The organism is Alistipes communis, assembly GCF_006542665.1.
Classification (GTDB): domain Bacteria; phylum Bacteroidota; class Bacteroidia; order Bacteroidales; family Rikenellaceae; genus Alistipes; species Alistipes communis.
Window position 1 is genome coordinate 2,823,387 of the sequence record NZ_AP019735.1, and the last position, 115,343, is coordinate 2,938,729.

The following is a 115,343-nucleotide window of genomic DNA, read 5'->3' on the forward strand; positions in this document are numbered from 1 at the left end:
AGTCGGTTCTTCGGTACGATTATCGCGGGGGACAGGCTTCGCGCCGGGGCGAGGCGCGCATCGTGGCTTCGCCGGCCCGCATGGATCGCGAACGGTTCTATTTCAACACCGAACCGTGCCGCGACTTCTATCCCGTCGAGGCTCCCGACGCGCTGCGTCCGGTCGGGGGTGGGTTCACCGTCATGCGGTACGACGACGGCGACCAGACCGCCGCCGTGGGCTACACGGGCGACTACCGTTCGCTGGCGATGGGATTCCCGTTCGAGGCGATCGTCGACGAGGGGCAGCGCGACCGGCTGATGCAGCAGATCATGAATTTTCTAGAACCGCGCAAATAGTATGTTTACAATAAATTAAATAGTATTACCTGTTATGTCACTCGAACAACAAATCTCGAAGGGTATCATGGAGGCCATGAAGGCCAAGGAGCCCGTGCGTCTGCAAACGCTGCGCAACATCAAGAAGTACATCATCGAGGCGAAAACCGCCGGTACGGAGATCGCCGAACTGCCCGACGCCGACGTGGTGAAGATCATCGCCAAGCTGGCCAAGCAGGGGAGCGACTCGGCCGAGATCTACCGCCAGCAGAACCGTGCCGATCTGGCCGAGGAGGAGCTGGCGCAGGTGGCCGTGATGCAGGAGTTCCTGCCCCGGCAGCTGTCGCCCGAGGAGTTGACCGAAGCCGTGCGTGCCGTCATCGCCGAAGTGGGCGCCACCTCGGTCAAGGAGATGGGAAAGGTCATGGGCGTTGCCTCGAAGCGGCTTGCCGGACAGGCCGACGGCAAGGACATTTCGGCCAAAGTCCGGGAGCTGTTGGGCTGAGATGACCTTCCCGCATCCGCATAGCCTCCGCACCGTTTCGATGCCGCTCGGTATGGTGGTCGGGGCGATGTTCTGCCGGCCGATCGCGGCGTTGGAAACGGCCAGCGGCGGAATGATTACCCCGTCGCTCATCTTCCTGATGCTCTTTTTCACCTTCTGCCGCGTCGACGTGCGCAGTATGCGGCTGCAACCGCTTCACCTCTGGCTGCTGACGGCGCAGATCGTTTTCAGCGTGGCCGTTTACGGGATTCTGCTGCCGTTCAGCCCGACAGTAGCGCAAGGCGGGATGATCTGCGTGCTGACACCCATCGCAATGGCCGCCGTCGTGATCGGCGGAATGCTGGGCGCCGACATCGTTTCGATGACCACGTTCAGCCTGCTCTGCAACATGACGATCGCCGTCGTCGCACCCTTCATCCTCTCGGTGGTCGGCAGCGGCGACTGCTCGCTGGCCGTCATACTGGCCAGGGTCGCGCCGCTGCTGATCCTGCCCTTCGCCGCCGCACAGGGCTGCCGCGCCTTAATACCGAAGGTAAGCGGCTGGGTGGCCGCCCACAGTCAGATTTCGTTCTACCTGTGGCTCGTGTCGCTGACGGTCATCATCGGCCGCACGACGACCTTCATTCTGGATCATCCCGAGGCCGACGGCGCCGTCGAGACCGCGTTGGCTGCCACGGCGCTCGTGATCTGCCTCGTGCAGTTCAGGTTCGGCCGCTGGCTGGGACGTCGCTACGGCGATGCGGTCGCCGGCGGACAGTCGCTCGGACAGAAGAATACGGTGCTGGCCGTCTGGATGGCGCAATCGTTTCTCGATCCGATCTCGTCGGTCGCTCCGACGGCCTATATCGTGTGGCAGAACTTCGTGAATAGTTATCAGATCTATAAAAAGGACAGAGAAGCGGTGAAAAATCAAATATAAATAGCTGTTATTTAGTATTTTATATTTATTATCGAATTTTCGGTTGTTTCGATACTTTTCCCGATAAAGCCCATAATTGCCCGATATTTGTTACTATTTTGTTACTCAAAGATGCCGTAGTAACAAAACAAATTCGCTATATTTGCCGTTGGAGCAATAAACGGGAATGGGTATGGCGAAGCAGAAACAGACGGTCAAATTGAAGGAGCCGGTGCGAATCCGGTTCAAGCAACTCTCCAACGGAAATCAATCTATCTATTTGGATTATTATACGGGCGACGTAATTCGTAAGGAGAACTATGTCGGCGGCAAACGGAAATACGAGTTTCTGAAACTATACCTTATCCCCGAACGGACGCGGGAGGACAAGGCGAAGAACGAAGCGACGCTTGCCCTTGCCAAAGCCATTCAGAGCAAACGGATCGTCGAGGTGCAGAACGACGCACACGGTTTCCAGAACACGAACAAGTCCAAAGCGAACCTGCTCGATTATCTGGAAAACATTCGCAAAAAATCCGTCGAGCGGGGAAGTACGAACTATGCTCGTACCGTGTTGAATACGATTCGTGAGTTGAAGCTGTTCCGCGGCGACTACATCGCTTTTCGGGATGTCGATAAGGAGTTTCTCGCGGAGTTCACCGACTTTTTGCGGCAAGCCCCCAAAGCTAGCCGTTACGGATTGCGGAAAATCGGCGGTGGATTATTGAGCAATAATTCGGTCGTCGCCTACTACGGAACGCTCCGAACGGCTATCAATCGCGCTTACAAGGAGGGGATTATCACCGTCAATCCGACCAAAGAGTTCGATTTCGCAGGCAAGGTGCGGCAGGAGCCGAGCCGCCGCGAGTATCTGACGATCGACGAGTTGAAGACGTTGATAAATACCGAGTGTCGGCACGAAATCGTCAAGCGGGCTTTTCTTTTCAGCTGCTTGTGTGGCCTGCGCGTCAGCGATATTCGCAAGTTGAAGTGGTGTGACTTGCAACGGAGCGGAGGGCGTGTTCGCATCGAAATCACGATGCAAAAGACCAAAGAACCGCTTTACCTGCCGATTTCGGACGAGGCGTTGAAGTGGCTGCCGGAGCGCGGCGAAGCAAGCGATAGCGATTTTATCTTTCCGCTGACGCACGAGGGGACGGTGAACGATACGCTGCAACATTGGGCGAAAGTCGCCGGAATAACCAAACACATCTCGTTTCACGTCGCCCGACATACCCATGCCACGATGATGCTGACTTTGGGTGCCGATTTATATACCGTCAGCAAGTTGCTCGGACACAAGAATATCGCCACGACGCAGATTTACGCCAAAATCGTGGACAAAAAGAAAGAGGAGGCTATCGGGTTGATTCCGAATCTGACAGAGTGATGTAAAGGAACGTGCGGACAACGATTCGCACGTTTTTCTTTTTCAACCGTTTTTCGTATCTTCGTATGAAACAAGACGGATTATGGAAGGCATAGAGTTGAAACCACAGTTCGACGAGCTGCAAAAGATATTCGATCGTTGCATCAAACACGCTTGCCGGGTATTGGAGGAGCGTATTGCGACGAAAACCGCACGACTTGCCCCTGAGCAGCGGCAAGAGCAGGAAAGGCTGGAGTATAACCGGATTGCCGACGAGTTGGCCGAGTTGTATTTGCACCACTCCGGACTGTCCGATCTCCGGTTCTGTTACTCCGAACCGGCGTTCCTTTGGGAGGGCGGATTCTTCGAGGCGCTGAATGCCGGTGAAAAGAAAAAGTACCTCGCATTCTCCGCACCCTCGTTCGACTACTCCCGATACGAGCAGGACAACACGGCCTACGATGCCGAACTGCCTTATTTTTCTGCTGTCGTAAACGTCGTCGTACGAGAACGTTATGCAGCTTACTTGCGGCAAATGGAAATATCCTTGCCTGAATCTGCGCCGAAGTCAGCTATTGCCGCGTCGCCCATTGCAGAAACGGAGAATCCGTTCGATTCGATACTTACCGACGAGCAGATCGCCTACCTCACTACGGCTGTCAATGATGTCAAAATGTTCAACGTATCGCTGTCGGCGGACGAGTTGAAAGCTATTTTCGCCTGCAAACCCGAAGCGATCGTGCGGTCAAACAACAATCGCCTCGTTGCTTTCTTTTTCTCCGGATTGAGCAGCCGCGGGTTGATAACGCCGAACTGGCAATCCGTCATTGCCAATCACAAACTCTTTCTCTCGAAAGATACGACCCGCGATAAATACATCAATCAAAGCGACTTATCCACGGCGACCAACTACATCCGCGACGTCGGTGTCGAGGGAAAATACGCAACCCTTGAAAGGTACCTTATGCAAGTGAAAAGACTTTGAGAATGGGTTGAGACCTCAAAGATAGGTCAATCTGCTATCAAGCTTATCGTCAATACATTTGCCCCCGTAACGGTTACAAGACACGGAGGGCATGCACTCCATTTTGTTTTATTTTAAATCTATCTAAATTATGGAGAAAAGTATTGAGATGCGGGTTGCAGAACTCGAAAAGCAGGTGTTCCACACCAAAAACGTGCTGAGCTTCGAGGAGGCCAGCCGTTTTCTGAACCTCTCGAAAAGCTACCTCTACAAACTGACGTCGGGCAATCTGATTCCGCACTACAAGCCGCAGGGCAAGATGCTCTATTTCGAGCGTGCGGAACTGGAAGCGTGGTTGCGTCGCAATCCCGTCAAGACGCAGGCGCAGATCGAAGCCGAGGCACAACAATATGTTCTCGGACATTCTTCGAAGAAGAAGTAGCGATGAGCGCGCAACGAAATTCCGATTCGGTTCCGGCGGCTTCGTCCTCTTCATGGCAATCTGCCCGTCTGTTGGTAACTGACGAGTTCGCGGCTCCTCCCGTAATTTTGCGGGTCGGTGATTCGGTCATCGGGACTTTGGGGAATTTCAGCGCTTCTACGGGCAAGGCAAAGAGCAAGAAGACGTTCAATGTCTGCGCGATCGTGGCGGCAGCCATGACGGGCGGCACGGTGTTGAACTATTCGGCCTCTTTGCCGCCCCGGAAGCGGCGCATCCTCTACGTCGATACGGAGCAGAGCCGCTTCCATTGCAAGCGGGTATTATGCCGGATTCTGCGGCTGGCGGGATTGCCGACCGATGCACATCCGCCATTGTTGGAGTTCTTGTGCCTGCGCGGCTATGCCACCAAAGAGCGGCTTCGGAAGATCGAGGAGGCTATTTATGACCTCGACAACCTCGGACTGGTCGTTATCGACGGCATCCGCGATTTGGCGCACGACATCAACAGTCCGGGCGAGGCGACCGACCTCATCACGAAACTGATGCAGTGGACGGACGAGCGGCGCATCCACATCCATACGGTGTTGCATCTGAACAAGGGCGACGACAATACGCGCGGACATCTGGGCACGGAGTTGAACAACAAGGCCGAAACCGTCCTGCAAATCACCAAAGACGACTTCGAACGCGATATAAGCTCCGTCGCGGCGATGCACATCCGCGATCGGGATTTCGAGCCGTTCGCGTTTCGCATCAACGCTGACGGCTTGCCCGAATTGGTCGAGGATTACCAGCTCCGGCAAACGACCGCCGCCAAGAGTTTCGACTATGCAGAGGTCAGCGCGGACAAGCACCGCGAAGCGCTGGAGCTGTTGTTTTCCGAAGCCGACCGTGTTTCCTATTCATCACTTATCGGACGGTTGCAGAGCAGCTATGCCTCGATCGGTCATTCGTTCGGCATCAACAAGGCCAAGCAGCTCAAAGTCTTTTTGGAGAATAAGCGGATGATCGTCAAGGAGGATAGGTTCTACTGCTACAATCCCGATTTCCACTATTGACCCTTGCGGGCGGTTTAGTCCGGAACTGGGGTATATATTATTAAATCATTCTAAACCGGTACGGCGGGTTAAACCCCGAACGTACCGATAAACCGATTGAAAGAAAAACAGTTTATGGACGCAAAAACAGTCAATAAGTTTCCGATACGGGATTATCTCGCCGCACAGGGCATCCGTCCAGCCAAAGACAATCCGCGATACGGTTTTTATCTTTCACCGTTGCGTGAAGAACGAACACCAAGTTTTAAGGTGGACTATGGGCAGAATTTGTGGTATGACTTCGGGTTGGGCGAGGGCGGCACGCTGATCGACCTCGTGATGCGCATGGAGCGGTGCGAGGCCGGGGAGGCCATGCGGCAGCTGGAACGACATATTGACAGGATGCCCGTTTTCTCTTTCACCGGAAAGAATCCTGTTCCGCAACGTTCTCCCTCAATTATCGTCGAGAAGGTGCGACTGCTGGAAAATCCCGCCTTGCTTGACTACCTCATGGAGCGGGGCATTGACCTCGATACGGCGCGGGGACATTGTTCGGAGGTGCATTATCGCGTGGCGAACAAATCCTATTTCGCCGTCGGATTCCGCAACAATGCCGGAGGTTGGGAGTTGCGCAACCGCTATTTCAAGGGCTGCACATCGAAAGCCCCGACGACCCGACATGGCGATTATCCGACGTGCCTCGTCTTCGAGGGATTTATGGACTACCTCTCGTTCCTGACGCTCAAGCGCAACCCGACCCCGCCGTACAATGTCGCCGTGCTGAACTCGGTAACGAACCTCGCCAAAGCTGTTCCGTTCATCGCGTCGCACGAACAGGTTTATGCTTACCTCGACAACGACGAGGCAGGCCGCAAAGCGACGGCTGAGTTGAAAATTGTCTGCCGCAACCTCTCCGACCAATCCGTTCACTATCGGCCGCACAACGATCTGAACGACTATCTGCGAGGCCGTCGTCCCGTGAAAGAGCACCAGCGGTCGCGCGGTCGCAAGTTATAACGTCGCTCACCATTCGGCCGCTTCGCGCCCGCGACTTTTCCTCCACAGAAAAGCCATAGCCTATTAGGGCTTTTTCTGAACCGCAACACTTCATGTCGCTGAAAAAGCCCCAATAGGCCAAAGGGCGACCCTTTGGAAACCCTTTGCGACCGTTCCGGCCGCCGACCGCTATGCGGTCGAAATACAAACCACGCAAGTATCAATCACCTAAAACCTATCTACTATCATGGGATACGTCGTATTGCATTTGGATAAGTCGCCGGATAACGAAGTTCCGATGACCGCCCATATCGCACGTACCAAAATGCCGCCGAACGCCATACCGGAGTTGACTTATCTGAACGAAGAACTCGTCGAATATCCGAAAGGTGTCGCCGACCGAACGGAGGCAATCAACCATCGGCTCAACCATGCTGGATTAACCCGCAAAATCGGTACGAATCAAGTACGGGTAATCCGGGTTATGCTGACCGGCTCGCAAGAAGATATGAAACGCCTCGCCCAAGAGGGCCGTTTGAAAGCGTGGTGCGCCGATAACCTCACATGGCTGCGAAAAACTTTCGGTACCGAAAATGTCGTTTCGGCAGTCTTACACATGGACGAAGCGACACCGCATATCCACGCGGCGGTCGTTCCCATCGTTACAGGAGAACGCCGCAAAGTCCGCGAGAGAAAATCCACCGAATCGGGTAAACGGAAATATCACACGAAATCCAATACTCGGCCTCGACTGTGTGCGGATGACGTAATGTCGCGTGTCAAGCTAAAAGAGTATCAAGATACCTATGCCGCAGCAATGGCTAAATACGGTCTGCAACGGGGTATTGACGGCTCGAAAGCCCGACACGTTACGACTCAAGAGTTTTATCGCAATGCCATTGCCCAACAGCAGAACTTGCAAGACAACATCGGCGAACTGCTCCGCATCGAGGCGGAGAAACGCAAAGCCATCGAACATGTCACCAAGCAAAAACAGGCTGCACGCGAAGAATTGCATCGAACCACAATCGAACTGAAGGCAGTAAAAGGAGAGCTGAAAACTGAACGGCTGAAAAACTCCGCCGCCGAGGTCGGTACGACCATTTTGGACGGTATTGGTTCAATGATCGGCACGTCGAAAGTCAAACGGCAGGAGCAGGAGATCGGAATGCTGCGACAAGAGGTCGCCGCACGCGATGAAACAATCGAGATGCTGCAAACGAAAATTCAGACTATGCAGAACGACCACAGCAGAGAATTGACGGCAATGCAAGCACGGCATGCCACCGAAACAGCGAACCTAACGAAGCGACATGAAAAGGAGGTATCATTGCTGAAAACCGTTCTCTCGAAAGCAGTAAAATGGTTTCCCTATTTCCGCGAAATGATTCGCATGGAAAGCGTTTGTCGAACGATAGGCTTCGATGACAAACAAACTGCGACGCTTATCAAGGGCAAACCCCTCGAATACAGCGGCGAACTATACTCCAAAGAACACAACTGCAAATTTACAGTTGAACGAGTAACTGCTCAAATAAGTCCCGACCCGACCGACAAACGAAAACTGCAACTTAATATCGACAAAATACTGTTTAAGGAGTGGTGCAAAGAAAGATTTGAAAAACTATGTCAGTTTCTCCCCCGGGAACGACGACAATCCAAAGGTCTTAAACGATAAACTTAAGGGGCTGTCCAACAAGCCTCCGAATATGAAAATCACCCCGTCAGAGCGCATTCTGGCAGGGGTGAAATCGTTAAAATAAGACTTGTTAGACAGCCTCTTGATATTTATTTTTGTCTTTTGCCAATAGCCTTATCTATAACTTTTTTGAATTTTTCTAAACTGTAATCATCGTCGTCATCCAATATAAAACAGCCATTGACATATTCCATATTTTCATCTACGATAATCAAAACATCGCTGATCTGATGCATGCCAAGTCTATTCGCGCACCGAAATCTATGGTAAATATTCCATCCGCAGAATTGGTGTTCGCTCACCGCATTTGCATGGTCTCGAATCACGTTCATTTTAACCTTGACCTCCTCGTCCAATTCTTTGAGTTGATTAGCGTAATCGTCCATTTCTTCTTTGGCCTGCCGATATTTTTCTCTGGCATAGCTGCTCCATCCTCTCGAATCGCTCCAAATAGCGGCCGACGATTTTGCGGAATTGTATTGACGTTGCAGTCGTTCTTTTTGCTCATCCGCATTTAGCTCGATTAAATCATGGACGGCTCTAATCACAGCTAAATCCGTATAAATAGAAGTATATGCGCTGTCTATTTGTGTTTCAATGGGTTCGTAACTATCCGCATCGTAAAGACGTTTCATCATTTCCGACTTGGCAATCTCTGCTCCTCTTTGTTCTCTTGTCTGCACGCAACCGAACAAAAATGGAACAATACTTAAAATTAAGAAAATCTGTTTCATAGTGGCTTTTATATTTATGTTATAGATTTATCTGTAATGATAATGAATGCCCACTCGTTCTTTGCCATCTTTTTCGTAGGTATATACATCATCAATAATAACGGAACCACGACGATATAGATCGTATATCTCCGGAAAATTCGTTTTGACTAATTCAATTTGTTTCCCATAATCACGTATGTATGTTCTTGTCACACTACATGAAGTTAGCACTGCGAAAAACAAGAGTAAAAGGATCAATCTTTTCATAACTAAGTTATTTGCATCCTCCAGTTTCCACAAGGATATTTATAGTAACACGAAGCGTGGAACTGCAATGCCACGTCTTAACTTGAAGGTCGTAGGAAACCCATAGATGCAGATGTAGTGATAGCAGCCCACGCTAAAGCGTGAGAACCACTATGCCATCCTTGCATCTAATTGAAAATTTCCTACGTTTTCAAGTTACAAGATGAGCATAACGCTTCTTCTCAATATGTCTGGAACGAGCGAACTCTATCCAATTACAAATGTAGCTAATTATTCTTGAAATTTAGTAAAATATGCGAGTTTGTGTTGTGTTTTTATGGTTACTTGATTCAAAATCACTAATTTTGATAGCCGTTACTTTGGCTGGTAATGAAGTCTATATATAATAAATAGGGAAGATCGTACATTAAACTTTATGGTTATGGCGGCTATTGGTAAAATAATAGATAGTAATCCGGTGGTTGGAGGAAGAACAACAAACCAGATTTTGGATACGTGGAAAGACGGAATATTCTTAAAAAAAGAGGATATAACCAGAAATATCAAAGGCTTGAGGTCCCCTCAAATTGGAGCTGTTTATGCAGTTCTGTCACATTGGGAAATTTCGTCAGATCCAGCGACTGTCGTGATGCCTACCGGAACAGGTAAAACAGAAGTTATGCTATCGTTGTTGATAGCAGCGACTTGTAGCAAGACAATGATTATTGTTCCGACAGATGCGTTAAGAACACAAATATCTAATAAAGTAGCATCATTGGGATTACTGAGCAACCCTCAATTCGGTTTAATCAAAGAAACCGTCTTGAAACCGATTGTTGGAGTAATGTCACATCGTCCATGTTCTGCAGAAGAAGCCATTGCTTTTATGGAGCAGTGCAATGTTGTGGTTACGACAATTAGCATTATTGGTAGTTTGTCTAAACCTGTACAAGTGGCAATCGCAAACCAATGTTCTCATTTGTTTGTGGATGAAGCACATCACACCCCAGCAAGATCATGGTCGGTTGTAAAAGATTCTTTTAAAAACACCAAGGTTCTCCAGTTTACTGCAACGCCATTTCGAAATGACGACAAACCTATAGGAGGTAAAATAATATTCAATTATCCTTTACGAAAAGCGCAAGATGAAGGATATTTCAAGCCAATAAATTATATTCCGATTATTGAGTGGAATTCCAAACAATCCGATCAAATAATAGCAAACAAAGCTATCGAACAATTAAGATTGGATATCGAAAATGGATATGACCATGTCCTCATGGCAAGAGTGAATAGTATTGCAAGAGCCGAGATTATTCAAAAAATCTATGCTGATTCGTTCCCGGAATACAATCCATTGTCTATACACTCAAAATTATCTACAAGGTCAATATCGGAGATAAAGGCAAAAATAATTGCCGGTGAATGTAAGATCATTGTATGCGTTGATATGTTTGGGGAAGGCTTCGATATGCCTAAACTGAAAATTGCAGCTTTTCATGATATCAAAAAAAGCTTGCCTACAACTTTGCAATTAATAGGACGTTTTACAAGAACAAGTATGGATGATTCTTTAGGGTGCGCTTCAATAATTGTGAATATAGCAGATATTGATGCACAAAAAGAAATCGAGCACCTATATGCATCCGATGCTGATTGGAATCGGTTATTACCTTATTTAAGCGAAGGAAGAATTGATAATCAAATTTCATTGCGAGAATTTATACAAGGATTTGAGAAGTTTCCGGAAGAATTACCAATCCAAAACCTTTTACCCGCTTTGAGTGCTGTCATCTATAAGATTAATGAACAAGAATGGCATCCTGAAAGATATGCCGAAGGGCTAACAGCTATAGAGCAATATGAAAAAATTTATTACGACACCAATCAGCAGGGAAACACAATTGTAATAGTTGCAGGTAAAAAAGATAAGGTTGCTTTCGGAAAGATTGAAGATTTATTCGAAATGCACTGGACTCTCTATATCATATATCGTAATGTCCGACAAAAGTTATTATTTATTAATTGTTCGGATAATGGTTCTCTTTTCGAAGATTTAGCCAAAGCGGTTACAGACAAAACGGCAAATATAGTAGATGCAACGAGTATATTTAGATGTCTGGGGCATATTAATCGCATAAAAGTAACCAATGTAGGCTTAAAAGACGCATTAAATACACTCCGAAGTTTTACAATGTATGCAGGTTCAGATATTGAAAAGGCATTAACTGAAGCTCAACAGAAAAATAAAATTAAGTCGAATATCTTTGTTACTGGCTATGAAAATGGCGAGGAAACATCGGTTGGATGTTCATATAGAGGACGAGTGTGGTCTCGAAGAATAAACAATATAAATGAATTTACGAAATGGTGTGATTCAATCGGTGCGAAAATTTTAGATTCATCTATCAACGATGAAATGGTTATGCAACATGCAACGAAATATGTCTCTGTCGATGCCATACCGAACAAACGTGCAATTTCTATTGAATGGCCAGAAAATATAATCGGTGAATTTGAAAAAAATATCTATATAGGAACAAATGAAAAAAACATGAAACCTTTGATTTGTATAGATATTTTACTTTCAGAAAATCAAGCAAATGGAGCTTTAAATTTTATCGTTAGAAGCGATGCCTTTGATTCCCATTATACCTATAAAGTTATAGATGGAAATGTATCAATAGATAATGTTTCAACACCTCTTTGCATTAACATAGGGCGTAGTACCTTATCATTATCTGAATTCCTGTGTAAAGACCGCTATTTCCCTACTGTCCGGTTTGTTGATGGAACTACTTTACAAGGCCAATATATGGCCGAATATAGAAATGAGGATGTATTATTCGATCGAGAAAAAATTCAAGTTTGGGATTGGGCAGGTGTAAATATTAAAAACGAATCACAAGGTAATGAGAAAGATAGTACGAGTATTCAATATCATGTGATACAGAAACTTAAAGAACAAAATTTCGACATAATATTCGATGATGACAATGCAGGGGAAATCGCGGATGTTATCGCGATCGAAGTTGATGACGTTAATAAAAAAGTCAAAGTGGAATTGTTCCATTTGAAATTTTCTCAAGAGGACCGTCCCGGGGCTCGAATCAATGATTTATATGCTGTTAATGGACAAGCGCAAAAGTGTGTAAGCTGGCTTCATACCAGACCAGAACATATTATTGGTCGAATGTTAAGACGTGGGGCTTCAGGGCCTAAAAATAGATACGAATTAGGAACAGAAGAGCAACTTTCAATAATTAGGGAAAAAGTAAAAAGTTTGTATGAGATTGAATATATAGTTCATATAGTTCAGCCCGGATTATCGAAAGCTGCAGCCTCAAGAGAACAATTAAAATTACTTAGTCTAACTGAAGCGTTTTTATGGGAAACAAGAATGATTAAGTTGGGGGTTATCGCAAGTGCATAGAATTTCCGAGTATTGAAATTATTTTGTCGGTTTATATGAGTGATGTTAATGATTTTAAGCAAGAGATAGAGTGTATTTATAAAGATGAAAAATACTCTGTCCGAGATAATGGAGCTGTTTTTCGGTATCCTCGTGATGGTAAACGGCCTCGTAAATATGATAATTTCTGGACTTTCGGTAAGCCCAATGATAAACATGGATACATGGAGATTGCCTCTGTTCGAGTCCATATTATTGTGGCTACGGCCTTTCATGGCCCGAAACCAACGAAAGAACATGTTGTCGATCATATAGATACGAATCGCCGCAACAATCGTCCGGACAATCTTCGATGGGTCACACGATTGGAGAACGCACTCGATAACCCAATTACCCGCAAACGTATCATTATGCGTTGTGGTAGTATCGAAGCGTTTTTGGCCAATCCGTCTTTATTGCAAGAAAGCGATGTTACTCCCGATTTCAGTTGGATGAGAACTGTAACGGGTGCCGAAGCCCAAGTCAGTAAAGAGCGATTATTGGCATGGGCTGAAAGCGACAAACAAACATCTGGAGGAGCTTTGGGCGAATGGGTATATGGTCGGCAATCAATTTCGCAAAATGACGGTCAGTCATCGAATGTAGACGAAATTGACAAGTTGCAATCCGATTCCTTAAACGGGTGGGGCCAAATTCCGCCTCAAGCATATGAACGTCCCGTTGAGCCGGAACAAAGAAAACCCAATGTTATGCCCTCGTTAACACCCGGAGCGGCCCAAGAAATCTATTTTTATAATGATAAGCCCAATGAATACCCATGTACTCCGCAGGAATATAGTGGTGATCCTTTAACTGCTTATGCCGCTAATTTGACCAAAAATGCAGTCTATTGGCGGAACAACAATGGTGATCGGGAATATGTGGTTGCTAAGTATGGATTTTCGAAGGATCGAAACTCCTTATACGTAATGACTAAATCCGCATACGTGTGGCGAAATCAGGACGACGGAGATTCTATGCCTGTTCCCGTAGCAAGCCTTAATAAAGACGAATTCAGAGAGGATGAACTGAACTATCAACTCGGAGAAGTTATTTACGATGATAATTTATTCGTACATAAAAGGGTAGAAACCGGTTTTATGCCCAAAGAGTATTTGGAAGAACTATTCGATGAGTGTACCGGAAAAAAGAAATAAGTATTAACAGGATTAAAATACTTTTGACAGCTTAATTTTATCCATAATTTTGTTGCTATTTTGTTACCCAAAGCGTTTATATAAGTCCACAACACTTTGATATTAAGATATATAATAATAAATAGCAATAATATCTGGCAGAACTTCGTGAACTCCTACCAAATCTACAAAAAGGATAGAGAAACGACGAAAAATAAAATATAAATCATTAAAATATGACATCTATATACCTTAATGCATCAACCAAAACATAGAATATCCTGATGCGAATATGGAATTTTTCTTTGAAAATTCAAATTCAAGTCAAAACACATGTCATTAAATGTCAGCCATAATGGTTGACTTTTTTCATTTTCTTTGAAAATTTTTCCGAAAATGGTGCAAAATCGGGGGGGGTAGGATAATTAATAATTCGTTTTTCCCGAATGATGAAGTCACTGATAGATTTACCGAGAAACTTGCAATCCAAAGAGGACTGTAGGCTTTTCTTGGAACATATCAGGTGGCATGGAGTTCCGATTTTCCGCATTGCGGCAGCAAGTCGGAAGAACATTATGAATTGACGAATGGTGGAGTATTCCGAGGATTATACAAATGCAAGGATTACCGGGAACGGTTTACCGTAACGGTATAAACCTTGTTCGAGGGTTCACATATCCCGATGCAGAAATGGTTTGTCGCAATAAACAACGGCAATAGATGGTAAAATATATACACCCGCGGTAATAGTTAAAAATGCAACTATTATAACAGCAGTTCTAAATGGAATCGTTGCCATACGATTATTATTGGGCAGATAATATTATTCCGTAAGGGTAGTGCTTTTTCCGGGACAATCGGTGCCTTTTCTACGGAAAAAGCCGTTGTCCGGTTTCCTGTTTTTCGAAGACGGATCTTGCAAATTTGAAATTAATATTATCTTTGCAGAAGATGGTCTGCCGTTCGGATGTGCAATGCCAATGCTTGCTGCCGTTTCTGGCCGATACCGTCTTTGCTGAAACTATGACCGAAGATTTCACGCAGGAACCCGAGGACAGGGAGCTGTTCCGGCAGATCAAACAGGGGAGCGAGGAGGCTTTCCGGGAGGTCTACGGGAAGTACCACCGGATTCTCTATGCCGTGGCCCTGAAAATGTTGAAGGATCGCTCCGCGGCTGAGAATGCCGTGCAGTACGTCTTCGTGAAACTCTGGGTCGGGCGGCAAGACATGACCGTCATGTTGAGCCTGCGGAACTACCTCTACACGATGACCCGCAACTACATCCTCAATTACCTGCGCAGCCGCAATACCGAGCTGGTGCACAGTTACCGCCTGGCACAGCTCGTCCCCGAGGCTTCGGACCCGCTCGACGCTCAGATCGAGCGCGAGGATCTGTCGCAGGTACTCGACACGGTGATTGCAAGGCTTCCGCCCCAGAAGCGGCAGGTCATGCATCTGCGCAAGGCAGGCTATTCGAACCCCGAGATCGCCGAGATGCTCAATCTCTCGGTCAATACCGTCCGTTCGCACTACCAGGAGGGTGTCAAACTCCTGAAAAGCCGTTTCGGCCATATCGTTCTGCTTATCTTCATCCTGCAAACCTTATTTCTATGAACAGACCTTCGGAAGAACTTTTGCATAAGACGCTCGAAAACCGCGCCACCGCCGCCGAGGCCGCTTCGGTCGCCGAGTGGCTCGCCACCGATTCGGGGCAGGCGTGGGCCAGTCGTTACATCGGCCGCGATTTCGACCACCGAGAGGCCTGTGGCGACTGCGAACAGGCGGAGGTCGATTCGGAACGCATTTTTACACGGATCAAATCCACACTCACACGCGGACGCCGACGCCGCATTCTTTTCCGCGTTGCTGCTGTCGTGATCCCCGTCGTGTTGGTCTTGGGTGTCGCCCTGCGCCTCGACCGTCAGGTAGGGGGCATCTTTTCGGCCGCGGAGTACGACGAATTCGTCGTCGACAGAGGCCGGCGCACGCAATGCTTGTTTCAGGACGGCTCGATTGCCTATCTCAATTCCGAGTCGAAAATTATCTATCCCGTGAAGTTCGGGCTTTTCGAACGCCGCATCCGGCTCGAAGGCGAAGCTTATTTCAAGGTGGAGCACAACACCCGGCGGCCGTTTGTCGTGGAGTTCGAGGGCGGTGAGATCAGGGTGCTCGGTACTTCGTTCAACGTCAAGGCCTATCGCGGTGACGACATAGTTGCCGTGACGCTCGATGAGGGGCGCGTGGTGCTCGACGGCCGCAGCGGCAGCTTCGAGCTGACCCCTTCTGAACAGCTGCTCTACGATCGCCGCTCGGGAGAGGGACGCATTGTTCGAGTCGGCGACGCCATGCGTTACTCGATCTGGAAGGACGACGTGATCCTGTTCCGCGACACGCCGTTGGGGGAGGTGCTCGAAACCTTGTCGCGGTGGTACGACGTGCATTTCGAAATGACGCAGTTGCCTCCGCAACCCATATCCTATACTTTTACCACCGACAATACGCTATTGGATAACGTGTTGCATGAGATGGAACTGATCTCTCCGGTGCGTTTCGAACGTTCCCGATCCGAAATCAGGGTGAGTTTCAGATAAAAATATAGAGTTCCGGCTCATCGTTTTTTCCCGTTTGCGTGTCTATTGTATGAAAAGCGCGCAAACGGGCTTTTTAGTAAACTACTACCTAAACTAATCTGTATGAAACGAATCAGACTATTATTTCTGATGCTGCTTTGTGCTGCCGGAACTGTCTCGACGGTTCGGGCGCAGAAAGTGACGTTGAACTTCCGGGATGCCAAACTCGAACAGGTGTTCGGGCGGATCACCGAGCAGACGGGCTACACGTTCTATTATGCGCGTCCGACGGTCAATCCCGACAAGATCGTGAGCATCGCCGTCAAGGATGTCGACGTGCGTGCGGCGCTGAAGCAACTGCTGGCGGCCGACAAGGTCGAGATAGAGATCCGTGACGGTAAGATCTATCTTTCCCCCCCCCTTTTCTTGCAGGCTGCTGCCAGGGAGCAATCCGTTGAAGGCGTTGTCCGCGACGCTGCGGGACAGCCTGTGGTCGGCGCTGCGGTGATCGTCAAGGGTACGACAAGGGGTGTGAGTTCGGGAGCCGACGGCTCGTTTGCCTTCGACGATCTGGCGGGCGATGCCGTGTTGCAGGTTTCAGCGCTGGGATATGCGGCCTCTGAGGTGCCGGTCGGCAACCGCTCGTTCGTCGCGGTCGAACTGAAAGAGGACACCAAGCTCGTCGACAAGGTGGTGGTCGTGGGCTACGGCACGCAGAAGAGGGCTAACTTGACAGGCGCTGTCGACCAGGTTTCTTCAGACCTTCTGGAAAACCGTCCAGTGGCTAATGTCACCCAGATGTTGCAGGGTGCCGTTCCCAACCTCAATATCTCGCTGGCCGACGGCAAACCCAACCGTTCGGCGTCGTACAACATCCGCGGCAAGACGTCGATCGGTGCGGGCGGATCGGCTCTGGTGCTGATCGACGGTGTTGAGGGCGACCCCGCGATGCTCAACCCTAACGACATCGAGTCGGTTTCGGTGCTCAAAGACGCTGCCTCGGCTGCCATCTACGGTTCGCGCGCACCCTACGGCGTAGTGCTCATCACCACCAAGGATCCGGGAAAGCTTCCTGACAAGTTCACGATCAACTACACGGGCAACGTTTCCATCCAGCAGCCGACGGCCATTCCCGACGTCGTGGACGACGGGTACGTCTATGCGCGCCTTTTCTACGACGCATGGTATAACTACCGTTTCAACGAACCGACGGGCTTCAATAACTCGCAGGACTTTTCGCGTGCGTGGCTCGACACCTTCCGCCAGCGCAAACTCGCGGGTAACAAGCTCGAAACGACCGTCGATCCCGACGGTAAGTACGTTTACTACGGCAATACGGACTACTACGACGCGCTCTACAAGGATACGGTGATCGCACAGACGCACAACGTTTCGATCAGCGGTTCGAACGGCAAGATCAGCCACTATCTTTCGGGGCGTCTGTACGATTACAACGGTCTATTCAACTTCACACCCGACACTTACCGCACGATGAACCTCCGTTCGAAGGTTTCCTCACAGGTGTTCAAATGGTTGAAAATAAGCAATAACTTCGACTATACGCACGACCGCTATCGTCAGCCGATGGGCTATTCGAAGGAGGGCGGCGGCGTGCTGTGGCGTTCGGTCAACGATCAGGGGCATCCCTCGTCGCCGATCTTCAATCCCGACGGTACGCTGACCAAGTCGGGCGCCTATGCCATCGGCGGACTGGTGACGGGCGACAACTGGCTCGACCGTACGACCAAGACGCTCAAAAACACCACCACACTCAACGTCACGATGCTGGAAAACCGCCTGCACCTGACGGGCGACTTCTCGTTCCGCACCAAGGACTACACCGAAACCAAGAAGACCACTGCCATTCCTTACAGTGCCTACGAGGGCGAAACCGTCTATCTCGGCACGCCTGAGACCGACGACGTGATGAAGGAGTCGTTGCAGCTGACGACCTATATGGCCACCAACGCCTACGCCGAATTCGAGGACACCTTCGCCGAGAAGCACTATTTCAAGGCGTTGGCCGGTTACAACTACGAGCAGCAGGACTACAAGTCGACCTACTCTGAGCGCAACGGTCTGCTGATGCCCGACGCCGGCAACATCAACTTCGCGCTGGGCGACGTCATGTCGATCACCGGCGGCGGTAGCCGCTGGCGTTATGTGGGAGCCTTCTTCCGTTTCAACTACGCCTACGACGACCGCTATCTGCTCGAAGTCAACGGCCGCTACGACGGTTCCTCGAAATTCCCCAATAACTCGCAGTGGGGTTTCTTCCCTTCGGCTTCGGCCGCCTGGCGCGTTTCGCAGGAGAAGTTTTGGAATGTCAGCCCTATGGCTGTTTCGAACCTCAAAGTGCGCGCTTCGTACGGTGCGCTGGGCAACAGCAACGTCGATCCCTACACCTATCTCGAAACGTTCGGTCTGTCGACCTTCGGTACCGGTTCGGGCGATGCGGCCCGCTACCTCTTCGGGCAGGCCAAGTTGCGCTACACGAGCCTCCCGGGGCAGATCCCCGACAACATCGGCTGGGAAACCTCCAAAACCTTCGACGTAGGACTGGACGCCGGTTTCCTGAACGGCCGGCTGAACCTCACGGCCGACTACTACGTCCGCAAAACGGTCGACATGTACACCGTCGGGCCGACGCTTCCCGATACCTTCGGAGCAACGGCTCCCAAGGGCAACTACGCCGATATGAGCACCTACGGCTATGAGATCTCGTTGAGCTACAACGACTCGTTCAGGCTGGCGGGCAAACCTTTCAATTTCGGGATCAAGACGACGTTGGCCGACTATTATTCCGTGATCGACCGCTATAACAACGCCTCGCGCAAACTTTCCGATTACTACGAGGGGCAACGCCTGGGCGAGATCTGGGGTTTCGTCTGCAACGGGCTGTTTCAGAACCAGGCCGAGATCGACGCGGCGTTCGGGGGCAAGGGCTACAAGAACGACATCATGCAGACCTCCGAGAAGTACATCACCTATCCGGGTGACATGCGCTTCGAGGATCTGAACGGTAACGACGCCATCGACCGTGGCAGCAGCACGGTCGACGATCCGGGCGATAGGAAGATTATCGGCAATTCCGAGCCGCGTTACATCTATACCATTTCGCTCAATGCCGACTGGAACGGCTTTTTCCTCTCGGCGCTGTTCGACGGCGTGGGCCGGCAACAGTGGTTCCCCAGCGACGAGAGCCTTTTCTGGGGCATGTACAACCGTCCCTACAACCAGGTTCCGACGTGGCATCTGCAAAACTATTGGACCGAGGAGCGCCCGAATGCCTATCTGCCGCGCTACGTGGGCTACTACGGTCCGATGAACGCCGGTACGGCCAACATCAATACGCGCTATTTGCAGGACGTGTCGTACATCCGGTTGAAGAACCTGCAATTTGGTTACGACCTCCCCAAACGGTGGATCTCGAAGATCGGCCTTTCGAAGGTTTCGGTCTACTTCTCGGGAGAGAACCTCTGGAGCTGGTCGCCGCTCTACCGCCACACGAAGGACTTCGATGTGACGGTGGCCAACAAGAAGTCCGACTCGGATATATCCGACAGCAAGGGCGACGGACATAATTATCCCGTGATGCGGAGTTTCAGCTTCGGCATCTCGATCACCTATTAAACTGTTTCCGTACTATGAAAAATCAACTTATATTATGGAGTATGTTCGTGGGCTGCGTTGCGCTTGCCACATCGTGCGACCTGACGGAGAACGTGCAGGTGAAAGCCGACAAATCGATGATCTTCGGATCGAAATCGGGTCTCGAACTCTACTCCAATTCGTTTTACAAGGCTCTTCCGACACTCAAAAACGGTTTCATGCAGGACAAGATGTGCGATGTGGGAGCCGTCAGCAATACCGACACTTTCATCAAGCAGGGAGCCTACAACACCGAGACTGCGACCAGTTGGAGCTGGGGCGCTTTGAAGAATATCAACTATTTCATCGACGGCTGCAACGACCCGAAGTACTGCACCGTCGACGACAATACGCGCGACAACTACCTCGGCATCGCCCGCTGGTTCCGTGCGTGGTTTTACTACGATAAGCTGACCACCTATGGCGAAGTGCCCTGGTTCCCCCACGACATCCAGTCCTACCAGAACGACGTGATGTACAAGGATCGCGACAGTCGCGACGTGATCATCCGCAATCTGATCGCCGATCTCGATTTCGCTTACGAGCATATCCAGGCCACCTCGTCGACCGGAAGCTCGACGCTCACACGCTGGGCTGCTGCCGCGCTCAAGTCGCGCGTCTGCCTCTTCGAAGCGGCTTACCGCCGTTACCATAATCTCACGGAGCTTGAAATAACCCCCGAGGAGCTATATCGCGAGGCCGCCAAGGCCGCTAAACTGGTGATTGATAACAGCGGCTGTTCGCTCAATACCGCCACGGGCAAGAAGGGCGCTTACCGCGATTTATTCTACAACGAAACGCCGCTGACGCAGGAGGTGATCCTCGCCGTCTGCGCCAACGAGAAATCCGGTATCTTCGGCGAGCAGAACTGGTGGTTCAACGCCCGTTCGTACGGACTATGTTGGAGCCTTGTCCGCTCGTTCGTCCACACCTACCTCAAGCTGGACGGTACGCCTTTCACCGACGCCGCCGACTATGCCGTGAAATCTTTTACTGAGGAGATGGAGGGGCGTGACCTGCGTTTGGAGCAAACCGTGCGCGGGCGCAATTTCCTGTGGGACGGCAAGACGGCAGTCGCCGACATCAAAAACCTTTCGCTCACGGGCTACCAGGTGATCAAGTACACGCTCGACGAATCGAAATACGACGGCGGAGCGAAGAACATCAACAGCATTCCGCTGATCCGCTATGCCGAGGTGCTGCTCAACTACGCCGAGGCGCAGGCAGAGTTGGGCGTAATCACCGATTCCGAATGGGCGCTTACGGTCGGCGCGCTGCGCAAACGCGCCGGCATCACGGGCGGCACGGAAACGTTGCCCACGACCGTTGACGGCTACTTGCAGCGCACCTTTTATCCGGACGTGACCAGCCCCGTGCTGCTTGAAATCCGCCGCGAGCGGGCCATCGAACTCGTCGCCGAAGGCATGCGCTTCGATGATTTGCGCCGCTGGAAATGCGGGTCACTGATGGAAACCCTGCCGTGGAGCGGCATTCACATACCCGGATTGGAACAACCCGTCGATGTCAACGGCGACGGTGTGGACGACTATTATTTCACCGAGGGCGAGGTCACGGCGGCTCCGGCGGCGTACCGGAACATTGCCATCCGCGTCAACCAGGACGGAGTGGGGCTTTATGCCGAGGCGAATGCCGTGGCAGGTTATGATCTGGTCTACAAGACCGGTGCGGGTGATCGTTATTGGTATCCCGACGGCCGCCAGTACCTCTATCCGATTCCCGCCAAGGTGATCCGGGATTATAAGAACGCGGGCTATACGATCTCGCAGAACCCCTACTGGGACAACGAATAAAAATAGAAAGACCATGAGAATATTTCGTTATTTACTGACGTTTACGCTGAGTTTCTCCTTCGTTTTCGTCGCCGGATGCAGCGATCCGAAGCCCGATTACTCGGAATTCTACAAACCCCAGCCCGGCGACGAGCCGGAAGAGCCGGTCAATCCCGGCCTTGATGACAATCAGTTGAAAGTCATGTCGTTCAATATCCGTTACAGCTCTGGCGACGACGGAGTGAACAGCTGGGACAACCGCAAGCAGGCCGTTCCGGCGATGTTCGCCGACCAGCAGCCGACGGTGCTCGGCGTGCAGGAGGCGCGGCTCGACCAGAAGACCTACATGGACGAAAACTGCGCGGGCTACAAGAGCATTGGCGTGGGCCGCACCGACGGTCAGAATGCCGGTGAGTTCATGGCCATCTATTACCTCGACGATGCAGTGAAGCTCGAAAAGTGGGGGACATTCTGGCTCTCCGACACCCCCGACACCCCGTCGATCGGCTGGGACGCCTCGACCTACCGCACGGCCACGTGGGCCGTGTTCACTCACTACAAGTCGGGCCGCAAGTTCTTCTACGTCAACACCCACATCGACCACGTGGGACAGGTGGCGGCCCAGAAATCGATGGAACTGATCGAGGCGAAGATCAGGTCGCTCAATCCCGACAACCTGCCGACGCTGCTGACAGCCGACTTCAACAAGATGCTCGACAGCCCGATTTTCGACGGCGTGAAGAAGTTCATGGTCGACGCGCGTACGACCGCTCCCGTGACCGACAACAAGGCGTCGTTCAACAACTTCGGCGGGGCGACCAATTATCCGCGCATCGACCATATCTTCAGTTCGGGCTTTACGCCCCTGCGCTTCGCTACCGTCGACCAGCGTTACGAGAAGGTACCCTATATTTCGGATCACTATCCCATTGCGGCCGTGTTGGAGTTCAAGTAATCCTGCAACCAAAACTCAAAACCGATTGAAATGAAACGATATATCTATATGATAGCTGCTTTCGCCCTCATGGGGGCTGCCTCCTGCCAGCCGGACGAGGAGGTGGCGGTTCACGCCTCGTTCACCACCGACAAAGAGTCCTACGACGTGGGCGATCCGGTGGTGCTCACCAATACTTCGACGGCCGAAAACGCCCTCATCGCCATCTGCAAGTGGGAGTTGGGCAAGGGCGTCGTTTCCTACGAAACCACTCCGGAGAACATCTCCTACGACCAAGCCGGGGAGTACGTCATCAAGCTGACCGTCACCTCCGACCGTGGGGCGAAGAAGTCGTCGTTCGAGAAGACCATTCTGGTCGTAGACAACAACATCCGGCCCGTGGCCGACTTCTCGTGGTCACCCGAGAAGGTCGTGGCGGGCGAACCGGTGCAATTCACCGACCGTTCGACCGACGAGGACGGCGAGGTGGTGGCCTGGGAGTGGAAGTTCGGAACCACGACCTCCGACAAGCAGAATCCCGAGTTCACTTTCGCGGCGCAAGGACCCACTGAGGTTTCGCTCACCGTGACCGATGACAAGAAAGGCAAGAACACCAAGACAGTGACCATCGACGTGGGGCGCGGCACCATCAACCTCGATCTGCTCTGGTTGTACCCCTACGATGATACGAAGGATGCCTATGTGTTCGGTACGTCACCCGCGGTCAGTCCCGACGGCGAATACGTTTATGTGACCTCGACGGGCTATTCGTTGGTCTGCTTTACGAAGGCGGGCGAGCGTCTCTGGGCCTTCGATATCGGCAAGGATGGCGCGTCGGCTGAGAACAACAGCGGCTCGATCAAGGTTCAGTCGCCGACGCCTTCGGTCGGCGGGGACGGCACGGTCTACGCGCTGGCAGGCTTCAACGAACCCAACAAGGGTGCCGGAGGCAGTGCTTTCTACGCCATCTCGGGCGGTGCTGCGGGCGGATCGCAGCTCTGGTACGTCAACACGGGCGTAAACACCAGTTTCAGGTTCCTTTCGCCGGCTGTTACCGAGAAATACCTCTTCATCGTGGCGCGCAACGTACCTTCGGGACACCAGAATTTCCAGGTCTATGACAAATCGTCGGGCAATCTGGTGGACGAGCGGCATGTCAACAGCGGCTCCTACGGTGGCGTATTACCGCTCAAAAACGGTATGGTGATCGCTGGTACGGGCGGTAGTCACGGCATGCGCGTCTATTTCCCCGACGGCACGGGGAAGTGGAAATTTTCCTGTGTGAAATCGAACGGTCGCGAGCACAACTACGGCGGTACGGGCGAAGATAAGACCTGCGAAGCCCCGAACGGAACCCAGCCCGCTTCAGGTCCCGGCGGCAAGGTCTACATTCTGTTCCAGAACCAGGGCGTGCGTGCGGACAAGAGCCTGGGCGGGGGTATCGTCTACTGTTATGATCCGGCAAAGACCGTCTACGGGCAGACGCCCGAGCCGGACTGGTACTGTCCCGTCAAGGGAGACTGCGCCCAGTCAGGTATGGGCGTGGCGCTGGGTGAGGACGGTACGGTCTACGCCGCGACGCAGAAGACCGGCAGTGAGGCTGCCCACGTCACGGCTATCTCCGCGCAGGGTGTGAAACGTTGGGAGCACGCTGCCGACGGCGACATCAACGGCGTTCCGGCCGTTGACGACCAGGGTTTCGTCTATTACAACGACCGAACTACGGGCAAGCTGGTGAAACTCCGCCCGGAGGACGGTTCACGCGTGGCGGAGATCAAGCTGGCCGACGAGTTGCGCTCGTCGCCGACGATCTCCTACGACGGTACGATCTACGTTAACGGCATGAAGGACGACAAACCCACCGTCTTCGCGGTGAAGGGTGCAGCCGAGGGCTGCGCCGCATCGTGGTCGCAGCAGGGTGGCAACCCATCCAAAACTGAGTATATGTACTGATTTGCCGGACGCAAACGACAAACGGGCTGTAACACGAGTTATAGCCCGTTCTTTATGTGTTAGGCATGAACGAGTGGAAGTCTCGGATAAACATTGGCTACGGAAGATTTCCAAATCGGAGAAGCTATTTGTCTTAAATCAGGCGAGATACGAAAATTTAGAGTCTGTCAAATCGATGATACTTGTCTAAGAGGGATCTGTTTTAACATGTATTCTGGGAATTAGTACCGGGATTGCCTCGCTCGGCACGAAAGCCGTGCAGGGCTGCATCGCCTGCAACAAATGCGGCGAGCTCGGCCGCTGCGTCTTTCGGGACGAATTGTACGATACGCTGCACGGAAAACTGGCCGGAGCGGACGGTCTTGTCGTCGGTTCGCCGACCTACTACGCCGGCCCGAACGGTTCCCTGTGCGCGATTCTGGACAGGCTCTTCTACTCGGCAGGGGAGTTGCTCCGCTTCAAGCCGGCAGCAGCCGTAGCCGTCTGCCGGCGCGGCGGTGCGAGCGCGACGTTCGACAGGTTGAACAAGTATTTCACGATCAACAACATGCCTGTCGTATCGTCGCAATACTGGAACAGCGTACACGGCCGGCTGCCCGGCGAAGCGACGCAGGATGCCGAAGGTATGCAGACCATGCGCACGCTGGGCGACAACATGGCGTGGCTGCTGAAAAATATCCAAACGGGCAAGATACCTCTTCCGGAACCGGAGGAGCCTGTCCGGACGAATTTCATCCGGTAAACGGACAGCAAAAAGCCCCGACCGCACGTCGGGGCCTTTTTGGTCGTTTCGGCGTCCGTCTATGGCCTGAAAATAAAATAGACGGCCAGTACCAGACAGCAGAACCCTGCGATGTGATTCCATTGAAGCGATTCGTTCTTGCTGAAAAACAACACGAAGGAGGAGAAGACGATAAGCGTGATTACCTCCTGAATCACTTTCAGTTGCCACAGCGTGAACGGCCCCCCGTATTCGACGCTGCCGATCCGGTTGGCCGGAACCTGAAAACAGTATTCGAACAGGGCGACGCCCCAACTCAGCAGCACGATGGCTGCGAGCGACACCCGTTCGAGTTTCGACTTGAATACGATGTGCCCGTACCACGCCAGCGTCATAAAGGCGTTGGAGCAGACAAGCAGCAGGATGGTAAGAATTCCGCGCGGCATCGGGTTCGGATTTTTATCGGGCGCAAAAATACGAAAAAATACGATCCCGTGTTCCTCACGGTGAAAAACTTTGTATCGCTTGCCGACATGCGTCGCGGAATTCCCGGAATCTGACGGCCAGGCGGAAATAAAATGACTTCGCAACCGGTTCTTGCGGTCGGGAATAACCGAAGATTCGGATTAAATTGCTATTTTTGCGGATGGAATCGGAGTTCCGGAAAGCGCATGAAACCCGATGTTGCCGGTCGCTGCGGACGGAACGTGCCGCGCGCCGGAGAGCTCCGCTAAAACGAATCGTATGAAGCAACATGCCAAAAGAGTGATCGCCTTCTACCTGCCGCAGTACCACCCGTTCCCGGAGAACGACCGGTGGTGGGGCGCCGGATTCACGGAGTGGCGCAACGTGGTGAAGGCACGGCCGCTCTTTCGGGGGCATTACCAGCCCCACCTGCCGGCCGATCTCGGGTTCTACGACCTGCGTGTGCCCGAAGTGCGCCAGCAGCAGGCGGCGCTGGCCGAACGCTACGGGCTGTCGGGATTCTGTTACTATCACTATTGGTTCAACGGTCACCGGTTGATGCAGCGTCCCGTGGAGGAGATGCTCGCTTCGGGGAAGCCCGATTTCCCCTTCATGCTCTGCTGGGCCAACGAGAACTGGACGCGGGCGTGGGACGGCGGCGAGCAGGAGGTGCTGATCCGGCAGGAGTACTCCGAGGAGGACGACCGCGCGCACATCCGCTATCTGCTCGACGAGGTATTCCGCGATCCGCGCTACATCCGTGTCGACGGAAAGCCGGTCTTCGCCGTCTACCGTTCGGCGCTCTTCCCCGACATGCGGCGCACGATCGAGGTGTGGCGCGAGGAGGCGGCCGCCCGCGGCGCGGAACTCTATCTCTGCCGCGTGGAGAGTTTCAACGCCGCCGGACGCGAAGAGCTGGCGGTCGGATTCGACGCTGCGATCGAGTTCCAGCCCTTCACTCCTGCGATGACCGATTTCTGGGAGCATCGTCCGTGGCGGCAGAAGCTCATGTACCACCTGCGCAAATTGTGGGGCGACCGCCGCAAGATGCGCAAAGCCGATTACGACGCCTACGTCGCATACAGCCTGAGCCGTCCGGCCCCCGATTATAAACTTTACCCTTCGGTGACGCCGTCGTGGGACAACACGGCGCGGCGCAAGCAGCGGATGTTCCTGTTCCACAATGCCACGCCCGAGAAATACGGCCGCTGGCTGCGCGAGGTGCTGCGCCGCTTCAAACCTTATTCGGCGGAGGAGAATTTCGTCTTCATCAACGCATGGAACGAATGGGCCGAAGGCAACCATCTCGAACCCGATATGAAATGGGGGGGGGAATACCTTGCGGCGACGCTGCGGGCAATCGAGGAGGATGAGCGATGAGCGCGACCGCATCCCCGAAAGTCAGCGTGATCGTGCCGGTGCACAATACGGCGCCGTGGCTCGATCGCTGCGTCGAATCGGTCCGGGCGCAGACGCTCCGCGACATCGAGATCATTCTGGTCGAGAACCGTTCGACCGACGCCTCCCCCGAGTTGTGCGACGCCTATCCGGCTGCGGATGCGCGCATCCGTGTGCTGCACCTCGCCGAAGCGGGGTTGTCGCGTGCCCGCAATGCGGGGCTGGCCGTTGCGACGGCTCCCTACGTGGGGTTCGTCGACAGCGACGATTACATCGAACCCGACATGTTCCGGCGGCTCTACGACGCTGCGGTCGAAAGCGGGGCGCAAATCGCCTACGGCGACCTGATCTACGAGGAGGAGGGGACACCGCAGCCGGCCGAACCCGCGGGGCCGGTGACCGTCCGCACGCCCGACGAGGTATTGTGCGACCTGCTGCTCGAACGCATCAGCGCTTCGGCCTGCACCAAACTTTTCGACCGGACGCTGTTCGAGGGACTGCAATTCCCGCTCGACGTCTGGTTCGAGGATCACCGCGTCGTCCACGAATGGGTCGCCCGATGCCGGAGGATCGCCTATGTGGAGAAGGTCTGCTACCACTATGTCCAGCGCGACGGCAGCATTTGCCACTCGTTCAGCGCACCGAAGCATTACCACTTCTTTCTGGCCAATTTCGAGCGTTTCGAGTTCGTCCGCCGGCAGCGGTTGTTCGAGGGTCGGACTGAGCAAGACGCGATCTGCGACAAGCTGGTGCGCAACTGCCTTTACAATTTCCGGGAGGCGATGCGCCGCAGACATGCCTCCGATTTCGCGGAGGCCGTCGCGGATATGCGCCGGAAACTGGCGCGGATGTACGAGGTGAAAGCGCAGCTTCCGCCGGCGACGCGAAAGCGCTTGCGGCGGGTCGTGAAGCACTACGGCTGGTACTACCTGACCCATTTCGTGTTCCGTAAAAAGAGATGAGATGAAAAAAATCCTGTTCATTATCAATTCGCTGGGCGGCGGCGGTGCCGAAAAGGCGCTGATCGAGTTCCTGCGCCATATCGACTACACGCGCTACGAAGTATCGCTGTGCCTGGTCTTCCACGAGGGCTGCTATCTGAGCGACGTCCCGCCCGAGGTGCGGGTCTTCTGGCTCTATGAACGGGAGCGGAATTTCGTGCACCGCAAATCGCTGAAAATCTATCGCAACCACGGTGTACGCACCTTGTTGCGGTTAAGGGCCCGCCGGAAAATACGGGGGCGTTACGACGCGATCGTCTCGTTTCTGGAAGGCGATGCCCTGTTGTTTCACGACATGGTGCGCGACCGTGCCGAACGAAACGTGGCCTGGCTGCATTGCGATCTGCGGCTCTTCCATTGGACGCGTAAGACGTTTCGCTGCGACCGCGACGAGGAGCTGGCTTACGGCCGCATGGATACGATCGTCTTTTGTTCGCACATCACGCAGGAGAGTTTCGAGCGGATGTACCGTATCGATGTTCCCAAGACGGTAATATACAATATTATAGACGGCGATTCCATTCGCCGGCAGGCCGATGCCGCGGCCGTTCCGCACGATGGGTTCACCATAACGGCAGTAGGCAGTCTGTCGGAGGTGAAGAGCCACGACCGGCTCGTTCGCGTGGCACGGATGTTCAAGGATGCCGGTTATCGTCTGCGGTTTCAGATCGTAGGCGCAGGGGCGATGGAGGAGCCGCTCAAACGATTGCGCGACGAACTGGGATTGCAGGATTCCGTCCGTTTTCTGGGGTTCCGGAAGCCTCCTTATCCCTTCATGAAGGCGTCCGACGTCTTTGTCAGCACGTCGAAATCGGAGGCGGCTTCGCTGGTGATCTGCGAAGCGATGACGTTGGGCGTTCCTATCGTCGCCACCCGCACGAGTGCGTCGGAGGAGTTCCTCGCCGACGACCGCTACGGCATCGTCACCGGCCACTCCGACGTGGAGATTTTCGAAGGATTGCGCCGCATGGTAGACGACGAAACCCTGCGCGCGCATTACCGCGAACAGGGTTTCAAGCGAACAGGACTCTTCTCGGCCGAGCAGACCATGCGCCAATTCGAAGCGTTGTTGTAACCCGCGCCGAACAGCACTCCTTAAATTAAATTAAAGCGACCGGAGCCGCTCGACGCTCATCTGCGTGAAGTCGTCGATCACGAGCGTCGCGGCCGTCCGTTCCAACTCTTCGCGCGACAGGGTCGTGGCGAGAGCCACGACCTTCATGCCGGCACGATCGCCCGCCTCGATACCCGCACGGGCATCTTCGAATACGACGCACTCCTCGGGGCGGAGTCGCAACGCTTCGGCCGCTTTGAGGTATATCTCCGGATCGGGTTTGCAGCGCGTGACCTGCTCGCTGCTGACCACGGTCTGAAAGTAGGACTCGATGCCGCACTTCTCGAAGACGAAACGGATGTTGCGCATCTCGGCCGACGAGCCTACGGCACAGGCGATTCCCTCCCGGCGGAGCGCTTCGAGAAAATCGAGCAATCCGGCGGTCGGCCGGATGAGCGGTTCGTAGAGTTCGCGGTAGATCGCCTCCTTCTCCTCGCTGAGCGCCTGCCAGCCGCCGAGTTCGGCGAGCCGTTCGGGTGTGAAGAGCCGTTGCATGATCTCGTCGTTGCCCAGCCCGCTGAGCTCTTTCAACACGTTCTGCCGGTTGCCGACGCCGTGGCGTTCATAGAAAATATCGTATGCCCGGGCATGGATGCGCATGTTGTCGACCAACACGCCGTCCATGTCGAACAATGCTCCTTTTATCATGTTTTTCGAAAAATCTGCGGCCGCAGCCGGATTCGTAATGTCTGTCGCGGGGATTCGAAACTCCCGCCGACCGGATGCGCTCCTGCCGGCGGGAATATTCCGTCCGCCGGGCGATCAGTTCGTGAAACGTTCCCACGGAATCTCTTCCGAGGTGGCCTTTCCCTCGATGATGGCATCCATGTGCATCAGCAGCGGGAATTCGGCAGCATCGAGCTTGCCGTCCTGCGCCAGCTTTTTGACGGCTTTGTTGATCCGGCCGATGATGACGAGCGATTCCAGCGTCACGCCTTTCAGTTCGGCCAGCGCTTCGTCGATGCCGTATCCGCGCCCCAGCAGGGTGCCGATCAGGCGCGTGCGGCCGCCGAAGATGGTGACGTACATGTCGCCGGCCGCCGAATCAATCTGCCGGTCGTTGCCCGTGAGGTAGGTGAGCAGCTTGCGGATCTCCTTGACGCTCTGGTAGAACATCGCCGCCTGCGAATTGTAGTGCGGCGTGCAGCCCACGCCGTTGACCTTCTCGTTGAGCCCGACGGCCAGCGCCACACCCAGGGCATAGGCGTTTTTCAGCGCCACGGCGCTTTCGACGCCCATCACCTCGGTCGAGAGGTGGATGTGGTAGTAGTCGGTGCGCATCAGCCCGCGCAGCGTTTCGAGCGTCTGCATGTCGCGGCCGCAGAAGGTGACGATCGTCTGGTCGTGCGCCACCAGCTCGTAGCTGGTGCAGGGACCGCCCACGGCGTTCAGGTTCATCTTGCGGGGCGCGATGCTGCGCTCCCAATACTCGGGATAGCTGATGAGTGTGCCGTCGTCGTAGGCGACGAGGCCCTTGGTAACCGACAGCACGGGCGTCGTGTCGGGAATGTGGGGGAGCACCTCCTGCATGAACCAGTCCACGCCGAAGCTGTTCACGCCGCAGATGACCATGTCGGCCCCTTCGAGCGCTTCGGCGAGCTCTTCGAAATAGAAATACTCGACGCCTGCGGGAAACGGCTTGTCGAATTTCGGATGCTTGCCCGTCCGCTTCGATTCGGCGATAATCTCCCTGTCCAGATGCGTGCCGGTCAACCGGACGCGATGGCCGTTTTCCCGTGCGGGAAAGGCCAGTGCCGACCCCATCATACCGGCGCCGACGATCGTAATGTTGCTCATGACGATAACTGTTTTAATTTTCCAAGATTACAAAGATAACTTTTTTCCGGCAGATCGACGAGAAATAACCGTAAAATCGCTATTTTTGTTCGATGGCTGCGAAAAAAATCGAAAAGACCAACGCCGCCCGTCTGCTCGACCGGGCGAAGATACCGTATACGCTGATTCCGTATGAAGTGGACGAAGAGGACTTGTCGTGCACGCACGTCGCCGCACAGCTGGGCGAGGCGATCGAGTGCGTCTTCAAAACGCTCGTATTGAAGGGCGACCGCAGCGGTTATTTCGTCTGCGTGGTGCCGGGCGACCACGAGGTCGACCTGAAAGCGGCCGCCCGCGTGTCGGGCAACAAGAAGGCCGACCTGATCCCGATGAAGGAGCTGCTGCCCGTCACGGGCTATATCCGGGGCGGCTGTTCGCCCATCGGCATGAAACGTGCCTTTCCCACCTATATTCATTCGTCGTGTCTCGGTCTGTCCGAGATCTATGTGAGCGCAGGCGTGCGCGGTTTGCAGATCCGGATCACACCCGATGCGCTGATCGCATTCACGCGGGCCGAAACGGCCGACTTGATCCGGAAAGAGGAGTAAGCATGGAGGTGATTTTCGAGATCGAATACCGCACGGAGTGGGGGCAGCGGCTCGTCTGGTGCAGCGGCGAACGGCGCATTGCGATGGAGTACCGGAGCGACGGCGTATGGCGATGCCGCACGACGCTCGCAGCCGGTGACGTCGAATACGGTTACGAAGTGGAGGCCGACGGGCGGACGATCCGCCGCGAATGGCGGCCCCACCGTCAGGTGATTCCGCAGCGGGGCGCAGAGCGGATGTCGGTCTGCGACCGCTGGTCGGATCGGCCTACGGATGCGCCGTTTTACACCTCGGCCTTTACGCGGGCGATCTTCGCTCGACCGGCGGACGGGAAACCGTTCGACGAGGGGCATGGGCGGCTGGAACTGCAAGTAGAAGCGCCGACCGTGCGCCCCGACGAAGTGTTGGCCATCGCCGGCAATGCGCCCGAACTGGGCGGCTGGCAGCGATTCGTCGCACTGGACGACAGCGATTTCCCGCTCTGGCGGGTCGTGCTCGATGCTGCAACTCCGTTCGAATACAAGTTCGTGCGGCTCGATCGCCGTTCCCGTCGACCGATCGTGTGGGAGGAGGGGGAGAACCGACGCTGCGACCGGCTGCCGGCGGCGGGAGAGCGCATCGTCGTGGCCGGACTGCGGCTGCGCGAGGCGAACGCCTCCGCATGGCGCGGCGCAGGTACGGCCCTGCCGCTCTTTTCGCTGCGTTCGGCGTCGGGTTTCGGTACGGGCGAATTCCCCGACCTGCGGAAACTGATCGACTGGGCCGCAGCCACGGGGCAGCGGGTCGTACAACTGTTGCCGGTCAACGATACGATCCGCACGGGAACGCGAAGCGACTCCTATCCCTACAACGCCGTTTCGAGTTTCGCCCTCCATCCGCTCTACCTGAGCCTGATCGGGGCGGGGCTGCAACCCGATGCCCGCTACCGTCGCCAGCAACGACGGCTCAACGCCTTGCCCGCCGTCGATTACGAGGCGGTCATGCGGTTGAAACTCGACTGGGCACGGCTGCTTTTCCGCCGGACGTGGGAGACCGTCCGGACGACGGACGGCTATGCCGCCTTCGAGACGCAGAACCGTCTGTGGCTGGAACCCTACGCCGCGTTCAGCGCCTTGCGCGACCGCTTCGGTACGGCCGATTTCCGGCAATGGGGCGAGTATGCCCGTTACGACGAACAGCGTCTCCGCGTATTCCGGAACGGGAATCGGGCAGCGATCGATTTCTACTGTTTCCTGCAATATCATCTGCACAGCCAGTTGAGCGACGCCAGCCGTTACGCACGGCAGCGGGGCGTCGTCCTCAAAGGCGATATTCCGATCGGCGTCAGTCCGTCGAGCGCCGACGTATGGCAATATCCGCACCTCTTCCATCTCGACGGGCAGGCCGGAGCGCCGCCCGACGCCTTTGCCGCAACGGGGCAGAACTGGGGCTTCCCGACCTACGACTGGGAGGCGATGGCGCGCGACGGCTACGGCTGGTGGCGGGCGCGGCTGCGCAAAATGGGGGAGTATTTCGACATCTACCGCATCGACCACATCCTCGGTTTCTTCCGCATCTGGGAGATACCTGCCGATGCGTTGCACGGTCTGCTCGGCCGTTTCCGGCCGGCGCTGCCCTACACGCGCGAGGAGCTGGCCGCCGCAGGGTTTCTGCTGCCCGACGCCCGCTACACCCGTCCGCAGGCGACCGACGACGTACTGCGCGAACTCTTCGGCCGCGCCGCGGCGGAGGTGAAACGGCATTACGTCGCCGACGGCACGCTGCGCCCCGAAGCGGCGACGCAACGGGGCGTATGGCGGCTTTTCGGTGACAGTCCCGACCGACGGCAGCGCCGCATCCGCGACGGACTGCTGCGTCTGCTCGACGACGTACTCTTCCTCGAAGACCGTGAACGTCTCGGGCATTACCATCCGCGTATCGCGGCGCAGGCGACCTTCGCCTACCGGAGGCTCGCGCCGGCGCAGCAGCGGGCGTTCGACCGGCTGTACGAGGAGTTTTTCTACCGTCGCCACGACGACTTCTGGCGCGACGAAGCGCTGCGCAAACTCCCTGCGCTGCTCGATGCGACCGCGATGCTGGCCTGCGGCGAGGATCTGGGGATGATTCCTGCCTGCGTACCGGAGGTCATGGAGCGTCTGGGGATTCTCTCGCTCGAAATCGAACGGATGCCCAAAACCGCCGGCGCGACGTTCGGCGATCCGCGGCAGTATCCCTATCTGTCGGTCGGCACCACCTCGACGCATGACATGTCGCCCCTGCGCAGTTGGTGGTGCGAAGACACCGCCCTCACGCAGCGTTATTTCTCCGAGATGCTGCACCGCCGCGGAAAGGCTCCCGCCGAGTGTACGCCTGCGCTGTGCCGGCAGATCGTCCGCCGCACGCTCGACGGGCAGTCGATGCTGGCCGTACTGCCGTTGCAGGACTGGCTGGCCACGGACGGCGGTCTGTGGCGCGACGATCCCGACGAGGAGCGGATCAACCGGCCCGACGACCCGAACAACTACTGGCGATACAGAATGCATCTGACCATAGAAGAACTGCTTGCATCCGCCGAATTCAACCGGAGCATCAAGCGAATGCTCCGCACTTCCGATCGAACCGACAAACCTTAAATAAAACGAGAAATCATGTACGAAAAAGACCGACGCATAGTCATTACGCTCGATGCCGGAGGCACCAATTTCGTCTTCGGCGCCGTACAGGGCGACCGCTTCGTCGTCGAACCGATCACGCTTCCCTCCAACTCCGACCGGCTCGACCGCTGCCTCGAAACGATGGTCGAGGGATTCCGCACCGTCATCGGCCGTCTGCCCGAACAGCCCGCGGCGATCAGCTTCGCCTTTCCCGGCCCGGCGGACTATCCGCGAGGCATCATCGGCGGATACCTGCCCAATTTTCCGTCGTTCCGCGACGGCGTAGCGCTGAAAGACTTCCTGGAAGAGCGGTTCGGCATTCCGACCTTCATCAACAACGACGGCGACCTCTACGCCTACGGCGAAGCGCTGGCGGGTGCATTGCCCGAAATCAACGCCCGGCTCGAAGCCGCAGGAAGCGCCAAACGCTTCCGCAACCTGATCGGCTACACGTGGGGCACGGGATTCGGCGTGGGGATCGTCTCGGACAACCGGCTGCACATCGGCGACAACTCGTGCGTCGAAACCTTCTGCCTGCGGCACAAGGACCTGCCCGACATCAACGTCGAGGAGGGTGTCTCGATCCGCGCCGTCAAACGGCTCTATGCCGAGTATGCGGGCGTCGACGACGATACGCTCGATCCGAAGGCCATTTTCGAGATCGCCGAGGGCGAGCGTCCGGGCGACGCCGATGCGGCGCGGCGCGCTTTCGCGCGGTTCGGCGAGGTGGCAGGCGACGCCATGGCCACCGCCGTGACGCTCATCGACGGGCTTATCGTCATCGGCGGCGGCATTACCGCTGCGCGCAAATACATCCTGCCTTCGCTGCTGGCCGAAATGCGGGGTTCCCTGCATACCTTTTCGGGTGAAACGCTTCCGCGCGTACAGATGAAGGTCTACGATCTGGACGATGCGACGCAGTTCGCCGCCTTCGCGCAGGGCGATTCCCGCCGGATCAAGGTTTACGGCAGCGATCGTGAAATCGTCTACGATCCGCAGAAGCGCATCGGGGTAATGACCTCGCATATCGGCGCCAGCCGGGCCATTTCGCTGGGGGCCTATGCCTTCGCGCTGAACAGCATCGACAGGGACGCTCGCTGACGCCGGCTCCGTCATGAACGCAATTCGCCCCTGCCGCAACAGATCGCGGCAGGGGCGAATCGTCGGGAACGGGACGGTCAGCGCAGACGATGCCGGAGCACTGCCGCCGCGAAGAGGATCAGGTCGCGGGTGGGAGCCAACCGCGCGAAGCCGTTGAGCATTCCCCAATCGTGGATGACGCCGTTGAAGCGCACGGTCGTCGTCTCGACGCCCGCCTCGTCCAACCGGCGGCCCATCGCTTCGCCCTCGTCGCGCAAAATGTCGTTTTCGGCCACTGCGATCAGTGTCGGCGGCAGGCCGAACAGTTCTTCCCGCGAAGCGTTGACAGGCGACAGGAGAATTTCTTCGCGCGCCCGGGCGTCGGTCGTATATCGGTCGAACATCCATTTCATCAACGGCGCCGTAAGAAAGCGCTCCCCGCCGTAGAGGGCATAGGATTTCCAATCGGAGGAGGCGCTCGTCACGGGCCACAGCAACACCAGCGCCCGAACGGCGGGCGCATGTCGTTTCTTGGCGAGCAACGCCGCCGCGAGCGCCATGTTTCCGCCCGCGCTGTTGCCGACCAAAGCCATCCGGCGACGGTCGAGGTCGAGTTCCGCATCGTTCTCGGCCACCCATTTCACGGCGGCGTAAATCTCATCGACCGCCTGCGGATATTTCGCTTCGGGCGATGGCGTGTAGTCGACGAAAACCGCTGCGACTTCCGATTCGACGACCAGATCGCGTACCAGCCTCCGGTGCGTGGGGTAGTCGCCGAGCACCCATCCGCCTCCGTGGATGAAGACGAAGTAGGGTAGCCTCCCTCGGCTGCCGTGCGGCCGCACCAGATGCAGTGTCAGTGCGTGACCGTCGGCCACGATTTCGCGCTCCCGCTCGTCGATGCCCGACAAGTCGACTTCTACGGCTGCCTGCACGTCGGCGAGTACTTTGCGCGCTTCGGCCACCGGCAGCGATTCCACAGGACGACCGCCGGCATTGAGCACGCGGAGATACTCCCGGGTACCGATACTCAGATGTTCGTCGTTCAGATAATTCTTCGGCTTGTTTTCCATGTCGTCAACTTTTTTAATTAAACCATCGCAGCGGCAGGGTGGAGCGCGGGGTCGTTCTTCTCGTCGAGCGCTTCGTCCAGAGCGATGCCGAGCGCATCGGCCAGCCCCCTGCCGTAAGCCGGGTCGGCGCGGTAGCAGTTGCGCACGTGGCGTTGCTTGATGAAGAGTTTGCAGTCACCCATGGCGCGCGCCGTGTTTTCGAACAACGCCTGCTTCTCTTCGGGCGTCATCAGGCGGAACAATGCACCCGGTTGCGAGTAATAGTCGTCGTCATAGGCGCGTTCGTCGTAGTTGTCGACCGGTCCGTGCAGCGGCAGAGGCGGTTCCTTCAATTCGGGTGAATCGGACCATACGCCGTAGCTGTTGGGCGTATAGCTCACCGTCGCGCCGAAATTGCCGTCCACGCGCATCGCACCGTCGCGGTGATACGAATGTACGGCCACGCGCGGCCGGTTGACCGGAATCTGATCGAGGTTCACGCCCAGGCGATAGCGCTGTGCGTCGCCGTAGGAAAACAGCCGTCCTTGAAGCATCTTGTCGGGCGAAAAGCCGATGCCGTCGACGATATTGAGGGGATTGAAGGCAGCCTGTTCCACCTCGGCGTAGAAGTTTTCCGGATTGCGGTTCAGTTCCAGGATACCCACGTCCTGCAACGGAAAGTCGCCGTGCGGCCAGACTTTGGTCAGATCGAAGGGATTGATGCGGTAGTTGCGCGCCTCCTCTTCGGTCATGGTCTGTATCTGGAAAAGCCAGCGCGGAAAATCGCCCCGCTCGATGGCTTCGAACAGATCGCGCTGATGCGATTCGCGGTCTTTGGCGATGATGGCTTCCGCCTCGGCGTCGGTCAGATTGCGAATGCCCTGCATCGTGCGCAGATGGAACTTGACCCACGTGCGCCGGTTCTCGGCGTCGTAGAAACTGTACGTGTGGCTACCGAACCCGTGCATGTGGCGGAATGAAGCGGGAATGCCGCGCGTGCTCATCGTGATCGTCACCTGATGCAGCGCCTCGGGCAGCAGCGTCCAGAAGTCCCAGTTGTTGTCGACACTGCGCATCCCCGTGCGCGGATCGCGCTTGATGGCATGGTTCAGATCGGGAAACCGCACCGGATCGCGCAGGAAAAAGACCGGCGTATTGTTGCCCACCAGATCCCAGTTGCCCGCATCGGTGTAGAATTTCATCGCGAAGCCGCGTATGTCGCGTTCGGCATCGGCGGCACCGCGTTCCCCCGCGACGGTCGAAAAACGGACGAAACACTCGGTCTGCTTGCCAATCCGGCTGAAAATCGAGGCCCGGGTGTAGCGCGTGATGTCGTGCGTCACGGTAAAGGTGCCGTAGGCGCCGGAGCCTTTGGCGTGCATACGCCGTTCGGGAATCACCTCGCGGTCGAAATGCGCGAGCTTTTCGAGCATCCAGGGGTCCTGCAACACGATGGGGCCACGCAGTCCGGCAGTCTGCGAATCCTCGTTGTCGGCGATCGGCCGGCCGTTGACCGAAGTCAGCTTTTCGGGTTTCCCCTGAGTTTTTCCGCTCGGTCGGGAACGTTCTTTTTTCTCCATAAGTCAAACGTATTTGGTTTACGTCGACCCTCTCGAAAAACGTGCCGTTAGCGGGCGGAGGCAAGAAAAAATCCGCGGCGGGAAGACCGTCGCGGATTCTGCCGGGCCCGCTTTATCGCAAACGGAGCACCTCCAACCGCGAGGGACGGCGGCGGTCGTGGTAAATACGCACGTCGCAGGGAATGAAGTCGGAGGCCGCGCAGCGGTAAATGTCGACGAACTGCTGGGGGTTGCGGTCGGCCAGCGGAAACCACGAGCTCTGCACCTGCACCATGATCCGGTGCCCCTTGCGGAAGGTATGCGCGATATCGGGCATCGTGAAGGCCACTTCGGTCGGCTCGCCCGGCGTGAAGGGTTCGGGGGCTGAAAAACTGCGGCGGTAACGTCCGCGCATGATGTCCCCGCGCACGAGCATCTGGTAACCCGGATACTCCGTATTATCGGGCCAGACGTCGATGAGCTTGACCACGAAATCGGCATCGGTCGTCGAGATCGCCGCTTGCAGGACGGCCCGGATACCGCCCGCGAATGTTACGTCGCCTGCCAGCGGTTCGGTCGTGAAACACAGCACGTCCGGCCGACCGGCAGCGAAGCGCTGATCGGCTACCATATAGGCCTTGTCACGCGACGCACGCATCGGGAAATCGTAGGGCACGGGCGACGCGGGATCGGAGCGATAGCCGCTGAACGACTCGCGCTCGATCGGCCTCTCGGCAGACAGCGCGCCGTTGCTGCGAAGAAAGAGAACCTCCTTGCGCGCATCGGCCGGAGGCCACTCTTCGAAGGTGCGCCAGCGATTCTCACCGGTGAAGAAGATCGTAGCGCCGGCCAGCTCGCCGCCGTCGCCCTTGCCGAGCAGGTAATAATTGAAAAAGGGCACTTCGATCCGCTGCTGGTAGTAGTCGGTCAGCGACGCGTCGCCGAAGCGCATCTTGCCGAGCCGGTTGCCGCCGTTCGACGACCGCCAGCCGCCGTGCACCCACGGGCCGGCGACCATCCGGCACGACGTGCGGGGACTCTGGCGCCGGATCGAGGCGTAGGTCGTCCACGCGCCGTAGCAATCCTCGGCATCGAACAGGCCGCCCACGACCAGTATGGCCGGCCGGAGGTCGTGCATGGCGCGCACCGAGCAGCGTTCGCGCCACCAGTCGTCGTAATCGGGATGACGCATCATCTCGTTCCAGAAGCGGACGGTATCGCCCAAAAGCTGCGTCAAGCTGTTGACGGTGGCCTTGCGCAGAAAGAAATCGTATTCGTCGGTACGGACGTAACGGGGTGCTGCGGCGGCCTCGGTCGTGGGATTGTCCATCGGCCTGCCGAAACTGCCGCCGATGAAGGAGAAGGCGTCGCGCAGGAACAACACGCCGTTGTGGTGCGTGTCGTCGCCCATGAACCAGTCGGTGACGGGCGCCTGCGGCGAGGCGGCTTTCAAGGCGGGATGTCCGCTCGCGGCGGCCATAAGGGCGTAGAAACCCGGATAGGAGTTGCCGTAGATGCCGACACGCCCGTTGTTGCCCGCGACCTCGCGCACCAGAAAGTCGATCGTATCGTAGGCGTCGCTCGCCTCGTCGATCTGTTCGGGCGAATGCTTATCGGCGATGAACGGACGGAGATTGACGTATTCGCCCTCGCTCATGTAGCGTCCCCGCACATCCTGAAAAACGAGGATATAGCCCTCCTCCAAATAGAGTTTCAGAAATGATTTCCAGAGCGACGCGGAGAATTCCGCGCCGTAGGGGCGGCACGAATAGGGAGTGCGCGTCAGCAGAATGGGGTGCCGGCCCGCCGTGTCGCACGGAGCGTAGACGGTCGTATGGAGCCGTACGCCGTCGCGCATGGGGATGCGGTACTCGGTTTTACGGTAATTTCGCTCGACCCACGCACGGTCGATCGCCCCTTCGGCCGCGGCGGCGAAGCAGAACGGCAGAAGCAGCAGGAGGAGAAGCGTCTTTTTCATGGAAGGGTAGCGGTTACCCTGCAAAGATAGCGTTTCTCGCGCGATTTGTCAATTGCTGCTCTTTTTTCCCGTATAGTATTGTGAAATGTAGACCGTGAAGATCGGGAAGAAGATCATGCCGACGATGGGCAGCAGCACGCAGACGACCTTCCCCACGGCCGTGACGGGGAAGATCGCGGCCCCGACCGTCGTGACGTTCATCCAGGCCCACCACAGAGCATCGCCGTAGTCGGTCAGGCGGGGATTGACCAGAATCTCGTAGTCGTAGAAGACCAGCGACGCCAGATAGGTGAAGACCAGCACCGAAAAAAGATAGGCCGCCAGCAGTTGATTGAAGCGGTTCCTGGCGAGCCATGCGACGATGATGTAGAGCGCCAGAAAACCCCGAAGCAGCGGCGTCAGTCCGATGAGCATGGCCCAGCCGCGCGCGAGCTCCAGCGAAAACCAGTCGACCAGATTGAGGTAGGGGATCGACAGGAGCAGAAAGAGCAGGTTGCGGAGGAAAAAACGCGTACGGCGCTCGCTGCGCGCCAGCCGGATGAAAAAGTCGGCGAGAAAGACGATGCAGACGGCGAACTGTATCCACAGATAGGCTTGGGAAAAGTGGCGGTGGTCTCCGGTGAGAATTTCCACGGACATGGCCAACAGCAGCAGGGCACCGGCCGCCAGCGTGACGATATTCAACGAAAGATTCCGAACGAACGGGGTTTGCAGTTGATTCATAATCGGTTGAAGTTTACGGCCGGATGGACAAAATCGATGCCACAGCCGTTACTTCGCTTTTTTTGCGTAAAAAAGCGTTGAAAACTTTTGCGCGAATAAAAATTTCTATTACCTTTGCACTCGCTTTCAAAGCAATGGCGAGATAGCTCAGCTGGTTAGAGCGCATGATTCATAATCATGAGGTCGAGAGTTCAAGTCTCTCTCTCGCTACGAACAAATCGACAACTTCTTATCCGGCCTGCATTGAAATGCAGGCCGGATTGTTTCGATACAGACTCTGTCCTCTTCGGCCGCGAGAACCGCCGGCTGTGCAGGCGTTACGCGGATTCGAGCGGATTTCGGCTGCCGGAACCGGCCGAAAGGTCAGGTGAGGTAACGCGATCCTTCGTCGATGCTGGCCTGCAACGGATAGACCAACACGAAGTTATTGCCTTTGAAATACTGATCCAGATAGCGGGAAACGCGCGCCATCGACGATTCGTAGGAGACTCCGTTGCGGCGGCTCATCCAGATCCACAGCGTATCGTCGGTACGCACGTCGCGCGAAACGATCAGGAAATCCTCCCAGTTCACGAACGGGACGTAGCCGATTTCGTTCGACGACCGCGCGAAGCGTTCCCGAATCAGATCGAGCGTGGCGGGTGCGGCGTAGAACACCGCCTTGGCCCCAGTGTTCCCGACCACGTTGGCCAGACGTTCCAGCGCACTGAGGAACCCCGCCTCCTTTTCGGCCTGCGGCGGCAGGACTACCAGATGACGCTTGACGGTCGACAACGGCTGCGCCGGCTTGTAGATGAATACGTTGGTCGTGTTGTCGGCAATGGTTCCCTCCGCCACGCGCCCCAGGAATCCCGACGAAATATCCTTGCGTTCGTGCAGTCCCAGGATGACGTCGGTAATGCCGCATTCGCGGATAACGCCCGAAATGGCATTGGCCGGACTCAGGTCGTAGCGCAGCAGTTCCTGCAAACGGGTATCCGTCGCCGCCGCCGTCTCGACGGCCAGTTGCAGCAACCGTTTCGAGCGCTTCGCCGATGTGCCGTCGGAACCCTTGTCATCGACGACGGTGAGCGCATGCAATCCGTTCTTGGCGCGCTTCGGCTTGAGCGACAGCCCCAGGTTGACCAGCTCCTCGACGTTGGCCTGGTTGCTGACCGGAATGAGTATCTCCACCTCGTTCCGGTCGGGTTCCTCGACGTCCGTCGACTCCTCCATGGCGATATTGTGCGCCCCCTTCTGCGCTGAAAACGACGCCATCGTACAGGTGACCAGAATCATCAGAATCGTACCGTTGAGCACGCTCTCGTTCAGCAGCCGGATCGGCTCGCCGTCGGGCGTCGTTCCCAGAATGACGTTGTAGCCCACCAGCACGGCCGCCAGCGTCGCTGCGGCCTGCGCATTGCTCAGCCCGAAGATCACGCGCCGCTGATCGACCGACATACGGAAAGTCTTCTGCGTGAGCCATGCGGCGATGAACTTGGCCGCCGTGGCCACGACGATCATCACGGCGCCGACCTTGATCGTCTCGAAACTGGTAAAGAAAGCACGGTAGTCGATCAGCATCCCGACGCTGAGCAGGAAGAACGGGATGAAGATCGCATTGCCGACGAACTCCACACGGTTCATCAGCGGCGAAGTGGCGGGAATCAGCCTGTTGAGCGCCAGCCCCGCGAGGAACGATCCGATGATCGCTTCCAGTCCGGCCAGCTGGGCGAGAAAAGCACCCAGAAAGACCATCGCCAGCACGAAGATATATTGCGAGATGTTGTCGTGCACCCTTTTGAAGAACCAGCGCCCGATCAGGGGGAATCCCAACAGAACGAAGAGCGTGAAGGCCGTGATCGACAGCCCCAACCGCACCCAGAACATGTCGTCGGCGTTACCCGTCGAGAGCGCGACGACGATCGTCAGCACCAACAGCGCGAGCGTATCGGTAATCATCGTTCCGCCCACGGTGATGCAGACCGCATTGTTCTTGCTGATTCCCAGCTTGCTGATAATGGGGTAGGCGATCAGCGTGTGCGAAGCGAACATGCTGGCCAGCAGTACCGAAGTGAGCCACGAAAAGCCGAGCAGGTAGTATCCCGCGACGATACCGAGCGCCATCGGCACGCAGAAGGTATAGAGACCGAAAGTCAGGCTGCGCAGGCTGTTGCGTTTGAAATCGCCCATATCGATTTCCAATCCCGCCAGGAACATGATGTAGAGCAGCCCCGCCGTGCCCGAAAGGATGATGCTGCTGTCGCGCAGGACGAGGTTGAAGCCGTGGGGGCCGATCACGGCTCCGGCGATGATGAGCCCCAACAGCGGCGGGATGCGGATCTTGTTCAGCAACAACGGTGCTCCGAGAATGATGAGCAGGATGATGAGAAACTTCAGCACGGGATCGGCCAGCGGAAGCGTGAAATCCATTGCGGTGAGGAATATCATAGACGATTTCGATTTATTCAATCGTAAAATTACGAAATTTTCCCCGTTTTTCCTAACTCGCGGAACGATTTTCCGCGGTGTCCGTGCAGAACGGATCGTCTTTTTGTATGCAATTTGCACGGGGAAGGGAAACCGTATCACATCAAACGAATAAAAATTATGAAAGACGAACAGACGACCTGCACGCCCTGCGAGCAGAATTTCGAGGACAACATCAACGAACTGGTCGATCAGGTGGAGGATTACACCCGTAAGGACCGTATGAGGAAGGAACGCGAGGTCGAAGAGGCCTTCGCCGCGGACAAGGAGCCGAAGCGCTGACCCGCTCCGCCGCAGGGCGGCCGACAGCGGAATTTACCCTGTGTAATCGGGTAAATTCCGCTTTTTCTTCGTCTCTGCGGGAATGGGTATTTATACTTAGTGCTGCTTTACGATATTAATGTATATTTGCACGTTAATTCTTTGAACAACGAATGATTGATTTCAAGCGGGTTCCCTCGCCCTGTTTTCTGTTGGACGAACGTCTGCTGGCGCGGAATCTTTCGGTCGTCGACCGCGTGCGCCGCGAGTCGGGCGCCGAGGTGATCGTCGCGCTCAAAGCGTGCGCCATGTGGAGTATCTTCCCCCTGTTGGCGCGTCACAGCGACGGCGCGACGGCCAGTTCGGCCGCCGAGGCCCGGCTGGTACGCGAAGAGTTCGGGCAGCCGGCGCACACGTATGCTCCGGTCTACACCGACCGCAATATCGGCGAGATACTCGATTGCAGCAGCCATATCACCTTCAATTCGCTCGGACAATTCCGCCGTTTCGGTGCAATGGCGCTGCTGCGCGGCATCTCGTGCGGTCTGCGCGTCAACCCGCGCTATTCGCCCGTGGAGACCGATCTTTACAACCCCTGCGTGGCGGGTTCGCGGCTGGGAGTGACCGCCGAGGAGCTGGAAACGCAGGGCGGTCTGCCCGACGGGATCGAGGGGCTGCATTTCCATGTGCTGTGCGAATCGCGGTCGGAGCATCTCCGCAAGGCGCTCGAAGCCGTAGAGCGGCATTTCGGCCGTTATCTCGACCGCATCCAGTGGCTCAACATGGGCGGCGGCCACCTGATGACCCACGCCGACTACGATTGCGATGACCTGATCGCGCTGCTGCGCGATTTTCGGGCGCGCCATCCCCGCCTGCGGCTGATTCTCGAACCGGGCAGCGCCTTTACGTGGCGCACGGGCTATCTGGTCTCGACGGTCGAGGACATCGTCGAAAACGGCGGCGTGCACACGGCCATGCTCGACGTGTCGTTCGCCTGCCACATGCCCGACTGCCTCGAAATGCCCTACAAGCCGGCGATCGTCGGGGCCCGCGAACCGCAGGAAGGCGACCGGCGCTGGCGCATGGGCGGCAACAGCTGTCTGGCGGGGGATTACTGCGGCGACTGGGCGTTCGACCACGAATTGCAGGTCGGCGAGCGGATCGTATTCGAGGATATGATCCACTACACGATGGTCAAGACCACGATGTTCAACGGCGTGGCGCACCCCGCGATCGCCGTCGCCGACGCCGACGGAGCCGTCCGCATCGTCCGGGAATTCGGTTACGCCGATTTCAAAGGGCGCATGTCCTGAAAACCAAAGATACCCAAAGATACTACATGGAGAATTTTACACCCACTCATTACACGCTCGAATGCGTCGCTACGGGGCGGCAGTTCGAAGACGAAGGCTGGATGCTCGACGATCCCTGCTGCAAAATCCCTTCGATGATCCGCACTCGTTACGCCGTCCGGCAGATCGACGTGCGCCCCGACAGCTACGGCTTCTACAAATTCTGCGACTGGCTGCCGGTCCGCCGCATGTTGCAGGGTTCGAGCGCACCCGTAACCTACAAAAGCAAAGGTCTGGCCGACTACCTCGGCCTGAAAAACCTCTATATCACCTTCAACGGCTATTATCCCGAGATCGGCGCGAAGATGACGACCTGCTCCTTCAAGGAGACCGAAGCATACAGCGTCTGCGCCCGCATCCGCGAGGGCGACAACCGGATTCTGGTGGTCGCCTCGGCCGGCAATACGGCGCGCGCCTTCGCCAAAGTCTGCTCGGACAACAACATTCCGCTGCTGTTGTCGGTGCCCGAAGAGAACATCTCGGCGCTCTGGTTCGACCGGCCGCTCAACCCCTGCGTCAAACTGATCTGTCCCGAACGGGGCGGCGACTATTTCGACGCGATTTTCCTGAGCAACCTGGCCCTCAAATCGCGGAAGTTCTACGCCGAAGGCGGCGCGAAGAATGTCGCCCGCCGCGACGGCATGGGCACTACGGTGCTGTCGGCCGCCACGACCATCGGCGAGATTCCGGACTACTATTTCCAGGCTGTCGGCAGCGGCACGGGCGCCATCGCAGCATGGGAGGCCAACATGCGCCTGAACGAGGACGGCCGCTTCGGCAACAAGACGATGAAACTCGTCGTCTCGCAGAACGCCCCCTTCGTCCCGATGTTCGACGCATGGCGGGTCGATTCGCGCGAGATGTTGCCCTACGAAGCCGCCAAGGCCCGTCGGGACGCCGAAATCATCGACGCCAAAGTACTCTCGAACCGCAAACCTCCCTATTCGCTGGCAGGCGGTTTGTACGACGCGCTCAAAGCCACCGGCGGCGACATCATGGTAGCGACGAACGCACAGGCACGCAAGGCTCGCGCCCTGTTCGAGGAGACCGAGGGAATCGATATCTACTCTGCGGCGGGAATCGCCACGGCGTCGCTCGTCAAGTCCGTGGCCGACGGGCGGATCGACCCCGAGAAGATCGTCATGCTCAACATTACGGGCGGCGGCGAACACCGCTGCCAGCAGGATAAGGAACTCTGGTATCTCGAACCGAGCCTCGTCTTCCCGCTCACGCCCGATCCGGAGGAGGTCGTAGCGAAGACCGAAGCCCTGTTCGACTAAAACTCAATTAGACTATGGCGGAACAATCGAACCCGACAACATCCCGTCGCCGTCACCACCGGCGGCACCGCAGGAACAGCCGCAAACGGAAGCTCCGCAACGGCGTCCTGATCGCCACGATCGCCGTGGGTATGCTGACCGTCCTGGGGCTGAAACTCATCGGACGGGGAAAAGGACATCAGGCGGAGATCGTCCAGCGCAGCTATCCCGTGCGGGTAATCAGCGTGGTGGACGGCGATACGTTCCTCGGTCTGGACGACGGAGGCGATACGCTGACCTACAACGTGTACAGCATCGAGGCTCCCGAAATCGAACAGCCGCAGGGGTACGAGGCACGCAAATACCTCTACAACATGATCCTGCAACGCCGCGTCGAGGTGACGCCCAAGGGCGGACGCACCCCGCAGGGTGTGCGGGTGATCGCCACCACGCGCGACAACGACGACGTGGCCGATCTGATGCTGCGTTCGGGATTTGCGTGGTATCGCAACGATACGGTCAATGAACTGCGCTACATCCGCTCCGAGCGATTCGCACAGGAGGAGGGCGTCGGCATCTGGGCTTCGCCCGACCACGTCGCGCCGTGGGAGTGGCGCAAACGACACGTCGAAAAGTAACCGACAAAACATAGGCTCCTCCTTTGGGCAGGGCCTATGTTCGTTTTTATTCATTAACCATCTAAAAAACTTCATCAAGATGAAGAAACATTCAACCGCGAAGCCGATCCCGTGCTTCAAGCGTTGGAGCCGTACGAACTATGCCGTGTTCGCCAGCCTCCACCGCCAAGTGACGATCGGGGTGCTTGCGGTCGGGATGTCCATTCTCTTGCTGACGACTGAAACGGCTGCGGCTCAACAGGCCGACACCTCGGGCGTATCCCGCGTGATGCGAATCGAGCCGGTCGGCGTGACGGGGACACGACTGAGTCCCTCCCGCAGCATTCAGTCGCAAACGCCCGTTTTCGATCGGGGTACAGAGGCTGCCGCGCCGTTCCAGACGCTGGAAGACGCCCTTCGCCTCAGCCCTTCGATCGACATTCGCGAGCGTAGCGGCAAGGGCGTGCAGGCAGACATCTCGATCCGCGGAGGATCGCCCGATCAAACCATGATGCTGCTCAACGGCATCAATTTCACCGATGCCCGCACCGGACACCAGACCCATTCGCTGCCGATCGACATGGATTGCGTGTCGGGTATCGAACTCATCGAGGGAATTCCGGGAGTGGGTGCCTATGCCGGTGCAGTCAACGTCCGGACCGTTCCTTTGTATCGCAACTATCTTCGGCTCAAAGCCGAAGGCGGGCAACACGGGTATGGCTATACCAATCTGTCCGGAGCTCTTACACGCGACCGTCTCGTGCTCTTCGCCGCCGGATCGCTGCGTCGCAGCGACGGATATATCCACAATACCGACTTCCGCAACGTGAACGGGTACCTCCGTATGACATACGATTCGCCGAAAGCCGGATTCTTCGACTTTCAGACTGGCGGACAGGGCCGGCGCTTCGGGTCCAACGGATTCTATGCCGCCTACAATCCGGATCAGTTCGAACAGACCGCCACGGCGCTCGGTTCGTTGCGATGGATCAAGGAGTGGGGGCTTTTCCGAATCTGCGCCGATGCAAGTTACCGCAAGAATTTCGACCGTTATGAATGGACACGCGGTACACCGACCAATTACCACAACACCGACAACGTCGGAGCGGAGCTTTGGGGCGACTTGCAGTGGCGGGGAGGCTCCACTTCGCTGGGTGGCGACTACATCTATCACCACATTTTCAGCTCCAATCTGGGCGAACCGATGGCCGCTCCGCGCGGCCGCTACAAGTGCGAAGCCGAACGCCACGTGGGCAATCTGTGGCTGCGCCATTCCATGAGATGGCGCCGTTTCGCTATCGCCGCTTCGGCCGGTGCGAGCTTTACGCCCTACGGGACGTCGGTCTCTTGGGCCGTATCGGGACGCTACGGCAACGGCGGCTGGCAAGCGGAAGCCGGAGCCGCACAGTCGATGCGGTTACCGACGTTCACCGACCTCTACTATACGTCGGAAGCGCAGGTCAACAATCCGAATCTCAAACCCGAACGAGCTGTCACCTACCATATCGGAGGAGGTTACGCCATCGAAAAATGGCATGCCTCCGTACAGTTCTTCTACCGCGACGGTCGCAATGTAATCGACTGGGTGTGGCGCGACGAACTGACGATCGGCGACCGGACCCTATATGACAAATGGCACTCGGAGCAAGAGTCGCATCTGGGTACATTCGGCATCGAGGCATCGGGCGGATATCGTTCCGACGGAGGAGTAGTGCGTCGCGCGACAGTCTCTTACGGGTATCTGACCACATCGCGTCTGAGCGACGTGAGGACGTCGAGCATTCTCGACTACATGCGCCACAAATTGTCGTTCGCTGCGGAGATTCGTTTCCTGCGTCGCTTCTCTCTGGCCGTGACCGGAACCCTCTTCGATCGTTACGGCTTTTACAACCGTTACCTGCGCGACGCCGACGGGAAATTGCTGACCGACGACAAAGGGCGAATGCAGACCGAAGAGGTCGATTTCAGTCCTTATTTTCTGCTCGACGGACACCTGCGATGGGAGAAAGGGATCGTCGCTCTACACGTCGATCTGGCCAACATCACCGACACCGATTACTGCGATTTCGGCGGGCTTCGTCGTCCGAATTTCTGGATTACGGGCGGCATTACCCTTACAATTCGCTGACCGGCGACTGAAACAAGACAGGAGGCTGCCTCGAAAGGCAGCCTCCGTTTTCTTGCACGACTGTCAGATACCGGCGATCTTCTTGATCTCGTTCAGCTTGTTGAGCGCTTCGAGCGGCGTAAGGGAATCGATGTCCAGTCCCTTGATCTGATCGCGGATCTGCACCAGCACCGGATCGTCGAGCTGGAACATCGACAACTGCATCGACGCCCCCTTGTCGGCCTCTTCGACCGCATCCTTGACCGACGCCTGCTTGCGCCCTCGGAGTTTGGGGCTTTTGCTCGGCACGATCTCGTCGGTGCCGTAGACCTTCACCAGGTTTTTGAGAATCTCGTCGGCGCGCGACACGACCGACGCCGGCATGCCGGCCATTTTGGCGACATGAATACCGAACGAATGTTCCGTGCCGCCGCGTTCGAGCTTGCGCAGGAAGACGATCGTGTTGTTCATCTCCTTGACCGTGACGTGGTAGTTCTTCACGCGCGGGTACATCTTTTCCATCTCGTTCAGCTCGTGATAGTGGGTCGCGAAGAGCGTCCGCGCATGGGCCGTGGGGTGGTTGTGCAGGTATTCGACCATCGCCCAGGCGATCGAAATGCCGTCGTAGGTACTCGTGCCCCGGCCGATCTCGTCCAGCAGCACGATGCTGCGGTCGGAGATGTTGTTCAGGATGCTGGCCGATTCGAGCATCTCGACCATGAAGGTCGACTCGCCCTGCGAAATATTGTCCGACGCGCCGACACGGGTGAAAATCTTGTCCACCACGCCGATGTGCGCCCGGCGTGCCGGAACGAACGAGCCCATTTGCGCCATAAGGATGATGAGTGCCGTCTGCCGCAGCAGAGCCGACTTACCCGACATGTTAGGGCCGGTAATCATCACGATCTGCTGCTCCTCGTCGTCGAGCCGGATGTCGTTGGGGATATATTTCTCGCCCACGGGCATCAGCGTCTCGATGACCGGATGACGCCCCTGTTCGATGTCGATGCGCGCCCCGTCGTCCAGTTCGGGGCGCACGTAGTTGCGCTCGCGCGCGATGCGGGCGAACGACAGGAAACAGTCGACGCGCGCCACGGCGTGTGCATCGCGCAACAGTTGGGACAGCGACTGCGAAACGAAGGCGATCAGCGCATTGTAAATCTCCTGTTCGAGCGTCAGGATGCGGTCTTCGGCGCCGAGAATCTTCTCTTCGTACTCCTTCAATTCCTCGGTGATGTAACGCTCGGCGTTGGAAAGCGTCTGCTTGCGGATCCACGTATCGGGTACCTTCTCCTTGTGGGCGTTGCGCACCTCGATGAAGTATCCGAAGATATTGTTGTAGCCGATTTTGAGCGACGGGATACCCGTCAGTTCGCTCTCGCGCTGCTGGATCTGCTGCAATACGTCCTTGCCGTGCAGAGCGATGCGACGCAGGTCGTCGAGCTCGGGATTGACCCCGTCGGCGATTACGCCGCCCTTCTGAATCTGGTTGTTCGCCGGATCGGGATAGATCTCCCGTTCGAGTTTCAGGCGCATCTGCGCCAGCACGTCGATCTCGGCGGCGAGCCGGTGGAGATTCCCGTCGTCCGTCGATTCGAGGATCGCTTTGAGCAGTTCGATCGCAGCGAGCGAATTTTTCAGTTGCACCAGTTCGCGCGGCGTCACGCGCGCGGCGGCGATACGCGAAGCGATGCGTTCCAGGTCGCCGATCAGCGAGACCTGCTCGCCGACGGCTTCCGCCAGATCGCTGTCCTCCACGAAGCGCTGTACCACGTCCAGCCGCCGGTTGATGCGCCCGATGTCGCGGATCGGCATGGCTATCCAGCGTTTGAGCAGACGGCCGCCCATCGGCGTGAGCGTGCGATCCATCACGTTTGCGAAGCTGCTCCTGTCGCGCGAACCGTTGGTGGTGAAGAGTTCCAGGTTGCGGATGGTGAACTTGTCGATCCACACGTAGTCGTCCTGGTCAATCCGCGAGATCGATGCAATGTGGCCGATCTCCTTGTGTTCGGTGAATTCCAGATAGTAGAGGATGGCGCCGGCGGCCGAAATGCCTGCCGAGATGTGGTCGATGCCGAACCCTTTGAGCGACTGCGTGCCGAACTGCTTGCAGAGCTTTTCGCGGTTCAGTTCCTCCGAAAAGACCCAATCGTCGAGCTTGTAGGTGTAGTAGTTCGTGCCGAAAGCCTGCCGGAACCGCTCGTCGAATCCCCGCTGGTAGATGATCTCTTTGGGCGAGAGATTCGACAGGAGTTTGTCGATGTAGTTGTCCGGTCCCTCGGCCACGTAGAATTCGCCGGTCGAAATGTCGAGAAAGGCCACGCCCGTGGTCTGCCGGCCGAAGTAAACCGAAGCCAGGTAGACGTTTTCCTTGTTGGCCAGAAGGTTGTCGCCCAGAACGACGCCCGGCGTAACCAGCTCGATGACGCCCCGCTTGACGAGTCCTTTCACCAGCTTGGGGTCTTCCAGCTGTTCGCAGATCGCCACGCGCTCCCCTGCCCGCACCAGCTTGGGCAGGTAGGTGTCGATGGCGTGGTAGGGGAATCCCGCCAGCTCGACGAAGGTCGCCGACCCGTTGGCGCGGCGGGTGAGCGTGATGCCCAGAATCCCGCTGGCCTTGATCGCATCGTCGCCGAACGTCTCGTAGAAATCGCCCACGCGGAAGAGCAGGATCGCATCGGGGTGAACCGACTTGATCTGGTAGTACTGCTTCATCAGCGGAGTCTCTACATATTTCTTATCCGTACCTGCCATAATCATGCAATAAAATATACAATGTGTAGTGCGAAATAAGTCTTATTCAGACCAATTTCGGGATAGCAAAGATACGAATAAACGAGGGCAATGTCAAATTTATTTGAACATTGCCGAGCGGGAGTATCTTCGACGAAGTCAAAGATACGAAAAGTCGGGCGCAGAAGCAAATTATTTCCAATTTTGCTTGACCCGGACAGAGCATCCGAGGCGAAACCGAAGACAAAAAGTCAGATCATACCGACCGCAGCGAACATCTTCCGGTAGAACTCCGCCTTCCATTCCACGGACCGGGGATAAGCGCGCGACGACGACGGCATACGGAAGAGCTGCATCCGGCGGCCGGCGTATTCGAACGGTGCGGAACCGCCGACAGCAGGACGCTGGCACCTGAGTTGCCCCACCAATGTTTCGGTCGCCTTCTCGCCCGTCGTCACGACGGCCCGGCATTCGGGCAGGCGATCCAGCAGACCGCACACGTCGGTCGGTCGCACGACTTGCAGGAAGTTGTCCGAGGCGTTGTCCCGAAGGCGGACGACTTCGCTGGCCGTATCGTAGAGCGCCAACCCGACCGTCCGGCAAAAAGCCATGATGCGTTCGCGGTCGAAATGCTTGGGATCGGCCAGGAAATGGGCCTTGTCGCCGAAAAAGAGCAGCCCCATGATCCGCCACATGTCGTTTTGAAGATTGGGGTAGAAGAATTCCATCGACCAGCGCACGCGCTTGGGCGGAAAGCTGCCCAGCATCAGCACGCGCGCGCCGTCGGGCAGGAACGGGGCGAGAGGATGAACCTCCGAAGACGGGTTATTCATAGAATCGGGGATCGAAATTTACCAGATAGAGTTTTTCGGTGGCGCGCGTCAGCGCCGTGTAGAGCCAGCGCAGCATGTCGCGGGTCATCGGTTCGTCGCCGAACAAGCAGCGGTCGACGAAGACCGCCCGCCACTGTCCGCCCTGCGCCTTGTGGCAGGTCACGGCGTAGGCGAACTTCACCTGTACGGCGTTGAAATGCGGATTTTCGCGGATTTCCTTATAACGTTTGATCTTGCTTTTCGTCTCGACATAGTCCTTTTCGACTTCGTAGAAGAGGCGGTTGCTCTCCTCGCGCGTGAGCGACGGCGATTCGGACTTGATGGTATCCAACAGGATTTTGCAACCGATCTCCATGTCGCCGTAATCGGCGAACGAGAGCACGGCGTCGGCGAAATGAAATCCGTAGAAATCCTCGAAGCGACGCAGGCGGACAAGCCGGGCGATGTCGCCGTTGGCGATGAAGTTCATCGCCCCCTGGGCATCCGCCGCCGCATAGTGGTAGTTGTTTTTCACGACCATCAGCATGTCGCCGCTCTCGATCTCCTCTTCGGCACTGAGAATATAACGGCGAATCCCTTCGTTGTAACGGTTCGCCCGCTTGTTCGACCGGGTGATGACGATCACCTCGTCGCGACCGTAACGGTCGAAGGCATCCTGCAACTTTTCCATGAAATCACCGCCCTCTACCGACTCGAAATCAGGGTAGTCCATTTCGAATTTCGGTATTTCGTAGATACGGTTTTCGAGCATGCAGCGCACCAGCGTAGCATTGAACAGAATACCCGACTGCATCTGCTGGCGCACCACCTCGTCCATCAGCCCGTAGACGACTTCGCCGTAGCGCGAAACCGTCGCCGGATCGAGCGCCGGACTGAAATCGCACCCGACGGGAGGCAGCTGCGCGCTGTCGCCGACCAGAATCAACCGGCAACCGCGTCCGCTGCGCACGTAACTCACCAGGTCTTCCAACAGCGATCCGCTGCCGAACAGTGCGCCGTCGCCCGTCGAATCGGAGAGCATCGAGGCTTCGTCCACGATGAAGACGGCACCTTGTTCCCTGTTGAAGTCGAGCGAGAATTTCGATTCGTAATCGGCGTTGGTGCGCTGGCGGTAGATGCGTTTGTGGATCGTAAGCGCCTGCTCCCCGCAGTAGCGGGCGAGCACTTTGGCCGCCCGTCCGGTCGGAGCGAGCAGCACGGGCTTTATTCTTAACTCTTTGAGCGCGGCAACTACCGCGGCGATCAACGTCGTCTTGCCCGTACCGGCAAAACCGTTCAGTACGAAAATCCGCGAAAAATCGTCGCCCGAGAGGTATTCCGATAAATTTTCTATGATTTTTTTTTGACTATTTGTTGCTTCGAAACAAATTTTGGCGTAAATTTGGGTCGCGATTGTCGTGTTAAACATTGCAGCGTTACCTTTTTAAACGGGATACAAACTTAAACAAATAATTGAAATGAAAAAAATCGTTCAACTGATTCTTGCCTTGGTGATCGTAGGTCTGGTATATGTCATCTACGATCAGATTTCGACACCCATCCGTTTTGAAAACGTGAAAAAAGCGAAGGAAGAGGCCGTTATCGAGCGCATCAAGGACATTCGTACCGCCGAACGTGCGTTCAAGTCCAAATACCAGCATTTTACGGGCGATTTCGATACGCTGATCAATTTCGTTCTCAACGATTCGATCGAGGGTCAGCGCCGTATCGTCGACGAGGACGACTCGGTGGCCATGGCACAGCTGAAAAAAGCCGGCAAGAAAAATATCGAAACCTTCACGGTAGCCGTTATCGACACGATCTTCGCACCGAAGAAGCTTTCGCCCGATCAGGTGAAGAATTTCCGCTACATACCGGGAACGAACAAGCAGGCCGAATTCACGATCGCAGCCGGCATGGTTACGACCGAGTCGAAGGTCGTCGTTCCGGTCGTCGAGGTCAAGGCCCCCTACGTGAAGTTCCTCGATACGGTTACGTTCCGTCAGGAAGTGATCAACCTCATCAAGGCTCCGGAGGTCGTCGCCTACGACAAGTATCCCGGAATCAAGTTCGGTTCGATGGAGGGTGCGAACAATGAAGCAGGCAACTGGGAGTAATTCCGCGACTCCTTCGAAAGAGATGTCCATCCGGCTTCGGTCGGGTGGACATTCTTTTCCGAAAGAGCTGCCGGCAGAGTATGCAGCTGCCGACCGCGTCGTATGTTCGGTACTGACGCACAAAACGCTGTTGGTACCGGCCGAGGTCTTCGAACGGGAATCGGCTCCGAACTACCTTGCGCTGGCGGGGCTCGGCTGTGCGGAGACGGAGTGTGCGGTATACAGCGATCCGCAACGGCAGCAGATCGCCGTAATGGCCGTCGACAAGGAGTGCCGCCGTCAATTGGCCGAGACGGCGGGCGATCGGGTGACCTTTACCTCTCCGCTGCTGTTTCAGCCGAAATTTGCGGGACAGGGCGCATGGCTGATCCATACCGACGGGCTGCTCTACATAAAGATTTACGACAACGTGCTGCGGCTGGCCGAAGTGGTACGGGCGCAGGGGACGGCCGACGTCCTCTATTACCTCGGCCGGCTCGACCGGACGTTTCCGCTCAAAACCTATCCGCTCTGCCTGTCGGGAAGCGACACGCTGGCCCGCCAGTTGCGGAAGTATTTCAGGGATGTACGATGCGAATAATCAGCGGCAGATACAAGGGTAGGGCGATCAACCCTCCGAAGAATTTGCGGGCGCGTCCCACGACGGACTTCGCCAAGGAGAACCTTTTCAACGTCCTGACCAATCTGGTCGATTTCGAACAGTGCGACGTACTCGACCTCTTCTCTGGCACGGGATCGATCAGCTACGAATTCGCTTCGCGCGGCGCTCGCAGCGTCACGGCAGTCGAAATCAACGCCGTGCACTACAACTTCATCCGGCAGACGGCGCGGGAGCTGGGATGCGAAACGATCTATCCAGTCAAGGCCAACGCCTTTCTCTACCTGAAAAGCTGCCCGAAACAGTTCGACATCGTCTTCTCCGACGCCCCGTACGATTTGGAAGGCAGCGGGGAAATCGTCCGGCTGGTGCTGGACAACGGGTTGTTGCGCGAAGGCGGTCTGCTGATCTTCGAACACTCCCGTAACATGGATTTTTCGGATCGAGACGCTTTCTGGCAATTAAGAAGTTACGGCAGCGTGCAATTTTCTTTCTTCAAAAAATAAAGGGAAGTATTGTATTTTCGAAAATTTGTACTACCTTTGCATTCGCAATCAGCAAAAGGTGTGTTAGTTCAGCTGGTTAGAATACGTGCCTGTCACGCACGGGGTCAGGGGTTCGAGTCCCCTACACACCGCTTGAAAAGATACCCTGATCTATTCGATCAGGGTATCTTTATACCTGTCAATCAAAATTCCGCATCTTCCCGTATCGAAATTCGACATCGCACAGCGCCGGCATCCCCGATACGCCATGTGGTGGCGGGGCACGACGGTTCCGCCGCCGGAAAATAGCAATACCGGTCGAAACGGACGTCGATGTATCAAGGGATTTCGGCGGACAGACTTTCGTCCGATCCCGAACCGGTCAAGCGGAGCGGAATGTTTTTTTCATGCCGCATCCATTCTCTCGACGCAAAAACTTTTTATCTTTGCAATGTGACAAATTTCCGGAAACTGATATTTTTCTCTGTCCTCGCGATTGTCCGTAACGGTATGGCGGCGCCACCCGACACGAACATCGATTCTTTGATCGAATACGCCGCTGCCCAAAGCCGAAAGGGGAACTTCGAAGAAGTGGTCGCTGCCGCCGGCCGCCTGCGCGCCCTCGGACGAATGGGAGACGACAAAGCCCGTTTGTATGGCCTGATCTACACCGGACACGTATTGGCGCGCGAAGTGAACGATTCCGTAAAACTCTATTACGGCAGAGCACGTGATCTGGCCCTCGCAGCGAAGGATTATCGGGCGCTGACCGCGATCGACAACGCGTTGGCCATCTACACTTCGGAGATGGAGATGAACTATCTCGGCGGGCTTTCCTATTTCATGGAAGCGCTCAAATACGCCGAACTGAGTCCCGACAAACAGGCCTATCCGGTCGTGCTCAATAACATCGCGATGGCGCACTACCTGCGCAATGACCCCAATGGGTTGAAGTATTCGCTTCAAGTCGTCGACATCGGAACTGCGAACGGCGATCCGCTGCTCCTCTATTCAGGATCTTTCGTAACGGCTTATATGTACTACTACTTGCAGGGCGATCCGGCGACGGCTCTCCGGTACATCGAAACGGCGCTCGCTGTCGGCGGAAACTACATCGAGTATGCCGAAGCATATAGCCTCTACGCGAATATACTGGCTGGACTCGGTCGTAAAAGCGAGGCGGAACGCTATTACAAACGTGCCGTCGCCCACGTAGGAAGTGAAAAAAGCAATACGCTGGCTTACCTCAATTATGGAAGTTACCTGATGGCGAACGGTTCGGTCGGTCGGGCCACGTCGGTTCTGGAAAAGGGGCTCGAATTCGTCAACAAGCGCAACAATGCGTTTTACCGCTACCAGCTCTACGAAAAGCTGTCGGAGGCATACGAATTGGCGGGCAGGCCGCAGAGAGCCCTCGACTACTATAAAAAATATCATGCCGAATTCGACAGCATCTTCAATATCGGCCGCGAGCGGGCGATCAACGAACTTCGCGTGCAATATGAATCCGAAAAACAGGAAAAGGAGTTGCGCGGAAAGGAACTAGACCTGCTGCGTGAAAGACAGAAACTGAACATCACGATTTTCACCGTAGCGGTTCTCGTCGGACTGCTCGCTGCGTTGTTCATCGCCTACCGTCGTAAAAATCAGCGCTACCGGCAAATCGTCAGACAGCAACACGAACTTATTCAGAAAGAAAAAACGATCAAGGAGCTGTACAGCCAATCGGAGGGAGGCAGGAAATATACCGTCTCCTCGCTTTCGGACGAAAAGGGGCAAGCGCTGTTTTCGGAATTCGAGAAACTGATGCGAACGGAAAAAATCTATCGGAGATCCGATATCACCGTCGATAAGATCGCCGACCGACTCGAAACGAACCGCACCTATTTGTCGAGAGCGATCAACGAGAACAGCGGAATGTCGTTTTCGCAATACATCAACTCGTGCCGCATCGACGAAGCCCGCCACATCCTCTCTGAAACCGATAACGACATACAGATAAAGGCGCTCGCCTACGAGCTGGGGTTCGCAACGCCGGAAACATTTTCCGCGACTTTCAAAAGATCGATCGGGATGCTGCCGACCAAATTCCGGAAAGAGATGAGGCGCATGTACAACGACGCGCAGGAGACGAATTGATCGTCGGCGGGAACGGGATTCCACGCCGCGAAACATCAATTTACGTTTCCCGACGTCGAATCCGTTTGCGCGTTTCCGCACGGCGGTCTAATTTTGTGTCGACAGCATTAAGTTATCCATAATAATTCCGTTTCTGCTATGACGACGCAACTCTTCCTCAAAAGGTTTTTCTTGCTGACAGCGCTTGTCGCTCTGACTTTGCCCCAGGGATGCGGCGACGATGATCCCGTCGATGATCCCGCTTCCAATACGAACACAGAACCGCAGCCTACGCCGGAACCGGAACCAGAACCGGAGCGACATGCCATAGAGTTTGCTCCTTCGTTCTCCGGTGCGACCGGCCATTCGCAGATCGGGGTATTCGCCTTCGATACGAGTACGAAGTGGGATGAATGGGCGCAGCCCGACCTCATGCACGACATACGGGTCGAAAAGGATGGGAGCGGCGTCTGGAACTACGATCCGATCGTGTATTGGCCGTCGGACGGATCCTTCGATTTCTCGTTCATGGCCTATGCTCCTTATGCAACGGCATCCAACGGACTTTCGGTCAGCGACGCATCTCATGTCGGAGCTCCCGTTCTGCGCTACGAAATGCCTTCGGCCACCGACTGTCATACCGATATTTGTCTTGCGACTCCGGTTCTGGATATCCGGAATCGCCAAGAAGCGGTCGGATTGGAGTTTCGATCCGTCATGTCGAAAATCGGATTCCGGATCAAAGGACAGGGCAACAAGGTTTCGAACATCGCGGTGCGAGGTATCCAGTGGCAGGGTGAAATCGCATTGAATGCCGACGATCAGGGATCGATGACCTGGACGCAGGTTTTGGACTTCTCGACGACCGAATACCAAGCGAAACTCAACTACGACGAAGGGCATGATTACGTGACCGCCACCGAAACCATGACAGACGTGACGGCCAAAGATGGATATCTCTATCTTATTCCTCAGAATATTACCTACAACGCCCGCATCGTTGTCACCGTCGACGGCGACAAACTCGGCTTTCCCTTCGTAGACATGGCCCAAATACTTCCGGGCAAGGAGTATATCATCGACCTCGAAATTCCGGGAAACAAGTTGCTCGACTATACGGACAACGCCATGCCGGCATTCCTGCTCGCTCCCACGGATGCGGCCGAAGCGGCCAACATCGACTGGAACGATGCGAAAGCGGCATGTGAAGCCTCCGGATATCGGCTGCCCACTTATAACGAAGGGCTGATGACGCTCTTTTACATGAACGGCATCGAGGGCAATAATCTCCGTTTCGCTTCCTACTGGACATCGACCACCTCGCTGGAAGATCCGACCGGAGAAAGCGCAATGGGGTACAACATCATGCCTTGGATGGGGCTTTACATGCCGAAAGCAGGCATAACGGCCGCACGATGCGTCAAAGACGTGCCTGAGGGAGGCAAGAAATATCCCTATGTCGATTCAACGCTTCCCGACGGTCCTGTCATCGTATCGCGTGACAACGACGGCGGTGTGATCCCTTCGGCTTTCAATGTGCTATACGATGCTGAGCGTCCGGTATTCCACGAGAATTGGACCACGACTCCGGATCACGACGGCAACACCGATGCCGATCGGATCTCCCGAAAGCTGCAAGTCGCCAATACGGACGCGACCGCAGGAAAAGTCGTATGGAGCGGATTCTCGTGTCCCGAAGGTTGGCGGAAACCTACCATGATGGAGATGGCGCTTATCTTCACGATGGGCGGAGCGCCCGAAAGTTCCTACGGTGCCGACAATGCGCCCGTAACCGAAACGCCGTTATACAAGGTGGAAGGATTCACTCCGTTGAATGCCGACTACTATTGGGTAGCCAGCATGTCCGCCGGACGTGGCGGCCGAAATCCGGCGACATGGTCATTCGGCCCGACGCCCCGCAGCGGTCTCGGAACCATCGTAGGCCCCGATGCCAACTACGTGCGATGCGTTCGGGACATCGAATAACCGCGGTTGCCAACATACCCGCCCTGCCCGTAACTCCTTCGAGAATCGGGCGGGGCGGTTTGCAAAGCAGCGGAAAATCGACGAAGCACGGATCGGAGCACAAAAATATTTGCATTTTCGAATTTTTGTATTACCTTTGCACTCGCAATGAACAAAACGGTGCGTTAGTTCAGCTGGTTAGAATACGTGCCTGTCACGCACGGGGTCAGGGGTTCGAGTCCCCTACGCACCGCCAGAAGAGACACGGAAGAATTCCATCCAATTCTTCCGTGTCTTTCATTTAGAACGATTCCTAATCCCATCTTGTCTTCCAACACGAAATCCGCAATTCTAAAAAGATACAGCTTTTGTAAGGATTTCTGAGACACTGCTAAATCAACCGAGTCTTATCGCCGGCAGAACGGCTGCCGCCATACCGTCAGCGGGTGGGTGCGACCGACGCCTCGGCTGCATGAAAATTTCGTGCAGTAAACAATCGGCAGGCTCATCGGTTCGCCTTTGCAGGGAACAACTGCCCGTCGGCGTACCGATCAATTCCACGAACACCAACCGGCTCTTGCAGGATTCGAACGAGATCTCAGGATCGGTCAGTTGACCACATCTTTGCCCTGATAATCCGAGAAACGCTGCGAGAGATACTCCGCTTCCCGCTGGCGGCGAAGCTCCCGGTGGAACTCTTCGAGCGCCTCGTTATAACGCCGCGTATGCTCGGCCACGGAGAATTTGAGGATACGGATATAGGAATCGAAAAACCCGGCGAATTCGCTTTTCCGGCATTGCAGACATTCGATCGAGAAGAGAACGGCTTCGGGGCGCAGCAAGATTTTGACCATCCGTGTCGAACTCATCACCTCCTGCGCCATACGTGTCATCAACTCGTCGTTCAGCTCCGAACGTTTGCGTCCGAACCCGATATGCAATTCGAAGTAGTGCTCTTTGATATGAAGTACATACTTCATGTTGTCGAGCAGAAACAACACGTCGCCGTCGGCATCCTCCTCGGGATCGAGGCCGCGCGCTTTCAGAAACGACAGCACCCAGCGGCGGGAAAGGAGTTGCCGCTTCCGGTATTCGCGGTATCCCAACGCGGTGCCGACACCGATCAGAAGCACGACCGCCGCTCCCCCGAAAACGGCAGCGACCGGCCCCGAACCCGAACAGGCGGCCGCCAACGCCGCCGCTACCAGAAATACGACGGCGAAATGCGCTCGGTATCTTTTGAGCCGCGCACGAAATATTTGAAAACGAGATGCAACCGACTGTTCCATTACAATTCGGGGATTGCTTGCAAATATAGCAAAAAAGAGACCGATCGTGAAAGGATCGGCCCCGAATTTTCAGCCGAACGCCCGATCACTTCGCGGCGATCAGCGACCGGATATTCTGAATGAGCATGGCCACGGCCACCGAGTTGAATCCGCCTTCGGGAATGATGACGTCGGCATACTTCTTCGACGGTTCGACGAACTCCTCGTGCATCGGCTTGACGGTGGTGATATACTGATTGATGACCGACTCCATCGTCCGGCCGCGTTCGCAGACGTCGCGCAGGATGCGGCGCGCCAGGCGCACGTCGGCATCCGTATCGACATAGACCTTGATGTCCATCAACTCGCGCAGGGCCTTGTTCTCGAAGATCAGGATGCCGTCGACGATGATTACTTTCGATGGCTTCACGGCGACCGTCTCGGGCAGACGGTCGTGCTCGACGAACGAATAGACCGGATGCGAAATCGGCACATTGTTTTTCAGCGCACGGATATGTTCCACCATCATGTGGGTGTCGAACGCCTGCGGGTGATCGTAATTGAGCTTCGTGCGCTCCTCGTAGGTCAGTTCGGGATGCGCCTTGTAGTAGTAGTCGTGGCACAGCGTGGCGACGTCGTCGTCCTTGAACGCCTCCTGCAACCGCTTGACGAGCGTACTCTTGCCGGAACCCGTTCCGCCGGCAACGCCGATGATCGTAACGTCCATGATAAAATCGTTTATTGAGGGTCATACAAAAGAGGAGCCGCCCCGCAGGGGCAACTCCTCCTTTCAATCGGACTACGCGTCGATATTGGCGTAGGTGGCGTGGCGTTCGATGAACTCGCGCCGGGGCGGCACGTCGTCGCCCATGAGCATCGAGAAGACGCGGTCGGCCTCGGCTGCGTTCTCGATCGACACCTGCCGCAGGATGCGCGTATCGGGATTCATCGTGGTCTCCCACAACTGCACGTCGGACATCTCGCCCAAACCTTTGTAACGCTGGATGTGCACGCCCTTGCCGAATTCGGCCGAGATCTTGTCGCGCTCCTCCTCCGTCCAGCAATAGCGTTCCTGCTTGCCCTTCTTGACCAGATAGAGCGGCGGGGTAGCGATATAGACGTGGCCGTTCTCGATCAGTTCCTTCATCTTGCGGAAGAAGAACGTCAGCATCAGCGTGGCGATGTGGCTTCCATCGACGTCGGCATCGGTCATGATGATGATCTTGTCGTAACGCAACTTTTCCAGATTGAGCGCCTTGCTGTCCTCCTCCGTCCCGATCGTGACGCCGAGCGCCTGGAACATGTTCTTGATCTCCTCGTTCTCCCACATCTTGTGCTCCTGCGCCTTCTCCACGTTGAGAATCTTACCGCGCAGCGGCATGATCGCCTGGAAGTTACGGTCTCGGCCCTGCTTAGCCGTTCCGCCTGCCGAGTCACCCTCGACGAAGAAAATCTCGGCGATCGACCGGTCGCGGCTCGAACAGTCGGCCAGCTTGCCCGGCAGACCGGCGCCCGACAGCGGCGTCTTGCGCTGCACGGCTTCGCGCGCCTTGCGCGCCGCATGGCGCGCCTGTGCCGCCAGCACCACCTTGCCCACGATCGCCTTGGCATCCTTCGGATTCTCCTCCAAGTAGTTGGCCAGCGCCTCCGAAACGGCCTGATCTACCGATGCGGCCACCTCGTCGTTGCCCAGTTTGGTCTTGGTCTGCCCCTCGAACTGCGGCTCGGCGACCTTCACCGAAATGACGGCCGTAAGCCCCTCGCGGAAGTCGTCGCCGCTGATGTCGAACTTCAACTTGGCGAGCATCCCCGAATCGTCGGCGTACTTTTTGAGCGTACGCGTCAGCGCCCGGCGGAAGCCCGTGAGGTGCGTACCGCCTTCGATCGTATTGATGTTGTTGACATACGAATGGACGTTCTCCGAGAACGAATCGTTGTACTGCATGGCCACTTCGACCGGCACGCCGTTCTTTTCGGTATCGAGATAGATGATCGATTCGATGATCGGCTCGCCGCGCGTGGCGTCGAGATATTGCACGAACTCCTTCAAACCGTCTTTCGAATGGAAGGTCTCGCTGAGGTAACCTCCCTGCTCGTCCTTCACCCGCTTGTCGGTGATCGTGAGCTGAATACCCTTGTTCAGGAACGCCAGTTCGCGCAGGCGGTTCGACAGAATTTCGTACTTGTACTCCGTCGTATGCGTGAAAATCTCGCCGTCGGGTTTGAAAGTGATCGTCGTACCGCGGTCCGAACATTCGCCGACGATCTCCAATTTGGAGGTGGGCACGCCCTTGCTGAACGTCTCGCGGTATATCTTGCCGTCGCGATGCACTTCGGCGATCAGCAGCGTCGACAGGGCGTTGACGCACGACACGCCGACGCCGTGCAGACCGCCCGACACCTTGTAACTGCCCTTGTCGAACTTACCGCCTGCATGGAGCACGGTCAGCACGACCTCCAACGCCGACCGGCCCTCCTTTTCGTGGTAGTCGGTCGGGATGCCGCGGCCGTTGTCCCGCACGGAGACCGAACCGTCTTCGTTGATCGTCACTTCGATATCCGTGCAATAGCCGGCCAACGCCTCGTCGATCGAGTTGTCGACCACCTCGTATACCAGGTGATGGAGTCCCTTCTCGCCGATGTCGCCGATGTACATGGCCGGACGCTTGCGCACGGCCTCCAGCCCTTCCAGCACCTGGATGCTCGACGCGGAATACTCCTTTTCCGGTCTGTTCACTTCTTCACTCATTCCTATATTGTTAAATTAACGTACAAATATACGATTTTTTTGCGATACCTGCAAGCCTCCGGACAAGATCGGCGGGCTTTTCGCAGGGTCAAATCCGCCCCAGAAGCGCCTGCATGTCGACCTCCTTGACGCGCCCTTTTTCGAAGACGAGCGTGCGGGCCGGATACTCCTCGATGAGATTCGTGTTGTGCGTCGACATCACCACCGCACAACCGCTCCGCGCGATCGTGAGGAACAACCGCATGATCCCGTCGGCCGTCACGGGATCGAGGTTTCCCGTCGGTTCGTCGGCCAGCAGCAGGCGGGGCTTGTTGAGCAGGGCGCGGGCGATCACCAGGCGTTGCTGCTCTCCGCCCGAAAGCTCGAACGGCATCTTGTAGTGCTTGGCTTCCAGCCCGACCAGTTGCAGTACTTCGTCGATACGGCGTCGGATTTCCGCTTCGGCTCGCCAGCCTGTGGCCCGCATCACGTAGTAGAGGTTCTGGAACACGTTGCGGTCGGTCAACAACTGATAGTCCTGGAAGACGATGCCGATCTTCCGGCGCAGATAGGGTATCTGCCGGCGGCGCAGTTTCCGCAGATCGAAACCCACGACGCACCCTTCGCCGACCAAGAGCTGGACATCCGCATACAATGTTTTCAGCAAGGTACTCTTTCCGCTCCCCACACGGCCGATCAGATAGACGAACTCGCCCTCTTCGACCGAGAAGTCGACCTCCGAAAGTACCAGCTCGCCCGAGCGCACCAGCCGTTCGGCCGACTGCCTGCCGAACGGATTTTCGGCATGATAGATCGCGACGTCCCGCAACTCGATAACGCGTTTTCCGCTCATAAACAGCTTCCTTAGTTAAAACAAGGTCAAAGATAATGTTTTTTCGCGGGATCGGGGATGTTTCTCCGCAAAAAAAGCGCCGCCTTCGTTCCGCGTGCCGGCCGGCATGCATTCGGCGATAATGCGGATAAATTTGCTTTTGTCCCCGATTTGTATTATCTTTGCATTGTATTTCAATGGAACTTTCCCGCGAAAGTCCCGTCCGAGAAGAGGGGATGACCGGTTTTGACAGCAGGTAGAGTTCGATTGTAAGCACGTCGAGCGCTGTGCGGCAGCTCGTAAATCCCGACGCTCAACGTACAAATGGCAACAACAGCTATGCACTCGCTGCCTAATTTTCAGAGAAAATTGGCTTAATCGCCGGGCCCAAGGAGGTTCGGCGACGAGTATCCCGAAGGGTAGTTCCGCTCTTTAACCGCTCTTCATACGGGGTATCGTTCATTTAGAGATAGTACGGTGCAACGCCTCGGGCGCCGTGCGAAACAAAGAGGCTGGGACTTGGGTTAGGCCGCCGCCTGCCGGGCTCAAGTAGAAGGACGAAACGGTCGGCTAAACGTGTAGAAAGCAGTTGGGTTCCTTGTTTGGACGCGGGTTCGACTCCCGCCATCTCCACCAAAGTACCGGAAACGAAAAGTGCAAAACCCTGCAAAATATTCATTTGCAGGGTTTTGTGTTTTCAAGAACAACGCCGCAAAATGTAAAAAAACGCATATTACCTGTGGTCTATTCGGACTGCCCTTTTTCCCATCGCTATATAGGGTCTCATACAGTGCCGTCCCGTAGGATATTGGCTGTTTTTGACCGGTTCCTTCCTGCCGTCCGAACAGGCCGCCGGCAACTGACGATATATCGTTTTTTCATTTTCGCGGAATGCTTTTACGGATTATCGACCGACAGGGAAAACATTCCGGCCGGGAATCTGTATTTTTGGGGCTGGCTCGCCCGAAACGGGATCGACTGCCCGATGTGAATTTCGTCGAAGCGCGACGATAAAAGAAGAGGAGGACGGATAAGTCCTCCTCTCTTTTTCAGTTCGGGATATGGCGTATGGAAAGGCGTACGGCACATTCAATGCAAAGCCATTCGGAAGGGCCTCCGGAATCACTCCGTCCGTCCACCGATCTCTTTCTTCCGCGACGTCGCCGGACGGAGTTACCTGATCGTAAAACCGAACGACACGCCTACCTTCGTCGGTCCGAAGTAGTTCTTATGCCCCCGACCGAGGTGACGTCCGCATTTCTTCCAAACGTAGCGGTCGTAATCCGAACGAAGATAGCCCAAAGCTGCCGTAGCCTCGACGCTCCAATTTTTTCCGAGGGGCCATCTGTACCCGTATGCCACACCCGCCCCATACAGGGCCCCCTGGTATCTCCGGTCGCTCATGCCCAGAAACTTCATGCCTCCGACATTGAAATCGGCATACAGAAGATGCACGCCCAGAAAATGCCCTTCGAAACGGTTGCGGAACCAATGCCGGATTTCGGGTTGTATCATCCAGAATTTGAATTTCCGATTGTCGCTGAATGTCCAGGGATTATATCCCGCATCGATCTCGAACGTAATCCTCGGAGTCAACCCCATCTCAAAACCTGCATTGAGGGACGCGGTAGTCCAATAAAGCGCATTCGTCTTGACTTCCAGCAGGGGAAGAGCCGCCTCCGGTTCGGCCGGTGGTTCCTGGGCAGCAGCCCTGCCTCCCGATACGACTCCCAAACACAGCGAAATACAGAATATATACCTCTTCATCCTTTCGTTTTTTATCTCCCAGTTTACATACGGCGAACGGCCGCAGCCGCCGTGGACACTCATTCCTGCTCGCATACCTGCTCCACGATCCAGGCCCACAAGTTGGCAGTCAACCGGTCGAAATCCGACGTTACAGATCCATTCGCATTGGCCTGAGAACTCAATCGTCCGTTCTGATTCAAATTGGCGTCGCCATGATATACGATGCGATCCTGACGGTTGACCCCGACGATCATCGCCTTTTCATAGCCGACCGCATCGCTGACCACCAACGGAGTCACCCCCGCCGGATAATTCAAACAATAGCCCGCATAATCGTCGGCTCGCGCGATCGGCGCATTCTCGGCTACCGTACCGAAGGGCGAAGTGAAGAACCGTCTATTGCCGTCCGTCTGCGCCGCCCGCTTGAACTTACCCCCGACGGCCGGACTCTGGTTATAGTACTTCCACGTCCCGTCCGCAGTCAGGTAGCTGCGTAGATTGGCATTGGTCGCATCGGTGTCGGTACCGACGATCAATACCCGATTCGGACTGCTTCGCAACCATGAAAGTACGACCTTGGCCAGTTCGTCCGAGATCGGGCTATTGTAGGTCAGATAGATGACGTCCTGAGTATTGATCGTATTCTTCACGTTCTGGAATATATCGGAGCCGGAACCCGTACTCGTAGTCTGTATCTCCGCACGGGATGCCTCCATGAAGGAGAATCCCCCGACGATCACCGTACCGGAAGGAGAAAAGTTCTTCGCATTGTCCAATATCCTACGCAGCGGCTGTCCGCTCGCCGCAGCGGGATTGTTCGTCCCGAACGACCCTACCTCCGTGACAGATAACACCCGAATGAAACGCTTGCGGTATTTTTCCGGACTCTCCTGCTTTACCGAAACATCCAAAGTCCAGCGACCGGCCGTTATCCTCAATCCGGCCGTCGCCTCGCTCTGCGTACGATTGTCCCCTGTCGTGGTAAAGATCAGCCGCGTGACGGTCTCGGCATCATCGGAATTCCGAGCGATCGCGACCGTAAAACCGCCGCTATCCGGCAGTGAAGCGCCGACACCGGATACTGCGCTACCGACAGGAGTGCCGGAAGTATCCAGCCATTGAATCGCATAGGGTACCGTCGTCTGAACATCCACGGTATCGACTCTTCCCGCCTGATAGCCCAGCGTCACGTTGCGGGACGACAAGCCGAAATAGTTGTCTCCCTCGAAATACATCTCGGTCGTAAAATTCTCCCACGGACGTATCTCAGCGACGATGCCCGTCGCACGATTCACGGCCGCCAGCGCAGGATCGCTCCAACCGGGGCCGGTCACCTTCCTGATTCGGAAAACGTACCGGTAATTCCTCAATATCTGACCGAACGGATGTCCTTCGAGGCCAGGATTGAAATCTATCCGGTAATAAGTAGGGGAGGACCCTCCGTCGTAATACCCGCCCACGACGATGCAGGTCGCCTCGGTCAGCTGAGCCGACGGATCGGTCTCTCCGTCGGCTTCGGGAAGATAGATCCCGGCAATCGAAACGGGATTCGATTCGCCCGCCGTCGTTACGATCGGAGTCTGCGACTTTACGGCTCCTGCAAATACCGACGGCGCAGCAACCCGAGGGGATTCCTCATCGACGGCTTCGTCGGGTGCGATTTGGATTTTGTCGTTCGCGCGGTATACGCGGACGCTCTCGATCCGTAGCGGCCGCGAATCCGCCGCCAAGTCCTTCTCCACATCGACCCGGGCTGCCGCACGCAGCATCTTGACACTGTAACGGTTCTCCCTGTCAGCTTCCAGTCCGGACGGAATGACGATCTGACCGTACATGGGCAGACTCCGTAGGGATTCTCCGAACGAACATCCCGTTCCGGCTTTGACATCGGCTTCCGAATTGCCCGGCGAAGGCGCGTAAACGGCAAACGCATCGCCGTAATTGCCGACCAGCATCAGTTTGACCGGATTGGGTGTACTGAGGAGTTTGGCTTGAAACAGAACGCCGGTGCCGCTCGATTGGAGTTGTTCCGCTTCCACCATATAGTGATACGCATATCCGCTTTCGTTCCGTTCGAATACGAGTATCCTCATCTCCTCGATCCGATTTTCCGTCTCGTCGGATGCCTTTTCGACTTTCGTGCGCTTCTCGGGGAAGGCCGATTGCGGCAAACTAACCGTCAGGCGTATCGGTACTCCGCCGTCCGGATAACGTTCCAACACATCTCCATCCGGAAACGTCTGCGCACAGGCCGCGAAGAACAGGCAAAGTACCGACAGTGCGATCCCCTGCAACCGACAACGAGCTCTTCGCCTCCCGAAGATCGGGCGATTCCCGTCATTATTTCCATGTTCGTTCATCGTTCGTCCGTTTGTGATTACCAAATATCCCATTGGTATATTTCATTCCAAGGGGTAATCTCCATGCGAATGGAGAGCCCGCCGCCTTCATTCAGCTCAATCAATAAATTGAGGGTACGGCCCGCCGGCAATGAAATCCGGTCGCCATCGACCTCTGTCACCGAAGCGAGCAGACGATCCGCCGAACGGGCGGACATCCGTTCATACAGATTCACGATCACCTCGTCCGCCTGCGAATCGGCCTCATCGGTATGAACCAGATTGAACGTTCCGTCGGTCGAGAAATCCCCGTTGTCGCGGAACGTGCCCGTTCTGTGTACATGGGCCGTTCCGGAGATCGGATTCCCCGCAAAATCATAACCGTCGTCGGGTATTTCAACCGTGAAATAATAGAGGTCTTCGGGAGTATTCCGGTCCAATCCCCTGGCGGTGATATGTATCCTCGCATTCTTACGGATCAATGTGATCTCTTCGGAGGCGGCTTCCCCTGTCGGGCCGAGTCGGGCCCGCCCGAAAAACAGATCGTCCGGCGTATGATGAAACGTATCGTCCTCTTCTATCAGCGAAACGGCCCGGTCTTCGATCCGGCTTCCTGCCGCGGGAGAATGGAACCGCTGGCCCGTTCCGGCATTGGCCCAGACAACGGCACGGCAACGGCCGGGCGTACCGTCGGGTAACGGAATCGGCGCACGCTTCATGATCCGCTCTCGGGTTACGGAGATTCGATCGACGAAACGGCCGCCCTGCGAAAACAGGTACAATACGGCACTGCCGGCCTCTCCCGTCTGCGTGATGTCCTGTCCCGTCGCTTCATCCACGATCTTTAACACGACAAATCTCGTTTCCGCTACCGGAAAACAGTCGCTCCGATCCTCACGGATGCAACCGAAAAGCAGCGGAAGGAGCATACCGGACAGGAAAAAGCCCCGCGGCCATCCTCTGCGGAACAGATGTCGAACCGTATTCACCACCGTGTCGTTCAAACGATCTGACCCCGTCCCGAAGAAAGATACTCTTCGGGACGGAATCATCCATTTCCTGCTACCACTCTACGTCCTGGACGAGTTCCGCAGTCCAGTCCTGCGGCTCGACGGTAATATCGAGCGACGCCGGATCGGCCGGGACTTCCGGATTGGAGCTACCGCCTCCCAGACGTTTGAGTTTCACATTGACCGTATAGACATAGTTGCGGCGAATGAAAGTTCCGTCGCTGGATGCTTCGCCTGTTCCCGCCTTGTCGTTGATGCGGAACGGGAAATAGGCGGGCTGCCCGTCATAGGTACCCGCGAGCGTTATGAGCGTGGTATTACCGTCGTCATTGTCGCTGGGCAAGACATAGAAATAACGGTTGGAATAGTCGCTCGCCGATATGGTCTCCGACAGATAAGCCTTTACGGTACTTTTATCTCCCGCCATTCCCCCGTAAAACACATCCGGAGTGTAAGCCGCCGAGGGAAGTCCCATCATGGCCGAACCGCGAGCTTTCATGACGATCACCTTGTTCAGCACGAATTTATCCGGGTCGTGCCCGGGATCCGGAGAAATCGTAACCGTCCCCAATTTGATTTTTGCGGCGATACGGCTGATGGATATGGTTTTCGCAGCGGTGGAATTGGCCGTGAGCGTTACCATATCCTCTCCACTCATGAAAAGTCCGTTCGTTTCCGGAGATTGGGTGTCCAGATCGATCACATTGCCCGCATCGGCGAACCAACTGTAATTGATGCCGTCCGGAAAGGTGACGGAGGAAGGAACGTTCGCCACCACCACGACTCTCTTCTCCCCGGCGAGCAATCCGGAGATCGTCGCGGAGAGACTCGGTGCGGCGAGCGTTTGCCGCTTGTCCAGCGTACCGTTGGCGTTAAACACGAATACCGTCGCATTCTTGACCGTATTTTCGGCCTTTTCCAGCTCATCCGCATCTTCCGGCGGAGCGACGGCTTTGGTGCGGGGCGCCTGACCGTTCAGCGTAACGGTCAGTGAGGCAGTCTCCTCGGAAAGAGTTTTCTCCGTGTCGTCTTTGCTACAAGAGACCGACAACGATGCAGAGGCTAAAATACAGGTGAATATCGCCAAGAGGCCTCTTTTCCCGACATTGATGCTTGTTCCCATAATATAAACTATTTTCGTATAAAAAATAAATACACAGCGAATGCCCGACAACGGCATTCGAACGATGTGCAAAAGTCAGGCAAATCCTTGCTTTCCGACGATTTTTTCGTTTATAGATCTTTTCCACGAAAAACGACAAGCCATGTACGGCTCCACGTCCTACCAGCATCGCGCCGATCCGAATGTTCCGGCGGAAGAGGTGGCGTCGACCGTCGCCGGCTTGACGAACGAGGGCGAGGTGTAACGCCGGAGCGTGTGCGAGGTCAGTGCGGAAACCATCCGCAAGGCCCACGCCGTATGCATGCTGACGGATGCATGCATCGGCGGTTCCGTTCCCCCCCCCTCGAATATTTCCGTCGGAGACCGTAATATCCGTATACCCGAATCCACCCGTAAATTTCCTCTCTGCCGAATACTTTCGCCCAATCCCTTCATTCTCCGCGGCAGACGACGGCCTTCGACGATTTTATACAATACAAAATTGCAATAGGGGACGCCGCCGACAAACAAAATTTCCTGCACCAAGATTTGGTATTTTGATTGACGCGCAATTTTTGTTTTGCGATTTTTGATATATATTTAAAATCAAAGTTATATGAAAGATAATTTAATCGCGAGACAGCTCAGGCGCCTCGGGCTCGCCTATGAAATCCAAAAGGTCGCCAACCCGATTCTGAAAAGAGGGGACACCTCGCAGACAAGCATCTATTACAATGAAATATTGAAGAAATTCGCCGTCTGCGAAAATACGTTCCGCAGTCTGGTGAAACTCAAAGAGGCCGAAAACTTCCCGACGTTGCTCGCCGAGTATCGCAACCGTCAGAAAGCACGGTATCAGGCACGTCTGGAACACCAGCGCAAAAAACGGATAAAGCAGAAATAACGCTTCGCCGCCGCACGTAGGATCAGGGAACATGCTTCTCGAAAAAATATCTCTCCTATCCGGTGCCTCCATTTCGACATCGCTGGCGATGCCGGCAGGAAAATCGCAGCATGGAGAGGGTAGCCCCCTGACGCTGCCGCGAACGGCGAATGACACGACGAAAATCGGGATGCGTTTCCGGAGAAGCATTTCACGCAATGTCCCGAAACGCAACTCGCGCATCCCGACGCTACGGACTTCACTCCGCCGGAACGTTTCTGCACGGAAACGCAGGTTCCGAAAAGAAGAGAGGGTCGGAATTTCAATCCGACCCTCTCCTTGCGTTTATTCCTCTGTCAGGAACCTCGCCAGCAGTTCCGGCAGCGCGACACGGCACGGTTGCAGCCTTTCGAGCTCCGCACGGCCCGCTTCGGTCAGCGAAAAGTACATCTGGCGTTTGTCCTCTTCGCCCAATTTTCGTATCACGAATCCCTTGCCCTCCACCGACCGGATCACCTTCGACGTATTCGAACAGGTCAGCCGGAGCATCTCCGCAATCTCGCCCGACGAGAGTTCCCCATGCCGTGCGAGGCAGCAGAGCAACACTCCCTCGTTCATCGACAGGCGATATTCCCGCTCGAAACACTGTTCGAACTCGGCGATCGCGCGCGACACTTCGCGTATGCGGCAGAGCGTATTCATCGGACTATTTCAACAGATACTCCTCGATCGCCTTTTTGAACGCATCCTTGGGCATCGCGCCCTGCAACATCTGCGGTTTGCCGCTCATCGGAATGAAGAGAATCGACGGGATGCTGCGGATGCCGAATGCCGCCGCCAGGTCGGGCTCCTTCTCGGTATTGACCTTATAGACGACGATCTTGCCTTCGTACTCACCGGCAAGCTCTTCGAGAATCGGAGCCACCATGCGGCAGGGGCCGCACCACGAAGCGTAGAAATCGACGATCGCGGGTTTGTCGCCCAGATACGTCAGCGACGACGACGCATTGGCGTCGGACAGATTGTAGACTTTTTGCTGGAACTGATCCAGCGTTAATTCCTGTACCATAACTTTTTTCGATTTTGATTGTTCTCTCGGTTTCTCTGCATGCGCCGCACCCGCCATAAGGGTCAGTGCGGCCACCAAACTCATTGCTTTCAACATACTTTTCATTTTTTATCGATTCGCGGAGATCATCCTCTTTGCAGACGATCCCTGCCGATTCGTTGCAAAGAGAGTGCAAACTCGTACCTCTCGTTCTTGAAGGTGCATCTCTCCTCCTTTCCACTGCAAAGATACAACAATTTTCCAACAAAACAAATTTCCAATGGAAAATATATGTAAAATAAACGATACTCTTCGCCGCATCGATACAACGTGGCAATTTTTCGTACCCGCTGCAATCGAGAAATCGAGCCGGATCGAACCGGATGCGGGCGAATTTTCAGTCTCCGCCGGATAATATATTTCTATCCCAAATACCCCTTAATATATTTTAACGGACGCTCCGAAGACGACAGCGTCCATCGGCGGCGGAACTCTACGAACTTCGGCGAGCGGCACTCCGCCGCGGAGTGGGGCTTGCCTGCCGGCATCGCACAACGCATCGAACCGCCGCCTCGAAACATCGTCGGGATAGGAATGCAGAGAAGCATTCGGACAAGATGCCTTGCAGCACAACCGCCGTCCGGACTGCGACGGTTCGGCAAAACGAAGCCTCGCACCCGCAACAGAAATCCGGGCCCGCCTTCTCCCCCAAGGGGGGGGGCAGCACGTATCCCCGCAATACGGCCAGAACGAAAAGGCTGCTTCCAAACGAAAAATCGCAGTCTCCCCGTACAACGGGTCGGGGCTGCCCGACGATTTGCAGGCAGCCCCTCCGATACGGCTTTCCGGCCGCAACCTCACCGAAATCCGGCGTCAACGGTTGCGGTACATCTCCTCATAGTATTTTTCGTACTCGCCGGAGGTGATGTTGTCCATCCACTCCTGGTTGTCGAGATACCAGCGTACCGTCTTCTCGATTCCCTCCTCGAATTGCAGCGAGGGTTCCCAGCCCAATTCATCCTTCAACTTGCGCGAGTCGATCGCATAGCGCAGATCGTGTCCCGCGCGGTCGGTCACGTAGGTAATCAAATGCTCCGACGCACCTTCCGAACGCCCCAGCAGCCGGTCGACCGTGCGGATCACCACGCGGATCAGGTCGATGTTGCGCCACTCGTTGAACCCTCCGATATTATAGGTGTCGCCGACCTTTCCGCGATGGAAAATCGTATCGATGGCACGTGCGTGGTCGACCACGTAAAGCCAGTCGCGGACGTTTTCACCCCTGCCGTAGACGGGTAGCGGCTTTCCGTGGCGGATATTGTTGATGAACAGCGGAATCAGTTTTTCGGGGAACTGGTAGGGCCCGTAGTTGTTGGAACAGTTCGTCACCAGCGTCGGCATTCCGTAGGTATCGTGGAACGCCCGCACGAAATGGTCGGACGAAGCTTTCGATGCCGAGTAGGGCGAATGCGGATCGTATTTGGTCGTCTCCGTAAAGAGCGTGCCGTCGAACTGCAATGCGCCGTAAACCTCGTCGGTCGAGATATGGTAGAAGAGTTTCCCCGCCCAATCGCCGTCCCAGCAGACCCGGGCCGCCTGCAACAGCGAGAGCGTACCCATGACATTGGTGCGCGCGAAGGTAAAGGGATCCTTGATCGAACGGTCGACGTGCGACTCGGCGGCCAGATGGATCACGCCGTCGATCCGGTACTTGCGGAAAATGGCGAGCACCTGCTCGTAATCGCAGATGTCGCACCGCTCGAAACGGTAGTTCTCGGCCTGCTCGATGTCTTTCAGGTTGGCCAGATTCCCCGCATAAGTCAACTTGTCGAGATTGACGATGCGGTAGTCGGGGTATTTGGTGACGAAAAGCCGCACGACATGGCTCCCGATAAAACCGGCGCCGCCCGTTATCAAAATGTTCCGTGACATAAAAATCCTGTTTTGTACGAGTCCGCCCGAAGAGATTCCCCATCGGCGGGAAATCTCTCCGGGCGAAATAGCACTCCGTTTACTTGCCGATCAGCGCTTTCAGCTCGACGGGATTGTTCGTCGTGATGAAATCCACGCCCAAGTCGAGCATCGCCTGCATATCCTCCTCCTTGTTGACGGTCCAGACGTTGACCTTCAACCCGAGGTCGTGCGCCTGCTTCACCCATTCGGGGTGCTTTTTGATGACTTTCAGGCTGTAATCCAATCCGTTCATGCCGGCCTTCTTCAACTCGGCGGGCGACTTTTCTCCGTTGAGGTAGTAGACTACGGCCTTGCGGTCGGCCTTGCGTATCTGCTCGCAGATGTTCCAGCTGAACGAGATGTACTCCACGCGTTTTTCCAGCCCCAGCTCCTCGACCATTGCCATCGTCTTGGCCACGATCTCGTTTTCGCGTTCGGGCGTGGGATGTTTCTTGATCTCCAAAATCAGCTGCGTCGACGGATCGCTCTTTCCTGCAAGCAGATATTCGCGCAGCGTCGGCACCTTCTCGCCGTTGCCCAGCAGCGTATTGCGCACCTTGTCGAAGGTCGATTCCTGGATGACGAGATCCTTCACCACGGGATGCTTCGAACCGTGTACCACCACGATCGAATCGTCGGCCGTAAAGTTGATGTCGAACTCACTGCCGTAGATACCGAAATTCATGGCGTTGTCGATCGCCTTGATCGAGTTTTCGAACGCCCCCGGCGTATTCCAGTATCCGCGGTGCGCGATCACGATGTTCTTGGCCGTGCGGGGCGCAGGTTTGTACTTCTTGGCTTCGGCATTGCCGCCTGCCAGCAACAGCATCAGCAGGCTCATCATCATTACTTTCATGATCTATAAGTTTTTAAGGTTTTTCATACATACTTTGAGCGACTCCATCCAATGGGGTATCCCCACCCCGAACGTCGTCTTGATCTTGCTCTTGTCAAGCACCGAATAGGCCGGGCGCTCGACTTTCGACGGATATTCCGACGAGTGGCAGGGTTCGATCGTGCATTGCGTGTGGCCCGCCTCGGCGGCAATGGCGTGGGCGAAGTCGTACCACGAGCAGACCCCCTCGTTCGAAAAGTGGTAGACGCCTTCGCGGCCGGCATAGGCCCCGCTCTCGACGATGTCGAAGATCGTCCGCGCCAGATCGCCGGCATAGGTCGGCGTCCCCGTCTGATCGAACACCACCGTCAGACGGTCGCGTTCGGCCGTAAGGCGCAGCATCGTTTTGAGAAAGTTGTGCCCGAACTCCGAATAAAGCCATGCTGTTCTGATAATAAGCGATTTGCATCCGCTGTGTTCGACCTCCGCTTCACCCGCCAGCTTCGTCCGGCCGTAAACGCCGAGCGGGTGCGTTTCGCACATCTCGTTGTAGGGCCGGTTGGCGTCGCCCGAAAAGACGTAGTCGGTCGAAACGTGGATCAGCGTGGCGTCCGCAGCCGCAGCCGCACGTGCCAGATTACCCACCGCCAGCCGGTTGATCCGATCGGCTGTCGCCTCGTCCTCCTCGGCCCGATCGACGTTGGTGTAGGCGGCGCAGTTGACGATCACGTCGATCCGCCCGTCGCACACCGCCCGCCGGACGGCTTCCTCGTCGGTAATATCCAGCTCCGCCACGTCCGTAAAACGATATTCGTTCCGCGACGTCGCTCCCAACAGCCGCATGGCGCTCCCCAACTGTCCGTTGGCACCCGTTACGAGAATCCTACGCATAATAGTCCGTATTATAATCGAACAACTCCTTGCACTCGGCCAGCGTCGGGTGACAGCTGTCCTTCGGCGAGAGGATCACCTCCTCGGGGCGCAGCCGCCAGTCGATCCCGATCGCGGGGTCGTTCCAGGCGATCGCCCCCTCGCTTTCGGGAGCATAGAGGTTGTCGCATTTATATTGGAATACCGCCTCATCGCTCAGCACCGAAAAACCGTGGGCGAACCCGCGCGGAACGAAGAACTGACGTTTGTTCTCTGCCGTCAGCTCCACGGCGACATGACGGCCGAAGGTGGGCGAGCCGCGGCGGATGTCGACCGCCACGTCCAGCACCTTACCCTTCACCACGCGCACCAGTTTCGACTGAGCGGCGCGGCCGCACTGGAAGTGCAGCCCCCGCAACACGCCGAATTTCGATTTCGATTCGTTGTCCTGTACGAAACGCACGGGACGCACGGCGGCGTCGAAACGCGTCTGATTGTAACTTTCGAAAAAGTAACCCCGATCGTCACCGAATACGTCCGGCTCGATAATCACCACTCCTTCGATCTCTGTTTGAATGATTTTCACGTTCTATCTAAACTGACGATACGGCCGCAAGGGCCGCATCCGGTTCAACGGTCTATCTGTTCCAGCTGTTTCAGAAGATACTGCCCGTAGGGGTTTTTCGCCATGGGCTGCGCCAGCTCGCGCACCTTTTCGGCCGTGATCCACCCCTGGCGGAAGGCGATATCTTCCAGGCAGGCGATCTTCAATCCCTGCCGCTTCTCGATGACCTCCACAAAGATCGACGCCTCGGCCAGCGAGTCGTGCGTCCCCGTATCGAGCCATGCGAAGCCCTGCGAAAGCGTCTGCACTTTCAACTCGCCGGCTTGCAGGAACTCCTGGTTAACGGTAGTGATTTCCAACTCACCGCGCGCCGACGGCTTGATCCGCTTGGCGACGTCGACCACCTTGTTCGGATAGAAATAGAGCCCCACGACAGCATAGTTCGATTTCGGCTCCTTGGGCTTCTCCTCGATCGACAGGCAATTGCCCTCCCTGTCGAATTCGGCCACGCCGTAACGCTCGGGGTCTTTCACCCAATATCCGAACACCGTAGCCTTCCCCCCTTCGGCGGTGCGGACAGCCTCGCGGAGCATTTCGGAGAAGCCCGCGCCGTAGAAGATATTGTCTCCCAGCACCAGACAGGCCGTATCGTCGCCGATGAATCGTTCACCGATCAGGAACGCCTGCGCCAGCCCGTCGGGCGAGGGTTGTTCGGCATATTCCAAACGGATGCCGTAGTCCGAACCGTCGCCCAGCAACCGCCGGAATCCCGGCAGATCCTGCGGGGTGGAGATCACCAGAATATCCCTGATTCCGGCCAGCATCAGCACCGAAATAGGGTAGTAGACCATCGGTTTGTCGTAGATCGGCAGCAGTTGTTTGCTGACTCCTTTGGTAATGGGATACAATCGGGTGCCCGATCCTCCCGCCAATACGATTCCTTTCATTCAGGTATGGGTTTTACGTCTCTGTCAAGCTGTTCTCTCCTCTTCCAGTTCCCGGTCGTATATCTCGAAGCGGGAGTTCTGCGAATGATACTCCGGAACGATGCGTTTCATCAGCCGCACGACGTTCGGAATATCGAACTCGCGCGCCAGCCGTTCCAGCTCCTCGACGTCGCGGCACGCCTCCTCGTAATCGTATTCGCGCACCTTGGCGATGCGGATCTTCTCGTGTGCGGTCGGCAGGGTATTTTCCGTATTGCTCAGCACCTCTTCGTAGAGTTTCTCGCCCGGACGCAGTCCCGTGTAGACGATCCGGATGTCCTGATCGACCCGGAAACCCGCCAGTGCAATCATCCGCCGGGCCAGTTCGGCGATCTTGACGCACTCGCCCATATCGAAGACGAAGATCGTATTGCCGCGGCCGATCGTCGCGGCCTCCATCACCAGCCGGCACGCCTCGGGAATCGTCATGAAGTAGCGCCGGATCTCGGGATGCGTCACCGTCACGGGGCCGCCGTGTTCGATCTGCTCGCGGAAACGCGGGATGACCGAACCGTTCGACCCCAGCACGTTGCCGAAGCGGGTGGTGATGAACTGCGTGCGCCCTTCGATCCGCCCGCTTACGATCGCCTGTCCGAGACTCTGTACATAGATTTCGGCCAACCGTTTGGTACAGCCCATGACGTTGGTCGGATTCACGGCCTTGTCCGTCGAAATCATTACCATCTTCTCCACGCCGTAGCAAATGCAACGGTCCGCCACGTTGCGCGATCCGACGACGTTGACCAGCACCGCTTCGCAGGGATTCTCCTCCATGAGCGGCACGTGCTTGTAGGCCGCGGCATGGAATACCACCTGGGGCCGATAGGTACGGAAGACGAAATCCAGCCGTTTCGGAATCCGCACGTCGCCGATCACGGGGACGAATTTCAGATCGGGAAAACGATCCTCCATTTCGAGGCGTATCTCGTGCATCGGCGTCTCGGCGTTGTCGAACAGGATCAGCTGCCGGATGCCGAACGTCGCCAATTGGCGGCACAGCTCCGATCCGATCGAACCGGCAGCACCCGTCACCAGCACGGTTTTGTCGCGGAAATTGTCCATAATCTCGCCCAGCGAAATCTTTATCTCCTCGCGTCCCAGCAGGTCTTCGATCTTGATGTCGCGGATACCGCCCTGATGCGCCAGTTTCCCGTCGACGATCTCGTCGATCGGCGGGGCGATCAACACCTTGACGCCGTGCGTCACGCAATATTTGATCAGGCGGTCTGACTCGGCCTTCGCATTGGCGTAGTTGCCGAAAAGAATGGCTTCGATTCCGAACTTGTCGAGCACGTATTCGATATTCTCCTCCGTCTCGAAATAATAAACCGGCCGTTCGGCGATCTCGTAATATTTGAGCCGGCGGCCGTAGGTGATGAATCCGCACATGTCGTAATGCGGCGAGTTCTGCAACCGCATGACGAGCGCCACCTCCTTCGACTCGACACCGTAGACCAGCGTACGGATACGGTTCGTCCGCCGGATGTGCGAGAGGATGATCGCATCGTAAAGCAGAATCATCAGCACGCGCACCGTAATGAGCATACAAACCGTCACGAACAGATCCAGCACCACGCAGAGACCGATCGCCTTGAAGGTCATCCCGTCGGGCCAGAACCACAGTATGAGGAGCATCAGCAGCTCTTTGAGCAGGGTAGCGGCCCCGAGCTTCCATACTTCGCGCAGCGACGAATGGCGGATGACGGTACGGTAGGTACGGAAAATATAGAATGCGACGGCGCTGCAAAAGAACGCCGACACCAGCAAAAACAGATAATGAAGCAGGGAAAAGCCGGAATTCCTGACGAAATAATCGATACCCAGAAAAGCGACCAACGTCGCCGTGGCGGATACCGCGAGATCGATGGCCAAAATCAACCACGACCGGATATAACTGCCGTCCAGATGCAGCCTTTTAACCAAAGAGAAAAACATGAATATGAATCGGTTTCGCTGTCGTTTGCAACTTCACTTAAATACATTCGCCGGAGTACGGCATCCCTGCCGTTCCGGAAGCGGACGGCGTCATACTTCTTTCACGCGCTTTTTCAAAGCGCGCCACGGAACGCTCCGCCTACGGATCACAAAGGTAGGACTTTTTCCCGAACTAACAAACTTATTTCACAGTCGTTTCGCCCGTCGCAAACGCCGCAAAGCCCATGCCGCGACCGGAGCGGAACCGGCGAATCACGCCTCCGCGAACCATTTCGTTAAGCCGAGTGCAGAGTCGAACGAAGTTCGGACTATGCCGAGGCGAGAAATGGACGAAAGAAATTCAACCGAAAACCGCCGCCGCGAGGAGATTTTTCGTAAGAAATGCTTCCCTTCGTCCCGGCATAATCAAAAAGGTTGCTTCTGCACTCGACTTTCCCTATCTTTGACTCCGTCTTAGATACTCCTGCTCGGCAATGTTCAAATAAATTTGACATTACCCACACTTATTCGTATCTTTGTGTTTCGTATCGCACAACCGCCGCCAAACGAAGCGCGTTTTCGTTAAGCCGAGTGCAGCACCGAACTCGTTCGGGTTATGCCGGGGCGAGAAAATGTCCGTTGAAAACAAACCTAAATACTACGTCATTATGTGGAAATTTCTACAACCGGCAGCACACAAACCCGAACTGCCCGCCGAAAAGGTCGACAAAGAGTACTCCCGCCTGCGCCGTCAGGTATTCTGGGGTATCTTCATCGGCTATGCCGGCTACTACCTCGTACGCAAGAACTTCTCGATCGCCATGCCGGCGCTCGAATCCATGGGCTACGACAAGGCCGACCTGGGCTGGGCGCTCTCGGCCGTGTCGATCGCCTACGGTATCAGCAAATTCGTCATGGGCACGGTCTCCGACCGCAGCAACGCCCGCGTCTTCATCCCGCTGGGATTGATCGCCTCGGCGCTCATCATGATCTTCATGGGCGTGCTGCCATGGGGGTCGATCTCGATTCCCGTCGCCATCATGGCGATGTTCTGCCTGCTGTTCGTCAACGGCTGGATGCAGGGCATGGGCTGGCCCCCCTGCGGGCGTGTCATGACGCACTGGTTCTGCACCAAGGAACGCGGCGTGAAGATGTCGGTGTGGAACGTGGCGCACAACATCGGCGGAGCGGCGATGGCTCCGCTCGCCGCATTCGGTATTACGTTGGGGTACACGCTTTTCGGAGACCCGCTGGGCGGCGCTTTCTATGTTCCGGCACTCGTCGCGCTGGCGATCGCCGTAATCGCCTATCTCATGGTGCGCGATACGCCGCAATCGTGCGGCCTCCCGCCCATCGAGATTTGGAAACACGAAACCAAGCAATACTCCGCCTCGAACGAGAAGGAGATGACCGTGCGGCAGATTCTATTCGAAAATGTATTGAATAACAAACTATTGTGGCTCATCGCCTTCGCCAACGCCTTCATCTACTTCGTCCGCTACGGCGTGCTCGACTGGGCGCCTTCCTATCTGACGACCTCCGTCGCCGACGGGGGCAAGGGCATGGCGCTCGACGGCAGCAGTTGGTCGTACTTCATCTTCGAGATCGCCGGCATCTTCGGCACGATCCTCTGCGGCTGGCTCTCGGACAAGGTCTTCAAGGGACGCCGCGCCCCGGCCACGATCATCTACATGGCGCTGGTCATGGTGGCCGTCTACGTCTACTGGCAGAGCCGCTCCGAACTGGTGACCAACGTCGCCATGGGGACGATCGGCTTCCTGATCTACGGCCCCGTCATGCTCATCGGCGTCTCGGCGCTCGACCTGGTGCCGAAGAAGGCCGCCGGCACCGCCGCCGGTTTCACCGGCCTGTTCGGCTACCTGATCGGTTCGGCGTTCCTGGCCAACATCGGCATGGGCTACATCTTCCAGCATTTCGGCTGGGACGGCGGCTTCATCGCCCTGATCGGCGCCTGCGTCCTGTCGATCGGATTCAGCGCCTCGACATGGAACCGCGAGAAACAGTACATCGCTTAAACTTACATAGATTGAAATGACCAAAAAGATTCTCTTACTGGGCTCCGGAGAACTGGGCAAGGAGTTCGTGATCGCCGCCAAGCGGCTGGGACAATACGTGGTGGCCTGCGACTCGTATGCAGGCGCACCGGCCATGCAGGTGGCCGACGCCTGCGAGGTCTTCGACATGCTCGACGGCGACCGACTGGAAGCCGTCGTGGCGAAGTACGATCCAGACATCATCGTTCCCGAAATCGAGGCGATCCGTACCGAACGGCTCTACGCCTGCGAGGAGCGGGGCATCCAGGTCGTGCCGAGCGCGCGTGCAGTCAACTTCACGATGAACCGCAAGTCGATCCGCGACCTGGCCGCCGAAGAGTTGGGGCTGAAAACAGCGAAATACTTCTACGCCAAGTCGTTCGACGAACTGAAAGCCGCCGCCGAACGGATCGGTTTCCCGTGCGTCGTCAAGCCGCTGATGTCCTCCTCGGGCAAAGGGCAGTCGCTGGTGCGCACCCCCGACGAACTGGAACACGCCTGGGAATACGGGTGCAGCGGCAGCCGCGGCGACATCCGCGAACTCATCATCGAGGAGTTCATCCCCTTCGACAGCGAGATCACGCTGCTCACCGTCACGCAGCAGAACGGCCCCACGCTCTTTTGCCCGCCGATCGGCCATGTCCAGAAGGGCGGCGACTACCGCGAGAGTTTCCAGCCCGCCCCCATCTCGCCCGAGCATCTGGCCGAAGCACAGGCGATGGCCGCCAAAGTCACGCAGGCATTGACCGGCGCGGGACTGTGGGGCGTGGAGTTCTTCCTCAGCCACGACAAGGGCGTCTACTTCTCGGAGCTGTCGCCGCGTCCGCACGACACGGGTATGGTGACGCTTGCCGGTACGCAGAATCTCAACGAATTCGAACTGCACTGCCGCGCCGTACTCGGCCTGCCGATCCCGCGCATCACACTCGAACACACCGGCGCCAGCGCCGTCATCCTCTCGCCGATCGCAAGCAGGGAACAGCCTCGTTACCGGGGCGAAGAGGAGGTCTGCCGCGAGGAGAACACCGACCTGCGCATTTTCGGCAAGCCCTCGACCAAGCTCAACCGCCGCATGGGCGTCGTCGTCCGCTACGACGCGCTCGACGCCGACCTCGACGCACTGCGCGACAAAACCAAAGCCGCAGCCGCCAAGGTCGAGGTCTACTGACCTCCGACGGTCGGTTCTCAACATGGAAAACGGGGTTGCATCCGAGAAGATGCAACCCCGTTCCACTAAAAATGAGGATTCTATTTATTTCCGTTCGCCCGAGCAGCGACGCTCTACCGAACGCCGGAGCCTGAGCTCGATCAGAAATTCGAAGAAGATAAACAGTCCCATCATCAACACGATAAGTGCTATTATCTGAAAGCCGAGAACATCTCTGTTTATGCCGGAGGCTTGCAAAAGACTGTTTTTCATTATTTCCAATCCAATATAGCCTCCCAATCCCCCTCCAAAGACCGCCATGCCGACCCGCAGGAACCAGAGGTTGCCGGCGCTGCGCCTCTGACGTTCGATCTCGATCTCGGCATCCACGCGCCGGATGTCGGCCAACTGCTCGGGCGTCATACGTTCCAACATCGTCATGCTCTCGCGCCGACGCCCCCATTCGCGGTAGATAAAATAACCGACGATCCCGAAAGCGACGCCCATCCACATAATCTGTTCGAGGACTTCTTTTATTTGATATCCGACACTCATAACATTATTGTTTTATAGGTTAATAACAAATTTCATCTATTAGACAGCTTCAATCGCAAAAGGTTACAGCCTGTGCAGAATTTCCGTCGCCCGGTCGCCGCAGGCGACCATCATCGCCGCAACGGCTCCCGCCAGAATCGCCAAGACCTGCAACGCCCCCTCCGGCGAATCGACCGACCGCAGGCAGACGAACGCCACGACCATCACCGCCGCGACGGCAACCGCGCAGTAGCAAGCCATTGCCGCGATCGCCCGGCGTTCACGCCGCCGCCGGTCCCGCAGGATGACCTGCGCCATAACGCGCGTTTCCAGTCCGACGGGAACCTCCCGCCGGAGAGCGGCGGCGCGGATCAGTTCCGCCAGCCGCTCGTCGCTGATTCGCTTCTTCTCCATATCTCACTCCTCCATATAGTGTCTCAGCCGCCCGCGCAGCCGGTGCAACCGCACCTTCACGTTGGACAGCGTCAGATTCATGATTTGCGCGATCTCGGCCAACGACCGCTCCTCTTCGTAAAAGAGCGTCACCAACACCCGCTCGTCGGGACGAAGCCGTTCCAACGCACGGCGCATCCGCACGACCGTCTCCTCGTCGAACCGTCCGGCGGACGATTCCTCGGCCACCGCACAGGATTCGGCATCGATACGGTCGTAAGCCCTGCGGCGGCATTCGCCTGCGGCGCGGTTGTAGGCGATGCGATAGAGCCACGTGCCGAAAGCGCTCGCACCCCGAAATCCGTCGAGATGCTCATACGCGCGGATAAAAGCCTCCTGCGTGACATCTTCGGCCCGCTGCGCATCGCGCACCATGGCCAGCGCCAAGGCGTAGATCCTCCCCGAATAACGGTTCACCAGTTCGCCGAACGCCTCTGCGTCGCCGGTCTGTACACGCCGCACAATCTCCATATCGGTCGGGGTCTCCATTCTTCGGATCGCAATTCATCCGTTAGATACAAAAATAACGGAAAAGTTACAAAAAGAGCGGGATTTTCGATCCCGCTCTTTCCTATGCCGTTTGTGGCCGTCGCCGACCGTACCTCCGGACGAACAGCGTCAGCATCACGAATCCCAACAGCGCGAATCCGACGCCGGGCAACGCCGAATATTCGTAGCCCAGACCGTATTCGATCGGCAAGCCGCCGCAGTACGCGCCCAAGGCATTTCCCAGGTTGAACGCCACCTGAATCAACGCCGCTCCCAACATCTGACCGCCGGGTGCATTTTCCAAGATCAACACCTGTTGCGGTGACGAGACGGCGAAAAGCATCGTCGTACAAACGACCGTCAACGTCAGCGCCGCCCAGCGGTTCGCCGCGAGGAAGAGGATAAGCGCCAACGCCACGACGGCGATTCCCTGAGCGAAACGCGCCACCCGTTCGGGCGTATAGCGATCCGACAATCCGCCGCTGACGAGATTGCCCACGAACATGCCCAGCCCCGCGAGCAGGATGACCAACGTCATCGCTTCCGGCGAGAATCCCGCGACACGGATCATCAGCGGGCTGACGTAACTGTACATGCAGAAGATACCGCCGTTACCGAACATCGTCGCCAGGATGATGAGCCACGGCGCCCGATTCCGCAGGAAGGCGAACTGCCCCTTCAATCCGCGGCTGTCGGCCACAGGCTCCATCCACGGTACCCAGCGCCAAAGGAAAAAAGCCGTCACCGCACCCCAGACGCCGGCGATGCAGAACAGTGCCCGCCACGACAACAGGTGGCTGACCAGCGTTCCCAGCGGCACGCCGAAGAGATTGGCCACCGTCATGCCGGCGATCATCACCGCCACGGCCTGTGCGCTCCGGCCCGGACCGGCTACCCGTGCCGCAACGATCGACCCGACCCCGAAATAGGCTCCGTGCGGCAGCCCCGACACGAACCGCATCGCCAGCAGCACACCGTAATTCGGAGCGAACGCTGCACAGAGGTTCCCCGCCACCATCAGCCCCGCCAATGCGAGCAGTATCTGTTTCAACGGCCGCGTATGCGCCACGGCGACCGTCAGCGGCGCACCGACGCAAACCCCCAGCGCATAGGCCGAGACCAGATGCCCCGCCTGCGGAATGGAGACGTGCAGTCCCGAAGCGACGAACGTAAGAATACCCATCATGCCGAACTCGGACATCCCGAGTCCCAGCGTACCGAAGGCGAGGGCTACCAGACACTTTTTCATAGCGAGACGAACTTTTCGGGGTGCAAAGATAGTGCAAGACGGAAATGGATAGAGCGGTCGAACCGAATTTTTCCGCTCCTCCCGAAACGCAAATGAAAAAGCGGGCGCCGCATGCGCCCGCTTCCGATAAACAACCCGAAGGTCTTATTTATGAAAATGTACGTTTTTCAACCGTCGTTTTCCCACCTCGGCATAGACCGAACAAATTCGGCTCTGCGCTCGGCTTAATGAAAACGTTGAATTGCATTCTTCGTTTTCCCGCCTCGGCATAGACCGAACAAGTTCGGTTCTGCACTCGGCTTAATGAAAACGTTCCTTGATCGCGTTCGCTGCCTTTTCGAGCAACTCGGCAGGACAGCAGAGCGTGATGCGGATGTAGCGCTTGCCTTCGCTGCCGAAAATCGCGCCCGGCGTGAGGAAGACGTCGCACTTCTCCATCACCTCGTCCGAAAACTGGAACGAGTCGCCCTCGTAGTCCTCCGGCAGCTCGGCCCACACGAACAGACCGGCCTGCCCCGGACGGTATTTGCAACCCAGCGCGTCCAGCAGCGCATAGGCCTGCTTCTCGCGGGCGTAATAGATCTCGTTGAGCTGCGTGAACCACTCCTCGCCCAGTCCGAGCGCCGTAGCGGCTGCGGCTTGAATAGGATAGAACATTCCCGAATCCATGTTGCTGCGGAACGTGAGCACGTCCTTGATCCACTCGGCCTTGCCCAGCAGGACACCCACGCGCCAACCGGCCATAGAATGCCCCTTCGAAAGCGAATTCAGTTCGAGCGCCACCTCTTTCGCACCCGGCACTTGGAAGATACTCAGGCGGTTCTTGTTGCGTACGAAACTGTAAGGATTGTCATGCACGATCAGGATGTTATGCTCGGCGCCGAAAGCCACGATCCGCTCGAAGAGTTCCAGCGTCGGAGTCTGTCCCGTCGGCATGTTGGGATAGTTGACGAGCATCATCTTCACACCGTCCAGTCCGGCCTTCTCGATCGCCTCGAAATCGGGCAGGAAGTCCGTCTGCTTGTTCAGCGCGTAGGTGACCATTTCGCCGCCGGCGAGTTTTACCGCAGCGCTGTAAGTGGGGTAGCCGGGATTGGGTACGAGCACCTTGTCGCCCTCGTTGAGGAAGGTCATGCAGACGTGCATCAGGCCCTCTTTCGAACCGATCAGGGGGTAGACCTCCGTCTTCCAGTCGAGATCCACGCCATAGAACTTCTTGTACCAGTCAGCGAAAGCCTTGCGCAGGATGGGTTCCCCCTGATAGGACATATACTTGTGTACGTCGGGGCGCTGCGCTTCACGGGCCAGCGTGTCGATGACCGTCTGTGCAGGCGGAAGGTCGGGGCTGCCCATGGCCAACTTGATGATTTGACGGCCGGTAGCCGCCTCCGTTTCGGCGATTTCGCGCAAACGACGCGAAAAATAGTACTCGCCGATACCGTCCAGACGATGTGAACGCTCGATAGTTACTCCTTTTCCCATAAGATTCAGTGTGAAATCATTAACAGCACAAAGATAATTAAATTAATTAACATCCCGACACGATTCCGCTACTTATTTTCGATCGGACGGTACACATTCGCCGCCGTTCGTCGTATATTTGCGCCCGTGTTGGGACTGTTCCATATCCTTCTGTTCTGGTTGGCAGGCAATGCAATCGCCTATTTCACAGGAAGCTATATCTCCGGAAACGTGATCGGCATGGTATTGCTTTTCGCCGCGTTGCGCCTGCGGATCGTCAAACCGCACCGCGTACGCCCCGCCGCACGGTTCCTGCTCGGCTCGATGGGCCTCTTTTTCGTTCCCTTCGGCGTGGGACTGATGGTCTCCTACGACCTGATCGCGCGACACCTGTGGGCAATCGCGGTCGCCAGCATCGTCAGCACGCTGCTGGTCCTGCTCAGCGTAGGGTGGACATTCCAGAAAATCGGCCGCAAACCATGATCCGCACCTTCATCGACTCCGACATGTTCCTGCTCACGCTCACCGTAGGACTCTACTGCGGCGGCGTGGCGCTGCACCATCGCCTCCGCCTGGCGATCCTCCACCCGACGCTGCTGGCGTTCGTCGCGCTGATACTCTTTCTGAAAGTCTGCGGCATCGACTACGGCCACTATCGTCAGGCCACCGAAATTCTCGACTTCCTGCTGGGCATGTCGGTCGTCGCGCTGGGATACCTGATGTACGAACAGATCGACCGCCTGCGCGGGCAGGTGCTTCCCATTCTGACTTCGATCGGCGTCGGCTGTACGGTCGGGGTGCTGAGCGTCGTCTATATCGCCCGCGCATTGGGCGCCGACCGCACGATTCTGAACTCCATCGCCCCCAAATCGGTCACCGTGCCGATCGCCGTGGCCATCAGCGAACCGCTCGGCGGAGTAGTGAGCGTCACCTCGGTAGTGGTCTTCCTCGTGGGCATCTTCGGCAGTATCGTCGGCCCGCGCCTGCTGCGCAGATGCGGTATCCGCAACCCCCTGGCGCGCGGGCTGGCGCTCGGTTCGGCCGCCCACGGCATCGGCACGGCGCGCGCCATCGAACTAGGCGCCGTCGAAGGCGCGCTCAGCGGACTGGCGATGGCGCTGATGGGAATCGTCACGGCACTGCTGGTTCCGTTGTTCGAAAAATTCTGTTATTAATTTTTTTTAGTATCAATAAAGTACTACCTTTGTCGAAAATTCGTCATAGGTTAATCTCGTTACGGTATGTATTGGTTGTACAACCTCTTTTTCGGCGATACGCTGGCGCACACCATTTTCGTTCTGGCGCTGGTCATCACCGTCGGAATCCTGCTGGGGAAAATCAAGATCGGAGGCGTTTCGCTGGGGACGACGTGGATTCTCTTCGTCGGCATCGCAGCCAGCCATTTCGGCATGACGATCGACCCCGGCGTGCTGAGCTTCATCAAGGAGTTCGGCCTGATCCTGTTCGTCTTCTCGATCGGGTTGCAGGTCGGGCCCGGGTTTTTCTCGTCGTTCAAGAACGGCGGTATGCAGCTCGTCGGACTGGCGTCGCTCATCGTCGTACTGGGTGTCGCCACCGCCTATGCGCTGCATCTGGCCACCGATACGCCGATCCCCACCATGGTCGGCATCCTGTCGGGCGCCGTGACCAACACGCCGGGACTGGGCGCCGCACAACAGGCTTACAGCGACGCTTCGGGGATCAACGACCCTTCGATCGCACTGGGCTATGCCGTAGCCTATCCGCTGGGCGTCATCGGCATCATCTTCTCGATGATCTTCATCCGCTATGCGCTGCGCATCCGTTTCGAGAAGGAGGACGAGGCGCTGGCGGCGATGAGCAACGAACACAAGAAATACGCCGACAAAATATCGGTCCAGTTCACCAACGCTGTACTCGACGGCCGGACGGTGGGCGAGATGAAGGAGCTTATCAACCGCTCGTTCGTCATTTCGCGGATCGCCGACGCCGACAACCATATCACCGTCGCCACGCAGGACAGCCGCCTGCATATCGGCGACAAGCTGCTGATCGTCTGCTCGTCGGAGGATACCGACGCCATCACCGCCTTTCTGGGCCACATCATCGACATGCCCTTCGAAGAGTGGGGATCGCTCGACAGCCAGCTCGTATCGCGGCGCATCCTCATCACCAAACCTTCGATCAACGGCAAGAAATTCGCCGACCTGCACCTGCGCACCAAATACGGCATCAACATCACCCGCGTCAACCGCGCCGGCGTGGATCTGATTCCCTATCAGGGCATGGAGTTGCAGGTGGGCGACCGCGTGATGGTCGTCGGCTCGGAGAAGGCGATCGCACAGGTGGCCGACCTGCTGGGCAATTCGATGAAGAAACTGCGCGAACCGAACCTCGTCACGATCTTCGTCGGCATCGCCCTCGGCGTGCTGCTCGGCTCGATTCCTCTGCTCAACGTCCCGCAGCCGGTCAAACTGGGGCTGGCGGGCGGCCCGCTGATCGTGGCGATCCTGATCGGCCGTTTCGGCACCCACTTCCATCTGGTGACCTACACCACCATGAGCGCCAACCTGATGTTGCGCGAGGTGGGCATCACGCTCTTCCTGGCGGCCGTGGGTATCGGCGCGGGCGACGGTTTCGTCGACGCGATCGTCGGCGGCGGTTACCGCTGGGTAGGCTACGGCGTCATCATCACCGTCGTTCCGCTGCTCATCGTCTCGCTCATCGCCCGGCTCGGAATGAAGGTCAATTACTATACGCTCATGGGTCTCATCGCGGGCAGTACGACCGATCCTCCCGCACTGGCCTACGCCAACTCGACGGCAGGCAACGACATGCCGGCCGTGAGCTACGCCACGGTCTATCCCGTCGTGATGTTCCTGCGCGTGCTGACGGCACAGATATTCATTCTCTTCGCACTGTAACACAATCGCGAAATAACCGAAAAGGCCGCTCTCAGGAGCGGCCTTTCTTGTCGGAGGATTTCAGGTCGTGCAGCGGGCAATTGCGTTCGCAGGAGGCGCAACCGCCCGAGGTGTTTCCCCGCCCGCGGCAAAAGAGCCTCCGGACGATGATCCACACCAGTGCGACGCCGACGAGCGCAACCGCTATATCCTGCCAATTCATTTACAACAACAAGGCGATATGATAGACGATCCAAGCCACGAACCATGCCACGGCTGTACTGTAAACCATCGACGCCAGCGCCCAGCCGCGCCCCGCTTCGTTGCGGACAGCCACGATCGTGGCGATGCAGGGAAAATACAACAATACGAAGACCAGGAATGCCAATGCCGACGCCGGCGTGAAATCGCCGCTTTCGCGCAATGTCTGCGCCAGCGACGCATCGTCGGCCGTCGCATCCTGCGAATAGAGCACGCCGAGCGTGCTGACGACGATCTCCTTGGCCGACACGCCCGACAGAATCGCCACGCCCGCCTTCCAGTTCAGGCCGAGCGGTTCGACAGCAGGCTCGCACCAGCGCCCCAACTGCCCCAGATAGGAGTTTTCATAGTGTTCGATCTCCGGTTCGCCCGCTACGGGACGGGGGAAATAACTCAGGAACCAGACGAAGAGCGACGCCACGAGAATCAGCCCTCCCATCTTGCGCAGGTACTGCGCACTCTTGTCCCACATGTGCGACAGCGTGGCACGCATCGTCGGCATACGGTAGGGGGGCAGCTCCATGACGAACGGCGTCTCGTCGACCTTGTAGAGGAACCGCCGCATCAGCCGCGCCGTGACCACCGCCAACGCGATACCCAGCAGGTATAGTCCGAAGAGCACCAGCCCGCCGTGGTCGGGAAAGAAGGTTCCGACGAAAAGGATGTAGATCGGCAACCGCGCGCTGCACGACATGAAGGGGGTGATGAGCACCGTGATGAGCCTGCTCGAACGGCTTTCGATCGTGCGCGTGGCCATAATGGCCGGCACGTTGCAACCGAAACCCATCACCAGCGGAATGAACGACTTGCCGTGCAGTCCGATGCGGTGCATTACGCGATCCATGATGAAGGCTGCGCGGGCCAGATAGCCGGAATCCTCCATGAAGGAGATGAACAGGTAGAGGATGATGATATTGGGCAGGAAGACGATCACGCTTCCCACACCGCCTATCACGCCGTCGATCAGCAGATCCTTGAACGCTCCGTCGGGCATCGCCTGCTGCAACCCCGAACCGAGCCAGCCCACCAGTGTCTCGATCCACTCCTGCGGATAGGCGCCGATGTTGAACGTGCAGTAGAACATCAGCCACATGAGGAAGAAAAAGATCGGGAATCCCCACAGCTTGTGCGTGACGAACGCATCGATGATATGCGTCGTCTGCGCCTGCTCCTTGCCGCCCGGCGTGAAGGTCTCTTTGAGCGCACCCGAGATGAAACCGTATTTCTGATTGGCCAGCGCCGTTTCGACGTCTTCGCCCAACTCCTCCTCGACCTGCGGCACGGCACGGTCGCGCAAAGCGATCCACTCGGCGAAATGGGGACAGTCGGCCAGCTGCGCTTCGACCTCCTTGTCGCGTTCGAGCAGCTTCATGGCGAAATACCTCGGCGGGAAGTGCTTGGGCAGCTCGTCGCGGTCGGAACGCAGACGCTCGTACAGCGGCCGGAGCGCCTGCTCGACGACAGGGCCGTTGTTGATATGGATATGGCGCACGCGGGGATCCCGATTTTCGTAGACGGCGATCACCGTGTCGAGCAGCGCCTCCAAACCCCGCCCCGTCTTGGCCACGACGGGCACCATCGGCACGCCGAGCATTGCGCCCAAATGCTCGTAATCGAGTACGGCGCCGCTCGCTTCGAGTTCGTCGTACATGTTGAGCGCCACGACCATCTTGGGGTCGATGTCGATCAGTTCGGTGGTAAGATAGAGATTACGTTCGAGATTCGAGGCCACTACGGCGTTGACGACCACGTCGGGCGTGTCGTTCACCAGATGGCGGCGCACGTACAACTCTTCGGGCGTATAGGCCGAGAGGGCGTAGGTGCCGGGCAGATCGGTGATGACGAACCGGTATCCTCCGTAACGATATTCGCCGCGCTTGGCGTCGACGGTCACCCCGCTGTAATTGCCTACATGTTCGTGGCCGCCCGAAATGGCGTTGAACAGCGAGGTCTTGCCGCTGTTGGGATTGCCGATCAACGCGACGTTGATCGTGCGGCTGCGCGTGGAGATCGCCTCCTCGAAATCCGCATCGTCGGGTGCAGAGAGCGTTTCCCCCGCCACGGAGAGCTGCTGCTGCACCTCTTCGGCGGTGATGACGACGATCATCGCGGCCTCGCTGCGCCGCAGCGAAACCTCGTAATCCATAATCCTGTATTTGATCGGGTCACGCAGCGGGGCGTTCTGCAAAACGTCCACCCGCTTGCCGCGCACGAAACCCATCTCCATGATCCGGCGTCGGAATCCGCCGTGTCCCAGTACGTTGAGGATCGTGGCCGACTGTCCGGTTTTCAATTCCGAAAGACGCATTTTTCTCTTCAATTAACTTCGCCGCGCAAAGTTAACGGAAAAAAGCGGTTTTCCGATACCTCGATATAGGTATTCTCCCGACCGCGGTGCAAGGGCTACCATCCGCCGCCCAGCGCCTTGTACAGTCCCACGTAATTGACGTATTGCTGCACGGCGATCTCGACGAACTGCATCTGCGAAGCGTAAAGCTCGCGTTCGGCGTCGATCACGTCCAGATAGGCCGACATGCCGTTGCGGTACAACTCGCGGTTCATCTCGCTGATCCGGCTGTTGGCCAGCACCAGCTGCGCCTGCCGCGTGGCCTGTTTGCGATAGGTCTCGATGCTCACCAACGCCTTTTCGACATCGGCGAAGGCTTCGATGACCGTCTGCTCATAGGCATATACCTGCTGTTTGTAGACCTCGACGGCCGCCTGCTCGGTGCGCTTCAGTTTTCCGAAGGCAAACAGCGGCTGGGTGATCTGTCCGACGGCCGACCACACCCACGGTTTGCCCGAAGTCATCTCTTTGAGCGTGTTTCCCGCCACACCGCCCGCTCCGGTGAGCGCGATCGACGGAAAACGCACGCTGCGCGCATAACGGGCCTTGTAGGCAGCCGCTTCCATATTGTAATAAGCCTCCATGATGTCGGGCCGCCGTTCGAGCAACTCCGACGGAAGTCCCACCGGCACGTCGACCGGCCGGTAATCCTCCATGAGGCATACGCCCGCCCCGACATCCTGCGGACGCTGCGGATTCTCGCCCAGCAGTGTGCAGAGGGTCAACTGCATCTGCGCCACGGCCCGACGATAGGTGGGTATATCGGCAGCGGCCGTATAGACCAGGCTGCGCGCCTGTTGCAGCGCCACGCCGTTGGCCATCCCGTGACGATACATCGAGTCGATCAACGCCGCCGATTCTCGCCGCAGGGCATAACTGCGCTCGGCGATCCGCAAATTACGCCGGTAGCCGAGCAACTGGAAATAGGTCGTGGCCACCTCGGCCGTCAGCGACAACATCACGCCGCGCAAGGCCCACTGCGAAGAGAGCAGCTCGGCCCGTGCCGCCCGCGTCGAGTTTCTCAGCGCACCGAAGAGCGACACCTCCCACGTCATCTGCGGCTCGACGGCGTATTTCTGGACGATCTTCGTCTCTGCATTATAGTCGCCTTCGGCCGATACGCCGACGCCGAACGAAGGCAGGAACCCGGCGCGCGCCACGGCGATCTGCCGATCCGCCTCCTCGACGCGCGAGTAGGCGACGGCCAGATCGCGGTTGTTCGCCAACGCCTGCGAGATCAACGAGTCGAGCGTCGGATCGCGGAAGACATGCCACCACTCCTCGCTGCCCGCGAGCGAATCCTGCCGGAACCGGCCGGCATACAGGTAGTTGTCCGGCGTCTCCACCTGCGGCGGATAGAGCCGGGGATTGCAGGCCGTCAGAGCGGCCAGCGCGACGAGCAAAAACAACGTGCGTCTCATAGGTTCTGCGATTTTAAGTCCCGTTTGCGCTCGAACCGTCCCAGACGGGCGATCAGGTAGTAGAGTGAGGGGTAGATGAAGATTCCGAGCAGCGTAGCCAGCAACATGCCGCCCACCAGCGCCACACCCATGATGTTGCGGGCGGTGGAGTAGACGCCGTCGGCGAAAATCAACGGCATCACCCCCAATATGAAGGCGAAGGCGGTCATCAGAATGGGGCGCACACGCAGCTTGGCGGCGCCGACGGCGGCATCGACGAGCGACTGCTTCTGCTCGAAGAAAAGCCGGTCGGCATACTCCACGACCAGAATTGCGTTTTTGGCCGCCAGTCCGATGAGCATCACAAGCGAGATCTGCATGTAGATGTCGTTGATGAAGAGCGAGTCGAACAGATGAGCGAACCACAACAGCACAAAGGCGCCCAGCACGGCAGGAGGCACTCCCAGCAGAATAGCCGCCGGAAGGCCCCAGCTCTCGTAAAGCGCCGCCAGAGCCAGGAAGACGATCGCCAGCGACAAAAGGTAAACCAGCGACGAACTCTTCGATTCGTTGCTCTCGACGAGCGACGTACCGCTCCACGCTACATCCACATCGGCGGGCAGCACCTCGCCGGCCACCTCCATGACGGCTTCCATTGCCTGCTTCGACGATACGCCGTCGGCCGGTGCGATGTTCAGGGCGATCGAGCGGTAAAGGTTGAACTGCGAAATATAGGCCGGGCCGACCGTGTCGCGCACGCTGACGAAAGCCGACACGGGCACGCTCTCGTTACGGGCGTTCTTCACGAAATAGCTGTCGAGCGACGTGCGGTCCGTCCGATAATCGGGTGCGGCCGACAGATAGGTCTGGTACAACTTTCCGAAACGGTTGAAGTTGTTGATGTAAGCACCGCCCAAATAGGTCGTTATGGCCGAATAGACGTCGCTCAGCTCCACCCCTTCCTGCATGGCGTAGGCTTTGTCGATCACCAGCCTTCGCTGCGGGACGCCGGCGTTGAACGACGTGGTGGCCGTAGCGATTTCCGGCCGGCGGCGCAGCGAATCGAGGTAACGCACCGTCTGCTCGCTCAGGTAAGCCGTACCGCGCCCTTCCAAATCCTGCGTAACGGCCGACAGGCCCGACGTGACGCCCAGACCCGGAATCGACGGCGGGATGAAGGCGAAGCCCTCGGCCTCGGGCAGCCCCTCGTAGAGCATCCCGTTGAGCGCCGCGGCGATCTGCATGGCCGAGCGTTTGCGGTCGGAGTAGTCGACCAGCTTGACGAAGACCACGCCGCTGTCGGTTTCGGCGATGCCGGCCAACATGTTGAACCCAGCGGCATAGGAGGTATACTGCACTTCGGGCAGCGAGCGGATGATGCGGTCGGCCCCGACCAGCGCCTCCTGCGTCACCCGCAGCGACGACGCTTCGGGGGCATTCACCACGACCATCACGTAGCCCTGGTCCTCTTCGGGAAGGAATCCGCCGGGCATGAAGTACCATGCCGCACCGATCGCACAACCGATCGCCAGCAACAGCACGGCGGTACGCGCCATGTGGCGCACGGTGGCGGCGATCCGCGAGGAATAGCCTTCCAGCCAGCGGTCGAACCGCCGGTTGAATGCGGCGAAGAAACCCTTCGCCGCCTCCTTGCGGGGTTTGAGCAGCAAGGCGCACAGCGCGGGCGACAGCGTCAGAGCGTTGAAGGCCGAGAGCACGACCGAGACCGAGATCGTCACGGCGAACTGCTGGAACAGCCGCCCCGAAATTCCGCCCACGAACGACATCGGGATGAAGACGGCCAGCAGCACGACGGTCGTGGCTACGATCGGCGAAGCGACGTTGCGCATCGCCTCGATCGCCGCCTCGCGGGATTTCATGCCGCGTTCGATGTTGACCTGCGCGGCTTCGACCACCACGATCGCATCGTCGACCACCAGTCCGATCGCCAATACCAGGCCCAACAGCGAGATGATGTTGATCGAGAAGCCCAACAGCGGGAAGAAGATGAACGTGCCGATGAGCGAGACCGGAATGGCGACGAGCGGAATGAGCGTCGCCCGCCAGTCCTGAATGAAGAGGTAGATAATGGCGATCACCAGTACGAGCGCCAGAATCAGCGTGAGGATGATCTCCTCCACGCCCGAGCGGATGCTCTCGGTCGAATCGACGATCGTCGTACAGCTCACGCCGTCGGGAAACCGTTCCGACAACCGCCCGATGGTCGCCTTCACGCGGTTGCCTACGTCCACGGCGTTGCTGCCCGGCTCCTGATAGATGACCAGCAGCGTGGCCGGCTCTTCGCCGAAGGCCGAAGCGACGCCGTAGGACTTGCTGCCCAGCGCCACGTCGGCCACGTCGCGCAGAAAGATCTGCTCGCCGGCGGGGGTGGTCTTCACGACGATCGCCGCGAACTCCTCGGCCGTGGAGATCTGGCGCGGCATGGTGACCGTATAAGTATAGGTAGTCCCTTCGGGCGACGGCTCGGCGCCGAACTGGCCGGCAGGGTAGATGCCGCCCTCCGCGAGCACGGCCGCCCGCAGTTCGTCGAGCGACACGTTGTAGTAGTTCAGCAGATCGGGCTTGACCCAGATGCGCATGGCATATTCGCCGGCGCCCATGATCGAGACCTTGCCCACGCCGTTGATTTTGAGCAGCTGGTTCTGAAGATTGATGTAAGCGTAGTTCGAGAGGAATTCGTTGTCGTAACGGCCGTCGCTGTGCAGCGCGAAGACCATCAGAAAACCCGTCATCGTCTTCTGCGTCACCACGCCCTGGGTGACGACCGACGAGGGAAGCAGTGCGGTCGAGGTGGCGACGTTGTTCTGCGTGAAGATCGCATCCAGATCGGGATCGGTACCCACGTCGAAGACTACCTGCAACACCATCGAACCGTCGTTGGCACTCGTAGACTGCATGTAGAGCATGTCGCTCACGCCCATCACGCTCTGCGCCACGGGCGTGGCCACGGCGTCGTTGACCGTCTCCGCGTCGGCTCCGCTGTAACTGGCGGTCACTTCCACGACGGGAGGCGTAATGTCGGGATACTGTTCGATCGAAAGATCGAAAATCGAAATCGCGCCCAACAACACGATCGCCAGGGCGATGCAGATGGCGAAGATCGGCCGGCTGACGAAAAATCGTTCCATAGGCTATTTATTCGTATTGATCGGGGTCGGAATAACCTTCTGACCGTTGTGCAACTTCTGAATACCGGCCGTAACGACCCATTCGCCCGGCTCGACGCCCGACAGGATGCACCACCGGTCGCCGGCAATACGGCCGAGCGTCACACGCCGGTATTCGGCCGTGCTGTCGCGCCCGACGACCCAGACCGAACTGAGATCCTGCATCTGCGTCACGGCACGCTGCGGTACGACGACGTAGGGCAGCGACGGTCCGACGTTGGCCGTCACGCGGGCGAACTGTCCGGGTTTGAGCGTATAGTCCGGATTGGCGAATTTGACCACCAGCACGATGGTTCCCATCGAACTCGATATGTCTTTCTGCGTATAGCTGTACCACCCCTTCGAGGGATAGACCACGCCGTCGGCCAGCGAGAGGGTGATGTCCGAGAGCAGACCGTCGTTTTCATAGATCGACGGGCGCGTTCCCGCATAACGGAGATACTGCGCCATCGGAATGGCGACATCGACCGCAACGGTATCGATGTTCGAAATGGTCGTCAGCACCGAAAATTGGGTACCCACCCCCACGTAATCGCCCGTATGGGCGTTGCTCGAAGCGATGATGCCGTCGATCGGAGCATAGATACGGGTATAGCCCACCTGCAACCGTGCGTTGCGCACCTGCTGCTCGGCCGAACGCACGGCAGCCTGCGCGGCGACGTATTCGGCCGTATACTGGTCGAGCTGCGTCTGACTGATGGCGTCGATACGCGCCAGCGGCACGGCGCGTTCGTAGTTGTTGCGGGCCGAGACCTCCTGCGCACGCGCCGATTCGAGCGAAGCTTCGGCCGAAAGCAGGGTGGTGGAGAGCAGGTTGGGGTCGATCGTAAAGAGCAGCTGCCCCTTTCGAACCGGCATACCGCTGCTGAAATACTTGTTCTCGAGATAGCCGTTGACACGGGGTTCGATCAGTGCGTCGAAATTGCTTTCGACACTGCTCACGAAGCTCATGCGGTTGGGGACGGTGTCCGTCGCCGCTTCGATCACCTCGACGCGCAGGGAGGGCTGCGCTCCGGTTGTATGCCGGCCGCGGCAACCGCCTGCCAGCAACGCCGCAAGGGCGCAAAGGAGTGTTCCGATTTTGTCCATTGAGAGCCATGATTTTTTCCTGAAAGAAGGCAAAAAACATACCGGTATTCGGTCTTGAATCTCCTAAAACACCGTGAAATAGCGCTTCAAGCGTATTTTTTTATAAAAATATTTTCTCAATTCGAGATATTTCCTATATTTGCAAACGATAAACAACCCAAAATTTACGATTATGGAAAAATTAGTTGAGCAAATCAAAGCCCAGTACGCTCTTTTCGCTGAGAACGCAGAGGCTCAGGTATCTAAAAACAACAAAGCCGCCGGCACCCGCGCACGCAAGGCTGCGCTGGAAATCATGAAGCTGATGAAGGAATTCCGCAAGGCTTCGGTCGAGGCTGCCAAATAAGTTTGGAACCTGCAACGAATAAGGGCTGTCCCATCGGGACAGCCCTTATTGTTTCGTTATTCCTTTTCACGGATTATTCCGCCACGGATGCACGGTCTCGCCTCAGCACCGGCGGTTCCGCTCCGCGTGCAACCCCGACCGAACCCCGCTACAATTCGATACCCCGCCGACGGAAATAGGCAAGGTCGGTCCCGTTGAGTCCCGTCGCACGGAACGGTACGGCACGGTTGTGATCGTTGAGGTAACAGCGCCGCACCGTCGTATCGTAGGAGGGGCTTGCCAGCGACGCCTCCCTGTAAACGTAATCTGCCTCGATACGGGCGATGTCGGCGATGGTCTGAAAAAGCGCATGTGTCGTCGCCGGAGCGTTTTCATGGCTGGCGGCAGCGGCCGCCTGTTGGGGAAACACCCGCTTGTAATCCTCCGAAAACCACGCCAGCGAAGCGACGTGCAGCTGCCAGCAGGTCGTCGTAGGCGAGGCGTGTAGGAAACGTTCCCGATCGTCGTCGAGCATGTCCTCGCCGTGGTCGGCGCTGTAAAGCAATGCGCTGCACGCATCGAGCGATGCGAGATACCCGATCACCGACGACAGAAAGGTGTCGGTATAACGGATCGAATTGTCGTAAGCGTTCCATATCTTCTGCTTGTGCTGCCGTTCGATGGCCACGTCGTCGTCGGGCAGAAAGTAGGCTGCCTCGCGCGGATAACGCTGGTGATAGCTGAAATGCGACCCGTAACAATGCAGGATGAAGAGCAGGTCGTTCTCCGTATCGGCCTCGACGATGCGTTTCATCGTGTCGAGCAGCTGCATGTCGTAACGCGGATGCCCCATATAGATAAGGCTGTCGGCATCGCGCGCCAATTTGTCGATCATCGCCCCCTGCGGCGACTGGTTCGAAAGAAACCACGTGCGGAAGCCCGCTTCGTTGAAGAGCGCGGGCAGTCCCTTGCGACGGAAGAGTTCGTCGTGTTCGTTCGTCCGGACAGACGAGAGGATCATCGGCACGCTCTTGTGCGTGGTATTGCTCTGCGTAAGCATGTTGCGGAACACGACGATCTCGTCTCCCAATGCCTTCAAGCGGGGATTCGTGGGACGGTCATAACCGTACAGCTCCCAATTGGCGGCACGCGACGCTTCGCCGATCACATAGACGTAGATCTCCCGCTTGTCGGCCTTCGCCGTACGGCGGGCATGATAGCGGAACCCTGCCGACGTGCGGTCGTAATTCTCGATCTTGACGTATTCGCGCGCACAGAGCACGACGTTGTAGGCCACGTTGACCGGAAAGATCTCGTTGCGGAGCACATGCCGTTTCGTTTGATAGGCCGGAATCAGCAATCCCGCCCCGACGAGCGCCAACACGCCTCCGACCACGGCCGTCCGGCGGCGGAAACGAGGCGAAAAGTCGACCTTACGCCGCACATGCACGGTTGCCGTCCATAACAGCGGAAGATAGATGACACAGACCAGAATCACCGAGGGATAGATGTTGCTCAGCAACTCCGTCGCCTCGCCGGGGTTGGTCGTGACGATATTGATGAACATATCGGTCGCCGCGACCGAATTCCCGAACAGGTAGAGCAGCACGATTTGCAGGGCGCAGAAAAAGATCACCGGAAAACTCAGCCACACGGCGATTCCCGAACGACGGAATGCGACGCTCCACAGCAGATAGCCTCCGGCCGGCAGCGTCAGCAGCGCGGCCTTCGACCAGATCGAATAGGGCTCCGTAAAAAACAGGATGCAGTTCGGTATCATCACGGCCGCAAAATAGCAGAGCGCCAGTAACGCAGCGTGACGACTGCTTCGCAGGAATGCTTTGCCGGTCTGTTCCATGAGTGTCAGAAAGCTTCGTTAATATTGAAAACCAGACCGCTGGTCTTGCGGCCGAAACCGTAGTCGATACGCACGTTCACGCGGCGTTTGAACTCCCAGCGCAGACCCAGCCCGTAGTTGGGCAGCGTCTGATCCCAGCGGAAACGTTCGAACGACGAAAAGACATTGCCCGCACCGCCCCACACGGCGCAACCGATGCGCCGCCAGATACGCTGACGGTACTCGATCTGGCAAGAAAGGATGTTGTTGTCGATATAACGTCCCAGATAATACCCGCGCATCCGGTAACCGCCGCCCAGCTCCGCCAGCATGCACCACGGCATTCCCGAACTGTTGAATTCGCCGAAAATATCCGTGGCCAGCACGGCGCCGCGCCACAGACGCTGGTAATAGTCGGCCGTAGCGGTGGTCTTGTAGAGCGTCTTGCCGCTGTTTCCCAACCCCTTGGGGTAGATAACCTGCTTGACCATCAAAAAGGTACCGCGCTCGGGAGCGGGGATGAAATCGCGCGAGTCGTATTGCAGCGTCATGCCGATCCCCGACAAGGTGTAGTGCAACTTCTGCCCCGCGAGATAGTCTATGCCCCGGTCGTCGAAATCCGTACCCTTCGTATGGGAGAAAAGAACCGACCCGCCGACATACAGGTGTCTCCACACCTCATACAGATAGCCGGCGTCGAACTTCACCTGTTTGCGGATGTAGTCGGCAGATTGGTTGAACCGCCCCGCCTCATAGCCTATGCCCCAGAATTCGAGCGGCTTCGAACCGAACGACACCTCGTAGATCACCCGCGAGCGGTTGTGGTTGAAGAGCGTGTTGCCGCTCACGCCGAACATATAGAAACCCGACAACGAGAAGTTGCCGAAGAACGACACGTCCGACGGAGGCGTCAGCGAATCGGTGCGATCCACGCGGTAGAGTCCCGACGCCAGCACGCCGATCCCCACGCTCGCCTCTTTGGAATAGTTCGGTGCGCCGATAAAACTGAAATCGATCTTCTTCTCGAACGTGCGGTCGACGTTGCCGTGGAAGATCCGGCTCCAGAAATTGTCCTTGCGTTTCGGCTGCTGCTGCGTCTCGGCAGCCGGCGCAGTCGCGGGCAGCGGAGTATACCGGTAACGCAACGTATCGCCGCCGCGCACACAGAGCGTATCCTGTTGCGCACGGGCGGAGAGTAGCAGAAAACAGCAGACGACGGCAGGGAGAAACCTTCTAAATACCATTTATTTATAGTTCTCTAACACCTCGTAAAAGGCCTCCTTGTCGGCATCCGAAAGCACCCCTTTGCGCAGGAAGACCAACTCGCCCTCCTTGGTGACGAACATCAGCACGAACTTGTTGTTGCAGTCGCCCAGATTCCACGCCGTACTCAGGGCATGTGTCTGATCGGCGAGCACAGTCGCACCGTTGGTCGCAGTACGTTTGCGCGCCATCGAACGGGCCATGCTGTTGGGCACCATCGGCGCGTCTTTGAGATTCATCACGCCGAAGCCGTGGATCTTGTCGCTTTCGGCACGGTGGTTCTTTTCCAGTTCAACGGTGAAATCCTCGTTCTGCTTATGGTGGTCGGGATCGACATAGAAGATCATCAGGTTCTTTTCACCCCAGTACGGAAGCGTCACGGGCTTTCCTTCGAGATCGAGCACTTCGACGTTCGATACCTTTCGCGGCAAGGCCGCCTCCTCGGTCTGAGCCGATACGGTGCCGAATGCCAGCGAAAGGGCTGTCAGCGCCAGAAAATTTTTCAGTGTCATCATAATCCAATGAATTTATAATACATCATTGCACCGTGCAAAGATACGAATTTTTCAACAGACCGTCCCCTCGCAAAGTCCGAATAATATTCAAAAAGACCACTGTTATCTACATCTTATTCCTGTCTGGAAACTCCTTTATGCAGAGTCGGAGGGAGAAACACGACGGGCCTACGAGCCGGTCGGCCGCCCGCATCGTTTCCGCCGAACCGCCGGATCGATCGGATTCGGACAGGGCGGAGATATCGCCTGCGCCAAAATCAGCAGGAATGTTCTGCACCCGGCATACGCACTTTGCGGAAGATAGGTTTCCGCTCAGACAAGCGGTGCCTCGGTAGGACCGCAAACAAATTTGCTTTTGCGCTCGGCTTGCACACTTTGCGGGGACAAGCCCCGCTTAGATAGGCGGCGCCTCGGCAAAACCAAATAAATTTGGTTCTGCCCTCGGCTTGCGCACTTTGCGGGGACAAGCCCCGCTTAGATAGGCGGCGCCTCGGCAAAACCAAATAAATTTGGTTCTGCCCTCGGCTTGCACTATCTTTGTCCTCCGATGAAAACCAGAATCCTTTTTGTCTGCCTGGGCAATATCTGCCGCTCTCCGGCCGCCGAAGAGATTTTCCGCACGCAGGTCGCTCGCCAAGCGCTGAGCGACAGCATCGAAGCCGATTCGGCCGGCACCTATTCGGGACACGCCGGCAACCTGCCCGATCCGCGGATGCGGCGTGCCGCCGCCCGGCGCGGTTACGAACTCACGCACCGCGCCCGTCCGCTGCACGAAGCCGACTTCGAACGGTTCGACCGCATCGTCGTCATGGACGACAACAACTACGAAACGGCCCACCGGCTCGCGCCATCGCGCGAACTGGCCGGCAAAATCCACCGCATGACGGAGTTCTGCCGCCACAGTCCGCAGTGGGATCATGTTCCCGATCCCTATTACGAGGGGCACGAAGGGTTCGAACTGGTGCTCGACCTGCTCGAAGACGCCTGCGAAGGATTGCTCAACGATCTTAAAAATCCAACCCGATCGTAAACGAATAGGCATTGTGCATGGGCGAAGCCTTCTTGGCCACGGTATATCCCGCGTCGAAACAGAGATGCATGAACCGCACGCCGACGCCCAGCGAAAAATAGTCGGGGTAGTACAGCCGCGACTCGCCGCCGTGATACCCCACGCGGAATTGCAGCAACTGCATCAGGCTGTACTCCATGCCGATGCCTCCCTCCACGCCGCGCGCCGCAACAGGTGAAAAAGTATAGCGGCACTCGCCGGCGAAGGTCAGCGCATGGGCATCGCTCAGAAACAAATCGTAGGCGGCGCCCGCCGCGAATGCGACCGGCAGCTTCATCTCCGCAGGACCGTCCAGAAATCCGCCGATCCCCGTCAGTTTGGCGCCCAGCCGCAGCGCGGAGTAGTTCTCGCCCCGCTCGAACGGCACGACCGCCTGCGCCGTAATGCCCGCCGAGAACGCATTGCCGCTCCGCTCTCGCACGAAACGCGCGTAATCGGCCGTCAGACCCAACGCCACGATGTCGTTCAGCCGATAGGCATAAGCCAGCGACACCGACTTGTCCTTCAAACGTTCGTCGAACCCGAACGTTCGCCAGCCGCCGGCGAGCAAATGCTGCATGTTGAACTTGTAGTAACCGGCGGCGGAGTAGGTCGTCTTGTCCGAAAGGGTAAAGAACGAAGTCGCCACCTGCGCCTTCTGCCGGCCGAAAAGCCCCGCCGCGGGATTGTTGAAGACGGCATACGCATCGGCCGATGTCACCGTCTCGATGCCGCCCATGCCCAGCGTCCGGGCATCGGGATTCGCAATCCCGTAAGGCTGCGCCGCAACGGGGAGGAAACCGCCGGCGAGCGACGCCATCCAAAGAATCAATCGTTTCATATCCTGTTCGTTAAAAGCAAACGAGGTGAAAGAGCGTGCGGCCCTCCACCTCGTCCGTATCGTGATTCGCTGCCGACGGTTAGCAGTTCATCGCGCCGCAGCAGTGGATGACCTGGCCGCTGACGTACGACGACAGGTCCGACGCGAGGAACAGGGCCACCTTGGCCACATCTTCGGGCGTACCGCCGCGTCGCAGCGGGATCTGCTTGTACCAGCCCTCCTTGACCTCGTCGGGCAACTTGTCGGTCATGTCCGTGATGATGAATCCCGGAGCGATGCAGTTGGCGCGGATGCCGCGCGGGCCCATCTCCTTGGCGATCGACTTGGCCAGACCGATCATGCCGGCTTTCGACGCCGAGTAGTTGCACTGGCCGGCGTTGCCGCTCACGCCCACCACCGACGACATGTTGATGATCGAACCCGACTTCTGACGGGCCATGACCGGCGTCACGGCGTGGATGAAGTTGAAGGCCGATTTCAGGTTGACCGTCAGCACGGCATCCCACTGCGCCTCGCTCATGCGCATCATCAGACCGTCTTTCGTAATACCGGCGTTGTTCACCAGAATATCGATCCGGCCGAACTCCTCGACGATCCGTTTCACGACTTCGTGCGTCTGCTCGAAATCGGCGGCGTTCGAGGCGTAACCCTTGCACTTCACGCCCAGCGCGGCGATCTCCGCCTCGGTGGCTTTTCCGTTCTCGTCGATCGCCAGATCGGTGAATGCAACATTCGCGCCTTCCTTGGCGAACTGCAATGCGATCGCCTTGCCGATACCGCGGGCGGCGCCCGTCACGACTGCGACTTTTCCTTCCAGTAATTTCATGTCTCTTTTCAGTAATTGTTATAGAGTTGTTGATAAAATTCCGTTGACAAAGGTAGTAAAATAATTCGGATTGCGTATCTTTGCCCGAGGATAAAGCGCCGCAATCCGGGCTTCGTCCGCGACCGCCGGAAGATAAATCACGCTTAACACATATTATGAAAAGAGATTCTCAGATTTTCGATTTGATCGGCGCCGAGCGCAAGCGCCAGACGGAAGGCATCGAGCTGATCGCCTCGGAAAACTATGTCAGCGACCAGGTCATGGAGGCAATGGGGTCGGTGCTGACCAACAAATACGCCGAAGGCTATCCCGGCGCCCGTTACTACGGCGGCTGCGAGGTCGTCGATCGGGTCGAGACGCTGGCCATCGAGCGCGTCTGCCGTCTCTACGGAGCCGAATACGCCAATGTGCAGCCCCATTCGGGCGCACAAGCCAACATGGCGGTCTTCTTCGCCGTTCTCAAACCGGGCGACACCTTCATGGGGCTCGATCTTGCGCACGGCGGACACCTGTCGCACGGCTCGGCGGTCAACATGTCGGGCATGTATTTCAACGCCGTCGGGTACCAACTCAACGAGCAGACCGGCACGATCGACTACGAAGACATGGAACGCAAGGCGCTGGAACACCGTCCGAAGCTCATCATCGGCGGCGCCTCGGCCTATTCGCGCGAATGGGACTACAAACGTATGCGCGAAATCGCCGACAAGGTGGGCGCGCTGCTGCTCATCGACATGGCCCACACGGCCGGACTGATCGCCGCCGGCCTGCTGGACAACCCCGTGAAATACGCCCATATCGTCACCTCGACGACGCACAAGACGCTGCGCGGCCCGCGCGGAGGCATCATCCTCATGGGCAAGGATTTCGACAATCCGTGGGGCTACACCACGCCCAAAGGCGTCGTCAAGAAGATGTCGCAACTGCTCAACTCGGCCGTCTTCCCCGGCATTCAGGGCGGCCCGCTCGAACACGTGATCGCCGCCAAGGCCGTCGCTTTCGGCGAAGCGCTCGCACCCGAATACAAGGAGTACCAGGCGCAGGTGCAGAAGAATGCCAAGGCCATGGCCGAAGCCTTCGTCAAACGCGGCTACAAAATCGTTTCGGGCGGTACGGACAACCACCTGATGCTGGTCGACCTGCGGACGAAATTCCCCGAATTGACGGGCAAGCTGGCCGAGCGATGCCTCGTCGCGGCCGACATCACCACCAACAAGAATATGGTGCCGTTCGACAGCCGCTCGCCGTTCCAGACCTCGGGCCTGCGTTTCGGTACGCCCGCGATCACCACGCGCGGCCTGAAAGAAGACAAGATGGAGTTGATCGTGGAGTTGATCGACCGCGTACTGCACGACCCCGAAAACGAGGCCAACATCGCTGCCGTCCGCAAGGAGGTCAACGCACTGATGTCGCAATATCCGCTTTTCGCCTGGTAGCATGAAGGCGGTCGTCGAATTCCTGCGGCAACTGCACGCTCACAACGAACGCGCATGGTTCGAGGCGCACCGCGCCGAATGGCTGCAATTGCAGGAGCGTGTCCGCAGCTTCGCCGAAGGGTTGATCGAGGGAATCGCCTCGTTCGACCCCTCGGTCGAGGGGCTGACCGCGAAGGACTGTACCTACCGCATCTACCGCGACGTGCGTTTCAGCCGCGACAAATCGCCTTACAAGACCTGGCAGGGCATCTACGTCGCACCGCACGGTAAAAAAGCGGGGTATGCGGGCTACTATTTCCACCTCGAAGGCGCCGCCGAAGAGGGACTCGTCGGCAGCCACATGCTTTTTTCCGGACTCCATATGCCGCATCCCACGGTGCTCCGAAGCGTACGCGAGGAGATTCTGGACAATGGCGCGGAATTTGTCGGGAACATCCGGCGCGCCGAAGGATTCGCGCTCGACGAATCGCAGCGACTGAGGCGCACGCCCGCAGGGTTTCCGACGGACTCGCCCTACGACGAACTGCTGCGGTTGAAGGAAGTAGCGCTCTGCCGTCCGTTCGGCGACGATTTCCTCGCGGGCGACGACCTGCTGGAACGCACGCTCGCCGAGTTCCGCAAGACCGCGCCTTTCGTGCAACAGCTCAATCGTGCCGTGCAGTACGCCTATGAAGAGATGATGTAATCCACAAATACGTGTAGCTATGCGAAACATTCTTCTGTTGATATCGATGCTCGGCCTGCTGCCGGCAGGATGCGGCCGCACGGTCTCCGACACCGACACGGTCTCGTGCGACACCTTCGTCTATTCGGTCAAGGGCGGCGACTCGCTGCGGCTCGACCGTTATACCGACACCCCCGCAGCCGAAATCGACGCAAAAAAGCCCTGCATGATCTTCGTCTTCGGCGGCGCCTTCATCAGCGGCACGCGCGACGCCGAATCGTACCGCCCATTCTTCGAATACATGGCGCGCGAACAAGGGTACACCGTCGTTTCGATCGACTACCGGCTCGGCCTGAAAGAGCCGCTCGCCGCCGGCAAACTCTCGCCCGAAACGTTCCCGCAACTGCTTCCTCAAACGGTACTCATGGCCGTCGAGGATCTATACGACGCGACGAGTTTCGTCGCAGGGAAGTCTGCGGAGTGGGGGATCGATCCCGCGCGGATCGTCGCCTGCGGATCGAGCGCCGGAGCGATCACTGTCCTGCAAGGAGCCTATTTCATCGCCAATGAAAATCCGCTGACGGCCAAACTGCCCGACGGGTTCGATTACGCCGGCGTGATCTCTTTCGCCGGTGCCGTCGTCGACATGGCCGACGATTTGACTTGGAAACGCGCTCCTGCGCCGATCATGCTCTTCCATGGCGACGCCGACTCCAACGTTCCCTACAGGGCGCTGCGGATGGGCGGCGCAGGGATCTTCGGATCGGACTACATCGCACGACAACTCTCCGACATGAAATCGCCCTATTATTTCTACTCGGTGGAGGGTGCCGACCATGCATTGGCCACGGTGCCGATGAACAACTACCGCGATGCCATCGACCAGTTTCTCACGCAACAGGTAGGCGAGCGGCTTCCGGCCATGATCGACACGAAGGAGCGTTTCACCAATGCCTCGCCCGGCGGCAAGACATTCACCGCAGAGGACTACATTCGCAGCAATTTCGCGGGCGAATAACCGTCGACGAAAGGGTAGCGTTTTCAACGAAACACCCCCGGCCGAACGATTCGGCCGGGGGTGTTTCGTTGAAAACGTTCGCTCCTACATTTCCGCGAAATAACGGTAGAAATAGGGGATCGTCTCGATACCGCGCTGGAACTGATCCAATCCGAAACTCTCGTTGGGCGAGTGGATCGCGTCCCGCGACAAACCGAAGCCCAGCAAAATAGACTTCACACCCAGAATCTCCTCGAAAGCACTCACGATCGGAATCGAACCGCCCGAATAGAAGGGCAGGGGCTTCTTGCCGAAGGTGGCTTCGACGGCCTTCTCGGCTGCCTTATAGGCGGGCAGGTCGGTCGGCGAGACGTAGGGCGCGCCGCCGTGCAGGAACCGCACGTCGACCTTCACGCTGCGGGGCGCAATGGCGCGGAAATACCGCTCGAAGAGCTTGGCGATCTTACGGAAATCCTGATTCGGCACCAGCCGCATCGAGATCTTGGCCGACGCACGCGCCGGAATGATCGTCTTGGTTCCCTCCTCGATATAACCGCCCCAGATGCCGTTCACGTCGAGCGACGGGCGCACGCCCGTACGCTCCATGGTCGTATAACCCGCTTCGCCCGCCACGTCGCCGATGTGCAGCGACCGCTTGTAGTCGGCCAGACGGAACGGCGCCTTGTTGAGCGCACGCCGTTCGGCGGCCGACAGTTCGCGCACGTCGTCGTAGAATCCGGGAATCGTCACGCGCCCCTCGTCGTCGACCAGCGAAGCGACCAGCCGCGCCAGCACGTTGGCTGGATTGGCCACCGCACCGCCGAAAAGTCCAGAATGCAAATCCTTGTCCGGTCCCGTCACCTCTACCTGCATATAAGTTAAACCACGCAACCCGCAGGTAATCGAAGGTGTATCCATCGAAATCATCGACGTATCGGAGACCAGAATAACATCCGATTTCAGCAGTCTCTTCTGCTCACGGCAAAATTTGTAGAGACTCTGCGAACCGATCTCCTCTTCGCCTTCGAGCATGAACTTCACGTTGCAGGGCAGTTGTCCGGTCGCGCACATCGCCTCGAACGCCTTGATGTGCATGAACGACTGCCCCTTGTCGTCGTCGGCTCCGCGCCCCCAGATGCGGCCGTCGCGCACGACGGGTTCGAACGGCTCGGTCGTCCACTCCTCGCGCGGATCGACCGGCATCACGTCGTAATGGCCGTAGACCAGCACCGTTTTGGCCTTGGGGTCGACGATCTTCTCGGCGAAGACCACCGGATTCCCCTCGGTGGGCATCACCTCGGCGTGGTCGGCACCGGCCTTGACGAGCGCTGCCGCCAGATGTTCGGCACAGCGCACCATATCCCCGCGGTGTTCCGTCTGCGCGCTGATCGACGGGATGCGCAGCACCTCGAACAACTCTTCGACGAAGGCGTCGCGGTGCGAGCGGATGTAATCGAGAACCTTTTCCATAATCGTATGTCGTTTTACAGGTTGCAAATTTCGCGCAGTTCGCCGATGAACCGCTGCGCCAGCGCATCGGCTTCGGCCATCGACCGTGCCTCGGTATAGATGCGGATGATCGGCTCGGTATTGGACTTGCGCAGGTGTACCCAATTCTCCGCGAAATCGATTTTCACGCCGTCTATATCGTTCACCTGTTCACCGGCATAACGATCCTTTATCTCACGCAGGACTTTATCCACATCGATGGCCGGCGTCAGGGCGATCTTGTTCTTCGATGCGTAGTAGGCGGGATAGGTGGCACGCAATGCGGTCATCCTCAGCCCTGTCTGCGCCAGATAGGTCAGGAACAGCGCCACGCCCACCAGCGCGTCGCGGCCGTAGTGCAGTTCGGGATAGATCACGCCGCCGTTGCCTTCGCCGCCGATGACGGCGCCGACCTCCTTCATCTTCGCCACGACGTTGACTTCGCCCACGGCCGAAGCGTGATAACGGCCGCCACGACGCTCGGTCACATCGCGCAGCGCCCGCGACGAACTGAGGTTCGAGACCGTATCGCCCTTGCGGTGCGACAACACGTAGTCGGCCACGGCCACCAGCGTATACTCCTCGACAAACATCGAGCCGTCCTCGCTCACGAAGGCCAGCCGGTCGACGTCGGGATCGACCACCACGCCCAGATCGGCCTTCTCGCGGACGACCGCCGCGGCGATCTCCGTCAGATTCTCGGGCAGAGGTTCCGGATTGTGGGCGAACTCGCCCGTAGGCTCGCAGTTGAGTTCCACGACCTCGCAGCCCAACTCGCGCAACAGCTTCGGGATCACGATGCCTCCCACCGAGTTGACGGCGTCGACCACCACCTTGAAGCGTTTGCGCCGCACGGCGTCGACATCGACCAGCGGCAGGGCGAGCACCCGACGGATATGTTCGTCGTTGAACGATTCGCGCGAAAGCACATGCCCCAGTGCGTCAACCTCGGGAAATTCGAAGTCGCTTCGTTCGGCCAACTCCAACACGCGCTTGCCCTCGGCATCGGAGAGGAACTCGCCGTCGGCATCGAGCAGTTTCAACGCGTTCCATTGGCGCGGATTGTGCGAGGCGGTAATGATGATGCCGCCGTCGGCCTCGTGGGCCGTGACGGCCAGCTCCACACCGGGCGTCGTGCAGAGCCCCACGTTGACCACGTCGGCGCCGCAGCCGAGCAGGGCGCCCTCGATCAGGTCGCCCACCATTTCGCCCGAAAGACGTGCGTCGCGGCCGACGACGATCCGCAGGCGGCCCTGTTTGCGCTCGCCCAGAAAACGGACGTAGGCAGTGGTGAATTTCACGATGTCGAGCGGGGTCAGATTGTCGCCCGGGCGGCCGCCGATCGTACCGCGGATACCCGAGATGGATTTGATGAGTGTCATGTCTGAACTTGTTTTACACCTATATAAATTGAAAGAAATCGACGGGTTTGTTTTGCAATTCGAGGTAAAAATATTACTTTTATGCCAATTATGAAAATTAAAACGCGACCATTATGAGAACGATCCCCTCTTCCGAGTTGATTATCAACGACGACGGTTCCATTTTCCATCTGCACCTCCGTCCCGAGCAGCTGGCCGACACCGTCATTCTGGTGGGCGATCCGGGCCGCGTGGAGCTGGTAGCCTCCTTTTTCGATACGCGCGAATGCAACGTCTCCAACCGTGAGTTCAACACCGTCACAGGCACCTATAAAGGCAAACGTATGACCGTCCTGTCGACAGGCATCGGCATCGGCAACATCGACATCTCCGTCACGGAGCTCGACGCGCTGGCCAATGTCGACTTCGAAACCCGACAGGTCAAGCCCGAACTTCGGCGGCTTACGCTCCTTCGGCTCGGCACGTCGGGAGCCATCCAGCCCGACATCAAGGTGGGCGAGGCGGTCTTCTCGCGCATGTCGATCGGCTTCGACGGCCTGCTCAACTACTACAAGGGCCGCAACGAGGTCTGCAATCTGGAATACGAGCAGGCATTCATGCGCCACACGGGATGGAGCGACCTGCTGCCGAAGCCCTATTTCGCCGTGGCCGACGAGGGGCTGTTCGACCTGTTCCGCGACTCGACACGTGAAGGTATCACCATCGCCGCACCGGGTTTCTACGCCCCGCAGGGACGCTGGGTGCGCCTCGAACCGGCCGACGCGCACCTGAACGAGAAGATCGAATCGTTCGAGTACGAAGGCCGCCGCATCACCAACTTCGAGATGGAGAGCTCGGCGCTCGCAGGCATGGCCTCGCTCATGGGGCACCGCGCCGCGACGATCTGCACGATCATCGCACAGCGCATCGCGCTGGACGCCTGCACCGACTACAAACCGTTCGTCAAACGGATGATCCGCATGGCGCTCGACAAGCTGGCGACGATCTGATCCGTACAAACGCAAGCATATCAAGAATTATCAAATCATAGAGACTCAACATGAAATTTTCCGTATCAAGTTCCGCGCTTCTGTCGCTGCTGGCGACCACCGGTAAAGTAATCAGCAATAAGAACACGCTGCCGATCCTCGACTATTTCCTCATGGAGTTGAAGGGCGACCAACTGAAAGTGACCACCTCCGATCTGGAAACCACGCTCGTCGGGCAGATCACCGTCGACAACGTCGAGAGCGAAGGGATGATCGCCGCCCCCGCCAAGCAGCTGCTCGACTCGCTCAAAGAGTTCGCCGAAATTCCGCTGACGATCGACTGCAACGACCAGACTTTCGAGATCAAACTCAACTGGAAAAGCGGTTCGCTTTCGATTCCCGGCGCCAGTGCCGTGAGCTATCCGGCGCTGCCCGCGCTCGCGGAGGACAAGAAGGAGCTGACGTTCGACGTCGACACGCTCGTAAACGGTATCAACAAGACGATCTTCGCCACGGCCGACGACGAACTGCGTCCGATCATGAACGGCGTCTACATCAACATCGAGCCCGCGTCGATCACGTTCGTGGCCACCGACGCCCACAAGTTGGTGAAGTACTCCTCGGAGCAGCCGAGCGAGCTGACGGCGGCTTTCATCCTGCCCAAGAAACCGGCGAACCTGCTCAAAGGCATGCTGCTCAAAGAGGAAGCGCCGGTCAAGGTGTCGTTCGACTCGAAGAACGTGCTCTTCAACCTCAAAAACCACACGTTGGTGTGCCGTCTGATCGAGGGCAGCTATCCCAACTACAACGCCGTCATCCCGACGGCCAACCCCAACAAGGTGCTCATCGACCGCATCGAACTGGTCAATGGCATCAAGCGCGTGGCCGTCTGCTCGAATCCGGCGACCAACCTCATCCGCATGGACATCGCCGACAACAAGATCAACCTCACGGCGCAGGACATCGACTACTCGATGTCGGCCAACGAGACGATCTCGTGCAGTTACGACGGACAGTCGATCACCATCGGGTTCAAGTCGACCTTCCTCGTCGAGATCCTCTCGAACATCGAGACGCCGACGGTGGTGATCGAGCTGGCCGATTCTACCCGTGCGGGCGTTTTCAAGCCCGTTTATGACGAAAAGCAGTCCAGCGACACGCTGATGCTGCTCATGCCGATGATGATCAATGCCTGACGACGATGAACAAACGTGAATTGATCGGCGAAGTAGCCCGCCGCACCGGCTATGCCGAAGAGGTCTGCACCCGCGTACTCGACACGTTCGAAGAGGTGCTGGGCGACGCCGTCGCGGACAAGGTGAAGGACGCCTCCGACACCTTCCGTAGCAACGCCGCCGAGGCGCTCGACCTGATCCGCGGACTGTTCCGCAAAAAGACCGAAGCATGAAACTGAACCTCAAACGTCCCATCGTCTTTTTCGATCTGGAAACCACCGGCGTCGACACCGCCAAAGACCGTATCGTCGAGATCTCGATGGTCAAGGTGATGCCCGACGGCGAGGAGATCGTCAAGACCCGCAAGATCAACCCCGGCATACACATCCCCGAAGAGGCGACCGCCATTCACGGCATCACCGACGAGGATGTGAAGGATTGTCCGACCTTCGCGCAGATCGCCCGGTCGCTCGAACAGTTCATCGCCGGCTGCGACTTCGGAGGATTCAACTCCAACCGTTTCGACCTGCCGATGCTCGTCGAGGAGTTCATGCGCGCCGGCATCAGCGTCGACTTCAAGCGGCGCCGCTTCGTCGACGTGCAGAACATCTTTCACAAAATGGAGCAGCGTACGCTCGTAGCCGCCTACAAGTTCTACTGCGACAAGGACCTCACGAACGCCCATTCGGCCGAAGCCGATACGCTGGCGACCTACGAGGTGCTCAAAGCGCAGCTGGACCGCTACGACAACCTGGAAAACGACATCGATTTCCTGGCCGAATTCTCCACGCGCAACGAGTCGGCCGACTACGCCGGACGCATTCTCTATAACGAGAAAGGGGAGGAGGTCTTCGGTTTCGGAAAGTACAAAGGCCGCTGCGTAGCCGAAATATTCGAGTCGGAACCGAGCTACTACAACTGGATGATGAACGGCGATTTCCCGCTCTACACGAAAAAGGTCATCACCGAAATCCGGCTGCGCGGCTCGAAGGAGAAGAAACGTTAGATGCGTATGTACAGACCGATTCTCATAACGGCGGCATGTCTCTGCATCGGGTTGACGCCCGTATCGGCGTCGGCTCCGCAGTCGCAGAAGTCGGAGACGATCGTCTATATCGGCGGCGAGAAGTTCTACATCCACACCGTGCAACCCGGCCAGACGCTCTACTCGATCGCGCGGCTCTACGGCGTGAGCGAGCAGACGCTCGTGGCGTACAATCCGACGATGGCCGACGTGTTGAAAGCCGACCAGAACGTCAAAATTCCGGTTCCCGCCCCGCAGATGCAACCCGACGAAGCGCCGCTCACGGCCAGACAGGAGAAGAAACTCCGCAAAAAGTTCATTCTGCATACGGTGGAGGCGCACGAGACGCTCTACGCCATTTCGAAGCGCTACGGCATTTCGGTCGAGACGCTGCTGGAGGATAACGAGAATCTCGATCCTACGCACCTGACGATCGGCGGCACGCTGCTGGTACGGAAAAAGGAGGTGGGCAAGACCAGCAACGCCGAGAATCTCGCCGAATTGGAAGAGTACAAGGAGAAGCTGAACAGCGTTCCGACCGACGGTTTCCGCTATTACGTCGTCCGACCGGGCGATACGATGTATTCGCTCGCCCACACCAACCGGACTACGGAGCAAACGCTCTCGGAACTCAACGAAGGCCTTTCGTCCGCAACGCTCAAAGCCGGTGCGATCATCAAGTTGCCGACGGCCGATGTACCCGCCACCGCCGAGCAACCGGCCGACACGCTGACGGTGCGGCCGCCCGCCGAAAAACTCCTGACGCTCGCGCCGGACGCCGCGCTCCGCTTGTCGCTGCTGCTGCCCGCCACGACCGACGGGCGCCCCAATGCCAGCTATACCGAATTCTATCAGGGATTCCTGCTGGGCGTCGACCGGCTCCGCCGCGACGGCCGGTCGGTACGGCTCGACGTTTTCGACACGGCGCACGATCCCGCGAAGGTCGCGACACTCGTCGCCGACAGCACTCTCGCCCGCTCGCAACTGATCGTCGGCCCCGTGTACGAAGACGAACTGGCACCTGTCCTGCGCATCGCCGAGCAGGAGGGTATTCCGGTCGTTTCGCCGCTGGCGACGATCGACCATACGCACAGCGACGTCCTCTTCCAAATGGCGCCCGATCCCGCCCGGAAATACGCGAAACTCGCCCGGCCGCTCAACAGCGGCCGCAGGGTCGTACTGATTTACAGCCAGCACACCGACACGGCGTTCGAACAGGCCGTCAAGGCGCTGATTCCCGACG

At 57.2% G+C, this 115,343-nt stretch carries 95 protein-coding genes, 3 tRNA genes, 1 other RNA gene and 3 pseudogenes (2 of these 102 cut by a window edge); 56 read left to right on the forward strand and 46 right to left on the reverse strand.

Annotated features, from left to right (window positions below; genetic code table 11):
- The 9 genes from FMF02_RS11485 to mobV all read left to right on the forward strand — a co-directional run.
- Positions 1-338: the final stretch of a golvesin C-terminal-like domain-containing protein gene (locus FMF02_RS11485; RefSeq protein ID WP_141413247.1), read on the forward strand. It extends 2,632 nt beyond the left edge of the window; the window shows 338 of its 2,970 coding nt (coding positions 2,633-2,970); the start codon falls outside the window, past its left edge; it ends in the stop codon at positions 336-338.
- Positions 339-372: 34 nt separating this feature from the next.
- Entirely contained in the window at positions 373-822 is a 450-nt protein-coding gene (locus FMF02_RS11490; protein WP_141413248.1) for a GatB/YqeY domain-containing protein, read from the forward strand.
- Position 823: 1 nt separating this feature from the next.
- The gene (locus FMF02_RS11495) at positions 824-1,741 is read left to right on the forward strand and encodes a bile acid:sodium symporter family protein (RefSeq protein ID WP_141413249.1); all 918 of its coding nucleotides are present in this window, start codon (positions 824-826) and stop codon (positions 1,739-1,741) included.
- Between the two features lie 172 nt (positions 1,742-1,913).
- A complete protein-coding gene (locus tag FMF02_RS11500) occupies positions 1,914-3,110 on the forward strand; it encodes a site-specific integrase (protein WP_032134537.1) in 1,197 nt (398 codons plus the stop codon).
- Between the two features lie 82 nt (positions 3,111-3,192).
- A complete protein-coding gene (locus FMF02_RS11505) occupies positions 3,193-4,074 on the forward strand; it encodes a hypothetical protein (protein ID WP_032134510.1) in 882 nt (293 codons plus the stop codon).
- Positions 4,075-4,204: 130 nt separating this feature from the next.
- Positions 4,205-4,495, forward strand: a complete 291-nt coding sequence (locus tag FMF02_RS11510; RefSeq protein ID WP_032134511.1) for a helix-turn-helix domain-containing protein — start codon at positions 4,205-4,207, stop codon at positions 4,493-4,495.
- 2 nt (positions 4,496-4,497) lie between these two features.
- Positions 4,498-5,553 carry an AAA family ATPase gene (locus tag FMF02_RS11515; protein ID WP_032134512.1) on the forward strand — a complete coding sequence of 352 codons (1,056 nt, stop codon included), beginning with the start codon at positions 4,498-4,500 and terminating at the stop codon, positions 5,551-5,553.
- Between the two features lie 219 nt (positions 5,554-5,772).
- On the forward strand, positions 5,773-6,549 hold the full coding sequence (locus tag FMF02_RS11520) for a DUF8464 domain-containing protein (RefSeq protein WP_032134513.1): 777 nt from the start codon (positions 5,773-5,775) through the stop codon (positions 6,547-6,549).
- A gap of 226 nt (positions 6,550-6,775) precedes the next feature.
- Complete coding sequence (gene mobV / locus FMF02_RS11525; RefSeq protein WP_032134514.1) at positions 6,776-8,206, forward strand: MobV family relaxase; 1,431 nt, start codon at positions 6,776-6,778, stop codon at positions 8,204-8,206.
- 110 nt (positions 8,207-8,316) lie between these two features.
- On the opposite strand, the gene FMF02_RS11530 is transcribed toward mobV, so the two are convergent.
- The gene (locus FMF02_RS11530) at positions 8,317-8,961 is read right to left on the reverse strand and encodes a hypothetical protein (RefSeq protein WP_032134515.1); all 645 of its coding nucleotides are present in this window, start codon (positions 8,959-8,961) and stop codon (positions 8,317-8,319) included.
- A 27-nt stretch (positions 8,962-8,988) separates the two neighbouring features.
- Entirely contained in the window at positions 8,989-9,210 is a 222-nt protein-coding gene (locus tag FMF02_RS11535) for a membrane lipoprotein lipid attachment site-containing protein (protein ID WP_141413250.1), read from the reverse strand.
- A 421-nt stretch (positions 9,211-9,631) separates the two neighbouring features.
- Here FMF02_RS11535 and FMF02_RS11540 point away from each other — a divergent pair, with 421 nt between their 5' ends.
- From FMF02_RS11540 to FMF02_RS11580, 10 genes and pseudogenes are all read left to right on the forward strand, one after another.
- Complete coding sequence (locus tag FMF02_RS11540; protein WP_162502305.1) at positions 9,632-12,622, forward strand: DEAD/DEAH box helicase; 2,991 nt, start codon at positions 9,632-9,634, stop codon at positions 12,620-12,622.
- Positions 12,623-12,657: 35 nt separating this feature from the next.
- Positions 12,658-13,797 (forward strand): HNH endonuclease signature motif containing protein, encoded by a 1,140-nt coding sequence (locus FMF02_RS11545; protein WP_046517963.1) that lies wholly within the window; start codon positions 12,658-12,660, stop codon positions 13,795-13,797.
- Positions 13,798-14,222: 425 nt separating this feature from the next.
- Positions 14,223-14,428, forward strand: a pseudogene (locus FMF02_RS14085) (transposase family protein); the annotation flags it as partial.
- A 371-nt stretch (positions 14,429-14,799) separates the two neighbouring features.
- On the forward strand, positions 14,800-15,390 hold the full coding sequence (locus FMF02_RS11550; RefSeq protein WP_019129639.1) for an RNA polymerase sigma factor: 591 nt from the start codon (positions 14,800-14,802) through the stop codon (positions 15,388-15,390).
- Entirely contained in the window at positions 15,387-16,367 is a 981-nt protein-coding gene (locus tag FMF02_RS11555; RefSeq protein ID WP_141413252.1) for a FecR family protein, read from the forward strand. The genes FMF02_RS11550 and FMF02_RS11555 overlap by 4 nt, the downstream gene beginning before the upstream one ends.
- Positions 16,368-16,469: 102 nt before the next feature.
- Positions 16,470-19,979 (forward strand): TonB-dependent receptor, encoded by a 3,510-nt coding sequence (locus FMF02_RS11560; protein WP_141413253.1) that lies wholly within the window; start codon positions 16,470-16,472, stop codon positions 19,977-19,979.
- A gap of 14 nt (positions 19,980-19,993) precedes the next feature.
- Positions 19,994-21,808, forward strand: coding sequence for a RagB/SusD family nutrient uptake outer membrane protein (locus FMF02_RS11565; protein WP_244611575.1), 1,815 nt, complete (start codon positions 19,994-19,996; stop codon positions 21,806-21,808).
- A gap of 13 nt (positions 21,809-21,821) precedes the next feature.
- Positions 21,822-22,742, forward strand: a complete 921-nt coding sequence (locus tag FMF02_RS11570; protein WP_141413254.1) for an endonuclease/exonuclease/phosphatase family protein — start codon at positions 21,822-21,824, stop codon at positions 22,740-22,742.
- A gap of 30 nt (positions 22,743-22,772) precedes the next feature.
- On the forward strand, positions 22,773-24,674 hold the full coding sequence (locus FMF02_RS11575; RefSeq protein ID WP_141413255.1) for a PKD domain-containing protein: 1,902 nt from the start codon (positions 22,773-22,775) through the stop codon (positions 24,672-24,674).
- A gap of 217 nt (positions 24,675-24,891) precedes the next feature.
- Positions 24,892-25,416, forward strand: a pseudogene (locus FMF02_RS11580) (flavodoxin family protein); the annotation flags it as partial.
- Positions 25,417-25,475: 59 nt separating this feature from the next.
- On the opposite strand, the gene FMF02_RS11585 reads toward FMF02_RS11580, so the two are convergent.
- Positions 25,476-25,841: a DMT family protein gene (locus tag FMF02_RS11585; RefSeq protein WP_019129632.1), complete on the reverse strand. Its 366-nt coding sequence runs from the start codon at positions 25,839-25,841 to the stop codon at positions 25,476-25,478.
- A gap of 298 nt (positions 25,842-26,139) precedes the next feature.
- Here FMF02_RS11585 and FMF02_RS11590 point away from each other — a divergent pair, with 298 nt between their 5' ends.
- From FMF02_RS11590 to FMF02_RS11600, 3 genes are read left to right on the forward strand one after another with little or no spacing between them, the layout of a single operon-like run.
- Positions 26,140-27,240 carry a glycosyltransferase WbsX family protein gene (locus tag FMF02_RS11590; RefSeq protein WP_141413257.1) on the forward strand — a complete coding sequence of 367 codons (1,101 nt, stop codon included), beginning with the start codon at positions 26,140-26,142 and terminating at the stop codon, positions 27,238-27,240.
- Positions 27,237-28,220 carry a glycosyltransferase family 2 protein gene (locus tag FMF02_RS11595; protein ID WP_141413258.1) on the forward strand — a complete coding sequence of 328 codons (984 nt, stop codon included), beginning with the start codon at positions 27,237-27,239 and terminating at the stop codon, positions 28,218-28,220. The genes FMF02_RS11590 and FMF02_RS11595 overlap by 4 nt, the downstream gene beginning before the upstream one ends.
- Position 28,221: 1 nt before the next feature.
- Positions 28,222-29,334 (forward strand): glycosyltransferase, encoded by a 1,113-nt coding sequence (locus FMF02_RS11600; RefSeq protein ID WP_141413259.1) that lies wholly within the window; start codon positions 28,222-28,224, stop codon positions 29,332-29,334.
- Between the two features lie 30 nt (positions 29,335-29,364).
- On the opposite strand, the gene FMF02_RS11605 is transcribed toward FMF02_RS11600, so the two are convergent.
- Together FMF02_RS11605 and FMF02_RS11610 are read right to left on the reverse strand one after the other, a co-directional pair.
- Positions 29,365-30,021, reverse strand: coding sequence for an HAD family hydrolase (locus FMF02_RS11605; protein ID WP_141413260.1), 657 nt, complete (start codon positions 30,019-30,021; stop codon positions 29,365-29,367).
- 114 nt (positions 30,022-30,135) lie between these two features.
- The gene (locus tag FMF02_RS11610; protein WP_141413261.1) at positions 30,136-31,170 is read right to left on the reverse strand and encodes a glycerol-3-phosphate dehydrogenase; all 1,035 of its coding nucleotides are present in this window, start codon (positions 31,168-31,170) and stop codon (positions 30,136-30,138) included.
- Positions 31,171-31,262: 92 nt separating this feature from the next.
- On the opposite strand from FMF02_RS11610, the gene ybaK reads away from it, so the two are divergent.
- From ybaK to FMF02_RS11625, 3 genes are read left to right on the forward strand one after another with little or no spacing between them, the layout of a single operon-like run.
- The gene (gene ybaK / locus FMF02_RS11615) at positions 31,263-31,757 is read left to right on the forward strand and encodes a Cys-tRNA(Pro) deacylase (protein ID WP_141413262.1); all 495 of its coding nucleotides are present in this window, start codon (positions 31,263-31,265) and stop codon (positions 31,755-31,757) included.
- Between the two features lie 2 nt (positions 31,758-31,759).
- Positions 31,760-34,369: a 4-alpha-glucanotransferase gene (locus FMF02_RS11620; protein ID WP_141413263.1), complete on the forward strand. Its 2,610-nt coding sequence runs from the start codon at positions 31,760-31,762 to the stop codon at positions 34,367-34,369.
- 15 nt (positions 34,370-34,384) lie between these two features.
- On the forward strand, positions 34,385-35,491 hold the full coding sequence (locus FMF02_RS11625) for an ROK family protein (RefSeq protein WP_019129624.1): 1,107 nt from the start codon (positions 34,385-34,387) through the stop codon (positions 35,489-35,491).
- 77 nt (positions 35,492-35,568) lie between these two features.
- Here FMF02_RS11625 and FMF02_RS11630 read toward each other — a convergent pair whose 3' ends face one another.
- The 4 genes from FMF02_RS11630 to FMF02_RS11645 all read right to left on the reverse strand — a co-directional run bounded on the left by FMF02_RS11630 (position 35,569) and on the right by FMF02_RS11645 (position 40,782).
- Complete coding sequence (locus tag FMF02_RS11630) at positions 35,569-36,543, reverse strand: alpha/beta hydrolase (protein ID WP_141413264.1); 975 nt, start codon at positions 36,541-36,543, stop codon at positions 35,569-35,571.
- A gap of 17 nt (positions 36,544-36,560) precedes the next feature.
- The gene (locus FMF02_RS11635) at positions 36,561-38,102 is read right to left on the reverse strand and encodes a catalase (protein WP_141413265.1); all 1,542 of its coding nucleotides are present in this window, start codon (positions 38,100-38,102) and stop codon (positions 36,561-36,563) included.
- A gap of 112 nt (positions 38,103-38,214) precedes the next feature.
- Positions 38,215-40,059 (reverse strand): CocE/NonD family hydrolase, encoded by a 1,845-nt coding sequence (locus tag FMF02_RS11640; protein ID WP_141413266.1) that lies wholly within the window; start codon positions 40,057-40,059, stop codon positions 38,215-38,217.
- A 48-nt stretch (positions 40,060-40,107) separates the two neighbouring features.
- The gene (locus FMF02_RS11645; protein WP_162852320.1) at positions 40,108-40,782 is read right to left on the reverse strand and encodes a potassium channel family protein; all 675 of its coding nucleotides are present in this window, start codon (positions 40,780-40,782) and stop codon (positions 40,108-40,110) included.
- Between the two features lie 136 nt (positions 40,783-40,918).
- Between FMF02_RS11645 and FMF02_RS11650 the strand changes: the two genes are divergently transcribed.
- Positions 40,919-40,992: transfer RNA gene (locus tag FMF02_RS11650), tRNA-Met, on the forward strand.
- Between the two features lie 153 nt (positions 40,993-41,145).
- Here the strand turns inward: FMF02_RS11650 and FMF02_RS11655 are convergent.
- A complete protein-coding gene (locus tag FMF02_RS11655; RefSeq protein ID WP_026074734.1) occupies positions 41,146-43,212 on the reverse strand; it encodes a cation:proton antiporter in 2,067 nt (688 codons plus the stop codon).
- 159 nt (positions 43,213-43,371) lie between these two features.
- Here FMF02_RS11655 and FMF02_RS11660 point away from each other — a divergent pair, with 159 nt between their 5' ends.
- The 5 genes from FMF02_RS11660 to FMF02_RS11680 all read left to right on the forward strand — a co-directional run bounded on the left by FMF02_RS11660 (position 43,372) and on the right by FMF02_RS11680 (position 48,868).
- Positions 43,372-43,533 (forward strand): hypothetical protein, encoded by a 162-nt coding sequence (locus FMF02_RS11660; protein WP_019129584.1) that lies wholly within the window; start codon positions 43,372-43,374, stop codon positions 43,531-43,533.
- Positions 43,534-43,685: 152 nt separating this feature from the next.
- On the forward strand, positions 43,686-44,825 hold the full coding sequence (gene nspC, locus FMF02_RS11665) for a carboxynorspermidine decarboxylase (RefSeq protein WP_141413267.1): 1,140 nt from the start codon (positions 43,686-43,688) through the stop codon (positions 44,823-44,825).
- A 26-nt stretch (positions 44,826-44,851) separates the two neighbouring features.
- Positions 44,852-46,144 carry a cysteate synthase gene (locus tag FMF02_RS11670; RefSeq protein WP_141413268.1) on the forward strand — a complete coding sequence of 431 codons (1,293 nt, stop codon included), beginning with the start codon at positions 44,852-44,854 and terminating at the stop codon, positions 46,142-46,144.
- A gap of 14 nt (positions 46,145-46,158) precedes the next feature.
- Positions 46,159-46,761 (forward strand): thermonuclease family protein, encoded by a 603-nt coding sequence (locus FMF02_RS11675; protein WP_019129581.1) that lies wholly within the window; start codon positions 46,159-46,161, stop codon positions 46,759-46,761.
- A gap of 79 nt (positions 46,762-46,840) precedes the next feature.
- On the forward strand, positions 46,841-48,868 hold the full coding sequence (locus FMF02_RS11680) for a TonB-dependent receptor plug domain-containing protein (protein ID WP_141413269.1): 2,028 nt from the start codon (positions 46,841-46,843) through the stop codon (positions 48,866-48,868).
- A 63-nt stretch (positions 48,869-48,931) separates the two neighbouring features.
- Here FMF02_RS11680 and mutS read toward each other — a convergent pair whose 3' ends face one another.
- From mutS to FMF02_RS11700, 3 genes are all read right to left on the reverse strand, one after another.
- The gene (mutS, locus tag FMF02_RS11685; protein WP_026074733.1) at positions 48,932-51,601 is read right to left on the reverse strand and encodes a DNA mismatch repair protein MutS; all 2,670 of its coding nucleotides are present in this window, start codon (positions 51,599-51,601) and stop codon (positions 48,932-48,934) included.
- A 230-nt stretch (positions 51,602-51,831) separates the two neighbouring features.
- Positions 51,832-52,413, reverse strand: a complete 582-nt coding sequence (locus FMF02_RS11695; RefSeq protein ID WP_141413272.1) for a uracil-DNA glycosylase family protein — start codon at positions 52,411-52,413, stop codon at positions 51,832-51,834.
- Positions 52,406-53,821, reverse strand: coding sequence for an ATP-dependent DNA helicase (locus tag FMF02_RS11700; protein WP_141413273.1), 1,416 nt, complete (start codon positions 53,819-53,821; stop codon positions 52,406-52,408). The genes FMF02_RS11695 and FMF02_RS11700 overlap by 8 nt, the downstream gene beginning before the upstream one ends.
- A gap of 49 nt (positions 53,822-53,870) precedes the next feature.
- Here FMF02_RS11700 and FMF02_RS11705 point away from each other — a divergent pair, with 49 nt between their 5' ends.
- The 7 genes from FMF02_RS11705 to FMF02_RS11735 all read left to right on the forward strand — a co-directional run bounded on the left by FMF02_RS11705 (position 53,871) and on the right by FMF02_RS11735 (position 59,931).
- A complete protein-coding gene (locus tag FMF02_RS11705) occupies positions 53,871-54,509 on the forward strand; it encodes a hypothetical protein (protein ID WP_019129576.1) in 639 nt (212 codons plus the stop codon).
- 22 nt (positions 54,510-54,531) lie between these two features.
- Entirely contained in the window at positions 54,532-55,089 is a 558-nt protein-coding gene (locus FMF02_RS11710; protein ID WP_019129575.1) for a hypothetical protein, read from the forward strand.
- Positions 55,080-55,613: an RsmD family RNA methyltransferase gene (locus FMF02_RS11715; protein WP_026074731.1), complete on the forward strand. Its 534-nt coding sequence runs from the start codon at positions 55,080-55,082 to the stop codon at positions 55,611-55,613. The genes FMF02_RS11710 and FMF02_RS11715 overlap by 10 nt, the downstream gene beginning before the upstream one ends.
- A gap of 57 nt (positions 55,614-55,670) precedes the next feature.
- Positions 55,671-55,744, forward strand: a tRNA-Asp gene (locus FMF02_RS11720).
- A 358-nt stretch (positions 55,745-56,102) separates the two neighbouring features.
- The gene (locus FMF02_RS11725; RefSeq protein WP_162502306.1) at positions 56,103-57,731 is read left to right on the forward strand and encodes a helix-turn-helix domain-containing protein; all 1,629 of its coding nucleotides are present in this window, start codon (positions 56,103-56,105) and stop codon (positions 57,729-57,731) included.
- A 138-nt stretch (positions 57,732-57,869) separates the two neighbouring features.
- Positions 57,870-59,696 carry a fimbrillin family protein gene (locus FMF02_RS11730; protein ID WP_141413275.1) on the forward strand — a complete coding sequence of 609 codons (1,827 nt, stop codon included), beginning with the start codon at positions 57,870-57,872 and terminating at the stop codon, positions 59,694-59,696.
- A 158-nt stretch (positions 59,697-59,854) separates the two neighbouring features.
- Positions 59,855-59,931: transfer RNA gene (locus tag FMF02_RS11735), tRNA-Asp, on the forward strand.
- 352 nt (positions 59,932-60,283) lie between these two features.
- Here the strand turns inward: FMF02_RS11735 and FMF02_RS11740 are convergent.
- The 4 genes from FMF02_RS11740 to FMF02_RS11755 form a co-directional block, all read right to left on the reverse strand.
- Positions 60,284-60,964, reverse strand: coding sequence for a hypothetical protein (locus tag FMF02_RS11740; protein ID WP_141413276.1), 681 nt, complete (start codon positions 60,962-60,964; stop codon positions 60,284-60,286).
- Between the two features lie 85 nt (positions 60,965-61,049).
- Positions 61,050-61,670, reverse strand: coding sequence for a uridine kinase (udk, locus tag FMF02_RS11745; RefSeq protein WP_019129570.1), 621 nt, complete (start codon positions 61,668-61,670; stop codon positions 61,050-61,052).
- A 72-nt stretch (positions 61,671-61,742) separates the two neighbouring features.
- The gene (gene gyrB / locus FMF02_RS11750; RefSeq protein ID WP_019129569.1) at positions 61,743-63,692 is read right to left on the reverse strand and encodes a DNA topoisomerase (ATP-hydrolyzing) subunit B; all 1,950 of its coding nucleotides are present in this window, start codon (positions 63,690-63,692) and stop codon (positions 61,743-61,745) included.
- Between the two features lie 88 nt (positions 63,693-63,780).
- Positions 63,781-64,524: a cell division ATP-binding protein FtsE gene (locus FMF02_RS11755; RefSeq protein ID WP_026074730.1), complete on the reverse strand. Its 744-nt coding sequence runs from the start codon at positions 64,522-64,524 to the stop codon at positions 63,781-63,783.
- Positions 64,525-64,735: 211 nt separating this feature from the next.
- Between FMF02_RS11755 and ssrA the strand changes: the two genes are divergently transcribed.
- Positions 64,736-65,139, forward strand: a transfer-messenger RNA (tmRNA) gene (ssrA, locus tag FMF02_RS11760).
- 537 nt (positions 65,140-65,676) lie between these two features.
- On the opposite strand, the gene FMF02_RS14030 is transcribed toward ssrA, so the two are convergent.
- The 4 genes from FMF02_RS14030 to FMF02_RS11780 all read right to left on the reverse strand — a co-directional run bounded on the left by FMF02_RS14030 (position 65,677) and on the right by FMF02_RS11780 (position 70,724).
- Entirely contained in the window at positions 65,677-66,345 is a 669-nt protein-coding gene (locus FMF02_RS14030) for a DUF3575 domain-containing protein (RefSeq protein WP_317129844.1), read from the reverse strand.
- A complete protein-coding gene (locus FMF02_RS11770) occupies positions 66,330-68,345 on the reverse strand; it encodes a hypothetical protein (protein ID WP_244611576.1) in 2,016 nt (671 codons plus the stop codon). The genes FMF02_RS14030 and FMF02_RS11770 overlap by 16 nt, the downstream gene beginning before the upstream one ends.
- Before the next feature lie 284 nt (positions 68,346-68,629).
- A complete protein-coding gene (locus FMF02_RS11775) occupies positions 68,630-69,442 on the reverse strand; it encodes a FimB/Mfa2 family fimbrial subunit (protein WP_141413279.1) in 813 nt (270 codons plus the stop codon).
- A gap of 211 nt (positions 69,443-69,653) precedes the next feature.
- Positions 69,654-70,724 (reverse strand): fimbrial protein, encoded by a 1,071-nt coding sequence (locus FMF02_RS11780; protein ID WP_244611577.1) that lies wholly within the window; start codon positions 70,722-70,724, stop codon positions 69,654-69,656.
- A 160-nt stretch (positions 70,725-70,884) separates the two neighbouring features.
- On the opposite strand from FMF02_RS11780, the pseudogene FMF02_RS11785 reads away from it, so the two are divergent.
- Both FMF02_RS11785 and FMF02_RS11790 read left to right on the forward strand, forming a co-directional pair.
- A pseudogene (locus tag FMF02_RS11785) lies at positions 70,885-71,034 on the forward strand (aldo/keto reductase); the annotation flags it as partial.
- A gap of 285 nt (positions 71,035-71,319) precedes the next feature.
- Positions 71,320-71,607, forward strand: coding sequence for a hypothetical protein (locus FMF02_RS11790; RefSeq protein WP_141413280.1), 288 nt, complete (start codon positions 71,320-71,322; stop codon positions 71,605-71,607).
- Positions 71,608-71,931: 324 nt separating this feature from the next.
- Here FMF02_RS11790 and FMF02_RS11795 read toward each other — a convergent pair whose 3' ends face one another.
- From FMF02_RS11795 to FMF02_RS11830, 8 genes are all read right to left on the reverse strand, one after another.
- The gene (locus FMF02_RS11795; RefSeq protein WP_141413281.1) at positions 71,932-72,288 is read right to left on the reverse strand and encodes a MarR family transcriptional regulator; all 357 of its coding nucleotides are present in this window, start codon (positions 72,286-72,288) and stop codon (positions 71,932-71,934) included.
- 4 nt (positions 72,289-72,292) lie between these two features.
- Positions 72,293-72,760 (reverse strand): thioredoxin, encoded by a 468-nt coding sequence (trxA, locus tag FMF02_RS11800; protein WP_141413282.1) that lies wholly within the window; start codon positions 72,758-72,760, stop codon positions 72,293-72,295.
- Between the two features lie 747 nt (positions 72,761-73,507).
- A complete protein-coding gene (rfbB, locus tag FMF02_RS11805) occupies positions 73,508-74,566 on the reverse strand; it encodes a dTDP-glucose 4,6-dehydratase (protein ID WP_141413283.1) in 1,059 nt (352 codons plus the stop codon).
- Positions 74,567-74,645: 79 nt separating this feature from the next.
- Complete coding sequence (locus FMF02_RS11810; RefSeq protein WP_227043055.1) at positions 74,646-75,443, reverse strand: glycerophosphodiester phosphodiesterase; 798 nt, start codon at positions 75,441-75,443, stop codon at positions 74,646-74,648.
- A gap of 3 nt (positions 75,444-75,446) precedes the next feature.
- The gene (gene rfbD / locus FMF02_RS11815; RefSeq protein ID WP_141413284.1) at positions 75,447-76,313 is read right to left on the reverse strand and encodes a dTDP-4-dehydrorhamnose reductase; all 867 of its coding nucleotides are present in this window, start codon (positions 76,311-76,313) and stop codon (positions 75,447-75,449) included.
- Positions 76,306-76,878, reverse strand: coding sequence for a dTDP-4-dehydrorhamnose 3,5-epimerase (gene rfbC / locus FMF02_RS11820; protein WP_141413285.1), 573 nt, complete (start codon positions 76,876-76,878; stop codon positions 76,306-76,308). The genes rfbD and rfbC overlap by 8 nt, the downstream gene beginning before the upstream one ends.
- Before the next feature lie 44 nt (positions 76,879-76,922).
- The gene (gene rfbA, locus FMF02_RS11825; RefSeq protein WP_141413286.1) at positions 76,923-77,804 is read right to left on the reverse strand and encodes a glucose-1-phosphate thymidylyltransferase RfbA; all 882 of its coding nucleotides are present in this window, start codon (positions 77,802-77,804) and stop codon (positions 76,923-76,925) included.
- A gap of 24 nt (positions 77,805-77,828) precedes the next feature.
- Positions 77,829-79,778, reverse strand: coding sequence for a polysaccharide biosynthesis protein (locus FMF02_RS11830; protein WP_141413287.1), 1,950 nt, complete (start codon positions 79,776-79,778; stop codon positions 77,829-77,831).
- Positions 79,779-80,425: 647 nt separating this feature from the next.
- Between FMF02_RS11830 and pgtP the strand changes: the two genes are divergently transcribed.
- Together pgtP and purT are read left to right on the forward strand one after the other, a co-directional pair.
- Positions 80,426-81,793: a phosphoglycerate transporter protein PgtP gene (gene pgtP, locus FMF02_RS11835; RefSeq protein ID WP_019129553.1), complete on the forward strand. Its 1,368-nt coding sequence runs from the start codon at positions 80,426-80,428 to the stop codon at positions 81,791-81,793.
- A 16-nt stretch (positions 81,794-81,809) separates the two neighbouring features.
- On the forward strand, positions 81,810-82,979 hold the full coding sequence (gene purT / locus FMF02_RS11840; RefSeq protein WP_141413288.1) for a formate-dependent phosphoribosylglycinamide formyltransferase: 1,170 nt from the start codon (positions 81,810-81,812) through the stop codon (positions 82,977-82,979).
- Between the two features lie 84 nt (positions 82,980-83,063).
- On the opposite strand, the gene FMF02_RS11845 is transcribed toward purT, so the two are convergent.
- From FMF02_RS11845 to FMF02_RS11865, 5 genes are all read right to left on the reverse strand, one after another.
- Positions 83,064-83,513 (reverse strand): hypothetical protein, encoded by a 450-nt coding sequence (locus tag FMF02_RS11845; protein WP_019129551.1) that lies wholly within the window; start codon positions 83,511-83,513, stop codon positions 83,064-83,066.
- Positions 83,514-83,576: 63 nt separating this feature from the next.
- A complete protein-coding gene (locus FMF02_RS11850) occupies positions 83,577-83,906 on the reverse strand; it encodes a hypothetical protein (protein WP_019129550.1) in 330 nt (109 codons plus the stop codon).
- A 3-nt stretch (positions 83,907-83,909) separates the two neighbouring features.
- A complete protein-coding gene (locus FMF02_RS11855) occupies positions 83,910-84,434 on the reverse strand; it encodes an RNA polymerase sigma factor (protein ID WP_141413289.1) in 525 nt (174 codons plus the stop codon).
- 82 nt (positions 84,435-84,516) lie between these two features.
- Positions 84,517-85,683, reverse strand: coding sequence for an MFS transporter AraJ (gene araJ / locus FMF02_RS11860; RefSeq protein WP_141413290.1), 1,167 nt, complete (start codon positions 85,681-85,683; stop codon positions 84,517-84,519).
- A gap of 300 nt (positions 85,684-85,983) precedes the next feature.
- Positions 85,984-87,165: a pyridoxal phosphate-dependent aminotransferase gene (locus FMF02_RS11865; RefSeq protein WP_141413291.1), complete on the reverse strand. Its 1,182-nt coding sequence runs from the start codon at positions 87,163-87,165 to the stop codon at positions 85,984-85,986.
- 126 nt (positions 87,166-87,291) lie between these two features.
- Between FMF02_RS11865 and FMF02_RS11870 the strand changes: the two genes are divergently transcribed.
- The 3 genes from FMF02_RS11870 to FMF02_RS11880 all read left to right on the forward strand — a co-directional run bounded on the left by FMF02_RS11870 (position 87,292) and on the right by FMF02_RS11880 (position 90,047).
- Positions 87,292-87,627 (forward strand): CidA/LrgA family protein, encoded by a 336-nt coding sequence (locus FMF02_RS11870; protein WP_026074726.1) that lies wholly within the window; start codon positions 87,292-87,294, stop codon positions 87,625-87,627.
- The gene (locus FMF02_RS11875; RefSeq protein ID WP_141413292.1) at positions 87,624-88,319 is read left to right on the forward strand and encodes an LrgB family protein; all 696 of its coding nucleotides are present in this window, start codon (positions 87,624-87,626) and stop codon (positions 88,317-88,319) included. The genes FMF02_RS11870 and FMF02_RS11875 overlap by 4 nt, the downstream gene beginning before the upstream one ends.
- A 66-nt stretch (positions 88,320-88,385) precedes the next feature.
- A complete protein-coding gene (locus FMF02_RS11880; protein WP_141413293.1) occupies positions 88,386-90,047 on the forward strand; it encodes a putative transporter in 1,662 nt (553 codons plus the stop codon).
- A 31-nt stretch (positions 90,048-90,078) separates the two neighbouring features.
- On the opposite strand, the gene FMF02_RS13710 is transcribed toward FMF02_RS11880, so the two are convergent.
- From FMF02_RS13710 to FMF02_RS11900, 5 genes are all read right to left on the reverse strand, one after another.
- Positions 90,079-90,249 carry a hypothetical protein gene (locus tag FMF02_RS13710; protein WP_162502307.1) on the reverse strand — a complete coding sequence of 57 codons (171 nt, stop codon included), beginning with the start codon at positions 90,247-90,249 and terminating at the stop codon, positions 90,079-90,081.
- Positions 90,250-92,595: a ferrous iron transport protein B gene (gene feoB, locus FMF02_RS11885; protein ID WP_141413294.1), complete on the reverse strand. Its 2,346-nt coding sequence runs from the start codon at positions 92,593-92,595 to the stop codon at positions 90,250-90,252.
- Positions 92,596-92,690: 95 nt separating this feature from the next.
- A complete protein-coding gene (locus FMF02_RS11890; protein ID WP_141413295.1) occupies positions 92,691-94,055 on the reverse strand; it encodes an efflux transporter outer membrane subunit in 1,365 nt (454 codons plus the stop codon).
- A complete protein-coding gene (locus FMF02_RS11895; protein WP_141413296.1) occupies positions 94,052-97,183 on the reverse strand; it encodes an efflux RND transporter permease subunit in 3,132 nt (1,043 codons plus the stop codon). Before FMF02_RS11895 ends, FMF02_RS11890 begins: the two co-directional genes overlap by 4 nt.
- Before the next feature lie 3 nt (positions 97,184-97,186).
- Complete coding sequence (locus FMF02_RS11900) at positions 97,187-98,311, reverse strand: efflux RND transporter periplasmic adaptor subunit (protein WP_141413297.1); 1,125 nt, start codon at positions 98,309-98,311, stop codon at positions 97,187-97,189.
- Between the two features lie 172 nt (positions 98,312-98,483).
- Here FMF02_RS11900 and FMF02_RS11905 point away from each other — a divergent pair, with 172 nt between their 5' ends.
- The gene (locus FMF02_RS11905; RefSeq protein ID WP_026074725.1) at positions 98,484-98,657 is read left to right on the forward strand and encodes a BF3379 family histone-like protein; all 174 of its coding nucleotides are present in this window, start codon (positions 98,484-98,486) and stop codon (positions 98,655-98,657) included.
- 148 nt (positions 98,658-98,805) lie between these two features.
- On the opposite strand, the gene FMF02_RS11910 is transcribed toward FMF02_RS11905, so the two are convergent.
- Genes FMF02_RS11910 through FMF02_RS11920 form a run of 3 tightly spaced genes read right to left on the reverse strand, consistent with a single transcriptional unit; the run spans position 98,806 to position 102,248 of the window.
- Entirely contained in the window at positions 98,806-100,494 is a 1,689-nt protein-coding gene (locus FMF02_RS11910) for a phosphoethanolamine transferase family protein (RefSeq protein ID WP_141413298.1), read from the reverse strand.
- A 5-nt stretch (positions 100,495-100,499) separates the two neighbouring features.
- A complete protein-coding gene (locus tag FMF02_RS11915; RefSeq protein WP_141413299.1) occupies positions 100,500-101,717 on the reverse strand; it encodes a BamA/TamA family outer membrane protein in 1,218 nt (405 codons plus the stop codon).
- Complete coding sequence (locus FMF02_RS11920; protein WP_026074723.1) at positions 101,718-102,248, reverse strand: hypothetical protein; 531 nt, start codon at positions 102,246-102,248, stop codon at positions 101,718-101,720. It lies immediately after the preceding gene.
- Positions 102,249-102,798: 550 nt separating this feature from the next.
- On the opposite strand from FMF02_RS11920, the gene FMF02_RS11925 reads away from it, so the two are divergent.
- On the forward strand, positions 102,799-103,281 hold the full coding sequence (locus FMF02_RS11925; RefSeq protein ID WP_141413300.1) for a low molecular weight protein-tyrosine-phosphatase: 483 nt from the start codon (positions 102,799-102,801) through the stop codon (positions 103,279-103,281).
- Here the strand turns inward: FMF02_RS11925 and FMF02_RS11930 are convergent.
- Positions 103,259-104,140, reverse strand: coding sequence for a PorV/PorQ family protein (locus FMF02_RS11930; protein WP_141413301.1), 882 nt, complete (start codon positions 104,138-104,140; stop codon positions 103,259-103,261). The two genes, FMF02_RS11925 and FMF02_RS11930, sit on opposite strands and share 23 nt — an antisense overlap.
- A gap of 79 nt (positions 104,141-104,219) precedes the next feature.
- A complete protein-coding gene (gene fabG / locus FMF02_RS11935; RefSeq protein ID WP_019129532.1) occupies positions 104,220-104,966 on the reverse strand; it encodes a 3-oxoacyl-[acyl-carrier-protein] reductase in 747 nt (248 codons plus the stop codon).
- Between the two features lie 155 nt (positions 104,967-105,121).
- Between fabG and glyA the strand changes: the two genes are divergently transcribed.
- From glyA to FMF02_RS11950, 3 genes are read left to right on the forward strand one after another with little or no spacing between them, the layout of a single operon-like run.
- Positions 105,122-106,402, forward strand: coding sequence for a serine hydroxymethyltransferase (gene glyA, locus FMF02_RS11940; RefSeq protein ID WP_026074721.1), 1,281 nt, complete (start codon positions 105,122-105,124; stop codon positions 106,400-106,402).
- 1 nt (position 106,403) lies between these two features.
- Positions 106,404-107,087: a DUF2461 domain-containing protein gene (locus FMF02_RS11945; RefSeq protein WP_141413302.1), complete on the forward strand. Its 684-nt coding sequence runs from the start codon at positions 106,404-106,406 to the stop codon at positions 107,085-107,087.
- A 19-nt stretch (positions 107,088-107,106) separates the two neighbouring features.
- Entirely contained in the window at positions 107,107-108,084 is a 978-nt protein-coding gene (locus tag FMF02_RS11950) for an alpha/beta hydrolase (RefSeq protein ID WP_227043073.1), read from the forward strand.
- 84 nt (positions 108,085-108,168) lie between these two features.
- Here the strand turns inward: FMF02_RS11950 and FMF02_RS11955 are convergent, their stop codons facing one another.
- Positions 108,169-109,533 carry a dipeptidase gene (locus FMF02_RS11955; RefSeq protein WP_019129528.1) on the reverse strand — a complete coding sequence of 455 codons (1,365 nt, stop codon included), beginning with the start codon at positions 109,531-109,533 and terminating at the stop codon, positions 108,169-108,171.
- Positions 109,534-109,547: 14 nt separating this feature from the next.
- Positions 109,548-110,933 carry a phosphoglucosamine mutase gene (glmM, locus tag FMF02_RS11960; protein ID WP_141413303.1) on the reverse strand — a complete coding sequence of 462 codons (1,386 nt, stop codon included), beginning with the start codon at positions 110,931-110,933 and terminating at the stop codon, positions 109,548-109,550.
- 113 nt (positions 110,934-111,046) lie between these two features.
- Here glmM and FMF02_RS11965 point away from each other — a divergent pair, with 113 nt between their 5' ends.
- The 5 genes in view from FMF02_RS11965 to FMF02_RS11985 are tightly spaced (at most 50 nt apart) and all read left to right on the forward strand, a layout consistent with a single transcriptional unit that may run on beyond the window.
- Positions 111,047-111,922 carry a nucleoside phosphorylase gene (locus FMF02_RS11965; protein WP_026074720.1) on the forward strand — a complete coding sequence of 292 codons (876 nt, stop codon included), beginning with the start codon at positions 111,047-111,049 and terminating at the stop codon, positions 111,920-111,922.
- Between the two features lie 50 nt (positions 111,923-111,972).
- On the forward strand, positions 111,973-113,097 hold the full coding sequence (gene dnaN, locus FMF02_RS11970; protein ID WP_019129525.1) for a DNA polymerase III subunit beta: 1,125 nt from the start codon (positions 111,973-111,975) through the stop codon (positions 113,095-113,097).
- A gap of 5 nt (positions 113,098-113,102) precedes the next feature.
- On the forward strand, positions 113,103-113,309 hold the full coding sequence (locus FMF02_RS11975; RefSeq protein WP_141413304.1) for an HU family DNA-binding protein: 207 nt from the start codon (positions 113,103-113,105) through the stop codon (positions 113,307-113,309).
- A complete protein-coding gene (locus tag FMF02_RS11980; protein WP_141413305.1) occupies positions 113,306-114,082 on the forward strand; it encodes a 3'-5' exonuclease in 777 nt (258 codons plus the stop codon). Before FMF02_RS11975 ends, FMF02_RS11980 begins: the two co-directional genes overlap by 4 nt.
- A 6-nt stretch (positions 114,083-114,088) precedes the next feature.
- Positions 114,089-115,343, forward strand: partial view of a LysM peptidoglycan-binding domain-containing protein gene (locus FMF02_RS11985; RefSeq protein ID WP_162502308.1) — the 5' portion only. 545 nt of this gene lie beyond the right edge of the window; the window shows 1,255 of its 1,800 coding nt (coding positions 1-1,255); the start codon lies at positions 114,089-114,091; its stop codon lies off the right edge, out of view.

What these genes read in the sequence shown, in the direction of transcription:
- FMF02_RS11910 (WP_141413298.1), bottom strand. Translation starts at nt 100,494, where the DNA reads ATGGAACAGACCGGCAAAGCATTCCTGCGAAGCAGTCGTCACGCTGCG.
- FMF02_RS11740 (WP_141413276.1), bottom strand. Translation starts at nt 60,964, where the DNA reads ATGGAACAGTCGGTTGCATCTCGTTTTCAAATATTTCGTGCGCGGCTC.
- FMF02_RS11540 (WP_162502305.1), top strand. Translation starts at nt 9,632, where the DNA reads ATGGCGGCTATTGGTAAAATAATAGATAGTAATCCGGTGGTTGGAGGA.
- FMF02_RS11625 (WP_019129624.1), top strand. Translation starts at nt 34,385, where the DNA reads ATGTACGAAAAAGACCGACGCATAGTCATTACGCTCGATGCCGGAGGC.
- trxA (WP_141413282.1), bottom strand. Translation starts at nt 72,760, where the DNA reads ATGAAAAGTATGTTGAAAGCAATGAGTTTGGTGGCCGCACTGACCCTT.
- FMF02_RS13710 (WP_162502307.1), bottom strand. Translation starts at nt 90,249, where the DNA reads ATGAATTGGCAGGATATAGCGGTTGCGCTCGTCGGCGTCGCACTGGTG.
- FMF02_RS11755 (WP_026074730.1), bottom strand. Translation starts at nt 64,524, where the DNA reads ATGAGCGGAAAACGCGTTATCGAGTTGCGGGACGTCGCGATCTATCAT.
- FMF02_RS11495 (WP_141413249.1), top strand. Translation starts at nt 824, where the DNA reads ATGACCTTCCCGCATCCGCATAGCCTCCGCACCGTTTCGATGCCGCTC.
- FMF02_RS11890 (WP_141413295.1), bottom strand. Translation starts at nt 94,055, where the DNA reads ATGAGACGCACGTTGTTTTTGCTCGTCGCGCTGGCCGCTCTGACGGCC.
- mobV (WP_032134514.1), top strand. Translation starts at nt 6,776, where the DNA reads ATGGGATACGTCGTATTGCATTTGGATAAGTCGCCGGATAACGAAGTT.
- FMF02_RS11570 (WP_141413254.1), top strand. Translation starts at nt 21,822, where the DNA reads ATGAGAATATTTCGTTATTTACTGACGTTTACGCTGAGTTTCTCCTTC.
- rfbA (WP_141413286.1), bottom strand. Translation starts at nt 77,804, where the DNA reads ATGAAAGGAATCGTATTGGCGGGAGGATCGGGCACCCGATTGTATCCC.
- glyA (WP_026074721.1), top strand. Translation starts at nt 105,122, where the DNA reads ATGAAAAGAGATTCTCAGATTTTCGATTTGATCGGCGCCGAGCGCAAG.
- FMF02_RS11530 (WP_032134515.1), bottom strand. Translation starts at nt 8,961, where the DNA reads ATGAAACAGATTTTCTTAATTTTAAGTATTGTTCCATTTTTGTTCGGT.
- gyrB (WP_019129569.1), bottom strand. Translation starts at nt 63,692, where the DNA reads ATGAGTGAAGAAGTGAACAGACCGGAAAAGGAGTATTCCGCGTCGAGC.
- FMF02_RS11830 (WP_141413287.1), bottom strand. Translation starts at nt 79,778, where the DNA reads ATGTTTTTCTCTTTGGTTAAAAGGCTGCATCTGGACGGCAGTTATATC.
- FMF02_RS11905 (WP_026074725.1), top strand. Translation starts at nt 98,484, where the DNA reads ATGGAAAAATTAGTTGAGCAAATCAAAGCCCAGTACGCTCTTTTCGCT.
- FMF02_RS11855 (WP_141413289.1), bottom strand. Translation starts at nt 84,434, where the DNA reads ATGGAGACCCCGACCGATATGGAGATTGTGCGGCGTGTACAGACCGGC.
- FMF02_RS11545 (WP_046517963.1), top strand. Translation starts at nt 12,658, where the DNA reads ATGAGTGATGTTAATGATTTTAAGCAAGAGATAGAGTGTATTTATAAA.
- glmM (WP_141413303.1), bottom strand. Translation starts at nt 110,933, where the DNA reads ATGACACTCATCAAATCCATCTCGGGTATCCGCGGTACGATCGGCGGC.
- FMF02_RS11640 (WP_141413266.1), bottom strand. Translation starts at nt 40,059, where the DNA reads ATGAAAAAGACGCTTCTCCTCCTGCTGCTTCTGCCGTTCTGCTTCGCC.
- FMF02_RS11900 (WP_141413297.1), bottom strand. Translation starts at nt 98,311, where the DNA reads ATGGACAAAATCGGAACACTCCTTTGCGCCCTTGCGGCGTTGCTGGCA.
- FMF02_RS11850 (WP_019129550.1), bottom strand. Translation starts at nt 83,906, where the DNA reads ATGGAGAAGAAGCGAATCAGCGACGAGCGGCTGGCGGAACTGATCCGC.
- FMF02_RS11945 (WP_141413302.1), top strand. Translation starts at nt 106,404, where the DNA reads ATGAAGGCGGTCGTCGAATTCCTGCGGCAACTGCACGCTCACAACGAA.
- araJ (WP_141413290.1), bottom strand. Translation starts at nt 85,683, where the DNA reads ATGAAAAAGTGTCTGGTAGCCCTCGCCTTCGGTACGCTGGGACTCGGG.
- ybaK (WP_141413262.1), top strand. Translation starts at nt 31,263, where the DNA reads ATGGCTGCGAAAAAAATCGAAAAGACCAACGCCGCCCGTCTGCTCGAC.
- FMF02_RS11595 (WP_141413258.1), top strand. Translation starts at nt 27,237, where the DNA reads ATGAGCGCGACCGCATCCCCGAAAGTCAGCGTGATCGTGCCGGTGCAC.
- FMF02_RS11955 (WP_019129528.1), bottom strand. Translation starts at nt 109,533, where the DNA reads ATGGAAAAGGTTCTCGATTACATCCGCTCGCACCGCGACGCCTTCGTC.
- FMF02_RS11965 (WP_026074720.1), top strand. Translation starts at nt 111,047, where the DNA reads ATGAGAACGATCCCCTCTTCCGAGTTGATTATCAACGACGACGGTTCC.
- FMF02_RS11515 (WP_032134512.1), top strand. Translation starts at nt 4,498, where the DNA reads ATGAGCGCGCAACGAAATTCCGATTCGGTTCCGGCGGCTTCGTCCTCT.
- FMF02_RS11790 (WP_141413280.1), top strand. Translation starts at nt 71,320, where the DNA reads ATGAAAGATAATTTAATCGCGAGACAGCTCAGGCGCCTCGGGCTCGCC.
- FMF02_RS11680 (WP_141413269.1), top strand. Translation starts at nt 46,841, where the DNA reads ATGAAGAAACATTCAACCGCGAAGCCGATCCCGTGCTTCAAGCGTTGG.
- FMF02_RS11575 (WP_141413255.1), top strand. Translation starts at nt 22,773, where the DNA reads ATGAAACGATATATCTATATGATAGCTGCTTTCGCCCTCATGGGGGCT.
- FMF02_RS11930 (WP_141413301.1), bottom strand. Translation starts at nt 104,140, where the DNA reads ATGAAACGATTGATTCTTTGGATGGCGTCGCTCGCCGGCGGTTTCCTC.
- FMF02_RS11550 (WP_019129639.1), top strand. Translation starts at nt 14,800, where the DNA reads ATGACCGAAGATTTCACGCAGGAACCCGAGGACAGGGAGCTGTTCCGG.
- FMF02_RS11505 (WP_032134510.1), top strand. Translation starts at nt 3,193, where the DNA reads ATGGAAGGCATAGAGTTGAAACCACAGTTCGACGAGCTGCAAAAGATA.
- FMF02_RS11560 (WP_141413253.1), top strand. Translation starts at nt 16,470, where the DNA reads ATGAAACGAATCAGACTATTATTTCTGATGCTGCTTTGTGCTGCCGGA.
- udk (WP_019129570.1), bottom strand. Translation starts at nt 61,670, where the DNA reads ATGGACGTTACGATCATCGGCGTTGCCGGCGGAACGGGTTCCGGCAAG.
- FMF02_RS11700 (WP_141413273.1), bottom strand. Translation starts at nt 53,821, where the DNA reads ATGTTTAACACGACAATCGCGACCCAAATTTACGCCAAAATTTGTTTC.
- FMF02_RS11645 (WP_162852320.1), bottom strand. Translation starts at nt 40,782, where the DNA reads ATGAATCAACTGCAAACCCCGTTCGTTCGGAATCTTTCGTTGAATATC.
- FMF02_RS11715 (WP_026074731.1), top strand. Translation starts at nt 55,080, where the DNA reads ATGCGAATAATCAGCGGCAGATACAAGGGTAGGGCGATCAACCCTCCG.
- FMF02_RS11845 (WP_019129551.1), bottom strand. Translation starts at nt 83,513, where the DNA reads ATGAGTGTCGGATATCAAATAAAAGAAGTCCTCGAACAGATTATGTGG.
- FMF02_RS14030 (WP_317129844.1), bottom strand. Translation starts at nt 66,345, where the DNA reads ATGCGAGCAGGAATGAGTGTCCACGGCGGCTGCGGCCGTTCGCCGTAT.
- FMF02_RS11610 (WP_141413261.1), bottom strand. Translation starts at nt 31,170, where the DNA reads ATGAGCAACATTACGATCGTCGGCGCCGGTATGATGGGGTCGGCACTG.
- FMF02_RS11670 (WP_141413268.1), top strand. Translation starts at nt 44,852, where the DNA reads ATGGAGAATTTTACACCCACTCATTACACGCTCGAATGCGTCGCTACG.
- FMF02_RS11535 (WP_141413250.1), bottom strand. Translation starts at nt 9,210, where the DNA reads ATGAAAAGATTGATCCTTTTACTCTTGTTTTTCGCAGTGCTAACTTCA.
- nspC (WP_141413267.1), top strand. Translation starts at nt 43,686, where the DNA reads ATGATTGATTTCAAGCGGGTTCCCTCGCCCTGTTTTCTGTTGGACGAA.
- FMF02_RS11600 (WP_141413259.1), top strand. Translation starts at nt 28,222, where the DNA reads ATGAAAAAAATCCTGTTCATTATCAATTCGCTGGGCGGCGGCGGTGCC.
- rfbB (WP_141413283.1), bottom strand. Translation starts at nt 74,566, where the DNA reads ATGTCACGGAACATTTTGATAACGGGCGGCGCCGGTTTTATCGGGAGC.
- FMF02_RS11705 (WP_019129576.1), top strand. Translation starts at nt 53,871, where the DNA reads ATGAAAAAAATCGTTCAACTGATTCTTGCCTTGGTGATCGTAGGTCTG.
- rfbD (WP_141413284.1), bottom strand. Translation starts at nt 76,313, where the DNA reads ATGCGTAGGATTCTCGTAACGGGTGCCAACGGACAGTTGGGGAGCGCC.
- FMF02_RS11875 (WP_141413292.1), top strand. Translation starts at nt 87,624, where the DNA reads ATGATCCGCACCTTCATCGACTCCGACATGTTCCTGCTCACGCTCACC.
- FMF02_RS11865 (WP_141413291.1), bottom strand. Translation starts at nt 87,165, where the DNA reads ATGGGAAAAGGAGTAACTATCGAGCGTTCACATCGTCTGGACGGTATC.
- FMF02_RS11635 (WP_141413265.1), bottom strand. Translation starts at nt 38,102, where the DNA reads ATGGAGAAAAAAGAACGTTCCCGACCGAGCGGAAAAACTCAGGGGAAA.
- feoB (WP_141413294.1), bottom strand. Translation starts at nt 92,595, where the DNA reads ATGCGTCTTTCGGAATTGAAAACCGGACAGTCGGCCACGATCCTCAAC.
- FMF02_RS11590 (WP_141413257.1), top strand. Translation starts at nt 26,140, where the DNA reads ATGAAGCAACATGCCAAAAGAGTGATCGCCTTCTACCTGCCGCAGTAC.
- FMF02_RS11655 (WP_026074734.1), bottom strand. Translation starts at nt 43,212, where the DNA reads ATGATATTCCTCACCGCAATGGATTTCACGCTTCCGCTGGCCGATCCC.
- FMF02_RS11770 (WP_244611576.1), bottom strand. Translation starts at nt 68,345, where the DNA reads ATGAGGATACTCGTATTCGAACGGAACGAAAGCGGATATGCGTATCAC.
- FMF02_RS11975 (WP_141413304.1), top strand. Translation starts at nt 113,103, where the DNA reads ATGAACAAACGTGAATTGATCGGCGAAGTAGCCCGCCGCACCGGCTAT.
- FMF02_RS11675 (WP_019129581.1), top strand. Translation starts at nt 46,159, where the DNA reads ATGGCGGAACAATCGAACCCGACAACATCCCGTCGCCGTCACCACCGG.
- FMF02_RS11565 (WP_244611575.1), top strand. Translation starts at nt 19,994, where the DNA reads ATGAAAAATCAACTTATATTATGGAGTATGTTCGTGGGCTGCGTTGCG.
- FMF02_RS11895 (WP_141413296.1), bottom strand. Translation starts at nt 97,183, where the DNA reads ATGGAACGATTTTTCGTCAGCCGGCCGATCTTCGCCATCTGCATCGCC.
- mutS (WP_026074733.1), bottom strand. Translation starts at nt 51,601, where the DNA reads ATGGCAGGTACGGATAAGAAATATGTAGAGACTCCGCTGATGAAGCAG.
- FMF02_RS11980 (WP_141413305.1), top strand. Translation starts at nt 113,306, where the DNA reads ATGAAACTGAACCTCAAACGTCCCATCGTCTTTTTCGATCTGGAAACC.
- pgtP (WP_019129553.1), top strand. Translation starts at nt 80,426, where the DNA reads ATGTGGAAATTTCTACAACCGGCAGCACACAAACCCGAACTGCCCGCC.
- FMF02_RS11605 (WP_141413260.1), bottom strand. Translation starts at nt 30,021, where the DNA reads ATGATAAAAGGAGCATTGTTCGACATGGACGGCGTGTTGGTCGACAAC.
- FMF02_RS11490 (WP_141413248.1), top strand. Translation starts at nt 373, where the DNA reads ATGTCACTCGAACAACAAATCTCGAAGGGTATCATGGAGGCCATGAAG.
- FMF02_RS11660 (WP_019129584.1), top strand. Translation starts at nt 43,372, where the DNA reads ATGAAAGACGAACAGACGACCTGCACGCCCTGCGAGCAGAATTTCGAG.
- fabG (WP_019129532.1), bottom strand. Translation starts at nt 104,966, where the DNA reads ATGAAATTACTGGAAGGAAAAGTCGCAGTCGTGACGGGCGCCGCCCGC.
- FMF02_RS11880 (WP_141413293.1), top strand. Translation starts at nt 88,386, where the DNA reads ATGTATTGGTTGTACAACCTCTTTTTCGGCGATACGCTGGCGCACACC.
- FMF02_RS11925 (WP_141413300.1), top strand. Translation starts at nt 102,799, where the DNA reads ATGAAAACCAGAATCCTTTTTGTCTGCCTGGGCAATATCTGCCGCTCT.
- FMF02_RS11510 (WP_032134511.1), top strand. Translation starts at nt 4,205, where the DNA reads ATGGAGAAAAGTATTGAGATGCGGGTTGCAGAACTCGAAAAGCAGGTG.
- FMF02_RS11585 (WP_019129632.1), bottom strand. Translation starts at nt 25,841, where the DNA reads ATGCCGCGCGGAATTCTTACCATCCTGCTGCTTGTCTGCTCCAACGCC.
- FMF02_RS11810 (WP_227043055.1), bottom strand. Translation starts at nt 75,443, where the DNA reads ATGAAAGTAATGATGATGAGCCTGCTGATGCTGTTGCTGGCAGGCGGC.
- FMF02_RS11730 (WP_141413275.1), top strand. Translation starts at nt 57,870, where the DNA reads ATGACGACGCAACTCTTCCTCAAAAGGTTTTTCTTGCTGACAGCGCTT.
- FMF02_RS11915 (WP_141413299.1), bottom strand. Translation starts at nt 101,717, where the DNA reads ATGGTATTTAGAAGGTTTCTCCCTGCCGTCGTCTGCTGTTTTCTGCTA.
- FMF02_RS11795 (WP_141413281.1), bottom strand. Translation starts at nt 72,288, where the DNA reads ATGAATACGCTCTGCCGCATACGCGAAGTGTCGCGCGCGATCGCCGAG.
- FMF02_RS11710 (WP_019129575.1), top strand. Translation starts at nt 54,532, where the DNA reads ATGTCCATCCGGCTTCGGTCGGGTGGACATTCTTTTCCGAAAGAGCTG.
- FMF02_RS11920 (WP_026074723.1), bottom strand. Translation starts at nt 102,248, where the DNA reads ATGACACTGAAAAATTTTCTGGCGCTGACAGCCCTTTCGCTGGCATTC.
- dnaN (WP_019129525.1), top strand. Translation starts at nt 111,973, where the DNA reads ATGAAATTTTCCGTATCAAGTTCCGCGCTTCTGTCGCTGCTGGCGACC.
- FMF02_RS11695 (WP_141413272.1), bottom strand. Translation starts at nt 52,413, where the DNA reads ATGAATAACCCGTCTTCGGAGGTTCATCCTCTCGCCCCGTTCCTGCCC.
- FMF02_RS11725 (WP_162502306.1), top strand. Translation starts at nt 56,103, where the DNA reads ATGGCGGCGCCACCCGACACGAACATCGATTCTTTGATCGAATACGCC.
- FMF02_RS11780 (WP_244611577.1), bottom strand. Translation starts at nt 70,724, where the DNA reads ATGGGAACAAGCATCAATGTCGGGAAAAGAGGCCTCTTGGCGATATTC.
- FMF02_RS11950 (WP_227043073.1), top strand. Translation starts at nt 107,107, where the DNA reads ATGCGAAACATTCTTCTGTTGATATCGATGCTCGGCCTGCTGCCGGCA.
- FMF02_RS11500 (WP_032134537.1), top strand. Translation starts at nt 1,914, where the DNA reads ATGGCGAAGCAGAAACAGACGGTCAAATTGAAGGAGCCGGTGCGAATC.
- FMF02_RS11630 (WP_141413264.1), bottom strand. Translation starts at nt 36,543, where the DNA reads ATGGAAAACAAGCCGAAGAATTATCTGAACGACGAACATCTGAGTATC.
- FMF02_RS11555 (WP_141413252.1), top strand. Translation starts at nt 15,387, where the DNA reads ATGAACAGACCTTCGGAAGAACTTTTGCATAAGACGCTCGAAAACCGC.
- purT (WP_141413288.1), top strand. Translation starts at nt 81,810, where the DNA reads ATGACCAAAAAGATTCTCTTACTGGGCTCCGGAGAACTGGGCAAGGAG.
- FMF02_RS11620 (WP_141413263.1), top strand. Translation starts at nt 31,760, where the DNA reads ATGGAGGTGATTTTCGAGATCGAATACCGCACGGAGTGGGGGCAGCGG.